The 114,279-nt window shown below is 73.0% G+C and carries 98 protein-coding genes, 1 other RNA gene and 2 pseudogenes (1 of these 101 only partly in view); 35 read left to right on the top strand and 66 right to left on the bottom strand.

The window, feature by feature from the left end; translation table 11 throughout:
- A protein-coding gene (locus NQU55_RS27640) for a sensor histidine kinase (RefSeq protein WP_168091886.1) crosses the window boundary here: on the top strand, positions 1-250 show its final stretch. The gene continues 905 nt to the left of window position 1, outside the view; only the last 250 of its 1,155 coding nucleotides appear in the window; the start codon falls outside the window, past its left edge; it ends in the stop codon at positions 248-250.
- On the top strand, positions 247-852 hold the full coding sequence (locus NQU55_RS27635; protein ID WP_168091887.1) for a response regulator transcription factor: 606 nt from the start codon (positions 247-249) through the stop codon (positions 850-852). The genes NQU55_RS27640 and NQU55_RS27635 overlap by 4 nt, the downstream gene beginning before the upstream one ends.
- An 88-nt stretch (positions 853-940) precedes the next feature.
- On the opposite strand, the gene rnpB is transcribed toward NQU55_RS27635, so the two are convergent.
- Positions 941-1,343, bottom strand: an RNA gene (gene rnpB, locus NQU55_RS27630) — RNase P RNA component class A.
- 82 nt (positions 1,344-1,425) lie between these two features.
- Positions 1,426-2,889 (bottom strand): RNB domain-containing ribonuclease, encoded by a 1,464-nt coding sequence (locus NQU55_RS27625; RefSeq protein WP_168091888.1) that lies wholly within the window; start codon positions 2,887-2,889, stop codon positions 1,426-1,428.
- Between the two features lie 132 nt (positions 2,890-3,021).
- On the opposite strand from NQU55_RS27625, the gene yaaA reads away from it, so the two are divergent.
- Both yaaA and eda read left to right on the top strand, forming a co-directional pair.
- A complete protein-coding gene (gene yaaA, locus NQU55_RS27620; protein ID WP_168091905.1) occupies positions 3,022-3,828 on the top strand; it encodes a peroxide stress protein YaaA in 807 nt (268 codons plus the stop codon).
- 78 nt (positions 3,829-3,906) lie between these two features.
- Positions 3,907-4,569 (top strand): bifunctional 4-hydroxy-2-oxoglutarate aldolase/2-dehydro-3-deoxy-phosphogluconate aldolase, encoded by a 663-nt coding sequence (gene eda, locus NQU55_RS27615; protein WP_168091889.1) that lies wholly within the window; start codon positions 3,907-3,909, stop codon positions 4,567-4,569.
- Between the two features lie 14 nt (positions 4,570-4,583).
- Here eda and NQU55_RS27610 read toward each other — a convergent pair whose 3' ends face one another.
- Positions 4,584-5,297: a hypothetical protein gene (locus tag NQU55_RS27610; protein WP_168091890.1), complete on the bottom strand. Its 714-nt coding sequence runs from the start codon at positions 5,295-5,297 to the stop codon at positions 4,584-4,586.
- Positions 5,298-5,453: 156 nt separating this feature from the next.
- Between NQU55_RS27610 and NQU55_RS27605 the strand changes: the two genes are divergently transcribed.
- The 3 genes from NQU55_RS27605 (at position 5,454) to NQU55_RS27595 (ending at position 9,503) form a co-directional block, all read left to right on the top strand.
- Positions 5,454-6,932, top strand: a complete 1,479-nt coding sequence (locus NQU55_RS27605) for an alkaline phosphatase D family protein (protein ID WP_168091891.1) — start codon at positions 5,454-5,456, stop codon at positions 6,930-6,932.
- Between the two features lie 186 nt (positions 6,933-7,118).
- Entirely contained in the window at positions 7,119-8,417 is a 1,299-nt protein-coding gene (locus tag NQU55_RS27600; protein ID WP_168091892.1) for a multidrug effflux MFS transporter, read from the top strand.
- A 66-nt stretch (positions 8,418-8,483) separates the two neighbouring features.
- Positions 8,484-9,503: a small ribosomal subunit Rsm22 family protein gene (locus NQU55_RS27595; RefSeq protein ID WP_168091893.1), complete on the top strand. Its 1,020-nt coding sequence runs from the start codon at positions 8,484-8,486 to the stop codon at positions 9,501-9,503.
- Between the two features lie 96 nt (positions 9,504-9,599).
- On the opposite strand, the gene ddaH is transcribed toward NQU55_RS27595, so the two are convergent.
- Both ddaH and NQU55_RS27585 read right to left on the bottom strand, forming a co-directional pair.
- Positions 9,600-10,430, bottom strand: a complete 831-nt coding sequence (ddaH, locus tag NQU55_RS27590) for a dimethylargininase (RefSeq protein ID WP_372504821.1) — start codon at positions 10,428-10,430, stop codon at positions 9,600-9,602.
- A gap of 115 nt (positions 10,431-10,545) precedes the next feature.
- Positions 10,546-10,728, bottom strand: coding sequence for a DUF6243 family protein (locus tag NQU55_RS27585; protein WP_168091894.1), 183 nt, complete (start codon positions 10,726-10,728; stop codon positions 10,546-10,548).
- Between the two features lie 119 nt (positions 10,729-10,847).
- Between NQU55_RS27585 and NQU55_RS27580 the strand changes: the two genes are divergently transcribed.
- Both NQU55_RS27580 and NQU55_RS27575 read left to right on the top strand, forming a co-directional pair.
- Positions 10,848-11,480, top strand: a complete 633-nt coding sequence (locus tag NQU55_RS27580; RefSeq protein WP_168091895.1) for a TetR/AcrR family transcriptional regulator — start codon at positions 10,848-10,850, stop codon at positions 11,478-11,480.
- Between the two features lie 163 nt (positions 11,481-11,643).
- A complete protein-coding gene (locus NQU55_RS27575; RefSeq protein ID WP_168091896.1) occupies positions 11,644-12,366 on the top strand; it encodes a bifunctional DNA primase/polymerase in 723 nt (240 codons plus the stop codon).
- A gap of 49 nt (positions 12,367-12,415) precedes the next feature.
- Here the strand turns inward: NQU55_RS27575 and NQU55_RS27570 are convergent, their stop codons facing one another.
- The 7 genes from NQU55_RS27570 to NQU55_RS27540 form a co-directional block, all read right to left on the bottom strand.
- Positions 12,416-13,345: an SCO2278 family lipoprotein gene (locus NQU55_RS27570; protein WP_505017609.1), complete on the bottom strand. Its 930-nt coding sequence runs from the start codon at positions 13,343-13,345 to the stop codon at positions 12,416-12,418.
- Positions 13,278-14,249, bottom strand: coding sequence for an iron uptake transporter permease EfeU (efeU, locus tag NQU55_RS27565; RefSeq protein WP_168091898.1), 972 nt, complete (start codon positions 14,247-14,249; stop codon positions 13,278-13,280). Before efeU ends, NQU55_RS27570 begins: the two co-directional genes overlap by 68 nt.
- Positions 14,250-14,280: 31 nt before the next feature.
- The gene (efeB, locus tag NQU55_RS27560) at positions 14,281-15,576 is read right to left on the bottom strand and encodes an iron uptake transporter deferrochelatase/peroxidase subunit (RefSeq protein ID WP_168091899.1); all 1,296 of its coding nucleotides are present in this window, start codon (positions 15,574-15,576) and stop codon (positions 14,281-14,283) included.
- A 13-nt stretch (positions 15,577-15,589) separates the two neighbouring features.
- Positions 15,590-16,723, bottom strand: a complete 1,134-nt coding sequence (gene efeO / locus NQU55_RS27555; protein ID WP_168091900.1) for an iron uptake system protein EfeO — start codon at positions 16,721-16,723, stop codon at positions 15,590-15,592.
- 144 nt (positions 16,724-16,867) lie between these two features.
- Positions 16,868-17,722, bottom strand: coding sequence for a heme ABC transporter ATP-binding protein (locus NQU55_RS27550; protein WP_168091901.1), 855 nt, complete (start codon positions 17,720-17,722; stop codon positions 16,868-16,870).
- A 192-nt stretch (positions 17,723-17,914) separates the two neighbouring features.
- Positions 17,915-18,991, bottom strand: coding sequence for a FecCD family ABC transporter permease (locus tag NQU55_RS27545; RefSeq protein ID WP_256791367.1), 1,077 nt, complete (start codon positions 18,989-18,991; stop codon positions 17,915-17,917).
- Between the two features lie 39 nt (positions 18,992-19,030).
- Positions 19,031-20,059, bottom strand: a complete 1,029-nt coding sequence (locus NQU55_RS27540; RefSeq protein WP_505017608.1) for a heme/hemin ABC transporter substrate-binding protein — start codon at positions 20,057-20,059, stop codon at positions 19,031-19,033.
- A 181-nt stretch (positions 20,060-20,240) separates the two neighbouring features.
- Between NQU55_RS27540 and NQU55_RS27535 the strand changes: the two genes are divergently transcribed.
- From NQU55_RS27535 to NQU55_RS27515, 4 genes are all read left to right on the top strand, one after another.
- Positions 20,241-21,725: an HtaA domain-containing protein gene (locus NQU55_RS27535; protein ID WP_168091903.1), complete on the top strand. Its 1,485-nt coding sequence runs from the start codon at positions 20,241-20,243 to the stop codon at positions 21,723-21,725.
- Between the two features lie 127 nt (positions 21,726-21,852).
- A complete protein-coding gene (locus tag NQU55_RS36615) occupies positions 21,853-23,550 on the top strand; it encodes an HtaA domain-containing protein (protein ID WP_284702628.1) in 1,698 nt (565 codons plus the stop codon).
- A gap of 211 nt (positions 23,551-23,761) precedes the next feature.
- Positions 23,762-24,193: an effector-associated constant component EACC1 gene (locus NQU55_RS27520; RefSeq protein WP_168093315.1), complete on the top strand. Its 432-nt coding sequence runs from the start codon at positions 23,762-23,764 to the stop codon at positions 24,191-24,193.
- Between the two features lie 5 nt (positions 24,194-24,198).
- Positions 24,199-28,734: a caspase, EACC1-associated type gene (locus NQU55_RS27515; protein ID WP_168093314.1), complete on the top strand. Its 4,536-nt coding sequence runs from the start codon at positions 24,199-24,201 to the stop codon at positions 28,732-28,734.
- A 36-nt stretch (positions 28,735-28,770) separates the two neighbouring features.
- On the opposite strand, the gene NQU55_RS27510 is transcribed toward NQU55_RS27515, so the two are convergent.
- Together NQU55_RS27510 and map are read right to left on the bottom strand one after the other, a co-directional pair.
- Complete coding sequence (locus tag NQU55_RS27510) at positions 28,771-29,433, bottom strand: biliverdin-producing heme oxygenase (protein ID WP_168093313.1); 663 nt, start codon at positions 29,431-29,433, stop codon at positions 28,771-28,773.
- A gap of 134 nt (positions 29,434-29,567) precedes the next feature.
- A complete protein-coding gene (gene map, locus NQU55_RS27505) occupies positions 29,568-30,425 on the bottom strand; it encodes a type I methionyl aminopeptidase (protein WP_168093312.1) in 858 nt (285 codons plus the stop codon).
- 68 nt (positions 30,426-30,493) lie between these two features.
- Here map and NQU55_RS27500 point away from each other — a divergent pair, with 68 nt between their 5' ends.
- Positions 30,494-30,727: a hypothetical protein gene (locus NQU55_RS27500; RefSeq protein ID WP_168093311.1), complete on the top strand. Its 234-nt coding sequence runs from the start codon at positions 30,494-30,496 to the stop codon at positions 30,725-30,727.
- 151 nt (positions 30,728-30,878) lie between these two features.
- Here the strand turns inward: NQU55_RS27500 and NQU55_RS27495 are convergent, their stop codons facing one another.
- On the bottom strand, positions 30,879-32,213 hold the full coding sequence (locus NQU55_RS27495; RefSeq protein WP_168093310.1) for an MFS transporter: 1,335 nt from the start codon (positions 32,211-32,213) through the stop codon (positions 30,879-30,881).
- Between the two features lie 111 nt (positions 32,214-32,324).
- The gene (locus NQU55_RS27490; RefSeq protein ID WP_168093309.1) at positions 32,325-32,969 is read right to left on the bottom strand and encodes a hypothetical protein; all 645 of its coding nucleotides are present in this window, start codon (positions 32,967-32,969) and stop codon (positions 32,325-32,327) included.
- Positions 32,970-33,246: 277 nt separating this feature from the next.
- Between NQU55_RS27490 and NQU55_RS27485 the strand changes: the two genes are divergently transcribed.
- Complete coding sequence (locus tag NQU55_RS27485) at positions 33,247-33,651, top strand: helix-turn-helix domain-containing protein (protein ID WP_168093308.1); 405 nt, start codon at positions 33,247-33,249, stop codon at positions 33,649-33,651.
- 95 nt (positions 33,652-33,746) lie between these two features.
- On the opposite strand, the gene NQU55_RS27480 is transcribed toward NQU55_RS27485, so the two are convergent.
- From NQU55_RS27480 to NQU55_RS27450, 7 genes are all read right to left on the bottom strand, one after another.
- Positions 33,747-34,355, bottom strand: coding sequence for a ClpP family protease (locus NQU55_RS27480; protein ID WP_168093307.1), 609 nt, complete (start codon positions 34,353-34,355; stop codon positions 33,747-33,749).
- 4 nt (positions 34,356-34,359) lie between these two features.
- Positions 34,360-34,995, bottom strand: coding sequence for a ClpP family protease (locus tag NQU55_RS27475; RefSeq protein ID WP_168093306.1), 636 nt, complete (start codon positions 34,993-34,995; stop codon positions 34,360-34,362).
- Between the two features lie 138 nt (positions 34,996-35,133).
- Positions 35,134-35,436: a hypothetical protein gene (locus NQU55_RS27470; RefSeq protein WP_256791359.1), complete on the bottom strand. Its 303-nt coding sequence runs from the start codon at positions 35,434-35,436 to the stop codon at positions 35,134-35,136.
- Complete coding sequence (locus NQU55_RS27465; RefSeq protein ID WP_168093305.1) at positions 35,433-35,783, bottom strand: DUF6247 family protein; 351 nt, start codon at positions 35,781-35,783, stop codon at positions 35,433-35,435. The genes NQU55_RS27470 and NQU55_RS27465 overlap by 4 nt, the downstream gene beginning before the upstream one ends.
- A complete protein-coding gene (locus tag NQU55_RS27460; protein WP_168093304.1) occupies positions 35,780-36,010 on the bottom strand; it encodes a hypothetical protein in 231 nt (76 codons plus the stop codon). Before NQU55_RS27460 ends, NQU55_RS27465 begins: the two co-directional genes overlap by 4 nt.
- 107 nt (positions 36,011-36,117) lie before the next feature.
- Positions 36,118-37,374 carry an MFS transporter gene (locus NQU55_RS27455; RefSeq protein ID WP_168093303.1) on the bottom strand — a complete coding sequence of 419 codons (1,257 nt, stop codon included), beginning with the start codon at positions 37,372-37,374 and terminating at the stop codon, positions 36,118-36,120.
- Between the two features lie 67 nt (positions 37,375-37,441).
- Positions 37,442-38,032 carry a DUF2867 domain-containing protein gene (locus NQU55_RS27450; RefSeq protein ID WP_168093302.1) on the bottom strand — a complete coding sequence of 197 codons (591 nt, stop codon included), beginning with the start codon at positions 38,030-38,032 and terminating at the stop codon, positions 37,442-37,444.
- 94 nt (positions 38,033-38,126) lie between these two features.
- Here NQU55_RS27450 and NQU55_RS27445 point away from each other — a divergent pair, with 94 nt between their 5' ends.
- Entirely contained in the window at positions 38,127-38,687 is a 561-nt protein-coding gene (locus NQU55_RS27445; RefSeq protein WP_256791356.1) for a TetR/AcrR family transcriptional regulator, read from the top strand.
- A 29-nt stretch (positions 38,688-38,716) separates the two neighbouring features.
- Here NQU55_RS27445 and NQU55_RS27440 read toward each other — a convergent pair whose 3' ends face one another.
- The 3 genes from NQU55_RS27440 to NQU55_RS27430 all read right to left on the bottom strand — a co-directional run bounded on the left by NQU55_RS27440 (position 38,717) and on the right by NQU55_RS27430 (position 42,247).
- The gene (locus NQU55_RS27440; protein ID WP_372504824.1) at positions 38,717-39,652 is read right to left on the bottom strand and encodes an endonuclease/exonuclease/phosphatase family protein; all 936 of its coding nucleotides are present in this window, start codon (positions 39,650-39,652) and stop codon (positions 38,717-38,719) included.
- Positions 39,653-40,010: 358 nt separating this feature from the next.
- On the bottom strand, positions 40,011-40,619 hold the full coding sequence (locus NQU55_RS27435) for a TetR/AcrR family transcriptional regulator (RefSeq protein WP_168093623.1): 609 nt from the start codon (positions 40,617-40,619) through the stop codon (positions 40,011-40,013).
- On the bottom strand, positions 40,616-42,247 hold the full coding sequence (locus NQU55_RS27430) for an MFS transporter (protein WP_168093622.1): 1,632 nt from the start codon (positions 42,245-42,247) through the stop codon (positions 40,616-40,618). Before NQU55_RS27430 ends, NQU55_RS27435 begins: the two co-directional genes overlap by 4 nt.
- Positions 42,248-42,431: 184 nt before the next feature.
- Here NQU55_RS27430 and panB point away from each other — a divergent pair, with 184 nt between their 5' ends.
- The 3 genes from panB to NQU55_RS27415 all read left to right on the top strand — a co-directional run bounded on the left by panB (position 42,432) and on the right by NQU55_RS27415 (position 45,268).
- Positions 42,432-43,304 carry a 3-methyl-2-oxobutanoate hydroxymethyltransferase gene (gene panB, locus NQU55_RS27425; protein WP_168093621.1) on the top strand — a complete coding sequence of 291 codons (873 nt, stop codon included), beginning with the start codon at positions 42,432-42,434 and terminating at the stop codon, positions 43,302-43,304.
- Positions 43,305-43,412: 108 nt separating this feature from the next.
- Complete coding sequence (locus tag NQU55_RS27420) at positions 43,413-44,447, top strand: ATP-binding cassette domain-containing protein (protein WP_168093620.1); 1,035 nt, start codon at positions 43,413-43,415, stop codon at positions 44,445-44,447.
- Positions 44,444-45,268 (top strand): ABC transporter permease, encoded by an 825-nt coding sequence (locus NQU55_RS27415; protein WP_168093619.1) that lies wholly within the window; start codon positions 44,444-44,446, stop codon positions 45,266-45,268. Before NQU55_RS27420 ends, NQU55_RS27415 begins: the two co-directional genes overlap by 4 nt.
- An 18-nt stretch (positions 45,269-45,286) precedes the next feature.
- On the opposite strand, the gene NQU55_RS27410 is transcribed toward NQU55_RS27415, so the two are convergent.
- Positions 45,287-48,868 (bottom strand): AfsR/SARP family transcriptional regulator, encoded by a 3,582-nt coding sequence (locus NQU55_RS27410; protein WP_256791354.1) that lies wholly within the window; start codon positions 48,866-48,868, stop codon positions 45,287-45,289.
- A gap of 139 nt (positions 48,869-49,007) precedes the next feature.
- On the opposite strand from NQU55_RS27410, the gene NQU55_RS27405 reads away from it, so the two are divergent.
- A complete protein-coding gene (locus NQU55_RS27405) occupies positions 49,008-49,811 on the top strand; it encodes a site-2 protease family protein (protein WP_168093617.1) in 804 nt (267 codons plus the stop codon).
- A 116-nt stretch (positions 49,812-49,927) separates the two neighbouring features.
- On the opposite strand, the gene NQU55_RS27400 is transcribed toward NQU55_RS27405, so the two are convergent.
- Together NQU55_RS27400 and NQU55_RS27395 are read right to left on the bottom strand one after the other, a co-directional pair.
- Positions 49,928-51,151 carry a cytochrome P450 gene (locus tag NQU55_RS27400; RefSeq protein WP_168093616.1) on the bottom strand — a complete coding sequence of 408 codons (1,224 nt, stop codon included), beginning with the start codon at positions 51,149-51,151 and terminating at the stop codon, positions 49,928-49,930.
- 223 nt (positions 51,152-51,374) lie between these two features.
- Positions 51,375-52,115 (bottom strand): DUF4232 domain-containing protein, encoded by a 741-nt coding sequence (locus NQU55_RS27395; RefSeq protein WP_240976461.1) that lies wholly within the window; start codon positions 52,113-52,115, stop codon positions 51,375-51,377.
- A 207-nt stretch (positions 52,116-52,322) separates the two neighbouring features.
- On the opposite strand from NQU55_RS27395, the gene NQU55_RS27390 reads away from it, so the two are divergent.
- Positions 52,323-53,786: a helix-turn-helix domain-containing protein gene (locus tag NQU55_RS27390; protein WP_256791352.1), complete on the top strand. Its 1,464-nt coding sequence runs from the start codon at positions 52,323-52,325 to the stop codon at positions 53,784-53,786.
- Positions 53,787-53,820: 34 nt separating this feature from the next.
- On the opposite strand, the gene NQU55_RS27385 is transcribed toward NQU55_RS27390, so the two are convergent.
- Both NQU55_RS27385 and npdG read right to left on the bottom strand, forming a co-directional pair.
- Positions 53,821-54,012, bottom strand: a complete 192-nt coding sequence (locus NQU55_RS27385; RefSeq protein WP_168092966.1) for a hypothetical protein — start codon at positions 54,010-54,012, stop codon at positions 53,821-53,823.
- A 96-nt stretch (positions 54,013-54,108) separates the two neighbouring features.
- Positions 54,109-54,822: an NADPH-dependent F420 reductase gene (gene npdG, locus NQU55_RS27380; protein ID WP_168092967.1), complete on the bottom strand. Its 714-nt coding sequence runs from the start codon at positions 54,820-54,822 to the stop codon at positions 54,109-54,111.
- 36 nt (positions 54,823-54,858) lie between these two features.
- On the opposite strand from npdG, the gene NQU55_RS27375 reads away from it, so the two are divergent.
- Positions 54,859-55,080 carry a DUF2277 domain-containing protein gene (locus tag NQU55_RS27375; RefSeq protein ID WP_168092968.1) on the top strand — a complete coding sequence of 74 codons (222 nt, stop codon included), beginning with the start codon at positions 54,859-54,861 and terminating at the stop codon, positions 55,078-55,080.
- On the opposite strand, the gene NQU55_RS27370 is transcribed toward NQU55_RS27375, so the two are convergent.
- From NQU55_RS27370 to NQU55_RS27345, 6 genes are all read right to left on the bottom strand, one after another.
- On the bottom strand, positions 55,077-55,781 hold the full coding sequence (locus NQU55_RS27370; RefSeq protein ID WP_168092969.1) for a DsbA family oxidoreductase: 705 nt from the start codon (positions 55,779-55,781) through the stop codon (positions 55,077-55,079). The two genes, NQU55_RS27375 and NQU55_RS27370, sit on opposite strands and share 4 nt — an antisense overlap.
- A 70-nt stretch (positions 55,782-55,851) precedes the next feature.
- Entirely contained in the window at positions 55,852-57,453 is a 1,602-nt protein-coding gene (locus tag NQU55_RS27365) for a S1 family peptidase (protein WP_168092970.1), read from the bottom strand.
- A gap of 81 nt (positions 57,454-57,534) precedes the next feature.
- A complete protein-coding gene (locus NQU55_RS27360) occupies positions 57,535-58,008 on the bottom strand; it encodes a hypothetical protein (RefSeq protein ID WP_168092971.1) in 474 nt (157 codons plus the stop codon).
- A gap of 164 nt (positions 58,009-58,172) precedes the next feature.
- Positions 58,173-59,927, bottom strand: coding sequence for an NAD+ synthase (locus NQU55_RS27355; protein WP_168092972.1), 1,755 nt, complete (start codon positions 59,925-59,927; stop codon positions 58,173-58,175).
- 117 nt (positions 59,928-60,044) lie between these two features.
- Complete coding sequence (locus NQU55_RS27350; protein WP_168092973.1) at positions 60,045-61,631, bottom strand: multicopper oxidase family protein; 1,587 nt, start codon at positions 61,629-61,631, stop codon at positions 60,045-60,047.
- A 60-nt stretch (positions 61,632-61,691) separates the two neighbouring features.
- Entirely contained in the window at positions 61,692-62,198 is a 507-nt protein-coding gene (locus NQU55_RS27345) for a hypothetical protein (RefSeq protein ID WP_256791350.1), read from the bottom strand.
- Positions 62,199-62,301: 103 nt separating this feature from the next.
- Between NQU55_RS27345 and gadC the strand changes: the two genes are divergently transcribed.
- From gadC to NQU55_RS27320, 5 genes are all read left to right on the top strand, one after another.
- The gene (gadC, locus tag NQU55_RS27340) at positions 62,302-63,768 is read left to right on the top strand and encodes a glutamate/gamma-aminobutyrate antiporter GadC (protein ID WP_168092974.1); all 1,467 of its coding nucleotides are present in this window, start codon (positions 62,302-62,304) and stop codon (positions 63,766-63,768) included.
- A 115-nt stretch (positions 63,769-63,883) separates the two neighbouring features.
- Positions 63,884-64,744 (top strand): alpha/beta fold hydrolase, encoded by an 861-nt coding sequence (locus NQU55_RS27335; RefSeq protein ID WP_168092979.1) that lies wholly within the window; start codon positions 63,884-63,886, stop codon positions 64,742-64,744.
- Between the two features lie 217 nt (positions 64,745-64,961).
- Positions 64,962-66,347: a cytochrome P450 gene (locus tag NQU55_RS27330; RefSeq protein WP_168092975.1), complete on the top strand. Its 1,386-nt coding sequence runs from the start codon at positions 64,962-64,964 to the stop codon at positions 66,345-66,347.
- Between the two features lie 157 nt (positions 66,348-66,504).
- Complete coding sequence (gene glnA2, locus NQU55_RS27325; protein WP_168092976.1) at positions 66,505-67,866, top strand: gamma-glutamylpolyamine synthetase GlnA2; 1,362 nt, start codon at positions 66,505-66,507, stop codon at positions 67,864-67,866.
- 72 nt (positions 67,867-67,938) lie between these two features.
- The gene (locus tag NQU55_RS27320) at positions 67,939-71,001 is read left to right on the top strand and encodes a bifunctional [glutamine synthetase] adenylyltransferase/[glutamine synthetase]-adenylyl-L-tyrosine phosphorylase (RefSeq protein ID WP_256791349.1); all 3,063 of its coding nucleotides are present in this window, start codon (positions 67,939-67,941) and stop codon (positions 70,999-71,001) included.
- A 38-nt stretch (positions 71,002-71,039) separates the two neighbouring features.
- Here the strand turns inward: NQU55_RS27320 and NQU55_RS27315 are convergent, their stop codons facing one another.
- The 6 genes from NQU55_RS27315 to NQU55_RS27290 all read right to left on the bottom strand — a co-directional run bounded on the left by NQU55_RS27315 (position 71,040) and on the right by NQU55_RS27290 (position 77,855).
- Positions 71,040-71,888, bottom strand: coding sequence for a phosphatase PAP2 family protein (locus NQU55_RS27315; protein WP_168093634.1), 849 nt, complete (start codon positions 71,886-71,888; stop codon positions 71,040-71,042).
- A 36-nt stretch (positions 71,889-71,924) separates the two neighbouring features.
- Complete coding sequence (locus NQU55_RS27310) at positions 71,925-72,977, bottom strand: LacI family DNA-binding transcriptional regulator (protein WP_168093633.1); 1,053 nt, start codon at positions 72,975-72,977, stop codon at positions 71,925-71,927.
- A gap of 25 nt (positions 72,978-73,002) precedes the next feature.
- Positions 73,003-74,640, bottom strand: a complete 1,638-nt coding sequence (locus NQU55_RS27305; protein ID WP_168093632.1) for a glycoside hydrolase family 13 protein — start codon at positions 74,638-74,640, stop codon at positions 73,003-73,005.
- A 102-nt stretch (positions 74,641-74,742) separates the two neighbouring features.
- Complete coding sequence (locus tag NQU55_RS27300) at positions 74,743-75,609, bottom strand: sugar ABC transporter permease (protein WP_168093631.1); 867 nt, start codon at positions 75,607-75,609, stop codon at positions 74,743-74,745.
- Positions 75,606-76,547, bottom strand: a complete 942-nt coding sequence (locus tag NQU55_RS27295; RefSeq protein ID WP_168093630.1) for a carbohydrate ABC transporter permease — start codon at positions 76,545-76,547, stop codon at positions 75,606-75,608. The genes NQU55_RS27300 and NQU55_RS27295 overlap by 4 nt, the downstream gene beginning before the upstream one ends.
- A gap of 6 nt (positions 76,548-76,553) precedes the next feature.
- On the bottom strand, positions 76,554-77,855 hold the full coding sequence (locus NQU55_RS27290; RefSeq protein ID WP_168093629.1) for an extracellular solute-binding protein: 1,302 nt from the start codon (positions 77,853-77,855) through the stop codon (positions 76,554-76,556).
- Between the two features lie 259 nt (positions 77,856-78,114).
- Here NQU55_RS27290 and NQU55_RS27285 point away from each other — a divergent pair.
- Both NQU55_RS27285 and pulA read left to right on the top strand, forming a co-directional pair.
- Positions 78,115-79,494: pseudogene (locus tag NQU55_RS27285) on the top strand (alpha-amylase); the annotation flags it as partial.
- 197 nt (positions 79,495-79,691) lie between these two features.
- Entirely contained in the window at positions 79,692-82,262 is a 2,571-nt protein-coding gene (pulA, locus tag NQU55_RS27280; RefSeq protein ID WP_256791347.1) for a pullulanase-type alpha-1,6-glucosidase, read from the top strand.
- A gap of 4 nt (positions 82,263-82,266) precedes the next feature.
- On the opposite strand, the gene NQU55_RS27275 is transcribed toward pulA, so the two are convergent.
- From NQU55_RS27275 to sph, 10 genes are all read right to left on the bottom strand, one after another.
- Positions 82,267-82,983 (bottom strand): TetR/AcrR family transcriptional regulator, encoded by a 717-nt coding sequence (locus NQU55_RS27275; protein ID WP_168093627.1) that lies wholly within the window; start codon positions 82,981-82,983, stop codon positions 82,267-82,269.
- A gap of 84 nt (positions 82,984-83,067) precedes the next feature.
- On the bottom strand, positions 83,068-85,011 hold the full coding sequence (locus tag NQU55_RS27270) for a hypothetical protein (RefSeq protein WP_256791346.1): 1,944 nt from the start codon (positions 85,009-85,011) through the stop codon (positions 83,068-83,070).
- A gap of 68 nt (positions 85,012-85,079) precedes the next feature.
- Entirely contained in the window at positions 85,080-85,883 is an 804-nt protein-coding gene (locus NQU55_RS27265) for a tyrosine-protein phosphatase (protein ID WP_256791345.1), read from the bottom strand.
- Between the two features lie 70 nt (positions 85,884-85,953).
- Positions 85,954-86,559, bottom strand: coding sequence for a rhomboid-like protein (locus NQU55_RS27260; RefSeq protein WP_168095138.1), 606 nt, complete (start codon positions 86,557-86,559; stop codon positions 85,954-85,956).
- A complete protein-coding gene (locus tag NQU55_RS27255) occupies positions 86,556-89,693 on the bottom strand; it encodes an alpha-N-acetylglucosaminidase (protein ID WP_168095137.1) in 3,138 nt (1,045 codons plus the stop codon). Before NQU55_RS27255 ends, NQU55_RS27260 begins: the two co-directional genes overlap by 4 nt.
- A 93-nt stretch (positions 89,694-89,786) precedes the next feature.
- Positions 89,787-90,479: a LuxR C-terminal-related transcriptional regulator gene (locus tag NQU55_RS27250; protein ID WP_168095136.1), complete on the bottom strand. Its 693-nt coding sequence runs from the start codon at positions 90,477-90,479 to the stop codon at positions 89,787-89,789.
- A 136-nt stretch (positions 90,480-90,615) separates the two neighbouring features.
- A complete protein-coding gene (locus NQU55_RS27245; protein WP_168095135.1) occupies positions 90,616-91,911 on the bottom strand; it encodes a sensor histidine kinase in 1,296 nt (431 codons plus the stop codon).
- A gap of 129 nt (positions 91,912-92,040) precedes the next feature.
- Positions 92,041-92,643, bottom strand: a complete 603-nt coding sequence (locus tag NQU55_RS27240; protein WP_168095134.1) for a winged helix-turn-helix domain-containing protein — start codon at positions 92,641-92,643, stop codon at positions 92,041-92,043.
- A 398-nt stretch (positions 92,644-93,041) separates the two neighbouring features.
- Positions 93,042-94,085 (bottom strand): S66 family peptidase, encoded by a 1,044-nt coding sequence (locus NQU55_RS27235; protein WP_168092585.1) that lies wholly within the window; start codon positions 94,083-94,085, stop codon positions 93,042-93,044.
- Positions 94,086-94,118: 33 nt separating this feature from the next.
- Complete coding sequence (sph, locus tag NQU55_RS27230) at positions 94,119-95,111, bottom strand: sphingomyelin phosphodiesterase (protein ID WP_168092586.1); 993 nt, start codon at positions 95,109-95,111, stop codon at positions 94,119-94,121.
- Between the two features lie 246 nt (positions 95,112-95,357).
- Between sph and NQU55_RS27225 the strand changes: the two genes are divergently transcribed.
- On the top strand, positions 95,358-95,984 hold the full coding sequence (locus NQU55_RS27225) for an HAD family hydrolase (RefSeq protein WP_168092587.1): 627 nt from the start codon (positions 95,358-95,360) through the stop codon (positions 95,982-95,984).
- 97 nt (positions 95,985-96,081) lie between these two features.
- Here the strand turns inward: NQU55_RS27225 and NQU55_RS27220 are convergent, their stop codons facing one another.
- Both NQU55_RS27220 and NQU55_RS27215 read right to left on the bottom strand, forming a co-directional pair.
- A complete protein-coding gene (locus NQU55_RS27220) occupies positions 96,082-97,959 on the bottom strand; it encodes a glycoside hydrolase family 15 protein (protein WP_256791343.1) in 1,878 nt (625 codons plus the stop codon).
- A gap of 137 nt (positions 97,960-98,096) precedes the next feature.
- Entirely contained in the window at positions 98,097-98,471 is a 375-nt protein-coding gene (locus NQU55_RS27215; RefSeq protein ID WP_168092588.1) for an arsenate reductase family protein, read from the bottom strand.
- A gap of 119 nt (positions 98,472-98,590) precedes the next feature.
- Here NQU55_RS27215 and NQU55_RS27210 point away from each other — a divergent pair, with 119 nt between their 5' ends.
- On the top strand, positions 98,591-98,854 hold the full coding sequence (locus NQU55_RS27210; protein ID WP_058044727.1) for a hypothetical protein: 264 nt from the start codon (positions 98,591-98,593) through the stop codon (positions 98,852-98,854).
- 108 nt (positions 98,855-98,962) lie between these two features.
- A complete protein-coding gene (locus tag NQU55_RS27205) occupies positions 98,963-99,718 on the top strand; it encodes an SDR family oxidoreductase (protein ID WP_168092589.1) in 756 nt (251 codons plus the stop codon).
- Between the two features lie 50 nt (positions 99,719-99,768).
- On the opposite strand, the gene NQU55_RS27200 is transcribed toward NQU55_RS27205, so the two are convergent.
- The gene (locus NQU55_RS27200) at positions 99,769-99,954 is read right to left on the bottom strand and encodes a hypothetical protein (protein ID WP_168092590.1); all 186 of its coding nucleotides are present in this window, start codon (positions 99,952-99,954) and stop codon (positions 99,769-99,771) included.
- A 313-nt stretch (positions 99,955-100,267) separates the two neighbouring features.
- Positions 100,268-101,683 (bottom strand): hypothetical protein, encoded by a 1,416-nt coding sequence (locus NQU55_RS27195; RefSeq protein ID WP_168092591.1) that lies wholly within the window; start codon positions 101,681-101,683, stop codon positions 100,268-100,270.
- A gap of 180 nt (positions 101,684-101,863) precedes the next feature.
- On the opposite strand from NQU55_RS27195, the gene NQU55_RS27190 reads away from it, so the two are divergent.
- Positions 101,864-102,826, top strand: coding sequence for a hypothetical protein (locus NQU55_RS27190; protein ID WP_168092592.1), 963 nt, complete (start codon positions 101,864-101,866; stop codon positions 102,824-102,826).
- A 144-nt stretch (positions 102,827-102,970) separates the two neighbouring features.
- On the opposite strand, the pseudogene NQU55_RS27185 reads toward NQU55_RS27190, so the two are convergent.
- The 5 genes and pseudogenes from NQU55_RS27185 to glnA form a co-directional block, all read right to left on the bottom strand.
- Positions 102,971-103,438: pseudogene (locus tag NQU55_RS27185) on the bottom strand (winged helix DNA-binding protein).
- A gap of 14 nt (positions 103,439-103,452) precedes the next feature.
- The gene (locus tag NQU55_RS27180; RefSeq protein ID WP_168092593.1) at positions 103,453-104,763 is read right to left on the bottom strand and encodes an SgcJ/EcaC family oxidoreductase; all 1,311 of its coding nucleotides are present in this window, start codon (positions 104,761-104,763) and stop codon (positions 103,453-103,455) included.
- A 157-nt stretch (positions 104,764-104,920) separates the two neighbouring features.
- Complete coding sequence (locus NQU55_RS27175; protein WP_256791342.1) at positions 104,921-105,625, bottom strand: hemerythrin domain-containing protein; 705 nt, start codon at positions 105,623-105,625, stop codon at positions 104,921-104,923.
- Positions 105,626-105,909: 284 nt separating this feature from the next.
- Positions 105,910-106,797 (bottom strand): LysR family transcriptional regulator, encoded by an 888-nt coding sequence (locus NQU55_RS27170; protein ID WP_168092601.1) that lies wholly within the window; start codon positions 106,795-106,797, stop codon positions 105,910-105,912.
- A 198-nt stretch (positions 106,798-106,995) separates the two neighbouring features.
- Complete coding sequence (glnA, locus tag NQU55_RS27165; protein ID WP_058044737.1) at positions 106,996-108,405, bottom strand: type I glutamate--ammonia ligase; 1,410 nt, start codon at positions 108,403-108,405, stop codon at positions 106,996-106,998.
- A 377-nt stretch (positions 108,406-108,782) separates the two neighbouring features.
- On the opposite strand from glnA, the gene NQU55_RS27160 reads away from it, so the two are divergent.
- The gene (locus NQU55_RS27160; protein ID WP_168092594.1) at positions 108,783-109,250 is read left to right on the top strand and encodes an RDD family protein; all 468 of its coding nucleotides are present in this window, start codon (positions 108,783-108,785) and stop codon (positions 109,248-109,250) included.
- A gap of 92 nt (positions 109,251-109,342) precedes the next feature.
- Here the strand turns inward: NQU55_RS27160 and NQU55_RS27155 are convergent, their stop codons facing one another.
- From NQU55_RS27155 to lipB, 4 genes are all read right to left on the bottom strand, one after another.
- A complete protein-coding gene (locus NQU55_RS27155; RefSeq protein WP_168092595.1) occupies positions 109,343-110,026 on the bottom strand; it encodes a DUF4191 domain-containing protein in 684 nt (227 codons plus the stop codon).
- 10 nt (positions 110,027-110,036) lie between these two features.
- Positions 110,037-110,297: an SCO2195 family GlnR-regulated protein gene (locus NQU55_RS27150; RefSeq protein WP_168092596.1), complete on the bottom strand. Its 261-nt coding sequence runs from the start codon at positions 110,295-110,297 to the stop codon at positions 110,037-110,039.
- 269 nt (positions 110,298-110,566) lie between these two features.
- Positions 110,567-111,532, bottom strand: coding sequence for a lipoyl synthase (gene lipA / locus NQU55_RS27145; RefSeq protein WP_168092597.1), 966 nt, complete (start codon positions 111,530-111,532; stop codon positions 110,567-110,569).
- 144 nt (positions 111,533-111,676) lie between these two features.
- On the bottom strand, positions 111,677-112,474 hold the full coding sequence (lipB, locus tag NQU55_RS27140) for a lipoyl(octanoyl) transferase LipB (RefSeq protein ID WP_168092598.1): 798 nt from the start codon (positions 112,472-112,474) through the stop codon (positions 111,677-111,679).
- Positions 112,475-112,815: 341 nt separating this feature from the next.
- On the opposite strand from lipB, the gene NQU55_RS27135 reads away from it, so the two are divergent.
- Positions 112,816-114,255 (top strand): NsdA family TPR-like regulatory protein, encoded by a 1,440-nt coding sequence (locus tag NQU55_RS27135; RefSeq protein WP_168097010.1) that lies wholly within the window; start codon positions 112,816-112,818, stop codon positions 114,253-114,255.
- The last annotated feature ends 24 nt before the right edge of the window (positions 114,256-114,279 follow it).

Here is a 114,279-nt window from a genome sequence, read left to right as displayed (position 1 = left end):
GCACAGCGGCGCGGGCCGCTGCACCGTCGAAGTGCGCGGCGAGACCGACCAGGTGCGCCTGGAGATCACCGACAACGGGCGCGGCGTAGGCTCGGGGCAGGGCGCGCCGGGGACGGGCCTGAAGGGCCTGACGGAGCGCATGGCCGCCGCGGGCGGCCACCTGACCGCCGGCCCGGACGGGCGCAAGGGCTTCCGGCTCGTGGCCGAACTGCCCGTGGACTCGGAGTCCGAGGAGGACCGCACCGCATGATCCGGCTTTTGCTCGCGGAGGACCAGGGGATGATGCGGGGCGCGCTCGCGCTGCTGCTCGGGCTGGAGGAGGACATAGAGATCGTCGCCCAGGTCGGCGACGGCGACGAGATCGTCCCCAGGGCCCTGGAGACGAAGCCCGACGTCGCGCTCCTCGACATCGAACTGCCCGGCCGCAGCGGCCTGGACGCCGCCGCCGACCTGCGCGCCCGGATGCCCGGCTGCCAGGTGCTGATCCTCACCACCTTCGGCCGGCCCGGCTACCTGCGCCGCGCGATGGAGGCCGGAGCGTCCGGCTTCCTCGTCAAGGACGGCCCGGTGGAGGAGCTGGCCGCGGCGATCCGCCGCGTCCTGGCCGGAGAGCGCGTCATCGACCCGGCCCTGGCCGCCGCCGCCCTCAGCGCCGGCCCCAACCCCCTGACCCAGCGCGAGCGCGACGTCCTCGCGGCCGCGGTCGACGGGGCGACCGTGGCGGACATCGCGGCCAAGGTGCACCTGTCCCCGGCGACGGTCCGCAACTACCTCTCCGCGGCCATCGGCAAGACCCGGACCCGCAACCGCATGGAGGCCGTCCGCGCGGCCCGGCAGAACGGGTGGCTGTGACCGGACGGACACGAAGCCCCCGCGGCGCCGCGGGGCGGCGGGCCGCGGGGGCTCGTACAGCCGCGGGGGCTCGTACAAAGACAGGCGGCGGACGAGTCGGCCTGTACGCCGGGTTCTGTCACCCGGGTCCCTTGCGGGGCCCGGGGTAGCGGCCATCCATCTAGGCCTGCCGTTGCCGGCAGGCTCGTGCGGTCTACCCGCGGACTCGGGCGGGCAGCCCTCGATCGTCCGCGCAGGGCCGCCGCGAAGGCGGCCCCTCTTGACCTTGCTCCGGGTGGGGTTTACCTAGCCGCCTGAGTCACCTCAGGCGCTGGTGGTCTCTTACACCACCGTTTCACCCTTACCGGGAGCCTCGCGGCCCCCGGCGGTCTGTTTTCTGTGGCACTGTCCCGCGGGTCACCCCGGGTGGGCGTTACCCACCACCCTGCCGTATGGAGCCCGGACGTTCCTCGGGGGATCCGAAGACCCCACGCGGCCGCCCGGCCGGCTCGTCCGCCGTGCCGACCATGCTACCTGGCGGGGGCTGTCACGATCGCCCGGGGAGAACGCGGAGCCCGTCGCCGCCGCTCCCGCTCAGGCCGGGGCGAACCACACCTTGTCGCGGCCCGGGTCCGCTTCGATCACCCGGACGCGCATGCGGTGCCCCAGGGGCAGGGGAGGGCCGTCGCCGTCGCCCTCGATGTGGCCGATCACCGCCGGCTCGTAGAGGTGGACCGTGCCCGCGGTCGGGCGGTCCGCCTGGACGTCCACCACGTAGGCGTCGAAGACCTGGCCGATCCGGTCGCGCAGCAGCGCCGCCTCGACCAGGTCCACGCACTCCCGCTCCACCTGGCCCGCGCGCCGCGCCCCCGCCTCCATCTCGCCGGGCAGGGAGTCGAGCGCGGCGCGCACCCACTCGGGCGGGTCGGTGCCGGCGGCCGCGGCCAGGCACAGCTCGCCGGTGTAGCGGTCGACCAGGCGGCGCAGGGGGGCGGTGCAGTGCGCGTACGGGGCGGCGAGGGCGGCGTGGCCGGGGTCCGTGGGCAGCGGGCGTTCCGCGGGGCGTTCGCGGTCGAAGACGGTGTAGCCCGCGCCGCGCAGCAGCGCCGTGCACTCCTGGAGGAAGGCCGCGTGCTGGGGGTGGGAGGGGTCGAGCGCGCGGACGACGACCGCGTACGGCATGTCCTCCGGCCAGGTGACGCCGAGGGCGCGCGCCACGCGCCGCAGCCGGTCGACCGCCCGCTCGGGCGCGGCGGGCAGGGTGCGCAGGACGCCGGTGCCCGCGCGCAGCATCAGGTCGGCCGCGGCCATGCCGGTCATCAGGGATATCTGGGCGTTCCAGCCGTCCGCGGGCAGCGGCGTGCGGTAGGCGAGCGCGTAGTGGCCGCCGCGGCGCACGATCTCCTGCTCGGGGACGTTGAGGGAGATGCCGCCCCGGGCGCGCTCCAGCGCCTCGCGCCGCATCCCGATCTCGCGCAGCAGGGCCAGCGGATCCTCGGCCCTGCCGGAGTCCACGGCGGCCTGGACGGCCGCGTAGTCGAGCCGGGCCCGGCTGCGGACGAGAGCGCGCCGCAGGTCCGTCCCCTCCACGCGGCCGTCCGCGTCGAGGTCGAAGCGCCACAGCAGGGCGGGCCGGCTGTGGTCGGGGAGCAGGCTGGCCGCGCCCTCGCCGAGGACGGCGGGGTGGAGGGGAACGCGCCCGTCGGGGTAGTAGAGGGTCACGACGCGGCGGTGCGCCTCGGCGTCCAGGGCCTGGCCGGGGCGGACGAAGGCGGCGACGTCGGCGATCGCGTAGTGCACGCGGAAGCCCCCGCCGTCGCGCCGCTCCAGGTACATGGCCTGGTCGAGGTCCATCGAGCCGGGCGGGTCGATGGTGAACAGCGGCAGCTCGGTGGCGTCGTACGCCGGGAGGCGCGGCCGGCGCGCGGCCTGCTCGGCCTCCGCGAGGGCGTCGGCGGGAAACTCCTCGGTCACCCCGGTGTCCTCGCGGAGCCGGCGCAGCGCCGCCCGCAGGGGGCTGCCGTCCGCGTCGGTCACGTGCATCTTGCGGCGAGGCATGGGACGAGCGTATTTCCGGTGCGGGCGCGGGGCACGGCGAGTGTGGCGTGCGGCGTCGGGACCGGGAGCCGGGGGTCGGGAGCCGGGTCGGCGTTAGGCTCGTCGGGATCCGTACCGATGGGAGAAGACACCGTGCTCGTGCTGTTGCCGCCGTCCGAGGGGAAGGCCGCCGCCGTCGGTTCCGGCGCCGGGGCCGCGCTGGAGGCCGGTGCGCTGTCGCTGCCCGGGCTGGCCGGGGCGCGGGAGACCGTGCTGGCGGAGCTGGTGGAGCTCTGCGCGGGCGACGAGGACAAGGCCGCGGAGGTGCTCGGCCTGTCCCCGGGGCTGCGGGGCGAGATCGCGAAGAACGCGGCGCTGCGGACGGCGGGCACCCGCCCCGCGGGCGAGGTCTACACCGGCGTCCTCTACGACGCGCTCGGTCTGGCCTCGCTGGACGCGGCGGCGCGGGAGCGGGCGGAGCGCTCGCTGCTGGTCTTCTCGGGGCTGTGGGGCGCGGTCCGGGTCGGTGACGCGATCCCGTCGTACCGCTGCTCGATGGGCGTGAAGCTGCCGGGCCTGGGCGCGCTGGGCGCGTACTGGCGCGGCGTCATGGACGACCACCTGCCGCAGGAGGCGGGCGACGGGATGGTGCTCGACCTCAGGTCGGCCGCGTACGCCGCCGCGTGGAAGCCCAAGGGCGCGCTCGCCGAGCGGACGGCGACCGTGCGGGTGCTGCAGTCGAAGATCGTGGACGGGGTGGAGAAGCGGTCCGTCGTGAGCCACTTCAACAAGGCCACCAAGGGCCGGCTGGTCCGGGACCTGCTGACGGCGGGCGCGGAGCCGGCCGGGCCGGCGGAGCTCGCGGAGGCGCTGCGCGGCCTCGGGTACGCGGTGGAGGGCGGCGCGCCCGCGAAGGGCGGCAAGCCGTGGGCGCTCGACGTGGTGGTGACCGAGCTCTGAGGGCCCCTCGCCGGAGCTCTCGTTGCACATAGTGCAACGACCGTTGCGTTAAGTGGCGGCGGCGCGCAGGATGGCCCCGTGACCGCCGCCGCGCCCGTCCCGGCGCCCGCCTCCGTCCTGGGCCTCGCCCCCGTCCTCCCCGTCGCCGTCCTCGCCGACGCGTCCGACGCGGTGCCCCTCGCCCGTGCGCTCGTCGCGGGCGGGCTGCCGGCGATCGAGGTGACGCTGCGGACGGACGCCGCGCTCGATGCGATACGGGCCGTCGCCGCGGAGGTTCCGGAGGCGGTCGTGGGCGCGGGGACCGTCCTCTCCCCGGCCCGGGCGGAAGCGGCGGCCCGCGCCGGGGCCCGCTTCCTGGTCAGCCCGGGCTGGACGGACCCGCTGCTGGAGGCCCTGCGAGGGACGGGGCTGCCGTTCCTGCCGGGCGTCTCGACGGTCTCGGAGATCATGGCCCTGCTGGAACGCGGCGTGAGCGACATGAAGTTCTTCCCCGCACAGGCCGCCGGCGGCACGCCGTACCTCCGGTCCCTGGCCTCCCCGCTCCCCGGCGCCCGCTTCTGCCCCACCGGCGGCATCGGCCCCGACACGGCCCCGTCCTACCTGGCCCTGCCGAACGTCCCCTGCGTCGGCGGCTCCTGGATGCTCCCCCAGGACACCCTCGCCCGCCACGACTGGCCCCGCATCACCCGACTGGCCACCCGGGCAGCCCGGCTGGGGCCCGGCGCGACGGCCCCTGCCTGACGGATCGCGCCCCGCTACGACCCGAACGTGAAGTTGGAGTGGTTCGTGGCCAGTTGCCTGCCGTCCGGGCCGTATGCCGTGACCTGCAGCTGCCAGCGCACCGTCGGGGTCGGGACGAGGAACGTGGGGTGCCAGTCCGTGCTGTCCCACGCCAGGACCGGGGAGCCGATCACGCTGTCGCCGCTCATGCTCTGCTTGGTGATGTCGTTGTAGGTGTGCCACCTGATCGTGCCCGTCCGGCCCTTGAGGCCCCTGAAGGTCACGTTCACCTGGACCTTGGTGACCGTCGGGGTGACCGGGCCCTGGGTGAGGACGCTGACGACCCGTGCCGACACCGCGGGCGAGGACGGTGACGGGGTGCGTGAGGGGGTGACCGGCAGGGGCGGGGTTCCCGGGCTGGAGGAGCCGGCCGAGCCCCCCGTGCCCCCTGTGCTTCCCGAACTCCCTGTGCCTCCTGACCCTCCCGAGCCCCCCGAACTCCCCGATACCGCAGGGTTCGACGAGCCTGCCGGGGCCGGTGGGCCCGTCGCCGGCGGGGGCGCGGTCGTCGGGTCGCGCCCGCCCGCCTCGTCCGCCTCGAAGGGGCCCGCCTTGAAGAGCACCGGCAGGATCGCCGCCAGCACCACGGCCAGGCCGCCGGTCACCCAGTACTTCCACACGTGGGACCAGAAGCGGTTCTCGGGTGGTGGTTGTGGTTGTGGTTGCGGAGGGTCTCCGTCGTGGCTCACCGCGCCACCTCCCCCGTGGTGTCCGGCCTCGCCTCCTGGGACGGTACACCTGGAACGGGTCGTTCGGGCGGGTACGGAGCAGGCGGGGCGGAACCGCCGGCGAAGGCCGTGACGCGGCTCTTCACAGGCGCCCCAGCGGCGCGCAATCTGAACGGCATGACCCCCCTCTCCGAAAACCCCTTCACCCTCGGAGTGGCCTCCGGCGACCCGCTGCCGGACTCCGTCGTGCTGTGGACCCGGCTCGCCCCCCGGCCCCACGAGCCGGGCAACGGCCTGCCCGCCGAGGGCGCCATCACCGTCCAGTGGGAGCTCTCCGAGGACGACGCCTTCCGCCGCGTGGTGCGCAGCGGCACGGCCGCCGCCCCGGCCGCCGACGGCCACACCGTCCACCTGGACCCGTGCGGCCTCGAACCCGGCCGCACCTACTGGTACCGCTTCCGCGCCGAACGCTGGATCAGCCCGGTGGGCCGCACCCGCACCGCGCCCCGGGCCGACGCGTCCGTCCCCGCCGCCCGCTTCGGCCTGATCTCGTGCCAGCAGTACGACGAGGGCTACTACACCGCCCTCGGCCACCTCGCGCGCGAGGACCTCGACGCGGTGTTCTTCGTGGGCGACTACATCTACGAGAACGCCATCGACGCCCGCGCGGGCGCCCGGAACTACACCGAGCCGCTGCCGGAGTTCTACAACCACTGGACGCACACGCTGGAGGACTACCGCCAGCGGTACGCCCTCTACAAGTCCGACGCCGAGCTCCAGGCCGCGCACGCCGCCCACCCCTGGTACGTCACCTGGGACGACCACGAGGTCGAGAACAACTACGCGGGCGACGTCTCCCAGGACAACGACCCGGTCGACCGCTTCCGCGCCCGCCGCGCCGCCGCGTACCGCGCCTACTGGGAGAACATGCCGCTGCGCGGCCCCCAGCGGCCCTCGGGGCCGGACCTGCGCCTCTACCGGCGCTTCGGGTACGGCCGCCTCGCGCAGTTCGACCTCCTCGACACCCGCCAGTACCGCTCCGACCAGGCCTACGGGGACGGCTGGCACATCCCCGGCCCCGAGTCGCAGGACCCGGCCCGCACGATCACCGGCGCCGCGCAGGAGCGCTGGCTCCTCGACGGCTTCCGCACCTCCACCGCCACCTGGAACGTCGTCGCCCAGCAGGTGTGCTTCTCCCAGCGCAAGGAGACGCCCGGCGCGTCCTCCCGGGTCAGCATGGACACCTGGGACGGCTATCCGGCCTCGCGCGACCGCGTCCTGGCCGGCGCCGGGCGGGCGGGCGTCCGCAACCTCCTGGTCCTCACCGGCGACGACCACACCCACTGCGCGTACGAGGTGAAGGAGGACTTCGACGACCCGGACTCCGCCACGCTCGGCGTGGAGTTCCTCGGCACCTCCGTCTCCAGCGGCTTCGACGGGCAGGAGCGCCCCGAGGACTGGGAGACGGCGCGCGCGGCGAACCCGCACCTGAAGTACTACGACGCCCGGCGCGGGTACGTCGTCGTCTCGCTCGACCCGGAGCGCGTGCGGGGCGACTTCCGGACGGTGTCCGGGGTCACCACCCCGGGCGCGCCGGTCTCGACCGCGGCCTCGTTCGTCTCGGAGGCGGGCGCTCCGGGGCTCCGGGAGGCGTGACGGCCCGGCGCCGCCTTCCGGGGGCGGCGCATCGGGTCGCGCATCAGGTCGCGCATCAGCTCAGTGCACCGGCTCAGTGCGTCCCGTCACACCCGCCCCCCGAATAACGTGTAAGACCCAAGTATGGGCCGCGGTCATGACACCATGGTTGAACAGACGACGACCACGGAGCACGGAGCGCGACGCATGACGGACCCGGGCCAGGACACGGCCGAGCAGGAGCAGCAGCCCGCCCGGCCCGCCGAACGCCACTCCGCGGGTCCCGGCATAGCCGGGGCCCGTGCCGCCCGCGCCACGGGCCTCATCGTCACCCTCGTCCTCGGCGGCCTGACCGCGCTGCCGCCGCTCTCCATGGACATGTACCTCCCGGCCCTGCCGGAGGTCACCGGCGCGCTCCGCAGCCCCGCCGCGACCGTCCAGCTCACCCTCACCGCCTGCCTCCTGGGCATGGCGCTCGGCCAGCTCGTCGTCGGCCCCATGAGCGACAAGTGGGGGCGCCGCCGCCCCCTCCTCGCCGGCATGGCCGTCTACGTCGTGGCCACCGCCGTCTGCGCCCTCGCCCCGAACGCCGGGCTGCTGATCGGCTTCCGCCTGGTGCAGGGCCTCGCCGGTGCCGCCGGCATCGTCATCGCCCGGGCGGTCGTGCGCGACCTCTACGACGGCGTGGCCATGGCCCGCTTCTTCTCCACGCTCATGCTGATCTCCGGCGTGGCCCCCGTCGTCGCGCCGCTCATCGGCGGCCAGATCCTGCGCCTGACCGACTGGCGGGGCGTCTTCGTCGTCCTCACCGCCGTCGGCCTGCTGCTCACCCTCGCCGTGTGGCGCTTCCTGCACGAGACCCTGCCGCCGGAGCGGCGCCAGGCCGGCGGCCTCGGTGCGACCCTGCGCGCGATGGGCGCCCTCCTGTCCGACCGGGTCTTCACCGGCTACATGCTCGCGGGCGGCTTCGCCTTCGCCGCGCTCTTCGCCTACATCTCGGCGTCCCCCTTCGTCGTCCAGGACATCTACGGGGCCTCCCCGCAGACCTTCAGCCTGCTCTTCGGCCTCAACTCGGTCGGCCTCGTGCTGGTCGGCCAGATCAACGGCAAGCTGCTGGTCGGCCGCGTGAGTCTCGACAAGGCCCTCGCCGTCGGCCTCGTGGTGATCGCCCTGGCCGCCGCCGCGCTGCTGCTGATGGCCTCCGGCGTCTTCGGGAAGGCGGGCCTCGCGCCGATCGCGGGCGGGCTGTTCGTCCTGATGTCCGCGATGGGCCTGGCCATGCCCAACACCAACGCCCAGGCCCTGATGCGCTCCCGCGACGCCGCGGGCTCCGCCTCGGCCCTGCTGGGCACGTCCACGTTCCTGCTGGGCGCGCTGGCCTCGCCGCTCGTGGGCATCGCGGGGGAGGGCACGGCGGTGCCGATGGCGGTCGTGCAGCTGGTCTGCGCGCTCGCGGCGGCGGCGTGCTTCCTGGGCCTGTGCCGGCCCTGGCAGAAGCGCGACTGAGCCCGCCGGCGGCGCGACCCGGCGGTGCCGGACTGCCGTCCGCCGCGGCCGCTTAGACTTTTCCGAATGCACGCCCCCCATTCCCCCCGGTCCGGCGACGAACTGCGCACCGCGCTCGCCGGGCTCCTCGACGGTCTGCCGCCGCGGCGGGCCGCGCAGGCCGTCGACCGGCTGATCGCCAGCTACCGGGGGCTGACCCCCACGGACGCCCCCGTGCTGCGCGACCGCTCCGACGTGGCCGCGTACGCCGCCTACCGCATGCCGGCCACGTTCGAGGCCGTGCGGTCCGCGCTGGAGGCGTTCCGGGACCGGCTGCCGTCCTTCGTGCCCGCCTCGCACGTGGACGTGGGCGGCGGCACGGGCGCGGCGACGTGGGCCGTGGCCTCCGCCTGGGAGGGCGAGAGCCGGGAGACGACGGTCCTGGACTGGGCCGCGCCCGCCCTCGCGCTCGGTGCCGAGCTCGCCGGGGAGGCCTCCGAGCCGGCCCTGCGCGCGGCCCGCTGGGAGCGGGGGATCATCGGCGACGGCCTGAGGGTGCCGGAGGGCACGGACCTCGTCACCGTCTCGTACGTGCTGAAGGAGCTGACGGACGCGGGCCGCGCCGCGGTCGTGGCCGAGGCCGCCCGCACGGCGCGGGCGGTCGTGATCGTCGAGCCGGGCACGCCCGACGGCTACTTGCGGATCATCGAGGCGCGCGACCGGCTGATCGCGGCCGGCTTCCGCGTGGTGGCGCCCTGCCCGCACAGCGCGGCGTGCCCGATCGAGCCGGGCGCGGACTGGTGCCACTTCTCGGCCCGGGTGAGCCGCTCCTCGCTGCACCGGCAGGTCAAGGGCGGCTCACTGGCGTACGAGGACGAGAAGTTCTCGTACGTGGCGGCGGTACGGGGTGACCTGCCGGAGGCGCCCGCGTCCGGGCCCGCCCGCATCGTCCGCAGGCCGCAGATCCGCAAGGGCCAGGTCCTCCTCGACCTGTGCACGCCCGAGGACGGCCTGACCCGCGAGACGGTGACGAAGCGGCACGGAGACGCGTACAAGGTGGCCCGCGACGCCGACTGGGGCGACGAGTGGCCTCCGGCCGGGGCGTGACCCGGGTGCTCCGCCGGCCGCGGACCGTGCGTGGCTGACCGCGCAGTTCCCCGCGCCCCTCACGGGGCGCGGAACCAGGACGCGGGAGCTACGGCGCTAGCCCCGTAGCTCCTGCGTGCAGCACTTCACGCTGCCGCCCCCCTTCAGCAGCTCGCCGAGGTCCATCCCGATCGGCTCGTACCCCCGTGCGCGCAGCGGTTCGAAGAGCCCCACCGCCGCCTGCGGCAGCAGCACGTGCCGCCCGTCGGACACGGCGTTGAGGCCGAGGGCCGACGCGTCCTCCTCGCTCGCGATCAGGGCGTCGGGGAACAGCCGTCGCAGCACCTCCCTGCTGCCCGCCGAGAACGCGCCCGGGTAGTACATGATCTCGCCGTCGGTGGTGTCGTCGAGGACGCAGAGCGCCGTGTCCAGGTGGTAGTAGCGGGGGTCGACCAGGTCGAGGCCGATCACCGGCCGGCCGAAGAACTCCTGCGCCTCGGGGTGGGAGAGCGGGCTGCTGCGGAAGCCGCGCCCGGCCAGCAGCCAGGAGGCGGTGACGGCGAAGTCGCCCTCGCCCTCGTTGATGTGCTCGGGTTCGAGCACCTCGGCGTAGCCCCGCTCCCGGAACCAGGCCGCGTGGACCGCGGCCTCGGCGGTCCGCTCGGGATGGGCGAAGCGCGCGCCGAGCACCCGGCCGTCCACGACGGTCGCGCCGTTGGCGGCGAAGACCATGTCGGGCAGTCCGGGCCGGGGCTCGAGCTCCTCGACGGTGTGCCCGAGGGCCAGATAGCGGTCCCTGAGGTCCTCCCACTGCGCGAGCGCGAGCGGCAGGTCGACCGGTTTGGCCGGGTCCATCCAGGGGTTGATGGAGTAGGTGACCTTGAAGTGGGCCGGGGGGCACATCAGATAGCGCCGCGGAGTGGCTGCGCGTGGAGCTGTACTACGCAAGGAGTGCTCCTCACGGTGGTGTTGGGCACGTACGGGATCGTCGTGCGTGCCCAAATCGTCCACGCTCCACGGGCTTTGGCGCATGAACCGTACGGGTGGTTTACCGCTGGCTCACTCACGCGCCGGTGGTTCCGCTTCGCCCTTCCCGCAACTTCCGCAGCAGTTCCCGCTTCTGGGCCGCCGCGTCGCCGCCGCCTCCGGCGCGCCCGCCCCGGCCGCCGCCGCGCAGGGCGTTGCGGGAGAGGTTGCTGCGCGTGCCGCCGACTCCGAGCATGCCGCCCGATCCGCTCCTGCTCATGGGGTGCTCCCTTCGATTGAGCGAGACGCTCCGTCTCGCTTCGTCGGTCATCATTCAACGAGACGTATCGTCTTGTCAAGACGATACGTCTCGCTTCACGCGGGGGCTAGGATGCCGCCATGACCGACGCCCCGACCCCGCCCCCGTCGTCCTCGCCGGCCCCCAAGGCCCCCGACGCCTCCCGCCGCAGCGAGCGCTCCCGCCGCGCGATCCTCGACGCCGCCCTGGAGCTGATCGGCGAGACCGGCTTCGCGAAGCTCACCATCGAGGCCATCGCCGCCCGCGCCGGCGTCGGCAAGCAGACCATCTACCGCTGGTGGCCCTCCAAGGCGGCGGTCCTCTTCGAGGCCTGCGTCCTGGAGGGCGTCGACCCGGCCGGCGTCGAGCTCCCGGACACCGGCGACCTCGCGGCCGACCTCCGGACCGTGCTGCGGGCCACCGTCGACGAGCTCAACGACCCGCGCCTCGACGCCCCCACCCGCGCCCTGGTCTCCGAGACCGCCAACGACCCCGAGCTCGGCCGCGCTCTCACCGAAAAGGTCCTCGAACCCCAGCTCCAGGCGTACGCCCGCCGGTTGCGCGCCGCCCAGGAAGCGGGCCAGGTCGACCCGGACGCCGACGTCCGCATCGCCCTCGAACTGCTGGTCGGCCCGCTCTTCCACCGCTGGCTGAACCGCACCCTGCCGCTCACCCACGCCTACGCGGACGCCGTCCTCGACCTCGCCCTGCGCGGTCTCGCACCGCGCCCGTGACCCGTCCGGCGCAGGCTCCGGGCCGGCCGGGACGGCGGACGGGATAGATGGCCCCGCCCGCGCGAGCGGCCGGTCTCACACCCCCTGGATCCGTCCGACGGTCACACCAGGCGCAGGATGGTGGCAGCATTGACCGGAGACCGCGGTCGAAGTGAGGGGATAGATGGAACGCAAGAGCAGGTTCTCCCAGTGGCTGCGCCGCCCCAGGAGCGGAGCGGGTGGCGGTACGGGCACGGGCGCGGCATCCGAGGCCGCCCGCGAGGAACTGCTCCTGGCCGCGGCAGCCGCGGGCTTCCCGCTGGCCCCGGCCGCCCACCCGTCCGGGTACGGCTGTTCCTGTGAGCGCATCGGCTGTCCCACCCCCGGCCGCCACCCCGTCTCCTTCGCCTGGCAGACCCTCGCCACCACCGACGCCGAGAAGGTCACGGCGTGGCTGCGCGGCCAGCCGGAGGCCAATTTCGTCACCGCCACCGGCATCGCGCACGACGTGCTCGACGTCCCCCTGGAGGCTGGCCGGCAGGCCCTGGAGCGGCTGCAGAAGGCGGGCGTCGAGACCGGGCCCGTGGCCACCGTCGCCCCCGACCGCATGCTCTTCTTCACCGCCACCCGCGGCACCCCGGACGACGAGGACGAGTGGTGGCCCTGCGAGCTCGACTGCCATCCCGAGACGATGGACGAGCATCCGGGCCTGCGCTGGCACTGCCGGGGGAGCTATGTGCTGCTGCCCCCCTCGCGGCTGCCGGAGGAGTCCGGGGTGGCCTGGCTGCAGGGCCCCGAGCGGCCGCTGCCGGATCCGCTGACGCTCCTGGAGACCCTCACCGACGCCTGCGCCCAGTACGCGGGCGGCCGCCCCGATCACGAGGCGGCCTGGCCGATCGGCCGCTGACCGGGCCCGTCCGGCTCGCCCCACCGCCCGGTTCCGTACGCCCGGCGCGCTATTCGCCCTGCGCGGCCGTCATCGTGTCGATCCGGTTGAGGAAGTTGATCATCCCGCCGTCCGCGTCCCGCGGGGGCACCTCGACCGCCGCCTCCGAGACCCGCGTGTACGTCACCGAGCGCTTGAGCTCGCCCTTCAGCAGCGCCTTCGTCCGCGGATCGGTGACCGCGGGCCGCAGCCCCTCGGCCATCGTGCGCTTCTCCCGGTGGTGCGCGGTGAAGAACACCAGCGCACCGCCGCCCTTGGTCCGCAGCGCCGGAGCGGGGAAGGCGGGGGCCTTCTCCGGGGTGTCGATGAACTCCGTCCAGAAGGTGGCCGTGCGGCGCACCTTGTCGCGCTCCTCCCGCAGCCCCGTGGTCCGCGGGCCCGGCACGAAGCCCTTGCCCTTGCCGGTGCGCAGGAAGTCGGTGTAGAGGGCGCTCACCTTGCCGGGGTCGGCCATCAGGCCGTGGTCCTTGCCCGCAACCGCCGGGACGGCCTCCGCGTGCCCGTCCTTGCCGGTCGTGAACTCCGGCACCTTCCCCGGGCTGACGATCGACAGGTAGGCCGCCTTCCACGGCTCCTTCACCCCGTACCGCGTGAAGACCACGAGCCAGCGGTTGGCGTCGCGGTTGCTGCGGGTGTCGGCGAGGAAGAACTTCGGCCAGCCGGCCTGCGCGGGTATCGCGAAGCGGGCGTCGTCGAGGACCAGGGAGGGGTACTTCGGGTTGCCGCCGGGCGTCTGGACGCTCTGCGCCGCCAGGTCGGCCTTGCCTATCTCGGCCAGCGCACCGGTCTCGACCCGGGCGATGACGCCCGGGTCGAGCTTGCGGTAACCCTCGTTGTAGCCGTCGGTGAAGGCCTTGAGGACCTTGGCGGCCTCAGCCCTGCCCACCGACGGGACGATCTCCCGTTCCCCGTGCACCGTCATGCACCCGGTCGCCGTCAGCAGCAGCGCCGCCGCCGTTACCGCCGTCCGCCTCGTGCGCGGTCCGCGGCCGGCCCCCCGTCGTCTCATCGGGCTTCGACTCCTTGGTGGCTGCTCGGTTCGGCGCCACCCTACCCGGGGCGAAGAACACCAGGAGGGTGGGTACCAGATACAGCGCCCACGCCGCCACCTGCAGCCAGGTCGGGTCCGGCTGGAAGTTGAAGACGCCCTTGAGCAGGGTGCCGTACCAGCTGTCGGCCGGAACCTGCTCGCCGACGTCGAACGCCTTGTCCCCCAGGCCCGGCAGGATCCTGGCCTCCTGCAGGTCGTGGAAGCCGTAGGCGAGCACGCCGGCCGCGACCACGATCAGCATGGTGCCGGTCCAGGTGAAGAACCTCGCCAGGTTGATCCTCAGCGCGCCGCGGTAGAACAGCCAGCCCAGCACGACGGCCGTGAGCAGCCCGAGCAGCGCGCCGGCCAGCGGCCGGACCCCGTCGTCGGTGGCCTGCACGGCCGCCCAGACGAACAGCGCGGTCTCCAGCCCCTCCCGGCCCACGGCCAGGAACGCGGTGACGACCAGCGCGCCCGTGCCCATCGCGAGCGCGGCGTCCAGCTTGCCGTGCAGCTCCTTCTTCAGGTGCCGCGCGGTGCGCCGCATCCAGAAGACCATCCACGTCACCAGGCCGACGGCGACGATCGACAGCGAGCCGCCGAGCATCTCCTGGGCCTCGAAGGTCAGGGTCTGCGAGCCGTACTGGAGCAGCGCGCCGAAGCCCATGCTCAGCAGCACGGCCGCGGCGATGCCGGCCCAGACCGGGCGCAGGGCGTCCCGGCGTCCGGTCTTGACGAGGTAGGCGACGAGGATGCAGACGACCAGGCTCGCCTCCAGGCCCTCGCGCAGGCCGATCAGATAGTTGCCGAACACGCGGCATCTCCTCTCCGGGAAGAACCGGTGATCATGCGAACAGGGCCCTGCCCCACCAGTCGTCCTCGTCCCGGACGCCCGGCGGCACGGCGAAGACCGCCGAACCCACGTGCTGGATGTACTCGTTGAGGGTGTCGTGGCGCGCCAGGTTCATCTGCAGCGGCACGAACCCGTCCCGGACGTCCTTCTGGTAGGCGATGAAGAACAGCCCGGCGTCCAGCCGGCCGAGCTTGTCCGTGCCGTCCGTGAAGGAGTAGCCGCGGCGCAGGATCGTCGCGCCGTTGTTGCTGTCGGGGTGGGCGAGGCGCACGTGGGAGTCGGGCTTCATGGCCTTCAGCAGCGGCTCGTCGTGCTCGCGCTCCTTGCCGACGGGCGCGCCCTCGGCCTTGTCGCGGCCGAAGATGTCCTCCTGCTCGGCGAGCGAGGTGCGGTCCCAGGTCTCGATGTGCATCCGGATGCGGCGGGCCACCAGGTACGAGCCGCCGGTCATCCAGTCCGGGCCGTCCTTCTCGCCGACCCACACGTGCCGCTCCAGGCGCTCGGTGTCGGTGCCGGCGATGTTCCGGGTGCCGTCCTTGAAGCCCATCATGTTGCGCGGGGTCTGCGCGTCGGGCGTCGTCGAGGACGTCTTGCCGAAGCCGAGCTGCGACCAGCGGATGGCGACCTTGCCCATGCCGATGCGGGCCAGGTTGCGGATGGCGTGCACGGCGACCTGCGGGTCGTCCGCGCAGGCCTGGACGCACAGGTCGCCGCCGCTGCGGGCCGCGTCGAGGTTGTCGCCGGGGAAGACCGGCAGGTCGATCAGGGCCTTGGGCCGGCGGTCCTTGAGGCCGAACCGGTCCTTGCCGTCCTTCTCGAACAGGCCGGGGCCGATGCCGAAGGTGAGGGTCAGCCGGGACGGCTTGAGGCCGAGGGCCTCGCCGGTGTCGTCCGGCGGCAGCTCGTCGTTGCCCGGGACCGCGCCCTCGCCGATCTCGTGACCGGCGGTCATCCGCGCCGCGGCGGCCGTCCACTCCTTGAGCACCTCGACCAGCGCGGCGCGGTCGCTCGTCGTCACGTCGAAGGCGGCGAAGTGCAGCCGGTCCTGGACGGGGGTGGAGATGCCGGCCTGGTGGGCGCCGTGGAAGGGGACCGCGTCCCCGGCCGCGGCGGCCGGGGAGGCGTCCCCGCCGGTGCGCAGCGCGGCGGCGGTGCCGCCCGCGGCCGCGGCGCCGAGCGCGAGGCCGGCACCTCCCCAGCCGAGGACGGAGCGGCGCGAGGGCCTGCCCGCGGCCGCGGTCCCGGCGGCCGGCTCCTGCCGGTCGCCGGTCTTCTGCGCGTCGGTCATGGCTGTTCCCCCGTTACTTCGCGACGGCGCCGGCGAGCTTGGACAGGGGCTCCGCGAGGGCGTTCACGGCGTCGGACAGCTTCTTGCGGTCCTCCTTGCCGACCTCGTCGTACGCCTTGAAGGTGTCGCCGTCGCGGTACTCGCCGAGCAGCTTCTTCAGGTCGCCGAACTGCTTGTCGAGCTCCTTGACGAGCGCGGCGTCGCTCTTGGCGGCGACGGACTTGAGCAGCTCGTAGGACTTCTCGGCGCCCTCGACGTTGGCGTGGAAGTCGACGAGGTCGGTGTGGCTGTAGCGCTCCTCCTCGCCGGTGACCTTGCCGGTCGCGACCTCGTCGAGGAGCTCCTTGGCGCCGTTGGCCATGCTGGTCGGGGTGATCTCGGCGGTGCCGACGACCTTCTGCCAGCCCTTGAGGTCCGTCATCAGCTGGTCGGCCAGCTTCTTGTCGTCCTCGTCGATCTTCTTCTCGTCCCAGAGCGACTTCTCCAGCTTGTGCCAGCCGGTCCACTTCTGGTCCTTCTCCAGGCCGTCCTCGCGGACGTCGACCTTCGGGTCGATGTCGCCGAAGGACTCCGCGACCGGCTCGGTGCGCTCCCAGCCGATGCGGGAGACCGCGTAGAGCTTCTTGGCCTCGTCGACGTCGCCGCTCCTGACCGCGTCGGCGAACTTCTGCGCCGCCGGGATCGTCTCGTCGGCCTGCTGCTGGACGTACTTGCGGTACTCGGCGACCGCCTTGTCCAGCTCCGGGTTCGCCTTCTCCGCCTTTCCGCCGCCGGTGACGGTGACCTTCTGGCGGATTCCGTCGCCCTTCATGCCGGGCTTGCAGGCGATTTCGTAATCGCCCGGCTTCTTGATCGTCGCGGTGATCTCGGCCTTGGTCTTCGGGCCTATGTTCTCCCGCTCCGTCACGATCCGGTCGCCCGCGGCGTATACGTACACCTCGGTGACCTTGGAGCCCGTGTTCTCAATGTTGATCTTTATGTGGCCGGACGGGAAAGAGGTCTTCGAGACCTCGCACTTGTCGTCGGAGGCGGTCACGTTGATCGCGTCGGAGCCCTTGCCGTCCGACTTCTCGGCACAGCCGGACACGGCGGTCAGGGCCGCGGCCGCGGCGACGGCGGCGACTGCGGAGGAGCGGAGGGCGCGCATAGGGGCTCCAGGCGTGCTCGGAGAGGACGGAAAGGACGTTCGCGCCGTAAACGGCATGGCCGAAAACCGGCTGGCCGGATAAGGCCGCCCTAACTTATCTGAGGCTTGCCTACCCTGTTCCCGGACGGGTGCGTGATTCTGCTCTCACAAAGCAAAATCTCGTACCTCGCGCCTCGGGATCACCAATGGCTCACCCGTACGCGGATGATCAATGACCTCGACCGGCTGCGCATACACACGACTGAGCAATTCCGCTGCGAAGACGCGCGCCGGCGGCCCCTCCGCCGCGATCCGCCCCCCGTGCAGGACCGCCACCCGGTCCGCGTACGCGCCCGCGAGCCCGAGGTCGTGCAGGACGACCACCACCGCGGCCCCGGCCGCGGCCCGCTCCCGGCAGATCCGCAGCACCAGTTCCTGGTGGCGCAGGTCCAGCGCTGCGGTCGGCTCGTCGAGCAGCAGGAGCGGGGTGCGCTGCGCGAGCACGCGCGCCAGGGCGACCCGCGCCCGCTCGCCGCCGGAGAGCGCCGCGAACGGACGGGAGGCGAATCCGGCCACCTCGGCGGCGGCCATGGCGGCCCGGACGGCCTCGTCGTCCTCGTCCTCGGCGGGGGTCCCGGCCCACGGCGCGCGCCCCATCCGGACGACCTCCTCCACCGGGAACGGGAACGACAGCTCCGCCGACTGCGGCAGCACGGCCCGGCGCACGGCGAGTTCGGCGGCCGTCCAGGCGGCGGCGGGCTCGCCGTCGATGCGGACCTCGCCGGCGGCGGCCGGCAGGTCGTGGGCGAGCGCGGCCAGGAGCGTGGACTTGCCCGCGCCGTTGGGGCCGACGAGCGCGAGGACTTCGCCGGCCGCGACCCGGATGTCCACGCCGTCGAGGACGGCGCGGCCGGCGAGGCGCACGTGCAGCGCACGGGCCTCGGCGCGGACGGTCCCGAAGGGGGAGGGGAGGGGGAGGCGGCGCTTGCGCCCGCGGCCACGGAGAAGCTCCTTGATCATGCCCAGCCTCCTTGCTTCCGGCGCGTCCTTCGCAACAGCCGGCTGTGTTTTCCCGGGGGCAACCCCCGGACCCCCGGCCGGAAACCTGGCTGCCTCACGCCCAGCCTCCTTGCTTCCGGCGCGTCCTCCGCAACAGCCGGCTGTGTTTTCCCGGGGGCAACCCCCGGACCCCCGGCCGGAAACCTGCCCACCTCATGCCCAGCCTCCCTGCTTCCGGCGCGTCCTTCGCAACAGCCAGAAGAAGAACGGGCTGCCGAACAGGGCCGTCAGGACGCCCAGGGGCAGCTCCGCCGGCTGGGCCGCCGTACGGGCCGCGAGGTCCGCCGCGACCAGGACCAGCGCCCCGCCCAGCGCACTGCCCGGCACCAGGAACCGGTGACCGGGGCCCGCGGCCATCCGCAGCAGGTGCGGCACCAGCAGGCCCACGAACGTGATGACCCCCGCCACGGCCACCGCCGCGGCCGTCAGCAGCGCGACCACCAGCACCAGCACCAGGCGCAGCCGCTCCACGTCCACGCCCAGGTGACGCGCGGGCCGTTCGCCGAGCGCCAGGAGGTCCAGCTTCCGCCCGTACAGCGGCGCGACGGCCAGGCCGGCCAGGGCGCACGGCAGGACGGCGAGCACCTTCGGCCAGGTCGCCTGCGCGAGCGAGCCGAGCTGCCAGAAGGTGATCTGGCTGACCTGGGCGTTGTCGGCGACGAAGATGCCGAGGCCGACGAGCGCCCCGCCGAACGCGTTCACCGCGATGCCGGTGAGGATGAGCGTGACCACCTCCGTCCGGCCGCCCGAGCGCGAGAGGGCGTAGACGAGCAGGACGGTCACGAGCCCGGCCGCGAACGCGCAGACGGTGACGGTCCAGTTGCCGAGGAAGGTCAGCCCCAGGGAGATCGCGGCGACCGCGCCGACCGCCGAGCCCATCGAGATGCCGATGACGCCGGGCTCGGCGAGCGGATTGCCGAACACGCCCTGCATCAGCGCCCCCGCGCACCCCAGCGACGCCCCGACGAGCAGGGCCAGGGTCACGCGCGGCAGCCGTACGTTCCACAGCACGCTCTCGGGGACCCGGTCCAGCTCCGCCCCGCCGAGCCCGGCCCGGTGCTGCAAGGAGCCCACGACGTCGCCGAGCGGGATGTCGTACGCGCCGAGCCCGGCGGAGAGCAGGCAGGCGAGGAGCAGGGCCGCGGCCATGCCGGCGGCGAGGAGGGCGGAGGCGCGGCGGCGGCGCGGCTGCTGCCCGCCGCCGGGCTCACCGGTGGCGCCGGCGGCCACGGGGGAGGGGGCCGTGGTTCTGAGGAGACTCACGTGGCGTCACTTCCCGGCGTGGATCTGCTGGATGAGCGAGGCCAGGACGGTGTCGGTGCGGGGGCCGAAGTTCAGCAGCACGCCGTCGTCCACGGAGGCGACGCGGCGGTCCAGCCCGGCCGGGGTCTGCCCGACGCCGGGGATCTTCACCAGCCCGTCCACGCCGCCGACGGACGCGAGTCCCTTGCTCATCACGAGGATGACGTCGGGCGCGGCCTGGGCGAGGGCCTCGCTCGTGATGGGCGTGAAGTCCTTCTTCAGGCCGGACTCCTTGCCCGCGTCCACGCCGCCCGCGGCCTCGATGAGCGAGTCCGCGCCGGACCCGGCCCCGCCGAGGAGGTAGACGGAGGCCGAGCCGCGCAGGTAGAGGAAGGCGACGCGCGGCTTCTTGCCGCTGCCGCCGCCCTGGGGGATGGCTTCGGCGGCCTTCTTCAGCCGCTGCTGCGTACGGCGGTCGAGCTCGTCCCCGGCGGCGGGGACGCCGAGGGCGGCGGCCACCTTGCCGATGCGCGGGCCGACGTCCTCGAGCTTCTTGGCCGGGTCGAGGACGACGAGGGGGACCCCGGCGGCGCGGATCTGGCCGACGGCCTCCGCGGGTCCGGTCGTGGTCTCCGCCAGGACGAGTGTGGGCTTCAGCGAGAGCACGCTCTCGGCGGAGACGTCGTGGGCGCGGGTCACCACGGGCAGGTTCGCCGCCTGCTCGAAGGTGGCGGTGATGTCGCGGGCGACGACCCGCTCGCCGAGGCCGAGACTGAAGACGATCTCGGACAGCGCTCCGGTGAGCGGAACGATCCGGTCCGTGCTGCGGACGGTGACCTCATGACCGTCCGCGGACCGTACGGTGGCGGGCAGTTGGGTCTTCGGCGTGCCGGCAAGTGGCTCGATACGGTCGGCGGCCGGAGCCTTGGTCGCCGCCGAGGACGCCCCTGAGCTGCCCGAACTGCCCGAGGAGCCGCAGCCGGTGAGGGCCAGGACAGCCAAAGTGAGCCAAGTGAGCAGTGCGGCGCATATGCCGTTGCGGCGTGGGGTAGATATCGCGGAGCCCGCCGACTGCCGTTGAAGCACGGTTCTTTCTGCCTTTCGCTCCGGCCGGGGGTTTCCGACCTGATGGAACGTAGCTTAGGTTAGCCTTACCTAAGTCGCTATAGCGCGACGTCTCACGATGTCTGCCGTCCTGCGCCGAACCGCGCCGTCCCGCCCGGAAGGGGCCCCTTCGATGCTGCCGCCGCCCAGACCCGCCCGAGCCCCTGTCGTCGCCCTGCTGGCGGCGGTGCTGGCGGCGGTGCTGGCGGGGTTGGTGCCGGGGGTGGGGGCAGGGGCGGTCGCGTCCGCGGCGCCCGCGGCACCGGCGGCGCCCGTGGACGGGAACGCCGACGGTGCGCGGACGGTCTCCGGCGGGCGGCTCGACTGGGGCATCAAGTCCTCCTTCCAGAGCTACGTCACCGGACCGATCGCCCAGGGGCGCTGGGACCTGCAGGGCGGCGCCGCCACCATCGGCGGCGGCCGGTTCCGCTTCCACTCCGCCAAGGGCGGCTACGAGGCGGGGAGCGGGGCCTTCGAAGCCGGCTTCTCGGGCGGCGTGCACTTCACGGGCCACAAGAAGCCCGACGGCTCCTACGAACTCGACCTCACCATCAGCCGCCCCACCGTCCGCATCAAGGACGGCAGCGGCACGCTCTACGCCGACATGAGCAGCAAGGCCAAGGGCACGGGCGAGGTCACGCAGGCGTCCCAAGTGCCGCTCGCCGCGCTCGACCTGAAGGGCGTGGACATGCGCGGCGCCGGGACGGCCGTGACGCTGGCCAACGTCCCCGCGACGCTCACCGCCGACGGCGCGAAGGCCTTCGCGGGCTACTACACGGCCGGCACGGCGCTGGACCCGGTCGCGCTGTCGGCGGACGTCCTGGCCGCGGCGAGCGGCGCGCCGGCATCCGGAGCGCCGTCCTCCGGCGCGCCGGAACCGGAGAAGAAGGACGCCCCCAAAGGCGAGTTCACCGGCGCGGCCGTCGACTGGGGCGTACGCCGCACCTTCCGCGAATACGTCACCGGCTCCATCGCCCAGGGCTCCTGGAAGCTGACCGACGGCGCGCAGGACGGCGGAGCGCTCTTCCGCTTCCCGGACGGCAAGGGCACGTACGACGCGGAGGCGCACGCCCTCGACGCCGCCTTCACCGGCACGGTCCGCTTCACCGGCAAGCACCTCGACCTCGCCCTGAGCGCGGTCAAGGTGACGGCGAAGGACGGCAAGGGAACGCTGGCGGCGGATGTCGCGAGCGGCGGGGGCGAGCCGCGGCGGAACGTTTCTCTCGTCACCTTCGACGCCGCCGGCCTCCAGGAGAAGGACGGCCTCGCCGCCGTCACCGAGGCCCCCGCCAGACTCACCGCCGACGGCGCGAAGGCCTTCGCCGGCATGTACCAGGAGGGCGCGGAGATGGACCCCGTCTCCCTCGCCGTCCCCCTCGACGCCAAGGCGAAGCTGCCGCCGCTGCCGGACCTGGGCAAGGCGCCGGCGCCGGCGCCCGCGGCGAGCGCCGCCCAAGGGGCCGATTCCGGACGCAAAGTGTCCGCAAACAGTGCAACCGATACCTCTTCCGACTCGTCCTTCCCGGTGCTCCCGGTCGCCGCAGGCGCCGCGGGCGCCGTCGTGGCGGCGGTAGTCGTCCTCGCCGTCCTCCGTCGTCGCCGGCGGTCCGCCGGCTGAGACCACCCGACTCCGCGCCGGCCGCGGCGCACCCCTCACGCGGCGCGGCCGGCGCGGGCCCGCACCCTTGTTCCGACTTTTGTTGCTTCCGCTGAATCGTTGCTTCCCGCTAAGGAGACCACCGACGATGACCGCCAACTCCCGCCGCGCCGCGCTCGCCGCGCTGGCCACGGCCACGGCGCTCGGCGCCATGACGCTGACGGTTCCCGCGCACGCGGCCACGGCCGACGCCCCGCAGACCCCGGCCCGTGGTGCGTCGCTGTACGACTTCAAGAACGGCACGCTCGAATGGGGCGTGAAGCAGAAGTGGCGGGATTACCTCGGCCCGGAGGGTGCCGCCTTCGGCAAGATAGACGTGGCCGACGGGGTCACTCAGGCCAAGGACAACGGCCCCTTCGCTTTCGTCGGCGGTACGGGCACGTTCGACTCCGGCTCGCGTGCGATCGCCACCACCTTCAAGGGCAGTGTCCACTTCCGCGGGCACCCCGACGAGAAGGGCGAGAAGTGGGGACTCGACTTCAAGTTCTCCGATGTGAAGCTGTCCACCGAGAAGGACGGAAAGGGTGAGAAGGGCTTCATCACCGCCGATGTGACGGCTGGTGAAAAGACCGAGGACGACGTCCCGATCGCGGAACTCGACCTCTCCAAGAAGAAGTACTCCGTCGACGGCAACGCGATGACCTTCCCGGAGATCCCCGCGAAGATGACCGAGCGCGGGTCGAAGGTCTTCGCGTACAAGGGCAGGGTGCATCCCGACTACAAGCCCGGTGCCGCGCTCGACCCGGTCACCCTGAAGGTGGAGTACAGCCGGCAGTCCGGCGAGGGGGCCCAGGGTGGCCAGACCACCGGCGGCGGCTCCGGCGGTACGACCGCCGGCAGCTCGACGACGGGTGGCACGTCGACGACGGGCGGCACCTCCACCGGCTCGACCGGAGGCACCTCCACCGGTACCACCACCGGCACGACCGGCGACACCACCGGTACCGGAACCCAGAAGCCCAAGGGCGAGCTCTACGACGGCAACCTCGACTGGGGCCTGCGGAAGTCCTTCCGGGACTACATCACCGACGGCTTCGGCGCGGGGAAGATCGAGGTCACCAGCCCTGCGACGAAGACCGGCGCCGGATTCCGCTTCCCCAAGGGCGAGGGGAAGTTCGACGAGGCCGGCTCCACGCTGAAGGCGGCCTTCAAGGGGCAGGTCCGCTTCACCGGCCACGACGGCGAGCTGGACCTCACGTTCGGCAAGTTCGAGCTGGAGGCCTCCGGCAAGACCGGCAAGCTCTCCGCGGAGGTCGTCTCCAAGGCGGACGGCGCGAAGCCCAAGACCGTGCAGCTCGCCGATCTGACCCTCACCGACGGCGTGCCCAAGGCCAAGGACGGCGTGGTGCACCTGCAGGGCGTCGGCGCGAAGCTGACCGAAGACGGCGCCAAGGTGTTCTCGTACAAGAAGAGGAACTTCTACAAGGCGGGTTCCGACCTCGACCCGGTGACGGCCGCCGTCGCCGTCGAGGCGAACGCCAAGCTCCCCGAGCCGCCCGCGGGCACCGGGACGGGTTCCGGCTCGCAGGGCAGTGGTAGCGGCAGCAGCAGCTCCTCGTCCGGTACGGGCGGCGGCTCCACCACCGGCGGTGCCGGTACGACCGGCGGTGGTTCCACCACGGGTGGCGGTTCCACCGGCGGCAGTCTCAACACCGCCTCTCTCGCCAGCACCGGGGCCAGCACGCCCACCACCCCCCTCCTCGGCGCCGCCGGAGCCCTCGTGCTCGCCGGCAGCGGTGCCGTGTTCGCCGCTCGTCGGCGCGGCCGCGGCGCGGCGCAGGTCTGATCCGCAGCGCCCCACGTACCGGCGCCCCCCGCCTCCACAGGCCCCGGCGGGGGGCGCCGTCGCTGCGGCCGGGCACGAGCACGAGCACAAGCACGGCCGCGGGAACGCGTCGCTGCACGTGAGCGAACTACCGTTCTGTCGTGCCCCGTTGCGGTGCTAGCCTCGGATGCCCCGGAAGTCACGTGAGGCGCGAAGGGGCAGTGAGGACGCAGTGAAGGCAACGCTGACGGTCAGCAGCCCGGGCTCCGGCCCCGGCGGCGGCGCAGTGAACGATCTCCGCCGGTGGCTGCAACGCCATCCGGAGCTGCGGGCGCACATCAAGCAGGAGCCGGCGCCCGACCCCGCGCCCGGCACCATGGGCGCGGCGTCCGAGCTCCTCACGCTCCTGCTCGCCCCCGGTGGGGCGACGGCCGCCCTGGGCGCGGCGGTCGTGGCCTGGCTGCAGAACCGCCGCGGCAATCAGACGGTCACGATCACCAGGCCCGACGGCACGCAGATCACCGTCACCGCCGAGAGGGTGCGCGACCTGAGTGCCGCGGAGAGCGGCGAGGTCGCCCGGCACCTGGCCGAGGCCCTTGAGCGACGCGAACCCGGCACGGGTTCGGCGGACATGGCGCGCCCGGGCCCGACCGGCAGGGCCTGACCCCGGTGGACGAAGGCCCCGGAAGAGACCTGACCGGCCCCGACTGCCACGCCCTCGTGGTCGGCACGGGCCGGCACCCGGCCGGCGCCCGCCTCGCGGGCCTGCCGAGCGCCACCCGCTCCGCCGCCGCCCTCGCCGAGGCGCTCCGGTCGGTGTGCGGCATGGCGGACGACCGCGGCGACCGCGTCACCCTGATCACCGACCCGGCCGGGCCCTCGGACGTGCTGGCCGCCATGGAGGCCGTCACGGCCCGTGCGGAGGGCGGCGTCGTCCTCTTCTGCTTCGTCGGCCACGGCCTCCTCGGCCCGGCCGAGCAGCTGTACCTGGCCACCTCGGCCGGTACGTCGGCGCACAGCACGGCCCACGCCGTCCCGTACGCCGAGATCAGGAACCTGCTCGGCACGTCCTCCGCCCGCCCCGTGGTGATTCTCGACTGCTGCTTCTCCGGGCTCGCGGAGGCCGTCCAGCAGGGCCCGCGCCGGGACCCGTACGTCTCGGCCCGCCCGGACGGCAGCTTCCTCCTCGCCTCCGCGACGCATTACGCCGCCGCGTTCGCCCCGGAGGGCGAGGAGCACACGCTGTTCAGCGGCGAGCTCCTGCGCCTGCTGCGGGAGGGCGACGCGGGCGGCCCGAAGTGGTTCACGCTCTCCGACCTCTACCGCCTGCTGGACCGCCGCCTCCAGGGCGCGCCCGCCCGGCCCCACTCCGACAGCGTCGGCCGGATCGGCGACCTGGTCGTCGCCCCCAACTCCCGCTACGCGCCCGCGCCGGGGCCCGGCCCGGAGCCGCCGCAGTCCGGCGGCCCGTGCCCGTACCCCGGGATGCAGCCCTTCCTGCCCGAGCAGCGCCACCTGTTCTTCGGCCGCAAGACGCTCACCGGCGATTTGTGCAAGAGGGTGACCGACGGGGCCGGCGGTCCCGTCGTCCTCGTGGGCCCCTCCGGCGTCGGCAAGTCCTCGCTCCTGCGGGCCGGCCTCGGGGCGGGCCTGGAGGGCGACGGGCTCGGCCCCGTGCTGCTCGTGCCGGCGCCCGGTGCCCGGCCCTTCCGCACGCTCACGGCGGCCTGGGCGGACGCCACGGGCCGGCCCTTCGGCGAGGTCGAACGGGACCTGGGCGCGGGGCGTTTCCGCGCACCGGCGGACGGCAGGAAGCCGCCTCGCGTCCTGATCGTCGACCAGCTCGAGGAAATCTTCACGCACTGCGAGGACGGGGAGGAGCGGGAGCTGTTCGTCCGGGCCCTGACCGGCGCGGAGGGGGCGCCCGGCCCCCGCATCGTCCTCGGCCTGCGCGCCGACTACTTCGGCCACTGCCTGCGCGACCCCAGGCTCGCCCGGCTCGTGCGGGACGGTCACTTCCCCGTTCCCCCGATGACCGACGACGAACTGCGCGCCGCCATTGAGGAGCCCGCCGCGCGTGCCGGACTGAGCCTGGAGGACGGCCTGGCCGGCCACCTGCTGCGCGATCTGAAGGACGCGGACGCCGGCGGGCGCGGGACCATCGCCCTGCCGTTCCTCGCCCACGCCCTGCAGGAGACCTGGGCCCGCCGCCACGGCGACCGGCTGACCTTCGCCGGCTACCAGGCCGGCGGCGGGATCCGCACCTCCGTCGGCACCGCCGCCGAACGCATCCACGACTCCCTCGACGCCGCAGGCCGCCGCGCCCTGCGGGAACTGCTGTTGCGTATGGTGCGGCTGGTGGACGGCGACGGCAGGGCCGTACGGCGCCGCGTCCGCACCGGCGAACTCAAGGACCACGAGGCGCTGCTGAAACGCCTCACCGACGCCCGCCTCGTCGTCGACGACGGCGAGCACGCCCAGCTCTGCCACGACTCGCTGCTCCACGGCTGGCCCCGGTTACGGGACTGGATCAACGCCGACCTCGACGGGCTGCTGGTCCGCCGCAGGCTGGCCGACGCCGCCGACGCCTGGGCCGAGGACGGCCGGCCCGCCAGCGGCCTGTACGCGGGCAAGCACCTGGCGGCCGCCCGTTCCCTGACGGCCGGCGACGGGCGGGACGGGACCGCCCTCCTCCTGCCGCTGCGCCCGGTGGAGCGGGACTTCCTGGCGGCGAGCGGGCGCGCTCAGCGCCGGCGCCGGACCGTCCAGCGGGCGGGGCTCGCGATCGTCGTCGTCCTCGCGGTCCTCGCCTCCACCCTCGCCGTCCTGGCGCGGGGCGCGCAGCACCGGGTCGAGGACCGCGAGTCGGTGCTGCTGGCCCGGCAACTGGCGGCCAAGGCCGACTCCCTGCGCGAGCGCGACCCCTTGGCGGCCTCCCGGCTGAGCCTCGCCGCCTACCGCCTGGCGAGCACGCCGGAGAGCCGGTCGAGCCTGTACGCCACGCAGATGTCCCGGGTCCCCGTGGACCTCAAGGGGACGGGCGAGCCGGTGCTCCACCTGGCATACAGCGGGGACGGCCGGGTCCTGGTGGCGAGCCGGCGCGGCGGCCGCGTGCAGTTGTGGGACCTCAGCCGCCCGGCCGCCCCGCGGAAGGCCGCCGCCCTGGACCTCGGCTCGGCGGCGGCCGTCGCCTTCCACCCCCGCACGCGTCTGCTCGCCGCCCAGACGGCCGGCGGCTTCGCGGTCTGGGACGCGACCGACCCGGACCGTCCGCGCCGCCTCGCCGCACGCGGGGCACCCGGCGGGGCGGCGTCCTCGCTGGTGTTCAGCCCCGACGGCGGGACGGTGGCGGCCGGCCTGGAGAAGGGCCGGCTCCTGCTCTGGCAGCTCGCCGACCCCGCCCGTCCGGAACCGGCCGGCGACCGGGTGGTCGCCAAGGAGGACCTCGTGTCCGTCGCGTTCAACCACGACGGCCGGCTCCTGGCGGCGAGCAGCGGCGTCGTGGGCGCGGAGGACGGGTCCGGCGGGTCCGGGGAGATCGGGCTGTGGGACGTACGGGACCCGGTCCGGCCCGCCCTCAAGGACACGGTGACGACCGGCACGGCGACGAGGGTCGCGTTCCACCCGCGGCGCGACCTGCTCGCCGGGGCGAACCGGAAGGACGACCTGTCCGGGTGGACGGTCGAGGGCGGCGCCCGCCTGAAGCTCTTCGCCCCGGCCAAGGGGACCTTCACGTACTGGAAGTACGACGATCTTCCCGCCCTCGGCTTCAGCAAGGACGGCGGCGCCCTGGCGTGGGCGGGCAAGCGGGCCGCCGATCCGGCACCGAGCAACCTGCTCCTGCGGCGCGTCGGGGACAAGGACTCCGCGCTCTCCGACCGCCTGGCGGAGGACAGCAAGCTGCCCGTGACCGCGCCCGCCCAGGCCCTCGCCTGGGATCCCGCAGGGGCGTACCTCGCCGCGGGAGGGGAGGACGGCAGCGTGCGGCTGTGGCCGCAGCGGCCGCCCGCCCCGGCGGCCACCGGCTCCCTGCCGGACTCCGACACCGGGACGCGCCCCCTCAGCCACGACGGCACCCTCATGATCACGAAGGAGCGGTGGCCGGGCTCGCAGGAGGAGACGCACCGGGTGTGGGACATCAGCCGGTGGACGGCGCCGCGGCTGAAGTTCACCGTTCCCCGGTCCTGGGAGGTTCGCAACTTCCTGCCCGGCACGTCCGTCCTCGTGGCCCATAAATGGACGGCGGGCACCAAGGACCACGTCTTCCGCCTGTGGGACATGAGCGGGCCCGGCGCCCCGGACCCCGGCGGCACCGACATCACCATCAACGCCCCGAACGTCAACGTCGGCTTCAGCCCCGACGGCCGGCTGCTGGCCCTGGGGCGGGACCACGACCGCCGCATCGAGCTGTGGGACGTGAGCAAGCCGCGCGCGCCGGTGCGGCGCTCGGTGTTCGCAGGCATGACCGGCGACTGGACGTCGAGCATCTGGTTCCTGACCGACCGGGTCGTCGAGACCCCGGACGGGAAGGAGAAGGTACAGCTCTGGGACGTCTCCGACCCCGGCCGCCCCCGGAGGGCGGGGGTCGTCACGGGCCTGAAGCCCGACGGGAGCCTCGGCTTCGGCCCCACCGGCTCCCGTCACCTCATGCTGGCGGAGGAGCCCGGCCGGAAGGTGGCGCTGTGGGACCTGTCCGACCCCGACCGGCCGCGCCGGGGCGGTCTGCTGCCGCTCGGTGTCAGCGGCTACCAGAACATCGGCAGCGACGTGCTGGTGGCCGTGGACCGCAACAACAGCCTCGAGTTCTGGGACGTGAAGGACTTCCGGCACCCACGGAAGACGCGCACCATGCCCGTGGACCTGGGCAACCCGGAGCGGTCCGAGATCTACAAGGGCTCCGACCGCAGCCGGATCCTCACGGGCAGGAATCCCTACCGGATCTGGGACATCGGGCCCGGCGGGGACTGGCGCACGCCGTACTTCGCCACGCTGCCGCGGGCGAGCCGCGTCCTGCTCTTCCCGGACCGGCTTCCCCTCATCGCGGTCTCGTCCGGGAAGAGCACCGGCGAGGGCGCGCTGACGTTCCTCCTGCACCCCGACACCGACCGGCTCTACGCGGATCTGTGCCGGTCCTCCCCGGAGAGCGTGCCCAGGGAGGACTGGAAGAACCTCTTCTCCGACGTGGCCCACCAGCGCTCCTGCTGAGCGCTCGCGGGCTGGGCCCTCACCCGGCCCGGACGCTCACGCGCTCAGCGGGAACTCCCGGCCCAGCGCCTGGAAGACGGCCGTGTTCAGCGCGAACGCGCGCTTGCACTCGTCGATGACGCGCTGCTTCTCCAGGTCGTCCACGGGCAGGGCGTCCAGCAGCTCGCGGTACTCGCGCTTGAAGGCGGCCGGGTTGGCTATGGCTTCGAAGACGTAGAAGCGGACGCCGTCTCCCTTGCGGGCGAAGCCCCAGGTCTTCTCGGCGGTGCCGCGGATGATCTGGCCGCCGGAGAGGTCGCCCAGGTAGCGCGTGTAGTGGTGGGCGACGTAGCCCGCGGGCCACTCGCGGGCGCACTCCTCGATGCGGGCCGCGTACCGCGCGGTCGCGGGCAGGGGCCGCAGGCCGCTGCGCCAGTCCGGGCCGCCGAGGTGGGCCAGGTCGCGCTCGAGCTCGGCGGTGCGGGCCAGCTCGGGGCGGATGAAGGGGCCGGCGACGGGGTCGTCCGCGAGGGCCGGGGAGGCCGCTTCCAGGGCGCGGTAGACGAACCAGAGCTGCTCGGTGTAGCGGCGGTAGGCGTCGACGCCGAGGCGGCCGCCGAGCATGTCGCTCATGAACGACGAGTTCTCCGCTTCCGTGTGCTGCTCGTGCGAGGCCGTGCGGATGAGCGTGGAGAACGGCGTGGTGGCGGGCGCGTCCAAGGCGGACCTCCGGGTGACCGAGGGGACGGGCGTGGCGTCAGGAAGCCATTCTCGCTACTTAGGCTTACCTAAGTCAATGTCTTCCCGACGTCCCGTCGGTAAAACGTTAGCGCCCGGAGGGCCGCCCCGCAGGGTTACGGAAGGGTGAGGATCTCCGCACCCGTGTCCGTCACCACCAGCGTGTGCTCGAACTGCGCCGTCCGCTTCCGGTCCTTGGTGACGACCGTCCAGCCGTCCTCCCACATGTCGTACTCGTACGTCCCGAGCGTCAGCATCGGCTCGATCGTGAACGTCATGCCGGGCTGGATCAGGGTGTCGTGGTGCGGGCTGTCGTAGTGGGGGACGATCAGGCCGGAGTGGAACGAGGAATTGATGCCGTGGCCGGTGAAGTCGCGGACGACGCCGTAGCCGAAGCGCTTGGCGTACGACTCGATCACCCGGCCGATGACGTTGATCCGGCGCCCCGGCTTGACCGCCTTGATCGCGCGGTTGAGCGCCTCGCGCGTCCGCTCGACCAGCAGGCGCGACTCCTCGTCCACGTCGCCGCACAGGTAGGTGGCGTTGTTGTCGCCGTGCACGCCGCCGATGAACGCCGTCACGTCGAGGTTCACGATGTCGCCGTCGCGCAGGACGGTCGAGTCGGGGATGCCGTGGCAGATGACCTCGTTGACGGAGGCGCACAGCGACTTCGGGAAGCCGCGGTAGCCGAGCGTCGAGGGGTACGCGCCGTGGTCGCACATGTACTCGTGCGCGACGCGGTCCAGCTCGTCCGTGGTGACGCCCGGGGCGATCAGCTTGGCCGCCTCTTCCATCGCCTGCGCGGCGATGCGGCCCGCGACGCGCATCCGCTCGATCGTCCCCTCGTCCTGGATCTCCGGGCCGGAGTACGGGGCGGGGGCGTCCTTCCCGACGTACTCGGGCCGCCGGATGGAGGCGGGGACGGGGCGGGTGGGGGACAGGGTCCCCGGGGTGAGAAGCGACTGGCCAGACATGTCAGCGAGTGTAGCCAGGGCCCATCGGGGACCATGTGGGCGAGACGACGGATGTGAGGGAGGTCCCGATGCCCCTGTTCAAGAAGCGCCCGGACGGCAAGCCGGGCGAGTGGTACTACTGCCTGAAGCACCAGCGGGTCGAGGAGGGCCCGGAGTGCCGCGCCGCCGACCGGCTGGGCCCGTACGACAGCCGCGAGGAGGCGTCGCACGCGATGGAGACCGCGCGCGAGCGGAACGAGGAATGGCGCAACGATCCCCGCTGGAACGATGACGCCGCCGGCGAGGGGCCGAAGGCCGGCTGAGGACGGTCCGGCACCGCCGGTCGCCGGAGGGGCGGGCTGATCGCCGTCGCGGCGGAGAAGGGGCACCGGGAATTTCCGGGGAGCCCTCTCCGCCGCGACGGCGAGCAACCGCTACGGAAGCTCCCGGCGGCGGGACCGGGGCGGCCGGCGCCTACGCGGCCTCCGCCACCGCCTGCGCCGCCTTCTGCTTGCGCATCCGCACCGCGTGCTCGTCCGTCCGCTGGTCGTAGGCCATGAGCTTCGGCAGCGACAGCGCCAGCAGCCCCACGGACGCCACGCACGCCAGACCGCCCGCCCACACGGACGCGCGGACGCCCGTCAGGGACGCCATGCCGCCCGCCCGCACCTGGCCCAGCTGCGGGCCCACCGAGTACGAGAGCAGCTCGATGCCGGCCAGGCGGCCCCGCAGCGCGTCCGGGATCGTCTGGTCCCAGATCGCCGAACGGAACAGTCCGCTCACCATGTCGCAGCCGCCCGCCACGGCCAGGAACAGCAGCACCAGCCACACGTTCCCCAGCCATCCCGCGACGGCCATCGCCGCGCCCCAGCCCAGGGCCGCGTAGACCACCATCCGGCCGTGCCGGTGCACCCTCGACGCCCAGCCGCTGGTCAGGCTCACCGCCAGGGAGCCCACCGCGCCCGCCGCGTACATCAGGCCCAGCGCCCACGGCGCGTCCAGGTCGTCGGCGAGGAAGGGGAAGATCGCGGTCGGGAAGGCGAACAGCATCGCCGCCATGTCGATCGTGTACGTGCCGAGCAGGTCCTTGCGGCTCCACGCGTAGCGCGCGCCCTCCAGGATCCCGTGCAGCGACGGCTTGTCCGCCTCGTGCGCGGCGGGGGAGGGGGCCAGCCCGAACAGCAGCAGCGCCGAGACCGCGTACGAGACGACGTCCAGCCCGTACGCCCACTGCAGACCCGCGTAAGCGATGATCACACCGGCCAGCGACGGGCCGACGATGGCGCCGATCTGCCAGCGGATCGAGTTCAGCGCGACCGCGGCCGGCAGTTGCTCGTGCGCGACGATGCGCGGCACGATCGCCTGCATCGCCGGCCGCTGCAGCCCGCTCAGCGCGCTGACCAGACCCGCCACCACGTACAGCGGCCAGATCATCGGGTGCGGCAGGAGCGTGTTGAGCAGCAGCAGCACGGAGAGGACGCCGAGCCCGGCCTCCGTCCACAGGATCAGCTTCCGCCGGTCCATCGCGTCGGCGAGCGCCCCGCCGTACAGCCCGAAGACCACCAGCGGAACCAGCTCCACCGCCCCGACCGCACCGACCGCCAGCGCGGAGCCGGTCAGCTCCTTGAGCTGCAGGGGCACCGCGATGAAGGTCAGGGCCGTACCGAAGACCGTGACCAGACCCGCCACCCACATGCGGCGGAAGTCACGGGAGGCGCGCCACGGCGTCAGATCGGGCAGGAGGGCGCGGAGCCGACCGGAGGGGGCGTCCGAGGCGGGAGCGGGGGGAGGGGGGTCTTGCGCAGTCACGGGAGACCATGGTCCATAAGCGGAAGATCACTGGCAAACGCTTTTTCGAATGCAGGGTTCCGCTTCGATCTCCGTCCGGGCCGTCCGGGCCGTCCGGACCGCCCCGGCGGCCTACCAGCGCGGCGGCGGAGGCGCCGTCAGCTGGTCCGCCAGCCGCGCCAGCCGGTCACGGAACCGCCGCCGCCCGCCGCGCGGCGCGGGCAGCCCGTTCTCCCCGGCCGCCGCGCTGACCAGATGCTGCACCGTGTCCAGATCGAGCTCCGTCGTCGTCGAGACGCACGACGTGGGCGGCGGCGCGGGCACCGCCAGCCGGTCGTGCGCGAGCGCCGACATCTCCGAGCCCGCGTCCTCCGGGGCCCCGTCCAGCGACAGCACGGTCGCCCCGCCCCGCCGGGCGTCGTGCACCCGCTCCAGCAACCCCTCACCCGGCTCGTCCGCCGTCACCACCAGCAGCGTCTCACCCCGGCGCGCCGCCTCCAGCCGCCCGAGCCCGACCGACAGATGCGCCGGCACCCCCGCCGGAACCCGGTGCCGCACGAGCGTCGGCGACAGCTCCGGCAACCCCGACCAGGCCGCCTCGTCATCCAGATGCGCCGCCAAGTGCCACGGCTCGTACGCCTCGGTCCCCACCAGCAGCAGCCCGCCGTGCCGCCGCGCCACCGACGCGCGCAGCGCCCCGGCGAACCGGCGCGTGTCCTGCAACCACTCGGTTCCGGCCAGCACTTCCCGCAACAGCGCGACCCGTACGGCGTCCATACATCCGCATGGTTCCGCAAGTTGGAGCGCGGCCGGGGCAGTTACGGGGGTTCTCACCCATATGGGCGGGGGTGGTGCCGGGGCCGGGGCCGGGGCCGGGGAGGGGGAGGCGGCGGCCGGGCAGGGGCATGGCGGTGACGGTAGCCGGATCCGGCTGCTGCCGCTGAGCGAAGCGCCCCCACCGGCGGCCGTCAACGCCGCCCGCCCCGGCGCAGTTTCGCGGGCGGCAGAACGCTCAACCCGTTGCGGACCGCGCCGGCCCTTCTACGCTGGAGAGGTGAGCAGCCACGCCTCGAAGTCCGCGCCCGCGCCCGCCGCCCCCGTCATCCCCCTGCGCCCCGCGCCCGTTCCCAGCGAGCCTCTCTGGCGAAACGTCGTGGGGGACGTTCTGCGGCGTGAGCGGCTTGCTCAGAAGCGGACGCTCAAGGACGTTGCGGACGCGGGGCGGATCTCCATGCCGTATCTGTCCGAGGTGGAGCGCGGGCGCAAGGAGGCCTCCTCCGAGGTGCTTGCGGCCGCTGCCAAGGCGCTCGGGCTGAGCCTGGCCGAGTTGCTCGCCCTGGTGCAGGCGGAGCTCATCCGCCTGGCGAGCCGTACGCACGTGCAGTCCGTCCGGACGGTCGGCCGGGCGGCGGCGCGGCAGTCGGCCCCGCGGCAGAGCGAAGTGCGCCTCGCGGCCTGACCGCCGGTCTCACTGCCGGGGCGGCCCGACTGTCGCCCCGGCAGCCCGGCGGCCGCCCACCCCCGTAGCGCGGCCGCCCGCCGTGGGCGCAACCCTCAGGCGGCAGCCGCGAACGCCCTGCGGCTGAGGACGGCGTCGGCGAGGCCGTAGGCCACGGCTTCGTGCGCGGTGAAGACCTTGTCGCGGTCCATGTCGGCGCGGAGGGACGCGACGTCGTGGCCCGTGTGACGGGACAGGACCTCTTCGACCTCGCTGCGGATGCGGAGCATCTCCTTGGCCTGGAGGGCGAGGTCGGAGACGGTGCCCTGCCGGCCGCGGCTGGCCGGCTGTCCCAGCAGGATCCGGGCGTGTTCGAGGACGAAGCGCCGTCCCGGGTCGCCGCCGGCCAGCAGGACGGCGGCGGTCGAGGCGGCCTGGCCGACGCAGAACGTGGAGATCGGGGCGCGGACGAAGGTCATCGTGTCGTAGATGGCCATGAGCGAAGTGAAGGATCCGCCCGGGGAGTTGATGTAGAGGGCGATCTCGGTGTCCGGGCCGGACGATTCGAGGTGCAGCAGCTGGGCGATGACGACGTTGGCGACGCCGTCGTCGATCTCCGTGCCGAGGAAGATGATGCGCTCGGAGAGCAGCCGGCTGAAGACGTCGTAGGCCCGCTCCCCGTTGGGGGTGCGCTCGACGACGGTCGGAATGGTGTACTGGCTCATGTCGTCAGAGTCCGATCCGTCGCTTGGTGCCGGCCGGGCGGACGTCCTCCAGGGATTCCACGACGCGGTCGACCATGCCGTAGTCCTTCGCCTGCTGCGCCGTGAACCACCGGTCGCGGTCGCCGTCGCGGGAGATGGTCTCCTCGGACTGGCCGGTGTGCTCGGCGGTGATGCGCTCGATGGCCTTCTTGGTGAATTCGAGGTTCTCGGCCTGGATGGCGATGTCGGCGGCGGTGCCGCCGATCCCGGCCGAGGGCTGGTGCATCATGATCCGCGCGTTCGGCAGGGCGTAGCGCTTGCCCGGCGTTCCGACGGTGAGGAGGAACTGCCCCATGCTGGCGGCGAATCCCATGGCGAGGGTGGAGACGTCGTTGGGGATGAGCCGCATCGTGTCGTAGATCGCCAGCCCGGCCGTCACGGAGCCGCCGGGGCTGTTGATGCAGAGGGCGATGTCCGTGCGGGGGTCCTCGGCGGAGAGGAGGAGCAGCTGGGCGCAGACGCGGTTGGCCGAGGCCTCGTTGACCTCGGTGCCGAGGAAGACGATGCGCTGCATGAGGAGCAGCGACGCGAGGTGGTCGTCGAAGCGGGTCGGGGACGCTTCCGCGTCGCTTGCGTACGGCGCGAGGGTGAGCGGTGGCATGGAGCCTCCTTGGGCCGGAGTGTGATGGCGTGGTCCCTCCACTCTCCGGCCGCCGGCACCGCCCCGACAGCCTTCTCTGCCCCCAGCAGATTCGCCGACGGCAGAGCGGCGGGCCACCGCGTCGGGGCGGGGCCCCGGTTATTGCCAGAAGAGCTCTTCGACCACGATCTGCGGGTCTGCCGTGCGGCGGACGAAGACGAAGCGGGCCCACCCCCGGCTGCCGTCGAAGAAGAGGACGTGGGGGCCTCGAAAGAGGGTGGACCTGATGGGCTGGACCCGGACTTGTTCTCCGGGCCGGTACGGATCCTTGGCAGTGAGGATGTCGATCAGGGCTTCCCGGAACCTGTCCCTCACTTCTGCGGGGAGCGAGTCACGGTACGTGCGGGCCGCTTCCACGTAGTCGATCTGCCAGGGTGGTCCCATCAGCCCGTCGTTGGTCACCGGCCGGGCTCCGCGTGGCCGGCTTCGCGTCGCAGGTGTGCGGCCTGTTCGAGGAGTGCGCGGGCCTCGGCGGGGTCCCCGGCTTCGGCGGCGCGCTCTTCGAGATCGGCCACTTGGGCGTCCAGCCCGGGATCGCGGGCGAGAGCGTACTCGGTCCACCAGAGGGCCATGAAGGCCGGTACACACGCGAGGTCGTATGCGTCGGCGATGTCTCGCTTCCAGTGCCGGTCGAAGTCGGCGAGGAGCTGCGGGGCGTGGGTGGCGATCGCTTCCCGGAGGGCTTTCGGGTTGCGTTCGGGCATGGGGGGGACGCCTGCGGGGCGCTGCGCGGCAGACCTGGCGCTCATGCGGCCTTCCTCTGCTCTTCGTCTCTTGCGGCACTGTTGAGGATCTGGCGGATGCGGGAGTCGGAGAAGCCGGCGGCGCCTGCGATCTCGGCTTTGCGGCCGTGGACGGGCTTGGCATCGAAGGCGCTGACGATGGCGGCGTGGAAGTCGGCTTCGGCCTTCTTCCATGCGCGGCGCGCGGCAGTGACGGCGTCGAGGGCGGGGTCTTCACCCTTCTTCTTGATCACAGCCGAAAAGCGTAACAGAATCCGCTTTTCACTGCGCTTTATCTTTCGGAAGCGGGTGCGGGAAAGCCGTGTGCCCCGGCCCGTACCGGCTATGCCGCCGTGCCGTTCTACGCCACCCGGTCCGCAGCCGGGGCCCGGTCCGTGCCGGCGGCGTCGGTGGTGTCGGCGGTGCCGGTGGCGTCGCCCGCGTCGCCGCTCGCGATCACCCGTGACGGTTCCGCCCCGTCGCGGTCCAGGGCGCCGGAGACCACCGCGCACAGCAGGCCCGCCGCGGCCAGGGCCGCGCCGACCAGGGTGGGGGACGTCCAGCCCCAGCCGGCCGCGATGGCCACGCCGCCGAGCCATGCGCCGCCCGCGTTGGCGAGGTTGAACGCCGAGTGGTTGGAGGCGGCGGCGAGCGTGGGGGCGGCCTTGGCCTTGTTCATGATGAGCATCTGGAGGGGGGTGCTGGTCATGGAGCCGGCGGCGCCGAGGAGGACGACGGTCACCAGCGCCGCCCACTTCACGTGCACCGTGAAGTCGAAGACGACGAGGACCGCCGCGAGGCCGGCCAGGGCTCCGTAGAGGGTGGGGCGCAGGGCGCGGTCGGTGAGGGGGCCGGCCGCCAGGACGCCCAGGGTCATGCCGATGCCGAAGAGCGCCAGCACGAAGGTGACCGAGGTTTCGGAGAAGCCGGTGACCTCCACGGCCATCGCGGACAGGTAGCTGTAGACGGCGAAGACGCCCGCGAAGCCGAAGACCGTGGTCAGCAGGCCCAGCAGCACCTGGCGGCCGCCCAGGGCCCGCAGTTCCCCGCCCAGGCCGGCGCCCTGCTCGCGCGGCAGTTCGGGGATCAGCCGGGCGAGCGCGGCCATCGCCGCGAGGCCGATCGCGGCCACGACGAGGAACGTCGCGCGCCACCCCAGGTGCTGGCCCAGGAGGGTGGCCGCGGGGACGCCGATGATGTTGGCGACCGTCAGGCCGAGGAACATCATGGCGACGGCCCGGGCCTGCCGTCCCTCGCCCGCGAGGCGGGCGGCGACCACGGAGCCCACGCCGAAGAACGCGCCGTGCGGCAGCCCGGCCAGGACCCGGCCCGCGACGAGCGTCCCGAAGGAGGGGGCGATCGCGGAGGCCAGGTTCCCGGCCGTGAAGACCGCCATGAGCAGGATCAGCATCCGCTTGCGGGGGATGCGCGAGCCGAGGGCGGTGAGCAGGGGGGCGCCGACGACGACGCCGAGGGCGTAGGCGGAGACCAGGTAGCCGGCGGTGGGGACGGAGGTCCCCAGGTCGTCGGCGACGTTGGGCAGCAGGCCCATCATCACGAACTCGGTCGTCCCTATGCCGAAGGCGGAGACGGCGAGCGCCAGCAGAGCCAGGGGCATGAGGAGGGGGCCTTTCGGACGGGCGTGCGGGGGCAAGCCGTCCAGCCTACGGGATGGCCGCGCCGGGTCAGGCGGTGCTCCTTCCGGCGGCGGTCGCCTCCCACTCGCGTCCTATCTGCCGGAGCAGCGCCGGGTACACCCCCACGTAGCGGAAGATCTTGATGCCTGCCATGTAGAGGGTGCCGAGGAGACCGTTCGGCTTCACCAGGACGGCCATCTGCGCGTGGTGGCCCCCGGCCCCGTCCGCGACCCAGCCGAGGTGCAGCACTCCTCGTACGGTTCGGTTGGCCATCTCGGCCGCCCACTCGTCGTGCGTCTGGTAGACGGAGGTGAACGCGCTGAAGTCGGGTCCCCGGGGGCCTTCGCGGAGGTCTGCGGGGAGCCGGTCCCGCAGGCCCGGCTCCCGGTCGCCCACGCCGGTGCCGGGCTCGTCCCAGCCGAGCAGTGCTCCGAGCTTCCGGCGGATCGCGACGAGCGCGCGCCCCACGGGGGAGTCGGGGTAGGCCCCTGCGCCGGTCGCGAACTGCTTCACCAGGTGGGCGAGGTCGTCCGGGCCGCCCGGTGTCGGGAGTGCCCAGACGTCTTCCAGGCGGAAGTCGGCGGCGATCTCGTGGATCCGCCAGGGGCGGGAGGTGTGTGCGGTGTCCGGCAGCCTCATGATCGGTCCCCATCTATACGATGCCGTATAGATCGAGGTTAGGCCCGTTGTACGGCTCCGTATAGACGGGCGTCGCGTGAGGGGAGACACAGCCATGGGCGCCATCCGCACGCCCCGCGGGAAGTGGATCGAGGAGGGGCTGCGCGCGCTCTGCGCCGGCGGTCCGGAGGCCGTCCGGATCGAGTCGCTGGCGCAGGCGCTCGGCGTCAGCAAGGGCGGCTTCTACGGCTACTTCCGCAACCGGGACGCGCTGCTCGCGGAGATGCTCGACACGTGGGAGCGCGAGGTCACCGAGGAGGTGGTGGAGCGGGCCGAGAGCGGCGGGGGAGACGCCCGGGCCAAGCTGGAGCGGCTGTTCACGATCGTGTCGGCCGCCGCCGACCGGACGGTGACGAGCGTGGAGGCCGAGCTCGCGATCCGCGAGTGGGCACGGCGCGACGAGGCCGTCGCGGAGCGGCTGCGGCGCGTCGACAACCGGCGCATGGACTACCTGCGCTCGCTGTTCGGCCCGATCTGCGCCGACGAGGACGAGGCCGAGGTCCGCAGCCTGCTCACCTTCTCCTCGCGGATCGGCACCCGCTTCATGGCCGCCGACCACGGCGGGCGCAGCCACGCGGAAGTGATGCGGCTGACCAGGAAGTGGCTCCTGAGATAGCCGCTTCCTGGCCGCGCCGGCGCAGTGGGTCAGATCCTGACCCGCGCCGCCACCGGCAGGTGGTCGCTCTTCGTCGCCGGCAGCGTCCACGCCGAGACCGGGTCCATGCCGCGCACCATGATCTGGTCGATACGGGCCATCGGGAAGCTCGCCGGCCAGCTGAAGCCGAAGCCGTCGCCCGCGGCGCCCTGGGCGGAGCGCAGCTGGGAGGTGATGGGGGCCAGGGAGCGGTCGTTCATGGTGCCGTTGAGGTCGCCGAGGAGGATGACGCGCTTCTCGGGCTCCTGCGCGATGGCCCGGCCGAGCGCCTCGGCGCTGCGGTCGCGCTGCCCGGCGGTGAAGCCCGCGTTGAACTTGACGCGCACCGACGGCATGTGGGCGACGTAGACGGCGACGGGGCCCTGGGGAGTGCGGACGGTGGCGCGCAGGGCGCGCACCCAGCCGAGCCGGATGTCGACGGGCTGGACCAGCTCCAGGGGGTACTTGCTCCATATGCCGACCGTGCCCTGCACGGAGTGGTGCTTGTACGTGCCCGCCAGCGCCTTCTCGTAGCGCGAGGCGTTGGTGAGCTCCTCCAGGGCCACCACGTCGGCCCCGGAGGCGGCCACGGCCCGGGCCGTGGCGGCGGGGTCGGGGTTCTCGGCGTTGACGTTGTGGGTGGCCACCGTGAAGTTGCCGCCCTTGGCGGTCTTGTCGCTGAGCAGGCCGCCGAAGAGGTTCACCCAGGTGACGACGGGGAGCAGCAGCGCGATCAGCGCGGTCGCCGAGCGGCGCACGATCGCCAGGACGAACAGCACGGGGATGCCCAGGCCGAGCCAGGGCAGGAAGGTCTCGGTCAGGCTGCCGAGGTTGCCGACCCGGTTGGGTAGCTGGGTGTGCAGGAGCATCAGCAGGCCGAGCAGGACCGCGAGGGCGGCGAGGACGAGGCCGCGCCGCCAGACGTCGCGGTCCCGCCACCGGTCCATGAGGCGCCGGGCCCCGGATCCGGTCCCCTCCGGACCGGCTCCGTCTCGGCCCGTCTCCTGCATGTACGCCTGCGCCATCCGTCGTCCTCAACTCTTCATCCGCTGCGGCCCCGCCCACCAGACGATAGGTGATCACCCGGCGAGTGCGGCATGCGCCGCTTCCGCTTCCGACGTGACGCCCCTGGAGGGGGCGTCGGTGGGAAGGACGACACCACGGCGGACCGGGGTTCCGGCCGGGGGGCCGGCCGGGGCGTGCTGTGACACAACGGGCATATTCGCCGGAGTCCGGGGCCGTACGGCGCCCGCCCGCGTCCCGTACGGCACCCGCCGCGTCCCGTACGGCGGGCGCGCCCGGCCGTCAGCGGGGGCGCACGCCCTCCAGGACCGCGTCGACGATCTTCCCGGGGAGGTCCTCCGGCAGCTCCGCCCGCTCGTGGAACATGGCCCGCGACAGCATGGGGCTGACGATGAGGTCGCCCATCAGCTCGACGTCCAGGTCGGAGCGGACCTCACCGGTGGCCATGCCGCGCCGCAGGACGGCGTGGACCGCCTCGCGGCGGGCCGTGACGACCTTGTCGTGGTACTCCTGCCAGAGCCCGGGGTGGGCCTTGATCTGGGCGAGGACCGTGCGCAGGACGGCCGAGGAGCGCTTGGCCAGCCCGCGCCGGCGCAGCGTCTCCAGCAGCGTCACCAGGTCGTCCCGCACGGACTCCCCGGCGAGCTCGGGGGCGGCGTGCTCCAGGGAGCGCATGACGTCGAGCATCAGCGCCTCCTTGCCGGGCCAGCGGCGGTAGACCGTGGCCTTGCCGACGCCGGCCTCGCGCGCGATGCGCTCCATCGACAGCTCGCCGAGCGTCACGCCCTCCTCGAGCAGGCGCAGGACGGTCTCGACGACGGCGGTGTCGAGGGCGGCGTTGCGGGGGCGGCCGCGCCGCTCGGGGGCGTCGGCCGTCCGGGGGTGGGTCATGCGCCCGCTCCCGCTTGTTCCTTCTGGCCGTCCGGGCGCGCGGCGCCGGGCGCCGTGCGGACCGCCCCGCGCCTGGGCAGGAAGAGGGCGACGACGGCCGCGCCGGCCAGGGCGGTGGCACTGGCGCCGATGAGGGTGACGTGCATGGCGTGGACGAAGGCCTCGTGCGCGGGGCCGATGAGCGCCCTGCCCTCCGGGCCGAGCGTCGCGGCGACGCTCAGGGTGGCCTCGACGGACTCTCCCGCCGCGTGCCGCGCCTCCTCCGTCAGGCCGGGGAGGGCGGCGATCCGGCCGGAGATGCCGTCGCGGTAGGTGGTGGACAGCACGGAGCCGAGCACGGCGATGCCGAGCGAGGCGCCGACCTGCCGGAAGGTGTTGTTCACGGCGGAGCCCGAGCCGGCCCGCTCGCGCGGCAGCGACTGCATGATCGAGACGGTGGCGGGCGGCATGATGTGCGCCATCGAGGCGCCCTGGAAGAACAGCAGCACCTCCAGCACCCAGACCGGGGTGTCCTGGTCCAGCAGCAGGAAACCGGCCATCGTCGCGGAGACCATCACCATGCCGCCGGTGCACACGACGCGCACGCCGAACTTCTCGACGACGCGGCGGACGCGCACGGCGAAGAACATGTGGGCGGCCGCGAGCGGCAGCATCAGCAGCCCGCTCTGCAGCGGGGAGAAGCCGCGCACGCTCTGGGTGTAGAAGACGGTCATGAACGTCACGCCCATCAGCGCGAAGAAGACCAGCGCGATGGCGGAGACGGCGGCGGCGAAGGCCGGGTTGCGGAACCAGCGCACGTCGAGCGAGGGGTGGTCCGAGCGCCGCTCGTGCAGGACGAAGAGGACCAGGACCAGCAGGCCGGCGCCGGCCGTGCCGAAGACCTCGGGGTCGGTGAAGTCCGCCAGCTGGCCGCCCTTGATGATGCCGTAGACCAGCAGGACCAGGCCCACGACCGAGAGCCCCGCGCCGACCGGGTCCAGGCGGCCCGGCCGCGGGTCCCTGGAGTCGGGGACGAGCACGGACATCGCGGTCAGGGCGGTGATCACGATGGGGACGTTGACCAGGAAGACCGAGCCCCACCAGAAGTGCTCCAGGAGGATGCCGCCGGTGATCGGCCCTATGGCCACGGCGAGGCCCACGGCGCCCGCCCAGATGCCGATGGCCTTGGGCTGCTCCTCGCGCTCGAAGACGTTCATGATGATCGCGAGCGTCGCGGGCATCACGAACGCGCCGCCGAAGCCCATGAGCGCGCGGAAGGCGATGAGCTCGGTGGGCGAGCCGGAGAAGGCGGAGAGCACGGAGCCGGCGCCGAAGACGACCATGCCGGCGAGCAGGACCTTCTTGCGGCCGAGGCGGTCGCCCAGCAGGCCGGCGGTGAACAGGATCCCGGCGAAGACCAGGGTGTAGGAGTTGACGGCCCATTCCAGCTGGCTCTGGGTGGCGCCCAGGCCGATGGGCGCGGGGGTGGCGATCGTCTTCATCGCCACGTTCAGGATCGAGTTGTCCAGGACGACGATGAGCAGGCTGAACAGCAGGACGGCCAGGATCGCCCAGCGCCTGCGGTGCACCGCCTCCGGGACCTTCCGGGGCGGCGCGGCGCCCGGGGCGCCGGAGGGAGCGGGTGTCATGCCCGCCAGCCTAGATCCTTTCCGATACGAACCCGTCTCGTATTGGAAAACCTTTACCCCGGCCCTACGAACGGGTGTGCGCGGGGGTCCCTTCCCCGCCCGGAGCACGCGTGTCAGCATGGAGGGGATCCGGGGACGCCGTCTGGGCGCCTCGAGACGACATCAAAACAGGAGCACACCAGCCATGACGACGACGCATGCCTCGAACACCCCCGACAGCAGCCGCGACCCCAAGGCGCTGTACGGGGGCAAGGGATCCCGGCGCATCACCGTCCGCGACATCGCCGCCGCCAAGGCGCGCGGCGAGAAGTGGCCCATGCTCACCGCGTACGACGCGATGACCGCCTCCGTCTTCGACGAGGCCGGCATCCCCGTCCTGCTCGTCGGCGACTCGATGGGCAACTGTCACCTCGGCTACGAGTCCACCGTGCCCGTCACCATGGACGAGATAGCCGTCCTCTCCGCCGCCGTCGTCCGCGGCACCAAGCGCGCCCTGATCGTCGCCGACCTGCCCTTCGGCTCCTACCAGGAGGGCCCGGTCCAGGCGCTGCGCAGCGCCACGCGGCTGATCAAGGAGACCGGCGCGAACGCGGTCAAGCTGGAGGGCGGCGAGCGGTCCGCCGAGGCGATCAAGCTGCTGGTCGACGCCGGCATCCCGGTGATGGCCCACATCGGCCTCACCCCCCAGTCCGTCAACGCCTTCGGCGGCTACCCCGTGCAGGGGCGCGGCGAGGAGGCCGCGCAGCAGCTGCTGCGCGACGCCAAGGCCGTGCAGGACGCGGGCGCCTTCTCCGTCGTCCTGGAGCTCGTCCCCGCCGAGCTGGCCGCCGAGGTCACCCGCACCCTGCACATCCCGACCGTCGGCATCGGCGCGGGCTCGCAGTGCGACGCGCAGGTGCTCGTATGGACGGACATGGCCGGCATGACGTCCGGCCGCGTGCCGCGCTTCGTCAAGCAGTACGCGCAGCTGCGCGAGGTCCTCGGCGGGGCGGCGCGCGCCTTCGCGGAGGACGTGGTGGACGGCGCGTACCCGGCCGAGGAGCACGCCTTCCACTAGGAGGCGGGCCGCCGGGCGGCCCACCCCGCAAGAGCTGACAGGCCACCGACAAGCCGCTGTCGGCGGCCTGTCGGTGCGCTGTCAGTGGCGGCTGGCACCGTGGTGGGCATGACGCGAAACGACACCTCACGGGGGGCGGGCAGCGGCGGGAACGCCGTCGAGGTCCGCGGCCTCGTCAAGCACTTCGGGGAGACCAAGGCGCTCAACGGCGTCGATCTCGACGTACGCGAGGGCACCGTCCTCGGCGTGCTCGGGCCCAACGGCGCCGGCAAGACCACGCTCGTGCGCTGCCTGTCCACGCTGCTCCGGCCGGACGGAGGCACCGCCCGTGTCGCGGGGTACGACGTGGTGGCCCAGCCGCGCCGGTTGCGCCGGGTGATCGGCCTGACCGGCCAGTACGCCTCGGTGGACGAGAAGCTGTCCGGCTTCGAGAACCTGTACATGATCGGCCGGCTGCTGGACCTCTCCCGCAAGGACGCCCGCCGCCGCGGCGAGGAGATGCTGGAGCGCTTCTCCCTCACCGAGGCCGCCAAGCGCCCCGCCGGGCAGTACTCCGGCGGCATGCGCCGCCGACTCGACCTCGCCGCCTCCATGATCGGACAGCCGTCCGTGCTGTACCTGGACGAGCCCACCACGGGCCTGGATCCCCGCACCCGCAACGAGGTGTGGGAAGAGGTCCAGCGGATGGTCGCCGAGGGCGCCACCGTCCTCCTCACCACGCAGTACATGGAGGAGGCCGAGCAGCTCGCCCACGAGCTCACCGTCATCGACCGCGGCCGGGTCATCGCGGGCGGCCGGGTGGACGAGCTGAAGGCGAAGGTCGGCGGCCGCACCCTGCAGATCCGCCCGGCGGACCGCGCCGAGCTGCCCCGCATGGTCGGCGCGCTGGCCCAGGCCCGGCTCGACGGGATCGCCGGCGCCACCGCCGACGAGGCCGAGGGCGTCGTCAACGTCCCCATCGTCAGCGACGAGCAGCTGACCGCCGTGGTCGCCCTGCTGGGCTCGCGCGGCTTCGCGATCTCCGGCATCTCCACCCACCTGCCGAGCCTCGACGAGGTCTTCCTCGCCGTCACCGGCCAGAAGGCGTCCGCCCCGCAGCAGGACGCCGCCGACACCGACGCACTCCAGGAGGTCGCCGCATGAGCGCGGCCGCACTCACCGCGCCCGCGACGGCGCCCGCCCACGAGGGGCGCATCGGCCTGCGGGCCAACCTGCGGCACATCGGCGCCCTCGCGCGCCGCAACATGCTGCAGATCAAGGCGGACCCGGAGTCGATGTTCGACGCCGTGATCATGCCGATCATCTTCATCCTGCTCTTCACCTACGTCTTCGGCGGCTCGATGGCCGGCAAGGGCCACGAGCAGGAGTACCTCAACTACCTCGTGCCCGGCCTGATGGCCATGCAGGGCATGAACATCGCCATGGCCGTCGGCACCGGCGTCAACGACGACTTCAAGAAGGGGGTGATGGACCGCTTCCGCACCATGCCGATAGCCCGGTCCTCCGTCCTCATCGCGAAGATCGTGGTCGAGATCGGCCGGATGCTCATCGCCACCGCCATCCTGCTGGGCATGGGCTTCGCCCTGGGCCTGTCCATCACCACGACCCCGCTGCACCTGCTGGCCGCGGTCGCCCTGTCCGTGGTGTTCGGCGCCTCGCTGATGTGGGTCTTCATCCTGCTGGGCCTGTCCCTGAAGACCCCCCAGGCCGTCCAGGGCATCGCGATGCTCGTCCTGATGCCGCTGCAGTTCGGCAGCTCGATCTTCGCGCCGACCGCGAAGATGCCCGGCTGGCTGGAGGGCTTCACCGAGTACAACCCGCTGTCCAACCTCGCCGACGCCGCACGGCACCTGATGCGCGGCGGGCCCGTCGCCCACTCGGTGTGGATGACGCTGGCCTGGGCCGTCGCCATCACCCTCGTGACCGCGCCGCTGGCCGTCTCGAAGTTCCGCAAGAAGACCTGAGCCGGTCCCGTGTCCGCGTCATACGAGGGCGGCGGCCTCCTCCAGGGTGAGGCCGCCGCCCTCGGCGTACGCGCGCTCGTACGCGTCGTCGCCGAGCAGCTTCCGCACCGCGGCCTCCGTGTGCTCGCGCACCTCGCGCTCCACCGACGCCACCGGGAAGTCGACCGGGCGCAGGGCGTCACCGGCGCCGATCAGCCGTGCGGCGCGCAGCGCGTGCTCCCCGCGGGCCGCGGGCTCCGCGCGCTCCCCGCCGGCCAGCCCGGCGTAGGCGAAGGCGGCGAACAGCAGCTGCGTCATCGGCAGCTGCGGCACCGCGAGCGCCGACAGCGGGTCGCCGGCCATCGACAGGGCCTCGCGCAGCCTCGGCAGGGCGTCCGCCGGGCGGCCCTCCAGCGTGTCCAGCCAGGCCATCTGACCGCACATCAGGCTCTCGAACATCACCACCGAGCGGATGCCGAAGTCCGACACCAGCGCCTCGAAGATCTCCCGGGCCTCGGCTGTCCGCCCGGTGCGGGCCACCCGCACGCCGAGCTGCAGCCTGCCGAAGACCGCGGCGTCCGTATTGCCCTGCTCCGCCTCGGCGATGGCGTCGCGGAGCATCTGCTCGCCCTCCTCGTCGCCGACCGTGCCCGCTTCCACCAGCGCCCCGGCGAGCCGGGCGCGCAGCGCCGGCAGCTGCCCGGTCGAGCCGAGCTCGCGCACCTGCTCGACGGCCTCCCGGTAGTCCTCGGCCGCCAGGCCGAACTGCCCGCGCCGCTCGTGCACCTCGCCCAGGCCCGTCAGGCCCTCCGCCACGCCCCAGGAGTCCCCGAGCCGCCGGAAGATCCGTACGCTCTCCTCCGCGTCCGCGGTGGCCTGGTCCAGCCCGCCGGGCTGGTCGTTGAATATCTTCGAGCGCAGCTGCAGCGAGTGGCCGAGCTCCCACTCGTAGCCCAGCTCGCGGCAGCGCGCGACCATCGCGTCCAGGGTCCTGTAGAGCCTCTCGAAATCGCCGGTCATGAGGACGGCGAAGAAGACGATGAAGCCCGGCACCCGGCAGGCCTGCGGCGGCACGTCGGCGTAGGCCGCGGAGATGCGGCGCAGCCTGCGCTGCGTCTCCGGCGCGTGGATCACGGCCATGTCCGTGATGCTGACCAGCCGCGCCAGATGCACCCCGCGCCGCGCCTCCGCCAGCACGTCGGGCGCCATCGGCGGCGGCTGCTCGGTGCACGTCACGTACAGCGGCACGACCGGGGCGACCGGCTCGGCGAACGGGTCGGGGCCCATCGCGCCCACGGCCTCCGCCCAGTGCGCGGCCTCCGCGCGCTGGTCCCTGAGCTGCCAGAACCAGCCCATGGACAGCGCCAGGCACAGCGCCTCCTGCTCGTCCTGCGCCGCGACGGCGCGCCGCAGGGCGGTGCGCAGGTTGTCGTGCTCCAGCTCCAGCCGCTCCAGCCAGACGCCCTGGGCCGGGCCGCGCAGCAGCGGGTCCGCGGTGCGGGCCAGCTCGCGGTAGGCCACCAGGTGGCGGTGCTCGGCGCCTGCCCGCTCGCCGGCCTCGTCCAGCCGCTCGGCGGCGTACTCCCCGACGGTCTCCAGCAGCCGGTAGCGCATCTCGCCGCCGGCCGTGGGCTCGGCGACCACCAGCGACTTGTCGACGAGCGAGCCGAGGAGGGCGGCGACGTCCCGGGCCCCGACGGCGCCGGGGTGCGCGGCGCCCGTGCTCGCGGCCGTGCCCGTATCCGTATCCGTGCCCGCATCCGTGCCCGCGCCCGGCCCGTCGGAACACACCTCCTCCGCGGCCGCCAGGTCGCAGCCGCCGGAGAAGACCGACAGGCGGCGCAGCACGGCGCGCTCGGGCCCGTCGAGCAGGTCCCACGACCAGTCGACGACGGCGCGCAGCGTCTGCTGGCGCGGCAGGACGGTGCGGCTGCCGGAGGTCAGCAGCCGGAAGCGGTCGTCCAGGCGGTCGGCAAGGGTGCGCGGGCCGAGCAGCCGCAGCCGGGCCGCGGCGAGCTCGATCGCCAGCGGCAGCCCGTCCAGGCGCCGGCAGATCTCGGCACACGCCTCCGGGTCGTCCTCGACGCGGAAGCCCGGGCGGGCCGCGGCGCCGCGGTCGGCGAGCAGCCGCAGGGCGACCGTGTCGGGCAGCGGCTCCACGGGCCGCACCGCCTCGCCGGGCACGCCCAGCGGCTCGCGGCTGGTGGCGAGCACCGTGACGCCCGGGCAGTGGGCGAGGAGCGTCTCGGCGAGCCGGGCCGCGGCGTCGACGACGTGCTCGCAGTTGTCGAGGACGAGCAGCATGCGGCGCGGCGCGCAGTGCTCGGCGAGGCGCGCCAGCGGGTCCGTCGCGGAGGCGTCACCGGCGGCCCGCAGCCCGTCGGCGGTCGTCCGCACCACGGTCTCGCGGCCGCCGAGCGCGCTCAGCACCGCCTCGGGCACGGTGGCCGGGTCGTCGACGGGCGCGAGCTCGGCGAACCACACGCCGTCGCGCCACCCGTCCCCGTCCCCGTCCCCGGCGACGGCCTCGGCGGCCTCCAGCGACAGCCGCGTCTTCCCCGCGCCCCCGGGCCCGAGCAGCGTCACCAGCCGGTGCGCCCGCAGATCGCTCCCGATGGCCGCGATGTCGTCCTCCCGCCCGACGAAGGAGGTGAGCCGGGCGCGGAGGTTGCCGGGCGGGGGCAGGGGGCTGCCGTGCGGCGCGGGCGCGCCGGGGGAGGGCCTGGTGCCGCCGGGCGCCGGCGCCGCGGGCGGGTACGGCCGGTCGGGCGGCTCCGCGGCGCTGCCCGGAGCGGCCCCGCCGTTCGGTGTCATGGCGCCATCAGGCGTGGAAGCGCCCGGCGCGCAGGGCGTGCCCGGGCGCGGTGCGGCGTCGTGCCGGGCGCCGTACGCCGCTCCCTGTTCCGGGTTCAGCAGCTCGGCGTGGAGGGTGCGGAGCTCCGGGCCCGGGTCCGTGCCCAGGCGGGCGGAGAGGTCGTCGGCGATGTCCGCGTACGCGGCGAGCGCCTCCGCCGGGCGCCCCGCCGCCCGCAGGGCCCGCAGCCGCACGGCGTGCAGGGGCTCGTCCAGCGGATGCTCCTCGCACAGCGCGGTGAGCTCCGGAAGGATCTGCTCCGCCCGGCCGAGGGCGACCGCGGCGGCCAGCTGCGTGCGGCGGGCGTCCAGGCGGCGGGCCTCGTAGCGGACGGCGAGGGCCGCCCGGCCCGGGAGGTCGGCGAGGACGGGCCCGCGCCACAGGGCGAGGCCGGTGCCGAGCAGGTCCGCGGCCCGGGCGGGGTCGCCGTCGGCGAGGGCCCGCGCGCCGTCCTCGGCGAGCTGCTGGAAGCGGTGCAGGTCCACGTCCTCGGGCGCGGCGCGGAGCCGGTAGCCGCCGGCCGCCGAGGCGACGGCGTCGTGCCCGACGGCCCGCCGGAGCCGGCCCACGAGGGCCTGCAGGGCGCCCGCCGCGTCGGCGGGCGGCTCGTCGCCCCAGACCTCGTCGATCAGCGCCTCGGCGGTGCGGACGCGCCCCGGGTGGAGCGCGAGCGCGGCGAGCAGGGCGCGCAGCCGGGCGCCGCCGAGGGCGGCGGGCCGGCCGTCGCCGGAGTGGGCCTGGGTGGTGCCGAGGATGCCGTAACGCACGGCCCCATTCTCTCCCGGGCCCGTACCGGCCGGGTTACGGCCCGGAGGGGTGGAGGAAGTACCGTCACCCGGTACGTCCGCCGCAGCCGCCCCGCCCGGGCGGCCGGGCGGGACCGCCCACTTCACAGGAGCAGAAGCCATGCCTACAGCGACCCGCGGCGAACGGCGCGTGAGTCCCGTTTTCCTCGCCCTCGTCGCCATCATGGGCGTCTCCATATGGGCGGTGTGGACGGACTTCTCGGCGAGCCCCGGCTTCGCCGTCTTCCTCTTCGTCGTCTCCGGCTGGGTCGTCTCGCTGTGCCTGCACGAGTACGCGCACGCGCGCACCGCCCTGCACGGCGGCGACCTCACGGTGGGCGCCAAGGGCTATCTGACGCTCGACCCGCTGAAGTACACGCACGCGCTGCTGAGCATCGTGCTGCCCGTCATCTTCGTGATCATGGGCGGGATCGGCCTGCCCGGCGGCGCGGTCTTCATCGAGCGGCACCGCATCCGCGGCCGCTGGAAGCACAGCATGATCTCGGCCGCGGGCCCGCTGACGAACGCCGCGTTCGCCGTGGTGGTCACCGCCCCGTTCTGGCTCGGCGCGATGGACGGCGTCCCGGACCACTTCCGCTACGCGCTCGGCTTCATGGCGCAGCTCCAGGTGACCGCCGCGATCCTCAACTTCCTGCCCGTGCCCGGCCTGGACGGCTACGGCGTGATCGAGCCGTGGCTGTCGTACAAGGTGCGGCGCCAGGTGGAGCCGTTCGCGCCGTTCGGGATACTGGCCGTCTTCGGCTTCCTGTGGATCCCCGAGGTCAACCACGCGTTCTTCGACATGATCGACGCGGTGCTGCGGTTCCTCGACGTGACGGTGTGGGACACGTACTGGGGCCAGGAGCTGTTCCGTTTCTGGCAGGGCACCCCGGACATCCCGCCGCTGTCGGGCATCGTCCTCTGAGCCGCCGGCCACTGGCCACCAGCCACCGGCCGCCGGCCGATCGACTGATCGACTGATCCGCGGCGCGGGAAGGTCCCGGGCCCCCCGTGTGGCCCGGGACCGGTCTCATGCCGCGCTCACGCCGCGTCCCAGGTGACCGGGAGGCTGTGCACCCCGTAGATGTTCGAGTGGGTGCGCAGCGGCACCTCCCCGGCCGGGACGGCCAGGCGCAGCGTCGGGAACCGGCCGAAGAGCGCCGGCAGGGCGACCCGCATCTCGACGCGGGCCAGCTGCTGCCCCAGGCACTGGTGGATGCCGTGGCCGAAGCCCAGGTGCCCGGTGGCCTTGCGGTGCAGGTCGAGGACGTCGGGGCCGGGGAACCGGAGGGGGTCGCGGTTGGCGGCCTCGAAGGAGACGGTGACGGTCTCGCCGGCCTTGATCACGTGGCCGTCCAGCTCGACGTCCTCCAGGGCCGCCTTGATGCCGGTGTGGGCGATGGTCAGGTAGCGCATCAGCTCCTCGACCGCCTGATCGGCGAGGTCCGGGTCGCTGCGCAGCGCGGCGAGCTGGTCCGGGTTCTGCAGGAGGGCGAAGGCCCCGTGGGCGATCATGTTGGCGGTGGTGTCGAGGCCGGCGCCGAGCAGGAAGCCGCCGAGGCCCGCGAGCTCCTCGTCGGTGAGGTCGCTCGTGGTCAGTTCGCTGAGCACGTCGTCGGTGGGCTCGGCGCGCTTGGCCGGCACGAGCGTGTGCAGGTACTCGTGTATCCCGGTGACGGCGGCGTAACGCGCCTCGTCCGAGGAGCGCATGTCGGTCAGCGTCAGCGTGTGCCGGTGGAAGAGCTCGCGGTCGGCGTAGGGGACGCCGAGCAGCTCACAGATCATCAGCGCGGGGATCGGCTGGGCGAAGGCCTCCACCAGATCGGCGGACGGGCCCCGGCGCTCCATGGCGTCCAGGTGCTCGGCGGTGATCTGCTCGACGCGTTCGGTGAGGGCCCGCATCCGGCGGACGGTGAACTTGCCCGCGAGCAGCCTCCGGTAGCGGGTGTGCTCGGGGGCGTCCATCCCCGTCATGTCCCCCACGGGCGCCGGGGGCAGGCTGCCGCCCTCGGGCAGGCCGGGCAGCGCGAGGGGGAAGTGCATGAGCTCGTACCGCGAGCTGAAGCGCGGGTCGGCCATGATCGCGCGGACCGTGGCGTGGCCGGTGGCGAGCCACCCCAGGTGGCCGTCCGGGTAGCGCATCCGTACCAGCGGCTGCTGTTCGCGCAGTCCGGCCAGCTCGGCGGGCGGGTCGAAGGGGCAGCCCTCGGTGCGGGCGGTCGGCAGCGCGGCCAGGGGCTCGGCGGCGGGCAGTTCGCGTTCCATGGAAGTCCTCCGGTTGCAGGGGGTGCCTCTCGAAACCCGCGCGGTGTTCCGCGCTGTGACGTCATCATGGCACCGTCATGGCGCCATACGCAAGAGAGGGTGGCGCAACGGGGGAGTGGTGGCGTCACGGATGGCGGCGTGCCGAAGAGCGGGCGGCAGACCGAAGGGAAGAGCCCCGGGCCGGGAGGCGGCCTGGGGCTCGGGAGTGCGGGGGAGGGCGGGGTCAGGAGAGCGCGTCCTCCATCGTCGACACCCAGTACGTGACGCGCAGCGAGTCGTCGATGTGCACGCCGCCGGCCGGGAGGGCGGCCCTGGCCATCCTGTCGCTGCCCTCGAAGCCGACTTCGAGGCTGTTCGCCGTGCGGCCCTCGCCGCCGCTGCCGTCGCCCGCGGAGAGGATCACTGCCGCGTAGCCCTTGCCGCCCGGCGGCAGGGAAGTGACCGCCTGGGGCTTGGTGTTCTCCATGATCGGCGGGACGGACTGGGCGCCCTCGAACTTCACGGCGGGGTATCCCTTCAGGTCGCACATCTTGGAGCCCGTGTTGGTGACGGTGAGCAGCATGTGGTTGAGGGGGCGGGGGAGCGGTGCGGCGACGACCTTGGTGTTGGCGGCGGTGCAGGGCACGCGGTTCTCCGGCGCGTACGGGTCGTGCGTCGTCGTGCCGGTCCGCTGCGCGCCGTGCGGCGCGGCGCCGGCCGACCCGCCCTTCGGCGCACCCGGCTTGCTCTGGGCCGCGGCCCCCGCCTGCGGGGACTTCGCGGACTCCGGGGGCAGGGAGGCCGCGCCGGAGGCCGTGCCCGGCCCGGAAGGCTGCGCGGAGGCGGCGCCCTCCTTGCGGACGCCCTCGCCCTCCCCGCTTCCGCTGCACGCCGCCAGCGAGAGCATGGCGAGCGCGGCGGCCGCCAGGCCCGCGGTGGCGAACGGGCGGGGGCGGAGGTGGGTTCGGTGGACGGAGGCGCGCATGGCTGGTCTCTTTCTTCGCGGACGGGCGGCGGGGTGCCGCTCAACCGGATTGCGGGAGCGGCGTGCTTGGATGGCGAAAGCTTGTGCGGTACCTCGTCCCGGACGCCAGGGTTCCCGGCCGATCAGGGACGCGGGAACGCTCGCATAGGCTCTGACCTGGGGGAATGTCGATTCCCTGGAACGGGTACCTGGGATGGGGGAAGTGACGTGGAGGCGGGCGATCTCGCGGAGATGCTGCGGTCGCTGAAGGAGCGGTCGGGCCTGAGCTACGGGGTGCTGGCCAAGCGGCTGCACGTCAGTACGTCGACGCTGCACCGGTATTGCAGCGGGTCCGCCGTGCCGACGGAGTTCGCTCCGGTGGAGCGGCTGGCCCGGCTGTGCAAGGCCACGCCGGAAGAACTGATGGAGGTTCACCGGCGGTGGATCGTCGCGGATGCGACGCGCGGACGTAAGACACAGGCGGCGGCCGCCGTGCCGGAGGCGGCGGCCGCGGCGGCCCCGGAACCGGAGTCGGCCCCGGATTCGGAGGCAGCGGTTCCGGCCGCGGCTGCGGTTGCCGCGGAGCCGATACCCGGGGCCGCCCCGGAGCGGGCTGACGAGCGGCCTCCGGCAGCCGCTCCCGCCGGTTCCGTCTCGTCGGCGTCGGTGGCGCCATCGGTGGCCGCGTCGGGCAAGAGCGTGGTGCCACAGCGGTGGCGCCCGTCCCGGAAGGCCGTCCTCGCCGCGCTGTCGGCCGTCGCCGCGGCCACCGTGCTGGGCTCCACCGCGCTCGCCGTCGGCCTCGGAGGCGACGACGGGCCCGGGGCCGCCGCCGAGCGCCCCGCGGGAGCGGCCTCCCCGGCGGTGGCCGGGGCGCACGGGAAGCCGGGGAGCTCCGGCGGGCCGAGCGCGGGCCCCGGCGGCAGCCCGTCCGCGTCGGCGTCCGGAAACGAGAAGAACGAGAAGAAGGAAGGGGGCGAGGGCGGCGACGGGGAGAAGGAGAGCGGCGCCCCCGCGGCGTCCCCGTCGCAGGGCGGCTCCGCCCCCGCGGCCCCCGGAGGCAAGCCGCACGACGGCACCGCGGAGAAGGGCGTCCCCCTGACCGCCCACGTCCGCCCGTACGCCTTCGAGGACCCCTGCACCCAGCGCTATCTGGTCGACCGGCCCCCGGGCGACGTCACGCCGCCCCCGACGGAGCAGGACGCGCCCGGCTGGGTGTCCACACTGGGCGGCGTCGCGGCCGGCGGGCAGTACATCGAGATCACCCTGCAGGGCGTCGGCAAGGACACCGTCGTCCTCGAAGGGCTGCACGTGCGCGTCCAGGGCACGAAGGCGCCGCTGCCCTGGAACAGCTACATCATGGGCGTCGGCTGCGGCGGCGACGTGTCGACGAAGTCCTTCGGCGTCGACCTCGACGCCGCCCGGCCCGCCGTCACCCCGAAGGACGGCCAGCGCGACTTCCCGTACAAGGTCAGCGAACGCGACCCCGAGGTCTTCTACGTCAAGGCGGCCGCCGCGCAGCACGACGTGAAGTGGTACCTGGAGCTGCAGTGGTCCAGCGGGGACCGGCGCGGCGTGCTCCGGCTCGACGATCAGGGCAGGCCCTTCCGCACCAGCGGAGCCGGGGGCAGGCCCGTCTACCAGCAGCCGCCGGGGTCGTCACAGGGGTGGGTGCCGGCGCCCGACGCCTGACGCCCGGGGGCGGGCGAAGGGCGGGGGGCCGGTCCTACGCGTCCCCGCCCTCGGCGGCGGCCTTGTCGTTCTTCGCCTTGCGCACGTAGTACCAGGCGATGTTGGACGAGACGCCGAGCATCAGGATCCAGACGATGCCGAGCCAGCTGCCCTGCGCGAAGGAGACGGCGGCCGCCGCGACCGAGAGGACGCAGACGGCGAGGGCGTAGAGGGCGAGGCGGGGCATGGGGGACGGCTCCTGTCCGGGGGCGCATACGGTCACGATCCCGGCCATTGTCGCTCAGGCGGCGCGGCGGCGCGGCGTCCCCCCACCCGCCGCCGGTCAGACGTCGGTGACGCGCAGCCCGGCGTGGGCCTTGTAGCGGCGGTTCACCGAGATCAGGTTGGCGACGAGCGACTCCACCTGGTGGGCGTTGCGCAGCCGGCCGGCGAAGACGCCGCGCATGCCGGGGATGCGGCCCGCCAGGGCCTGCACGACGTCGGTGTCGGCGCGCGCCTCGCCGAGGACCATCACGTCGGTGTCGATCGCCTCGATCTCCGGGTCCTGCAGCAGCACCGCGGAGAGGTGGTGGAAGGCGGCGGTGACGCGCGAGTCCGGCAGCAGCGCGGCGGCCTGCTCGGCGGCGCTGCCCTCCTCCGGCTTGAGGGCGTAGGCGCCCTTCTTGTCGAAGCCCAGCGGGTTGACGCAGTCGACGACGATCTTGCCGGCGAGCTCCTCGCGGAGCCCTTCGAGGGTCTTGGCGTGGCCGTCCCACGGCACGGCGACGATCACGATGTCGCTGCGGCGGGCGCACTCGGCGTTGCCGGCGCCCTCGATGCCGAGGCCCAGCTCGCCGGCGGCCGCCTGCGCCCGCTCGGCCGCCCGCGAACCGATGATCACCTGCTGACCGGCCTTGGCCAGCCGGTAGGCGAGGCCGCGGCCCTGGTCACCGGTGCCGCCGAGCACGCCGACCACGAGGCCGGAGACGTCGGGGAGCTCCCAAGGGTCCTTCGCCGGGGCCTTCTTCGCGTCCTGGGCAACATCAGAAGTAGTCATGACAGCGATACTGTCACGCTGCGGCACACTGGACTCATGTGCCGCAGCATCAAGACCCTGCGCCCGCCGATGACGCCCTCCGTCGAGGACGAGGACATCCGCGCCGCCGCCCTGCAGTACGTACGGAAGGTGTCGGGGTTCCACCACCCCGCCGCGCACAACGAGGCCGTGTTCGAGGAAGCGGTGACCGCCGTCGCGGCGGCCACGCGGCGGCTCCTGGACGGCCTGGAGGTGCGCGGCGCCCGGCGCCCGGGCTAGACCGCGCAGGCGCCGTCCGAGCAGGCCTCGCCCGCTCCGGCCTCGGCCTCGGTGGCTCCTGCCTCGGCCCCCGTCGCCTCCGCGACCTGCTGGAGGATCTTCAGGAAGGTGGCCGGGTCCTGCCCGCCCTGGACGGCCCACTGCCCCTCGAACACGAACGTCGGCACCGCGGTGACGCCCCGCTGCCGCGCCTCCTCGATCTCGCCGAGGACCTCGTCGCGCAGGTCGTCGCCGCCGAGGAAGACGGCGACGGGGCCGCGGTCCAGGCCCACGGCGACGGCGGCGTCCGCCAGGTGCTCGCGGTCGCCGATGTCGATCCCCTCGCCGAAGTGGGCCTCCAGCAGCCGCCCCTTGAGCCGGGCCTGGACGTCCGGCCCGTACTCCTCCAGGACGAAGCGCAGGAGCCGGTGGGCGAGGAGGGAGTTGTTCTCCACGACGGTGTCGAAGTCGAAGGCGAGCCCCTCGTCCGCCCCCAGCCGCGTGATGTGGTCGTCCATGGCGACGGACTGCGGCCCGTACTTGGCGGCCAGCACCTCGCGGTGGGGCAGCGGCTCCTCCGGGGCGTGCGGGTCGAGCTGGAAGGGCCGGTAGACGACCTCGACACCGCCGGCACCGGGGAACGCGGCCAGGGCCCGCTCGAAGCGGCTCTTGCCGACGTGGCACCAGGGGCAGGCGATGTCGCTGTAGATCTCGACCTTCACTGCGGACTCACTCCGTTAGCATTGCTTGAATCGTCAAGCAATGCTAACGCGCGAGCGAGGGAGAGCGTCGTCAGCCGACGAGCTGGATCTCCTTGTGGGTGCCGGAGGCGTCCACGTCGGCGTAGTAGCTGAGGTTGCCGTCGGCCCAGCGGATGAGGAGGTCCTCCCCGCCGCCGCCCCCGAAGGAGCCGGCCGTCAGGATCTGGGCGTACTTCCAGGCCGAGCCGTCGGTGCGGAGACTGACGTCGTCCCCCTCGAAGTCGCCGTTCGCCCGGAAACCGGGCAGGAGGTCCGTCATGCCGTTCTTCCAGCGGACGATCAGGTCGTCCGTGTCCTTGCCGGTGAACGGGCCGGAGGCGAGCTGAGCGTCGATCATGGCCTCCGTCGCCCCGGTCATCTGGGTCTCCTTCGAGACGCCGTTGACGCCGGTGTCGGTGTACGTGGACCAGGAACCGTCGGCCCAGAGGACGGCCAGATCGTCTCGCAGGCCGTTGGAGCTGTGGCGGCCGGCCGCGATCGAGCGGGCGTTCTTCCAGCTGTCGCGGTAGACAAGGGTCTTCTCCTCGAAGAGGCCGTACTCGTCGAGGTGGGTGAAGGTCGAGAGCTTGCCGGTGTTCCAGCGGACGGTGAGCCCGTCGCTGCTGGTGCCGCTGGAGGTGGCGTCGGTGACACGGGTGCCGGTGACGGCTTCGGCGTTCTTCCAGTAGCTGCCCTTGGGGGCGACCGAGTACTCCGCCGAGAAGGGGTGGCTGTCGTCTGCCGGGTCGGCGCCCTGGAAGACGCTGGCCGAGCCGTCGGCCCACACGACGAACAGGTCCTTGCGGGGGCCGTTGCCCCTGCGGTAGTCCCTGGTGAAGTTGCCCGAGGCCGTGTGGACGGCGTCCTTCCAGTTGTGCCGGGACAGGACCGTGCGGGCGGTGACGGCGCGGACCCATCCCTTGATGTCGTCGACACGGACCTCGGTGGCCGTGCGGCGCGTCTCGGACTCCTCCGAACCGAAGCACCCGGCCTGGCCGGAGGTGCTGTGGATGCCGACCAGCTCGTAGAAGCCGCCGACGTCCTTGAAGGCCGGCCCGCCCGTGTCACCCGCGCACACGGCGGTGCCGGACGACTTGGGGGAGAGGCTCATGGTGCCGTTCGCGAGCGAGTCAATCTTGAACTCGGCGTCGTGCAGGCGGTCGGGAACCCACTCGTCCTTGGTCCGGCCGTAGCCGGTCACCCGGACGGTCTCTCCCGCCATCAGCCGGTCGGGGCTGAAGCGGACCGGCTTGACGTCCGTGACCGGCCGCGCCAGCCGCGCCATCACCAGGTCGCGGTCCTTGTGCGGGACGAGCTCGACGACGTCCACCACGCTGCCGCCCTTGCCCGTGATGTCCGTGCGGCCGATGGTGGCGGTCGTCTTCAGCCGGGGAGCGCCCTCGGGGACGTAGCGGTCCTTGGCCAGGTCGTCTGTGAAGCAGCTGGCGGCGCTGATCAGCCACTCCTGCTCGACGAGGGCGGCGGAGCAGTAGCGCCGTCCATCGATGTCGAGCTTCGCCGTGAAGGCGTAGGCGCCGTCGGCGGTCTCGTCGCCGGCGATCGCGTGAGCGGGGGCGCTGGTCAGCAGGCTTGCCGCGACGGCGGACGCGAGAAGCCCGGTCATCCACGCGGCGCGCGGACGTATGGCGGTCATGATGGTGTTCCTCCGTGGGGCCCGCCATGCCGCGGGCCCTGGTGAAGAGCGATGGGAAGAGGGGGCGGGCGGAGCCGTGCGTCAGACCTTGAGCCATTCCAGGGCAAGGGGCTTGTCGAAGTGCTTGGTCAGGCCCGAGGGCACTTCGTACAGGCCCGGGAAGTCGTTGACTACCGCCTTGATGTCGTACCGGCCGGCCGAGACCGCGGTAACGCCCTCGATGCGCAGGGTGAGGCGGGCGGTCTTGCCGCTGCCCGTCACCTTGAAGCAGTGCTTGCCCTGGTCGGGGCCGTCCTGCTTGTCCGTGAAGACGACGATGTCGCTGACGGTCTTGCAATCGCCCAGGATGAGGTGCCCGTCGCCGCGCCCGAGCTTGATGCCCCGCTCCTTGTAGATCTTCGCGGCGCCCGGGTAGTCGAGGGTCTCGATCGCGTGGGGCAGGGTGTCGTCGCCGGGCCCGGGCGTACCCGCCGCGACGCCGGGCGCGGCAGCCCCCAGGACGACGGCCGCGGCGCCGACGCCGCCGATCAGAAATGTGCGTGCACGAGAAAACATGTGGAATCCCCCCGGATTCGGAAAAGTCAGATCCGCAACCTACCACTCGGTACGATCTTCGCCGCCCGATTTTCGCCAATGTGGTGAGACGGTAAAGAGCCGGTGGGACCGCAAGCCTGCGGTCCCACCGGCTCTTCCGGGGGCGGTTGTCCGGCCGCTCGCCGTCACCCCGTCTCCCGCCACCGATTCGTAATAGGCAACCGCCGGTCCTTCCCGAACCCCTTCGCCGAGATCTTCGTGCCCGGCGGGTACTGCCGCCGCTTGTACTCCGCCGTGTCCACCATCCGCAGGACACGCGTGACCAGCTCCGCGTCGAAGCCCTCGGCGACGATTTCCGCGTGGCCGCGGTCGCGGTCGACGTAGAGTTCCAGGATGCGGTCGAGGACGTCGTAGTCCGGCAGGGAGTCCGTGTCCACCTGGCCGGGGCGGAGTTCGGCGCTGGGGGGCTTGGTGATGGAGTTCTCCGGGACGGGCGGGGTCTCGCCGCGGGACGCGGCGTCGGCGTTGCGCCATTTCGCCAGGCGGAAGATCCAGGTCTTGTAGACGTCCTTGATCGGCCCGTACGCGCCGACCGAGTCGCCGTAGAGCGTGGAGTAGCCGCACGCCAGCTCGGACTTGTTGCCGGGGGCGAGGACGATGTGGCCCTCCTGGTTGCTGATGGCCATCAGCAGCGTGCCGCGCAGCCGCGACTGCAGGTTCTCCTCGGCGAGGCCGGTCAGGCCCAGCGCGCCCATGTAGGCGTCGAACATCGGCGCGATCGGGACGGTGCGGAAGTTCAGCCCGGTGCGGCGGGCGAGCTCCTCGGCGTCGGAGAGGGAGTGCTCGGAGGAGTAGCGCGACGGCATGGCGACGCCGTACACGTTCTCCGGCCCGACGGCGTCGCAGGCGAGGGCCGCGACGAGCGCGGAGTCGATGCCGCCGGACAGGCCGATCAGGACGCTGCGGAAGCCGTTCTTGGTGACGTACGCGCGCAGGCCGGTGACCAGGGCCTGGTAGACCTCGGCGTCGTCGCCGAGGTGCGGCGCCGCGCCGCCCGGCGTCTCCGGCTCGTAGGGCGGGAGCGGGTCCGCGGAGAGGGTGACGTGGTCGATGCGCAGGCCGTCGCCGGCGGTCCCGGTCGGCGGCCCGGCGGCGGCGGCCGGCAGGTCGAGGTCGAGGAGCATGCAGCCCTCCTCGAACTGGGGGGCGCGCGCGACGACCTCGCCGTGGCGGTCGACGACGATCGTGTCGCCGTCGAAGACCAGCTCGTCCTGGCCCCCGGTCATGGCCAGGTAGGCGGTCGTGCAGCCGGCCTCCTGGGCGCGCTTGCGCACCAGTTCCAGGCGGGTGTCGTCCTTCTCCCGCTCGTACGGGGAGGCGTTGACCGACAGCAGCAGCCCGGCGCCCGCGGCGCGCGCGGCGGGCACCCGGCCGCCCTCCTGCCACAGGTCCTCGCAGATGGCGAGGGCCACGTCCACGCCGTGCACCCGGATCACCGGCATGGTGTCGCCGGGCACGAAGTACCGGAACTCGTCGAAGACGCCGTAGTTCGGCAGGTGGTGCTTGGCGAAGGCCAGGGCGACCGCGCCGCGGTGCAGCACGGCCGCGGCGTTGCGCGGGGCGCCCGCGGGGCGGCCCAGGCGCGGCCGCGCCTCCTCGCTGCGGTCCAGGTACCCGACGACCACCGGCAGTTCGCCGAGGCCCTCGTCGGCGAGGCGTGCGGCGAGCGCGTGCAGCGCGGCGCGCGAGGCCTCCACGAAGGAGCCGCGCAGGGCCAGGTCCTCGACGGGGTAGCCGGTCAGCGCCATCTCGGGGAACGCCACCAGGTGGGCGCCCTGCCCGGCGGAGTGCCGGGTCCAGTGGACGATCGACTCGGCGTTCCCGGCGAGGTCCCCGACGCAGGAGTCGATCTGGTTCAGAGCGAGGCGAAGTTGAGGCACGCCGCCCACCGTACTTGTCCGGCTGACGCGATCTCGGGGCTCCCACGCCGGGGGCCGGGCCGGGCGGGGCGCGGTCCGCCCGCCCGTCCAGGCCCCCGTCCAGGCCCCCGTCCGCGCTTACTTCCGGTAGCCGAGCAGCGTCATCATTCCCGACTCGGAGTGGTAGACGTTGTGGCAGTGGAGCATCCACAGGCCCGGGTTGTCGGCGTCGAAGTCCACGTCCAGCCGCTTGCCGGGCAGCACGATCGCCGTGTCCTTGCGCGGGCCCCCGCCCGGCAGGGCGAAGGTGTGGCCGTGCAGGTGCATGGGGTGCCACATCGTGGTCGCGTTGACGAAGGAGAGCCGCACGCGCTCGCCCGCCGCCACGGGGAGCCGCCGCGAGGGCGCGTACTTCTCCCCGTTGATGGCCCAGTCGTACTTCGCCATCGAACCGGTCAGCCGGAGCGTGACCGTCCGGTCGGGCGCGCGGTCGCGCAGCCGCACGGCCTCGCCGGCCTTGAGCCGGTCGGCGGTGAGGAGCTTCCCGTCCAGCTCACGCGGGCGCGCCGACGCGTCGGGGGCCGCGCCGCCGCCCGTCCGCAGCAGCGCCAGCGCGGCCTCCTTCTTGCCCTCGGCCAGCGCGGTCAGCGGGAAGACGCCGTCCTTCGCCTCGACCAGCACGTCGTAGCGCTCGCCCATGCCCAGCAGCAGCGCGTCCGTCTCCGCGTGCTCGACGGGGAAGCCGTCCGTGTGCGTGACCGTCATCTTGTGGCCGCCGAGGGCCACGCGGAAGGCGGTGTCGCCGCCCGCGTTGACGAAGCGGATGCGGATCCGGTCGCCCGGCGCGGCCGCGAAGGTCTCGGGGTCGGCCGGCGCGCGCCCGTTGACCAGGTAGTACGGGTAGGCGACGTCGCCCGCGTCCCCGCCGAGGAGGGGGCTGGTGGCGCCCATCAGCATGCGGGAGGGGGACTTCTCCGCCTTGGCGGCCGGCATCGACATGTGGTGCATGCCGCCGTGGTCCATGCCGCCGTGGTCCATGCCTCCGCCGCCGTGGTCCATGCCGCCCATGCCCTTCGACAGTTCCGCCAGGACCGCGTCCGGCGTGCTGCCGTCCACCCCGTCGACCCAGTCGTCGAGGACGACGACCCACTCCTTGTCGTACTGCAGCGGCTCCTTGGGGTCCTCCACGATCAGCGGCGCGTACAGCCCGCGGTCCTGCTGGACGCCCGAGTGGGGGTGGAACCAGTACGTGCCGGGGTGCGCGACCGCGAAGCGGTACGTGAACGACGCCCCTGCCCTGACCGGCTGCTGCGTGACGCCCGGCACGCCGTCCATGTCGTTGCGGAGCGCGAGCCCGTGCCAGTGCATGGACGTGGCCTCGGGCAGGTGGTTGGCGAGGGTGAGGGCGAGGGTGTCGCCCGCGGTGACCCGGACCTCCTTGCCGGGCAGCCGGTCGCCGTAGGCCCAGGTGCCGACCGTACGGCCGCCCAGGTCGATCTGCGCCCGGGTGGCGGTGAGCCGGACGTCGCGGACGGGGCCGCTGCCGCGCTTCGCCTCGGCCGCGGCGACCTCCGCGCCGTCCGGCGTGACGAAGGCGGCGGGCTCGGTGGAGGGGGAGGAGGAGCCCGCGCCGTCGGAGCAGGCGGCGAGCAGGCCGCTCCCGGCGGCGGCGAGGCCGGCGCCGAGCACGGCGCGGCGGGAGGGGGTACGGGTGTGCGTACGCATGGGTGGGTGCACCTCTGAGGGATCGGTGAAGAAGGGGTAGGGACGCGTGGAAGCGCGCTCCTACACCCGCAGCACCGACAGCCGCGCGAGGGACTTGTGCCGTGGAGGCGGCGGGATCGGCCACAGGGCCCGCAGCAGCCGCGCCCGGACCGCGGCCACGGCCGCGGCGGGCCGGCGCAGGGCGGCGGTGACCAGCAGCAGGACGAGCGCCAGGAGGGCGGCGCCGAGGACGGCCAGGCAGACGGACATGGGGTCCATGCCGGGGGCGGTCAGCGGGTCGTCCGCGACGGGGGAGGCGCCTGGAGGGGCGGCAGGGGCGGAATGCGTCTGCGGGTGCGCACCGGCCACCGCATGCGCACCGGCCACCACATGCGCGCCGGCCGCCGCGTGCGTACCGGCCGCCGCATGCGTACCGGCCTTGTTGTGGCCCGTGCCCGTGCCCGTACCCGCGTGCCCCGTCGGATGCCCCAGCGTGTGCATCGTGACGATGCCCAGCAGCAGGGCGGAGAGCAGCAGAAGGCGCCCGCACCACGCGGCCGCCGTCCCCTGCTGTCCGTTACGGATCACTCTCGCACCCTACCCCCGCGGGGTATGCCCGTTCCACGCCCCCGGAAATGGGATTATGGGGCGAAAACGATTGACGTACGGCTTGAAGGACGCTCCCCCTCCCATGACCATCACGGAACAGGTGAGGGACGACCGTCCCGTCGCCGCCGTCCCCGCACCGCCGGCGGCCCCGCAGCCGCAGTTCATCTCGTGGGTGACCCTCGCGATGATGACCACCGCCTCCGTCGCCAACCTGCGGCCGTCGCCGTCCATGGCGCTCTACGGGCTCGCCGCCGTCTTCCTCTACCTCCTCCCGGCCGTCGTCTTCCTGCTGCCGACCGCCCTGGTCTCCGCCGAGCTGGCCTCGGGCTGGACCGGCGGCATCTACCGCTGGGTCAGCGAGGGGCTCTCCAAGCCGCTGGGCTTCCTGGCCGTGTGGTGCCAGTTCGCGATGACGATCGCCTACTACCCGAGCCTGCTGGCCTACGTGGCGAGCACCTTCGCGTACGTCGTCGACCCGCGGCTCGCCGACAACGGCGTCTACGTCGCCATCGTGATCGTCGTCGTCTACTGGGCCGGCGTGCTGATCTCCTCCCGCGGCACGAAGGCCGTGGCCGGGCTCTCCAGCATGGGCCTCGTCATCGGCACCCTGATCCCGGGCGTCGTCCTCGTCGTCCTCGGCCTGGTCTTCCTCGGCCAGGGCAACGCCTCCGCCGCGCCCATGGACAGCGGTCACCTCCTGCCGCCGTGGACCGGCCTGGCCAGCCTCGTGCTGATCGTCGGCAACTTCCTGTCGTACGCGGGCATGGAGATGAACGGCGTCCATGTCTCCTCGCTGCGCGAGCCCGGCCGGCAGTTCCCGCGCTCGGTGTTCGCGGCCACCGGCCTGGTCCTGCTGATCTTCATCCTGCCCGCCCTGGCCATCAGCTGGGTGATGCCGGGCGAGGACCTCAGCCTCACCGCCGGAGTGATGCAGGCCTTCCAGGGCTTCTTCGACCACTTCCACGTGGGCTGGCTGACCAAGGTCGTCGGCGTGCTGCTCGTCGCGGCGGCGCTCGGCGGCATGCTCGCGTGGCTGGCCGGGCCGTCCAAGGGGCTGCTGATGGTCGCCCGGCAGGAGGGCTACCTGCCGCCCGTGCTGCAGAAGCTCAACAAGAACGGCGTCCAGCGCAACATCATGGTCGCCCAGGGCGGGCTGACCACCGTCATCGCGCTCCTCTACGCGTTCGTCCCGGACGTCTCCAGCGCGTACTGGATCTTCTCCGTGATCACCACGCAGATCTACCTCGTCGTCTACCTGCTGATGTTCGCCGCCGCCGTGCGCCTGCGGGCCACCCAGCCGGACCGGCCGCGCGGCTTCCGCGTGCCCGCCCTGCACCTCGTCGCCGGCGTCGGCTTCGCGGCCTCGCTCGCCGCCATGTGCATCGGCTTCGTGCCGCCCGAGCAGTTCGGCGGCGGCCCGCTGTGGCGCTACCTGCTCACCGTCGGCGGAGGGCTGCTCGTCCTCGGGTTCCTCGCGCCGCTGGCGTTCCTGAAGTTCCGCAAACCCCACTGGGTGGCACCGGAGCACCGGGAGAGCCTCGTCCGTTAGCTTGTCGGAGAGCGACGAGGGGGAGCCCATGAACAGCGCGAACGGCGGCAGCGGCGTGAACGGCACGGTGCGGCCGCGGACGCCCGGGCGCGAGGCGGCCCGGCCGCCGGGGCGCATGCTGAGGGTCGGCGGTGTGCCGCTGCACGTGGTGCGCGAGGGGTCGGGTCCGGTGTGCGTGCTCAGCGCCGGGCTCGGCATGGGCTGGTTCGACTGGGAGCCCGTCGTGCCGCTCCTCACCCCGCACCGCACCGTCGTCCGCTTCGACCGGCCCGGCCTCGGCTTCAGCGCCCCGCCCCTGGAGCCGCCCACCGCCGCGGGCGAGGCCGACCGGATAGCCGGCGTCCTCGACGCGCTGGGCCTGCGCGAGCCCGCGACGGTCGTCGGCCACTCCCTGGCCGGCTTCCACGCCGAGGCGTTCGCCCGGCTGCACCCGCAGCGCACGGCCGGCATCGTGCTGGTCGACGGCAGCGTCGAGGAGGACGCCCGCCCCGCCCCCGCCCGCGAGCTGCGCACCACCGCCGCGCACGCCCGGGGCGTGGTCGTCGCCGCCGCGGGGCTGCCGCGGGCGCTCGGCCCGTCCCTGCGCCGGCTCACCGTCCGCGTCTCCTCCGTCAACCGCCAGGACCCCGCCCCGGCCGACCTGGTGCGGCGCACGTACGGCACCGGGCGGGTGGTGCGCGCCCTGCTGATGGAGAACGCCCGCTACCGCGACGTGGCCGCCGAGCTGGACGCCCTGCGCGAGAGCCGGCCCATGCCGCCGGTGCCCGTGAGCGTCCTCGCGGCCTCCCCGGGCACCGGCTCCTGGCTGGAACGCCGCTGGCTGGAGCGGCAGCGGGCGCTCGCCGAGCGCCTCGACGGCCGCTTCGAGGCGGTGGCCCCCGCGGGCCACCTGCTGATGTACGACCGCCCGCAGTCGGTGGCGACGGCGATCCTGGCGACCCCGCCGACCCGCTTCCGGCAGCCGGACCGCTCCTGACCGCCGCGGCGGACGGGCGCCTGCGGGGGCGTTCCCGTCCGCCGCGAGGGGCCCCACGCGGCGGCCGAGCGTACGGAACCGGCCCCTCCATCCCGTGGCCACCCGCCCCGCCCCCGGCGTTCAGGAGCCGTCGAACCGGAGAAAGCCGGGGTTTTGAGCCCCGTCGCGGCGGAAAACCTCGTGGCGCGTTCGGTGCACCGCCGATTGAGGGACCGCCATGCCCGCCACGTACGTGTCCGGAACCGCCCCCGGGGCCCTGCCGCTCGTCGGCCATGCCTGGCCGCTGATGCGCAGGCCCCTCGACTTCCTCCGTTCCCTGCCCGCGCACGGCGACCTGGTGGAGATCCGCCTGGGCTCCGTCCCGGCCTACGTCCCCTGCCATCCCGACCTCCTGCGGCAGGTGCTCTTCGACGACCGGACCTTCGACAAGGGCGGGGCGTTCTTCACCCGGTTCCGGGACGTCGTCGGCAACGGCCTGGGCAGCTGCGAGCACCGGGACCACCGCCGCCAGCGGCGGCTGGTCCAGCCGTCGTTCCACCGCACCCGCCTGGAGGGCTACGCGGAGGTGATGGCCGACGAGGCCGCCCGGCTGTCCGCGTCCTGGTCCGGCGGCCGGGTCGTCGACGTCTTCCCCGCCATGTTCGGGCTCGCCCTGCGCACCGTCACCCGCACCCTCTTCTCGGCCCACCTGGCCGAGGAGGAGGTGGCCCGCCTCCAGGACTCCTTCCGCGTCGCGCTCGGCGGACTCTTCCGGCGGATGTTCGTGCCCGGGCCGGTCCAGCGCCTGCCCCTGCCCGCGAACCGCCGCTACGCCCGCGCCCTCGCCGACCTGCACGGCACGGTGGACCGCCTCGTCACCGCGTACCGGCGCGGCGGACAGGACCACGGCGACCTGCTGTCCACCCTGATCGCCGCCCGCGAGGAGGACGGCCGCGGAGGACTGACCGACGCCGAGATCCACGATCAGGTGACGACGATGGTCTTCGGCGGCTCGGAGACCGTGGCCGCGGCCCTGACCTGGTCGCTCTACGCCCTGGTCCGGCACCCGGAGGCCGCCCGGGAGCTGCGCGCCGAACTCGACGCCGTCCTCGGCGACCGCGCCGTGACGCCCGCCGACCTTCCCCGTCTGCCCCGCACCGGCCAGGTCGTCACCGAATCGCTGCGCCTCTACCCGCCCGCCTGGCTGTTCACCCGCGTCACCACGGCCCCGGTGGAGCTGGCCGGCCGGCGGCTGCCGCCCGGGACCACGGTCGTCGTCAGCCCGCCGGTCGTCCACCACAGCCCCGCCGTGCACCTGTGCCCGGCGGAGTTCCGCCCCGCCCGCTGGCCCGCGGACCAGCCCGGGCGGCCGCCCCGCGACGGCTTCGCGATCTTCGGCGTCGGCGCCCGCAAGTGCGTCGGTGACGTCTACGCCATGACCGAGGCGACGCTCGTCCTGGCCACCCTGTGCCACCGCTGGCGGATGGAGTGCGCGCCCGGCACGGACCCCCGCCCGCGGCCCCTGGCCACGGTGCAGTACCCCCGGCGGCTGCTGATGCGGCTCTCGGAGCGCGGGCCGGATACGGCCCGGCCGGCGGCCCGGCCGTGCGGCACCCGCGGGTGAGCAGGCAGTATGGGGGTGGGGGCATCCCGGGCACCCGGACTCCGCGTCCGGACTCACGCATGCAACGCGCCCGACATCATGTGGTGGGATGCTCTATGCCCCCCGACGTGCCCCGCGGCTTGGGAAGGGGCGGCCTGACCAGCGAGGATGGGTAGCTATGGATAAGCAGCAGGAGTTCGTGCTCCGCACTCTGGAAGAGCGCGACATCCGCTTCGTGCGGCTGTGGTTCACCGACGTGCTGGGCTATCTGAAGTCCGTGGCCGTCGCCCCCGCCGAACTGGAGCAGGCCTTCGACGAGGGCATCGGCTTCGACGGCTCCGCGATCGAGGGCTTCGCCCGCGTCTACGAGTCCGACATGATCGCCAAGCCGGATCCGGGCACCTTCCAGATCCTGCCCTGGCGCGCCGAGGCCCCCGGCACCGCCCGGATGTTCTGCGACATCCTCATGCCCGACGGCTCGCCCTCCTACGCGGACCCGCGCTACGTCCTCAAGCGCATCCTCGCCAAGACCTCCGACCTCGGCTTCACCTTCTACACCCACCCCGAGATCGAGTTCTTCCTGCTCAAGGACAAGCCGGTGGACGGCACCCGCCCGGTGCCCGCCGACTCCTCCGGCTACTTCGACCACACCCCGCAGAACGTGGGCATGGACTTCCGCCGCCAGGCGATCACCATGCTCGAATCGATGGGCATCTCGGTCGAGTTCAGCCACCACGAGGGCGCCCCCGGCCAGCAGGAGATCGACCTGCGCTACGCCGACGCGCTCTCCACCGCCGACAACATCATGACCTTCCGGCTCGTGATGAAGCAGGTCGCGCTGGAGCAGGGCGTGCAGGCCACGTTCATGCCCAAGCCGTTCTCCGAGTACCCCGGCTCGGGCATGCACACCCACCTCTCCCTCTTCGAGGGCGACCGCAACGCCTTCTACGAGTCCGGCGCCGAGTACCAGCTCTCCAAGGTCGGCCGGTCCTTCATCGCCGGCCTGCTCCGGCACGCCGCGGAGACCTCCGCCGTCACCAACCAGTGGGTCAACTCCTACAAGCGCATCTGGGGCGGCTCGAAGCGCACCGCGGGCGCCGGCGGCGAGGCCCCCTCGTACATCTGCTGGGGCCACAACAACCGCTCCGCGCTCATCCGCGTCCCCATGTACAAGCCCGGCAAGACCGGGTCGACGCGCGTGGAGGTCCGCTCCATCGACTCCGGCGCCAACCCCTACCTGACCTACGCGGTCCTGCTGGCCGCGGGCCTCAAGGGCATCGAGGAGGGCTACGAGCTCCCGGCCGGCGCCGACGACGACGTGTGGGCGCTGTCCGACTCCGAGCGCCGCGCCATGGGCATCGAGCCCCTGCCGCAGAACCTCGGCGAGGCCATCGAGCTGATGGAGCGCAGCGAACTGGTGGCCGAGACCCTCGGCGAGCACGTCTTCGACTTCTTCCTGCGCAACAAGAAGCAGGAGTGGGAGGAGTACCGCTCGGAGGTCACGGCGTTCGAGCTGCGCAAGATGCTGCCGGTGCTGTAAGCGGCATCCGGGGCCGCGGGGCCGTCGGGCCCCGCGGCTATCATGGCCGCAGCGCGCGAGCGAGAGGTGCCGATGACACTGCCTGAAGGGCGTCGCAGCAGCTCGTACACCCGGCTGCTGAAGTACGGCTTCACCGACCCGGCGGCCGCCGAGCGGCGGCTGGAGGCTCCGGCGCTCGTGGCGAGACGCACCGACCCCGTCCTGCTCGACGCCCTCGGCGCCACCGCCGATCCCGACCTCGCGCTGCACGGCCTCGTCCGGCTCGCGGAGGCGCTCGACGCCCGGGAGGACGGCGACCGGCAGGCCCTGATGGACACGCTCGTCACCGCCAAGCCGCTGCGCGACCGGCTGCTCGGGGTCCTCGGCGCCTCCGAGGCGCTCGGTGACCACCTCGCCCGCCACCCCGGTGACTGGCACGCGCTCGTCACCTACGAGGCGGCCGATCTCAACCCCGGCGTACCGGAGTTCGAAAAGGCGCTGGCCGGCGGCGCGCGCGGCGGCCGGGAGGCCGGGCTGGACGCCGCGGACGCCCTGCGCGCCGCCTACCGCCGCTGCCTGCTGACCATCGCCGCGCGGGACGTGTGCGGCACCACCGACGTGGCGCAGACCGCCGCCGAGCTCGCGGACCTGGCCACCGTCACCCTGCGCGCCGCCCTGGGCATCGCCGCCGAGGAGCAGCCCGGGGACGCCGCGGCCTGCCGGCTCGCGGTCATCGGCATGGGCAAGTGCGGCGGCGGCGAGCTCAATTACGTCTCGGACGTGGACGTCGTCTTCGTGGCGGAGGCGAAGGAGGGGACGGCCGAGGGCCCCGCCCTGCAGGCCGCCACACGCCTGGCCTCCCGGATGATGCGCGTCTGCTCCGACGTCACGCCCGAGGGCACCATCTGGCCCGTGGACGCCAACCTGCGGCCCGAGGGCCGCAACGGCCCCCTCGTGCGCACCCTCTCCAGCCACCTCGCCTACTACCAACGCTGGGCCAAGACCTGGGAGTTCCAGGCCCTCCTCAAGGCCCGCCCGGTCGCCGGCGACCTCGCCCTGGGGCAGGCCTACGCGGACGCCGTCGCCCCCCTGGTGTGGCAGGCCGCCGAGCGCGAGAACTTCGTGCCCGACGTGCAGCAGATGCGCCGCCGCGTCATCGCCTCCATCCCCGCCGGCCAGGTCGACCGCGAGCTCAAGCTCGGCCCGGGCGGCCTGCGCGACGTCGAGTTCGCCGTACAGCTGCTGCAGCTCGTCCACGGCCGCGGCGACGCCACGCTGCGCGCCTCCGGCACCCTCGACGCCCTGACCGCCCTGGCCGCCGGCGGCTACGTGGGCCGCTCCGACGCCGCCGCGTTCGACGCCGCCTACCGCTTCCTGCGCACGATGGAGCACCACATCCAGCTCCACCGCCTGCGCCGCACGCACCTGATGCCGGAGGCCGAGGCCGACCAGCGCCGCCTCGGGCGCTCCCTCGCCCGCGTCCTGCAGTGGCCGCCGGGCACGGAGCCGGTCGACGCTCTGGGCCGCGAGTGGAAGCGGCACGCGCGCGAGGTGCGCCGGCTGCACGAGAAGCTCTTCTACCGGCCGCTGCTGGACGCCGTCGCCCAGCTGGAGCCCGGCGAGATCCGGCTCAGCGCCAAGGAGGCGGGCAACCGCCTGCAGGCCCTCGGCTACGGCGACCCCGCCGCCGCCCTGCGCCACCTGGAGGCGCTCGCCTCGGGCGTGTCCCGCAAGGCCGCCATCCAGCGCACCCTGCTGCCCGTCCTGCTCGGCTGGTTCGCCGACTCCGCCGACCCCGACGCGGGCCTGCTCAACTTCCACAAGGTCTCCGACGCCCTCGGCCGCACCCCCTGGTATCTGCGGCTGCTGCGCGACGAGGGCGCCGCGGCCGAGAACCTCGCCCGTGTGCTCTCCGCCGGCCGCCTCGCCCCCGACCTGCTGCTGCGCGCCCCCGAGGCCGTGGCCCTGCTCGGCGACCCCGAGGGCCTGCGCCCGCGCGGCCGGGAGGCCCTCGAACAGGAGACGCTGGCCGCCGTCAACCGCTCCGAGGACGCCGAGGCGGCGATCGTCGCCGTCCGCGGGGTCCGCCGCCGCGAGCTGTTCCGCACCGCCGCCGCGGACATCATCGGGGCCTACGGGCGCAACGGCTCCCAGGGCGCGGGCACGCCCAACGGCGAGCGCGACCCCCACGTCCGCGTCGACACCGTCGGCGACGCCGTCTCCGACCTCAACGCCGCCGCCGTCGCGGGCGCCCTGCGCGCCGCGGTGCGCGCCGAGTGGGGCGACACCCTGCCCACGCGCTTCGCCGTCATCGGCATGGGCCGCTTCGGCGGCCACGAGCAGGGCTACGGCTCGGACGCCGACGTGCTCTTCGTGCACGAGCCCCGCGAGGGCGTCTCCGACGAGGAGGCGGCCAAGGCGGCCTTCGCCGTCGCGGGGGAGATGCGCCGCCTCCTCCAACTTCCCACGACCGATCCGCCCCTGCACATCGACGCGGACCTGCGCCCCGAGGGCAAGTCGGGCCCCATCGTGCGCAGCCTCGCCTCGTACGCCGCCTACTACCGGCGCTGGTCGCTGGTGTGGGAGAGCCAGGCGCTGCTGCGCGCCAAGCCGGTCGCGGGCGACGCCGAGCTGGGACAGCGGTTCATCGACCTGATCGACCCGCTGCGCTATCCCGCCGAGGGCCTCGGCGAGGACGCCGTGCGCGAGATCCGGCGGCTCAAGGCCCGCATGGAGCGCGAGCGCCTGCCGCGCGGCGCGGACCCCACGACCCACACCAAGCTCGGGCGCGGCGGCCTGTCGGACGTGGAGTGGACCGTCCAGCTGCTGCAGCTGCGGCACGCCTGGGCCGAGCCCGGGCTGCGCACGACCCGCACCCGCAAGGCGCTCGCCGCGGCCCGCGCCGCCGAGCTGCTGAGCACGGAGGCGGCTGCCATCCTGGATGATGCGTGGGTTCTCGCGACGAGCGTGCGCAACGCGGTCATGCTCGTGCGCGGCCGGTCCGGGGACACCTTCCCCACGGAGCCGCGGGAGCTGGCGGCCGTGGGCCGCTATCTCGGCTACGAGCCCGGCCACGTGGGCGACATGCTCGACGAGTACCGGCGGACGACGCGGCGCGCCCGCGCCGTGGTGGACGAGCTGTTCTACGGGGCGTGAGCCGCGGCCCGGAGCCGCGGCCGCCGGGCCCCGGGAAGCTACGCCACGCGCCGTTCCAGCCGGCCCGGTGTCGCCCCGAACCACGCGAAGGAGACGGCGAAGCCGAAGGAGAGGCAGAGCAGGCCGCCCACGGCGTCGAGCCAGAAGTGGTTGGCCGTGGCCACGATGACCACCAGCGTGGCGACCGGATACAGCAGGCCGAGCACCTTCGCCCACACCGGGCGCGCCACCATCGCGATGATGACACCGCACCAGGTGGACCAGCCGATGTGCATCGACGGCATCGCCGCGTACTGGTTGGACATGTCGGCCAGGTTGCCGGAGGCCATGGAGCCCCAGGTGTGGTGCACCACGACGGTGTCGACGAAGTGCTCGCCCAGCATCAGCCGGGGCGGGGCCAGGGGGAAGAGGTAATAGCCGAGCAACGCCACGGCCGTGGTGGCGAAGAGGGCCAGCCTGGCGGCGGAATAACGGCCGGGATGCCATCGGTAGAGCCACACCAGCACACCGATCGTCAGCACGAAGTGCAAGGTGGCGTAGTAGTAGTTCATGCCCACGATCAGCCACGTCACCGAGTTCACCGCGTGGTTGATCGAATGCTCCACGGCGATCTGCAGCGTGTGCTCGGCCCGCCATATCCAGTCCGCGTTGCGGAGGGCGGCCGTCCGCTGCTCGGGAACGGCGTTGCGCACCAGGGAGTACGTCCAGTAACTCACCGCGATCAGCAGCACCTCGAACCACAGACGCGGCCTGCGCGGAGCACGAAGCCTCCGCAGGCCGGTCCGCTGCTGAGTGGCACGATCCGCCGACGGCCTGTCCGCGCGCTCCTCGGTGGGTGGCGGGGCGGCCGTCCGGCCCTCCAGTGTCCTTGCCGTCGCTTCACCCATAGGGAAACAGTCTGCCAGAAACCGGCCTGCGGCAGATCATCCCCAAGTCTGGTCTTCGCCCGCTTTCGGCCGGGTTTCCGGGACCGATGCGGTTGAACCCCGAACCACCAGTTCGGGGAGGAAGACGAACTCGCTGTGCGGCGCCGGAGTGCCCCCGATCTCCTCCAGCAGCGCGCGCACCGCGGCCTGCCCCATCGACTGCACCGGCTGCCGGATCGTCGTCAGCGGCGGGTCCGTGAAGGCGATGAGCGGCGAGTCGTCGAAGCCCACGACCGAGACGTCGCGCGGGACCTCCAGACCGTGCTGACGGGCCGCCCGGATCACGCCCAGCGCCATCATGTCGCTCGCGCACACCACGGCCGTGCAGCCGCGCTCGATGAGCGCCGCTGCCGCCGCCTGACCGCCCTCCAGCGTGAACAGCGAGTGCTGCACCAGCTGCTGGGCCTCGGCCTCCGCCAGGCCCAGCTCCTCGCGCATGCTGCGCAGGAACCCCTCGATCTTGCGCTGCACCGGCACGTACCGGCGCGGGCCCAGCGCCAGGCCGATCCGCCGGTGCCCCAGTGCGGCCAGATGGGTGACGGCCAGCCGCACCGCGGCCCGGTCGTCCGGCGAGACGAACGGCGCCCGCACCTTTGACGAGAAGCCGTTGATCAGCACGAACGGCACGCCCTGGGCCCGCAGCCGCTCGTAGCGCTGCATGTCCGCCGAGGTGTCGGCGTGCAGCCCGGAGACGAAGATGATGCCGGAGACCCCGCGGTCGACGAGCATCTCCGTGAGCTCGTCCTCCGTGGAGCCGCCGGGCGTCTGCGTGGCCAGCACCGGGGTGTAGCCCTGGCGCGTCAGGGCCTGGCCGATCACCTGGGCGAAGGCCGGGAATATGGGGTTGTCCAGCTCGGGCGTGATCAGCCCGACCAGGCCCGCGCTGCGCTGCCGCAGCCGCACGGGGCGCTCGTAGCCCAGGACGTCGAGCGCGGCCAGCACGGACTCGCGGGTGGAGGCGGCGACCCCCGGCTTCCCGTTGAGTACCCGGCTGACGGTTGCTTCGCTGACACCCGCTTGGGCCGCGATATCGGCCAGCCGTGCGGTCACAGGACTGGACCTTACCGGTCGCATTTCAGACTGCCCACCAAACACATGAATCAGAGGGGATACGGACCGTACCACCGGTGAATTCCAAGGCGGCCGTGGCCAGCACCGGGCGCCCCGGGACCGGCATCCCGACCTCCTCGTCGCCCGTGTTCAGCGTGCACACCAGGCCCGGCCGGGCGAAGGCCAGCACGCCCTCGGGCGCCTCCAGCCACGTCATCTCCCCGTCGCCCAGCCCCGGCAGCTCGTGCCGCAGGGCCAGCGCCGAGCGGTAGAGCTCCAGCGTCGAGCGCGGGTCGCCGGACTGCGCCGCCACCGACAGCTCCGCCCACTGCTCCGGCTGCGGCAGCCAGCTGCCGCCCGGCCCGAAGCCGTACGGCGCGGCCTCGCCCGACCACGGGATCGGCACCCGGCAGCCGTCGCGCGTGCCGTCCTGCCCGTCGCCGCGGAAGAACGCCGGGTCCTGGCGCACCTCGTCCGGCAGGTCCACGACCTCCGGCAGGCCCAGCTCCTCGCCCTGGTAGACGTACGCCGAGCCCGGCAGGGCCAGCATCAGCAGCGCCGCCGCCCGCGCCCGCGCGAGCCCCCGCTCCCCGCCGCCGTAGCGCGTGGTGTGCCGCACCACGTCGTGGTTGGAGAGCACCCAGGTCGTGGGCGCGCCCACCGAGCGGGTCGCCGCCAGCGAGTCGTCGATCACCGTGCGCATCGCGCCGGCGCCCCAGTCGCAGGTCAGGAACTGGAAGTTGAACGCCTGGTGCAGCTCGTCCGGGCGCACGTACAGCGCGAGCCGCTCCGAGGTCGGCGCCCACGCCTCCGCCACGCCGATCCGCTCGCCCGGGTAGGAGTCCAGCAGCCGCCGCCAGGCGCGGTGGATCTCGTGCACCCCGTCCTGGTCGAAGAAGGGCAGCACCTGGGCTCCGATGAGCTTGGCCTGCTCGCTCAGCCCGATGTCCGGCAGCCCCGGCGCCTTGACCATGCCGTGCGCGACGTCGATTCGGAAGCCGTCCACGCCCAGGTCCAGCCAGAACCGCAGCACGGACTCGAACTCCTCGCGGACCTCCCGGTCGTCCCAGTTCAGGTCGGGCTGCTCCGGCGCGAACAGGTGCAGGTACCACTCGCCGGGCGTGCCGTCCGGGCGCGCCGTGCGCGTCCACGCCGGGCCGCCGAAGACCGACTCCCAGTCGTTCGGCGGCAGTTCCCCGGACGCGCCGCGGCCCGGCCGGAAGTGGTAGCGCTCCCGCGCCGGACCACCGTCTCTGTCGGCGAGGGCCGCCCGGAACCAGGCGTGCTGGTCGGAGGTGTGGTTGGGCACGATGTCGACGATCACCCGCAGGCCCAGCCGGTGCGCCTCCCGCACCAGGTCGTCCGCGTCGGACAGGTCGCCGAACAGCGGGTCCACGGCCCGGTAGTCCGCGACGTCGTAGCCGCCGTCCGCCTGCGGCGAGGCGTAGAACGGCGTGAGCCACACCGCGTCCACACCCAGCTCGGCCAGGTACGGCAGGCGGTCGCGGATCCCTCGCAGGTCGCCGATGCCGTCGCCGTCGCTGTCGGCGAACGAGCGCACGTACACCTGGTAGATGACGGCGCTGCGCCACCATCCCTCGGATACGGCCTCGGACGGGGCGGCGGCGGCCGGGCGGACGGAGGGCGCGAGGTCCTGGGTCATGTACGTCCTATCGATTCGGTTGCGGTGGCGGAAGCGGGGAAACGCGTGGGTCCCCACGGGTCAACGACGGCGGGCGGACAAGGTCAGCGGTGCCGGTGGCGGTCAGCCCTTGGTGCCGCCCGCGGTCAGGCCGGCCACCAGGTGCCGCTGGGCGACGAAGAACACCAGGGCCGCCGGGACGGTGATCAGCACGGCCGCGGCCGCCATCAGGCCCCACTCGGCCTTCTGCTGGCCGACGAACGTCTGCAGGCCCACGGCGAGGGTGTAGTGCTCCTCGCTGCTCATGAACTGGGTGGCGAAGGCGACCTCGCCCCAGGCGGTGATGAAGGAGTAGAAGCCGGTCACGGCCAGGCCCGGGCGGGCGAGCGGCACGATGAGCCGCCAGAACGTGCCGAAGGGGGTCAGCCCGTCCACCCGCCCCGCCTCGTCGATCTCGACGGGGACGGTGTCGAAGTACCCCTTGAGCATCCACGCGCAGAACGGCACGGAGATCGAGCAGTACGTCACGATCAGCCCGGTGTAGGAGTCCAGGAGTTCCAGCTCACCGAGAATGTTGTACAGCGGCACGATCAGCACCGCCATCGGGAACATCTGAACGACCAGGAAGGTCCACATCAGCGGCCGGTGACCGGGGAAGCGCATCCGCGAGACGGCGTAGCCGGCGGTCGCCGCGATGAGCACGCCGAGGACGGTCGCCCCCAGCGCCACGATCACCGAATTGCCGAACCACGTCAGGAACTTCGTCTCGCCCAGGATGTGGCTGTAGTTGGAGGCGTCGAAGCCCACGAACCGCGTGGGCTCCTGCCAGCCGTCGCGCCCCCGCAGCGAGACGAAGACGATGAAGGCGACCGGGAAGACCGACACCACGCTCGCGGCGATCAGCGCCGTGTGCAGCGCGGCCGACGCCGTGCGCGAGCGCTGCTCGCGCGGGCGGTGCCGGAGGGGGCGTACGGGCTGGGCGGTGCTCATCGCACGGCCTCCTGTCGGGTGAGCATCCGGCGGTAGAAGACGGCGAAGACCAGCAGCAGCGAGAGGATGAGGATGCCGTACGTGGCCGAGCCCGCGTAGTCGCGGACGCCCTGGAAGGCCAGCCGGTAGGCGTGCGTCACGAGGATCTCGCTCTCGGAGCTCGCGCCCTGCCCGATCAGCAGGTAGATGACCTGGAACATGTTGAACGTCCAGATCACGCCGAGCAGGATCACCGTCCCGCTCACGGTCTTCAGCCCCGGCAGCGTCACGTGCCGGAACCGCTGCCAGGGGGTGGCGCCGTCCATCTCCGCGGCCTCGTGCAGCTCCCGCGGGATGGACTGCAGCCCGCCCAGGATCGCCACCATCATGAACGGCACGCCCAGCCAGACGTTCACCGCCACCGCCGACACCTTCTGCAGCGTCGCGTCGCCCAGCCAGTCCACCGGGTCCATGCCCAGCTTCGTCAGGAAGGCGTTGAGCACGCCGTACTTCTCGTTGAACATCAGCCGCCAGGAGAAGGTGGCGACGAAGGCAGGCACCGCCCACGGCAGGATCAGCAGCACCCGGTACAGCGCCCGGAACCGCATCGGCCGGTTGAGCAGGAGGGCGAGCCCGAGGCCGAGCGTGTAGTGCAGGAACACGCACGATGCGGTCCACACCACCGTCCAGCCGAGGCGGGAGTAGAAGTGTCCCTCCTGCCCGGAGAGCACCTTCCAGTAGTTGTCCAGGCCGACCGACTTGTAGGTCGCCTCGATGTGGTTGACCCCGATGGTGCGCGCGACGTTCGCCTCGTTGGCGTCGGTGAAGGACAGGTAGATGCCCTTGGCCAGCGGGTAGCCGACGAGGACCGCGAGGACGATGACGACGGGCAGCACCATCGCCCACGCGTACCAGTGGGTGCCGAAGGAGCGCCGGACCCTGGTGACGACAGTGGCCATCAGGCCCTACTCCTCGATGCCGTAGTCCTTGAGGAGCGCGGACTGCCAGGCCTTGGCCGTGGCGTCCAGCCCTTCCTTCGGCTCCTCCTTGAGCGTGAGGATCTTCGTGTAGTGCTGGAGCCAGTCCGTGAACAGGTCGCCGCCCTGCGGGATCGCGGGCCGCGGGTGGGCCTTCGACAGCGCCTGGTGGTACGCGCTGCGCACCGGGTCGGCCAGGACGTCCTTGGTGTAGGCGGACTTGCGCGTCGGCAGCACGCCCACGCCGGTCGAGGCCTGCTCCTGCTGCGCGGCGTCGGTCATGAAGCGGGTGAAGAGGTAGGAGGCGTCGAAGTTCTTCGAGCCCGCGTAGACCACCAGGTTGTGGCCGCCGACCGGCGCGCCCGCGGTGCCCGTGGAACCGGCCGGGACGGCCGAGATGCCCAGGTTGTCCTTGGACTTGTACGCGTCGCCGCCGAAGATCTCCTTGGTCGCCCAGGGGCCGTCGAGCAGCATCGCCAGCTTGCCGTTCTTGAAGTCCGTCTTGAGGGCGTTGTAGCCGTCGGTGCCGGCCGGCTTGGGCGCGGCGCCGGACTTCACCAGGTCGACGGCGGTCTCGACGCCCTTGAGGGACGCGGCCGAGGAGATGGTGATCTTCTTCTTGGCGACGTCGACCATGTCGCTCTTCTCGCCGTAGAGGAAGGGCAGCGAGTAGTAGCTGTCGGGGCTGAGGCCGATGCCCTCGGCGCCCGTCTTCTCCTTGATCTTCAGGGCGGCGTCCTTGACCTCCTGCCAGGTGGCCGGGGGCTTGTCGACGCCCGCCTTCCGGAACAGCTCCTTGTTGTAGAGCAGTCCGAGGGTGTCGGTGACCTGCGGGACGCCGTACGTCTTTCCCTGGTACGCCGCGTTCTTCAGCGGCCCTTCGAGGAAGTCCTCGGTCCTGTCGAGCGCCGGGGTGCCGGAGAGGTCCTTGAGGTAGCCGAGCTGGGCGAAGCCGGGCGTCCAGCCGACGTCGGAGCGCAGCACGTCCGGGGCGCCCTTGCCGGTGGCGGCGGCGGTCTTGAACTTCTGCTGGGCCTGGTCGAACGGCACGTTGACGTACTCGACCTTGATCTTCGGGTACTTCTGCTCGAACGCCGAGACCAGCTTCTTGAACACGGGCGCCTCGTTGGTGGCGTCCGAGGTGTCCCACCAGGTCACCGTGCCGGTCACGCTGCCCGGGTCGCTCGCCGCCTTGGCGCCGTCGTTCCCGCCCCCGCCGTCACCGCCGCACGCGGTCGCGGTGAGTGCCAGCACACCGACGACGGCAGCGACCGATATGCCTCTTCGCATATGGATCTCCTCATGAAGGAGGCCGACCGTCGCGGGCGGCCCCGAGCTGTGGAGGAACGTAACAGGCTGCAATCTCTTGCGAAAGGGTTTGCAAGAACGAAACGGCGAGATTTCTCGGTGGTAACCGTCTCGTGTCCCAGGGGTTGACCGGCCGTTACCCGGCTCGTACGGTCTCGTGCGCAGCAGGTTCCGGTTGGCTTGCGAACGGCTTGCGCAAGAACCTTCATTGCTGCACATCCCCCACCCCCAGGAGCTCCGCATGCCTGCGACAGCCCGAAGAACCCTTTCTGCGGCCTTTGCCCTGGCGGCCGCCGTCACGGTCTGTACCCCCCGGGCGGAGGCCGCCGCGCCCGGCGGCAAGGACGTCACGGCCGTCCTCTTCGAGTGGAAGTACGACGCGGTCGCGAAGGAGTGCAAGGACGCCCTCGGCCCGGCCGGTTACGGCTACGTCCAGGTCTCCCCGCCGCAGGAACACGTGCAGGGGCCGCAGTGGTGGACCTCCTACCAGCCGGTCAGCTACGCGATCGCGGGCCGGCTGGGGGACAGGACCGCCTTCGTGAACATGGTGAACTCCTGCCATGACGCGGGCGTCAAGGTCCTCGTCGACGCCGTCGTCAACCACATGTCCGCCGGATCCGGCACCGGAACCGGCGGCTCCGCGTATACGAAGTACGACTACCCCGGCACGTACCAGCGCCAGGACATGGACGACTGCACCGCCGTCGTCGGCGACTACCGCGACCGCCGCAACGTCCAGGACTGCGAACTCGTCGGCCTCGCCGACCTGGACACGGGCGAGGAGCACGTGCGCGGGCGCATCGCCCGGTACCTCGACGACCTGCTCTCGCTCGGCGCCGACGGCTTCCGCATCGACGCCGCCAAGCACATCCCCGCCGCGGACCTCGCGGACATCAAGTCCCGGCTGAGCCGCGGCGGCGTCCACTGGAAGCAGGAGACCATCCACGGCGACGGCGAAGCCGTCCGGCCCGAGGAGTACCTCGGCACCGGCGACGTCCAGGAGTTCCGCTACGCGCGCGACCTCAAGCGGGTCCTCCAGCGCGAGCGGCTCGCCTACCTGAAGAACTACGGCGAGGGCTGGGGCTACCTGCCCGGCGGCCAGGCGTCCGTCTTCGTCGACAACCACGACACCGAACGCGGCGGCGACACCCTCAGCTACAAGGACGGCGCCGACTACACCCTCGCCAACGTCTTCATGCTCGCCTGGCCCTACGGCTCGCCCGACGTCCACTCCGGCTACGAATTCACCGACCGCGACGCGGGCCCGCCGAACGGCGGCGCGGTGTCGGCCTGCTGGCAGGACGGCTGGAAGTGCCAGCACAAGTGGCCGGAGATCCGGAGCATGGTGGGGTTCCGCAACGCGGTGCGGGGCACGGCGGTCGGCCGCTGGTGGGACAACGGCTACCAGGCGGTTGCCTTCGGGCGCGGCGACAAGGGCTATGTGGTGCTCAACCACGAGAAGTCCGCGCTGACGCGCACCTTCGAGACCGGGCTTCCCGGGGGTGACTACTGCGACGTGCAGAGCGGGCGACGGGTGACGGTGGACGCGAACGGCCGCTTCACGGCGACCGTGGCGCCGGACACGGCGCTGGCGCTGCACGCGGGCGCGCGTACGTGCGGTTGATTTTCCCCTACCCGCCCCTTCCCGAACCGGGGCTCCGCCCCGGACCCCGTCGGCCGGCCACTTCTCAGCCCGTCCGGCGCTTGAGGACGAGCGCGTTCAGCGCGACAGGGGGTCCGGGGGCTTGCCCCCGGTTACGGGAAGGGGCGGGTCAGGGGAGAGCTCTGTCTTTGACCTCAGCCAAGGAGCAGCCTTCCGTGAAACGACTAGCCGCATTCGTGGCGGCCGCGATCGCCTTCCCTCTGGCCGGAACCGGCGTCGCCCACGCGACGCCCCCGCCCCCCGTAGGGGCAAAGGCCCAGTGGATCGACCGCACCACCCTCGCCTGGCCCAAGGGCCTGGGCGACCCGGCCCGCCCCCACCGCCTCCTGCACGACAGCGGCAGCTTCGAGCTGACGGCAACCCCCGGCGGCCTCACCCCCGCCCAGCGCACGAAGTACCCCCACCTCGCCGGATACGACGCCTACCGCGTCCGCGCGACCCCCGGCCAGGAGCGGGCGGCGCTCAGGGGCGCCCTCACGGCCGTCGCCGGTGACGTCTCCACCGGCGTCCAGACACCCGGCGTCCTCGACGACCTGTACGCGTCCGCCGCGGGCAAGGCGACCCTCGGCCCGTCCTTCCGCGACGGCCGCCCCACGCTCTCCGTCTGGGCCCCCACGGCCCGCAGGGTGGCGCTCGAACTCGACGGCCGCACCGTGCCGATGCACCGCGACGACGCGAGCGGCGTCTGGAGCGCGACGGGCAGCCGCGAGTGGACCGGCAAGCCGTACCGCTACGCCGTCACCGTCCACGCCCCGGCCGCCGGCAAGGTGGTCACCAACCGCGTCACGGACCCGTACTCCACGGCGCTGACCGCGGACTCGGCCCGCAGCCTCGTCACCGACCTCGCGGACCCGGCCCTGGCCCCGGCGGGCTGGCGCGGCCTGCGCAAGCCGAAGGCCGTTCCGCTGCGCGACGCGCAGATCCAGGAACTGCACATCCGGGACTTCTCCCCGGAGGGCGGCTACCTCGCCTTCACCGACCGCTCATCGCCCGGCATGCGGCACCTGACGTCGCTCGCCGGCGCCGGCACCTCCTACGTCCACCTCCTGCCGGCCTTCGACTTCGCGACCGTCCCCGAGCGGCGCGCCGACCGGGCGACCCCGCCCTGCGACCTTCCCGCACTCCCGGCCGACTCCGACCGCCAGCAGGAGTGCACCGGCAAGGCCGCCGCGCGCGACGCGTACAACTGGGGCTACGACCCGCTGCACTACACCGTCCCCGAGGGCTCCTACGCCTCCGACCCGGACGGCCCCGGCCGCACCCTCGAGTTCCGGCGGATGGTCCAGGGGCTGGCCGGTGCCGGGCTGCGGACCGTCATGGACGTCGTCTACAACCACACCGCCGCCTCCGGCCAGGACGAGAAGTCCGTCCTCGACCGCATCGTGCCCGGCTACTACCAGCGCCTTCTGGACGACGGCGGCGTCGCGACCTCCACCTGCTGCGCGGGCACGGCCCCCGAGCACGCCATGATGGGCAAGCTCGTCGTGGACTCCGTGGTCACGTGGGCGAAGGAGTACAAGGTCGACGGCTTCCGGTTCGACCTCATGGGCCACCACCCCAAGGCGAACATCCTGGCCGTGCGCAAGGCCCTCGACGCCCTGACCCCGGCCCGGGACGGCGTCGACGGCAAGTCCGTGATCCTCTACGGCGAGGGCTGGAACTTCGGCGAGGCCGCGAACGACGCGCGCTTCGTCCAGGCCACGCAGAAGAACATGGCCGGCACCGGCATCGCCACCTTCTCCGACCGGGCCCGCGACGCCGTCCGCGGCGGCGGCCCCTTCGACGCCGACCCCCGCGTCCAGGGCTTCGCCTCCGGGCTGTTCACCGACCCCAACGGCGCCCCGCAGGGCACCCCGGCGGAGCAGCGCGCCCGGCTCCTGCACGCGCAGGACCTCATCAAGGTCGGCCTGACGGGCAACCTCGCCGGCTACCGCTTCACCGACTCCGCCGGCCGCAGCGTCCGCGGCGCCGACGTCGACTACAACGGCTCGCCGGCCGGCTACGCCGCCGCCCCCGGGGACGCCCTCGCCTACGCCGACGCCCACGACAACGAAACCCTCTACGACGCGCTCGCCTTCAAGCTCCCGCAGGGCACGTCGCCCGCCGACCGGGCCCGCATGCAGGTCCTCGCGATGGCCACGGCCGCGCTGTCCCAGGGCCCGGCGCTCTCCCAGGCCGGTACGGACCGGCTGCGCTCGAAGTCGCTGGACCGCAACTCCTACGACAGCGGCGACTGGTTCAACGCGATCCACTGGGACTGCGCCGCCGGCAACGGCTTCGGCCGCGGCCTGCCCCCGGCCCGCGACAACGCCTCCAAGTGGGACCACGCCCGGCCGCTCCTCGCCGACCCGGCGCTGAAGGCCGGCTGCGGCCCCGTCGAGGCTGCCTCCGCCGCCTATCGCGACCTGCTGCGGATCCGTACGACCGAGAAGGCCTTCGGCCTGGCGACCGCCGGGGCCGTCCAGGAGGCCCTGTCCTTCCCGCTGTCCGGCCCGGACGAGACGCCCGGCGTCGTCACGATGCGCCTGGGCGGCCTGGTCGTCGTCCTCAACGCCACTCCGCAGCGGCAGGACCAGCGCGTCGCGGCCCTCGCCGGCCGGCCCTGCGCCCTGCACCCGGTGCAGGCGGGCGGAGCGGACGAGGCCGTCAAGGCCGCTGCCTGCGCACCCGCGACGGGCACCTTCACCGTCCCGGCCCGGACCGCCGCCGTCTTCAGGGCCGGCTAGCGGGTCAGGACGGCTGGGGCTGCCGCTGGGGCTCGGGCGCCACTGCGCCGAGCCGGTTCACGAGGTCGGAGAACGGCCCGTGGACCGGCTCGTCCTCCAGGATGCGGTGCAGGACGGCCGCCATGTCGTCGTCGTGGGCGGCGCTGACGGCCGCGAGCGCCGCGAAGGCGTGGACGAGCTGCAGCTCCAGCTCGCCGCGCGGGATGCGGCGGCCGTCGAGCCAGAGCAGGGCCGTGGTCTCGGTGAGCGAGATCCAGGACCGGAGGGCGAGGTCCAGGCGCGGCCCGGGGGCGGGAATGCCCAGGTGGTCGAGCATCTGGGCGTACGCGGCCCGCCGCACCCCGTCGATCATGGCGCACGTCCTGCCGGACCCCGCCGCGGGGCCGCCGCGCATCAGGGCGGCGAAGCCCGTGCCGTGCTCCTCCACGTAGTCGAAGAAGCGGCCCATCACCCGCAGCAGGCGGGCGCCGAGGGGGCCTTCGCGGGGCTCTTCGAAGAGGGCCGACAGCTCCTGCGCGGCGCGGCCGAGGGCGGCCTCGTAGAGGCTCTGCTTCCCGGGGAAGTAGTGATAGACGAGCGGCCGGGAGATCCCGGCCGCGGCTGCTATCTCGTCGATGGAGACGTCGTCCGGGGAGCGGTGCCCGAACAGTTCGAGCGCGACCGAGATCAGCTGCTCACGGCGCTGCTCGACACCCATCCTGCGACGTATCCCGGTCTTCATGGCGGTCATCTTAGGGCAGACCGGAAACCGTCATTCGCCCCTGGTTTCCAGCCTGCTGACTGTATTTCAGCTGCTGGAGCGCCGCTATCGCAGAGTGGAAATCCGCCGTCCGTCGGCGAGGCGCGCGCTCAGCTCGGTCTGCGCCCCGGCCCTGGCCGGAACCGCCAGCCGGTCGCCGGGGGCGCTGCCGCGGACGCCGCCCGAGGCCGTGACCGACTGGACGTCGCCGCCGCCCGCCGCCGCCAGGGCGTACCACGTGCCGGCGGCCGACTTCCACAGGACGCCCGCGAGGACGTGCGGGTCGCGGGTGCCGCAGGCGGGGGTGTCCTCGGCGCGGGCGACGACGGTGCTCGGCGCCGCGGCCCGCGCGCCCGGCACCTGGAACAGGGCCAGCGCCCGGCTGCCCGCACCCCGCCAGGTCTCGGCCCGGGCGCACGTCCACTCGGCGCCGCCGGCCCCGCCGGGCAGCTGCTGCACCGCGTACGGCCAGGCGTTGACCGCGCGCACGCCCTGGCCCCGCATGGTCTGCAGGTGGCAGGCGGTGTGGGCCCAGCCGGCCCGGGCCCGGTCGCTTACGTCGCGCGGGGCGGCGGGGGTGCCGGCGGTCAGGCGCGCGGGGGTCAGCTCGCCCAGGTCGGTGACGAGGCGGCCGCCCATCTGCAGGGCGGGCCAGCCGTGGCAGTCGCCGGCGGGGGCGGGGCTGGGCGTGGGGTCCGTGACGCCGTCGGCGCCGCGGCGGAGCGGGATCGGCGCCTCGCCGGGCTTGAGGAGGTCGCGCACGGAGACCTCGTCGACCCAAGGTGCGGTCAGGTAGCGGACGTTGTTGTCGGCGCGGCCCACGACGACGGCCGTCGCGGTGTCGGCGTCCGCGGCGTCGGTCCGGGCGAAGTCCAGGGCGGCGGCCCCGCCGTCGCCGCTCTTCGACTCGGCGTAGCGCACGACGCGCAGGCCGTCGTGGAGCAGGACGACCGCGGCCTGGCCGACCTCGCCCGCGTACAGCAGCTGGGGCGGCCCCGCGGCCGGCCCGGACGGGGTGCCGGGCGTGGCCGTCACCTGGACCGAGCGGCCGGGTCGCGCCCACACGGCGAGGGCGCGGTGCAGCAGCTCGTGGTCGCCGAGGCGGTCGCCGCGGGCGGGCCAGGCGGCGAAGCCGGGGCGGTCGGCGGTCTTCCAGGCGCCCGGCGCGGCCTTCGTCAACTTGGCGGGGTCGAGGGCCTGTTGTGCCGCGGCGTTCTGCGCGTAGGGCGGGGCCGCCGCGCCGTCGGGCCCCCAGCCGTCGCCCGGCAGCGCCAGGAGCATCCCGCACACCGCGGCCGCCGCCAGGGCCGCGAGGGCCGCCCGGGTGTGCTGGCGGCGGCGCATCAGATCCGTCGGGCGGGCCTGCAGGGAACAGGGGTCGAACTCCATGGACTCCAGCAGCGAGGCGTCCCGGCTGCCGGCGGGCGCGCGCAGCCCGTCCGCTTCGAGGACCGCGGCCCCGGGATCCTCCACCCCCGCCGCCGCCAGCACCTGGCGGACGTCACGGTCGGCGGGCAGCTCCAGGGCGCGCAGGACGTACGCCGCGCGGCCGGGGCCCGACAGGGCGGACAGGGCCTGGTCCAGCGCGAGCTCGTCGGCCCCGCCCGAGCGGGGGAACAGCCGCAGGCCCCACACCTGCGGCAGCAGCGGAGGCAGCCGGCCGGGGCGCGGCAACTGCCAGCGCCCGCGCGGCCGGCCGGCCTCCAGCGCCGCCCGCAGGACCCGCAGCCGTACGTAGGCGTAGCCGGGGTCGGCGGGGGAGCCGTCGGGGCCGCGCGGCGCCGGCACCGGCAGACCGGACGGCTCGCCCGCCGCGACGCGGTTGCGCGGCAGCGCCCGCTGGGCGAGGGCGTGCGCGGTCAGCACGCGGCGGTTGCGGCCCAGCGACGGCGGCAGGACGAGATACCCCAGGCGCACCAGGCGCGGGTAGTGCTCGATGAGCGCGGCCTCGGCCTGCTCGACGTCGACGGGGGACGGGAGGGGGCGGGGGGCTGTTGCTTGCTGCTCCACGATCCGTAGAACGAGTGAATGGTGAGATGGTCACCTCACCCCTGGGTGGGGCCCCCGGTGCTGCTGCGTCAGGCGATGCAGCGCGCGCGGATGCGGTCCACGGCGTCGTCGGGGAGGCCGAGGCCGTCGCGGACGTACGCCTCCACCCCGCCGTGGGCGCGGTCCATCTCCTCCAGCGCCGCCGTGAGGTAGGCGGAGCGCACCCCCAGGATCGCGTCGGCGATCTCCGGGTCGCCGCCCGCCGTCGTGAAGCGGTCGATGAGGGGGGCGAAGGCGGTGCGGACGGCCGGGTTCACCGCGAGGTACTCGGCGCGGACCGCCTCCTCGTCCGCGCCCAGGAGCAGCAGGATCACGGCGGCGGCCCAGCCGGTGCGGTCCTTGCCCGCCGTGCAGTGGAAGAGCAGCGGGCCGCAGTCCGGCTCGGCGAGCGCGGACAGCAGGCGGCCGTAGGCGGAGCAGGCGGACTCGGCGGAGACGAAGGCGCGGTAGGAGTCGCACAGCAGCTTCTCGGCCTTGCCGTTGCCCAGGTGCTCCTCGGCGATCGCGGGGCTGCCCAGCACGGAGTCGAGCCTGGCCGGCACGTCGTCGCCGGCGGCCGCGCGGGCCGCCGCGCTGTCGGCCATGACGTCCGCGACGATCAGCCGGGCGCCGTCCGGCACCTGGTCGGGCCGCTCCTCGCGCTCGTGCTCGGTACGCAGGTCCACGACCGTGTGGATGCCCAGGGCGGCGACCGCCGGGTCCGCGGCGGGGTCGAGGCGGTCGAGCTGGCCGGAGCGCAGCAGCAGGCCGGGGCGGACGGCGGAGTCGCCGGCCAGCGCGATGCCTCCGAGGTCACGGAGGTTGATGATCGTCGAGGCGTCGAACTGCGGCATGCGGGCGTCTCCTGTGTCTGTAGCGCACAGCGTGTCTGCTATTGCTCAGATATCTACCGTTTATCTACCGTTATTGTGCCGAACGGAGCGCGAACCCGCGCTCGCACCCCAGCCCCAGGCCGATTCCCAGGCCCAGGGCCGTCAGGTGCCCCGCGTCCGTGAAGGCCGGGCGGCGGCGCAGGAGGGGGCGGGCACAGAGGGTCAGCAGGGCCGCGTACGCGCCCGTGCGGGCCGCGCCCCGCGGGAGGAGCGCGCCCAGCGTGCCGAGGGCGGCGTAATACCCGTAGCTCGGGCCGACGTCGGTCGCGGACCGCGTGTGCGCGGGGGCGCGCACGGCGCGCAGCCCCCAGTAGACCAGGAGCGACGCGCCCACGTGCCCGAGGACGAACGCGCCCGCCGCCCACCAGGCGCCGTACGCGTACTCCGTGTACCCCAGCACGGCCAGGAGCAGCAGCGCGTAGGGCAGTTCCAGCGGCCCCTCGGTCAGGAGCGCGCTGGTCGCCAGGGTGTCCCAGCGCCCGGCGTCGAGATTGTCGACATTGGTCGAACACCGGAGCAGGACGCGCTCGCGCGCGGCGGGCGTGAGCATCCGGTGCACGGCGTACGAACCGGCGAGCAGCCCGCCGACGTAGACGGGCGCGAGGCGGGGCACCTGAAGCAGGCGGAAACGATTCATTGCGCCATGGTCACCCGCGGGCCGTCCACGGCCCACTCCGCGAACTGCGCGTTCCCGCGCGCCCCGCTGCCGTCGTTGCCCGCCGTCAGGAACAACCCCACGTCCTGCCACGAGGCGGCGCCCCGCACCGTCGCCGTGGCCACCGGGAGCCACGTCCCGCCGTCCGTGGCGTACTCCGCGTCGAACGTGCCGGCCCCGGTGCGCGTGAGGCGCAGGGAGACCGGGGCGCGGACGCCCTTCACCTGGCGGAAGGTGTCGAACGCGCCGTCGCCGTCGGCGTCGTAGGACAGGACGACGCCCTGGCCCGGCGTCACCGCCAGGTTCACGGCCCCCGCCGACCACGGCGTGCCGAGGGCGTTGCGCACGATGATGCCCGTGCGCGCCCAGCTTCCCGTGTCCGTCTGGCCGAGGATGCGCACCCGGGCGGCGGCGCCGGCCGGCAGCGCGCCCGCCCGGTACACCGCACCGAACTCCTCCGTCCGCCGCCACAGGTCGTCGCCCGAGCCGTCGATCGCGAAGCGGTCCGCGCCCAACTGGCCGAAGACGGCGGCGTTGTTGGTGAACGTCCGCCACCCGGCGGCCAGGGGACCGGCCAGGAAGAACGTCCCGGAGCGCACGGCCCGCACCGGCTCCTCGCCCTGCGGCCCGTAGCGGGCGCTCACCTCGTACGGCAGGGGCTGCAGCGGCCGCTCCAGCGGAGCGGCGGGGGCGGTGACGCGCCAGCGGGCCGCGCCGGTGGCCCCGGGGTCCAGGCGCGGCAGCGACGTGGGGCCCTGCGGGACGGCCGCGAGGCCGGAGACGGCCAGGCCGACGGGCCCGGTGGCGCGGAAGCCGTTGACGTTGGCGAGGGAGACGGTGAGCACCGCCGTGCCGCCCGGCGCGACGGCCGCCGGCTCCAGAGCCGCCGCGAGCGCCCCCTGGTAGGGCGCGGCCGCCAGCGTGTCCCGTACGCGCACCGCCGTGCGGTACGGGTCGCCCACCGGCCGCTGCGCGTGCTCGGTGCGCTCGCGCGTCCAGAACTCCTCCATGGCGTACCAGTCGACGGCCCGCGGCGCCCGCCCCGCCCGCAGGGCGTCCTCCAGCTCCTCCAGCCAGCGGCGCCACCGCGGCAGGTAGAAGTCGCCGACGAGGCCGTGCCAGTCGCGGCTCGCGTAGTCGTGCAGCTTCCCGCCGTCGGAGGTGCCGCGCCCGCCCCACACGGTGACCAGGACGCGGGCGGTGCGCTCCAGCTCGGCGGCCTCGTCGGGGCCGGTGCCCATGGCCCGGGCCGCCGCGGTCCAGGGCCCGAGCAGGAACGCCTTGTGCGTCCCCGCGATGTCGTCGGCGAGCCGCATCAGCTTCAGCCACAGCGCGGACAGGGCGCGGAAGGCGGTCAGGTCCTTGCGCGCGTAGGCCTCCTTGAGCTGGGGGAGGAGCTGCCGGCTGCGGTGGGCGACGGCCTGCCGGGCCACGTCGACCAGGTCGTGGCGGTAGGTGTCGGTGCCGCGCGGCCCGGCGGCGACGGCGAGCAGCGAGGTGAGGACGGTGTCGAAGCGGGCCGGGTCGTAGGACGGGGCGTTCGGCGCGTACTCGGCGGCGCGGTCCGCGCCGAGGGCCGGGCGGGCGGCGAAGAGGCTGTCGTGCGGGTCGCTGCGTCCGGGCGCGCTCTGCCGGTAGGCGGTCTCGCCCAGCACGGTCCACGCCTCCCGCGCCGCCTTGTCCGCACGGCCGTAGCGGAAGGCGGCGTACGCGGCGAACCACTGCGCCCGGTCGGGCGCGTGCTCCAGCCAGGCCAGCTCGGAGAAGTACTCGAAGGCGGCGGGGTCGCGGTCGGCGCCCTCCGGCATGAACGCCGTGCCGGCCAGGGCGCTGCCGGGCTTGTCGCGCCACGCGAAGAACTTCTCGTCCCACACGTGCGTCTTGGCGCCGATCGTGGTCCGCCCGCCGAAGTTCGGGATGCTGCCGAAGGCGTACGGGGTGCCGCCCCAGTCCTTCTCGCGGTCGGTGACGCCCTTGAAGCGGTCGGAGATGCCGTCGACGATCAGCATCCGCCGCCGGTCGACGGCGCCGAGCAGCTCGGGCAGCGGGTTGTCCTCCCAGCCGAGGATCACCCAGGTCGCCCCGGGGTGCGCGGTGCGCAGGGCCTTCTCGACGGCGCGGGCGGCGGCCGCGACGGGCACGTCGCCCGCGGCGCCGCCCTCGTGCAGCAGGTCCATCTTGAAGTGCTGCGCGGGGCCGAGGAGGCGTTCCTGGTGGCGGTAGAAGGACGCGGCGACGGCGGCGAACGCGCCGGAGCGCGGGTCGAGCCAGTCCGGCCGCCGGAATCCGTGCCAGACGCCCTGCGGGACGACGCGCGCGTCCGCGTTGCGCGCGGCGAAGCCCTCGGGCACGGAGCCGTAGTAGCCGGGCAGGACGGGCGCCATGCCCAGCTCGCGCAGCCGGGCGGTGATCCGGGCCCCGAGGGCGGCGCGGGCGTCGATGAGCCCCCGGCTGAGCGGGCCGCCGTAGCCGCTGAGGTTCTGCAGCAGCCACCACGGCTGGTGGGAGGGGGCGGGCAGCCAGCCGCGGGCCTCGGCGTCGGCGTAGCCGAAGTCGCGCAGGACGCGCTCGTAGACGGCCTCGTGCCCGCTTATCACCAGGACCTCGTTGCAGCCGTGCAGGGCCAGGACGTCGATCATCCGCTCCCAGTAGGCCCAGTCGGCGTACGGGAAGGTGTAGCCGTCGTTGGTGTCGTTGAGGGCGAAGCGGTGCCGGAGGGTGGTGGATCGTTTCAGCGGGCGGGCCGGCGCGGGCAGGCTGCGCGGCAGGCCGACCTGCCGGGCGCTCCAGGTGATGTGCGCCCCGCACACGTACTTGAGGTACCAGTGCACCCCCGTCAGCAGCACCGCCGGGCTCGTCCCGGTCACCTCGATCCGCCCCGTGCGGCCGGTGACCTCGAAGTGGTCCCCGTCTCCGGCGGCCGCGAGCGGGGTGAGCCGGAACTGCTCCGCGTGCCCGCCCAGCAGCCGCACGAGCGCCGCCTTCGCGGGGGCGGTGTCGAACGGCGCGCGGGCGGCGGCCCGGGCGGGTGCGCGGGCGGCGAGGGCGGCCCCGGCCCCGACCGCGCCGGCGGCCCCCAGCAGCAGGCGTCTCGACGGGCTCGGCTGATCGGTCATGGCGCTCCCCACTGTGCCGGATGCGACAACGGACGCGTGCGCGGCGCACGTTAACCGCCGTCCCCTGCGGGAGCAACGGGACGCGCTCGGCGTTCAGCCCCGCCCGGGGTGCCGGTGGGCCGGTCGGCCCCGGCCGGAACCGCCCCGGTCGAGGTACGCCAGCACCGCGAGGACGCGGCGGTTGTCGTCGTCGGACGGCGGCAGGCCGAGCTTGCCGAAGATGTTCGACGTGTGCTTCGCCACCGCCCGCTCGGTCACCCGCAGCTGCGCGGCGATCGCCGTGTTGGACCGGCCCTGCGCCATCAGCTCGATCACCTCGCGCTCGCGCGGCGTCAGCCGGCCCATCGGCCGGTCCTGCTCCCGCCGGGCCAGCAGCTGCGAGATGACCTGCGGATCCATGGCGGTGCCGCCCGCCGCGACCCTGCGGACCGCGTCCACGAACTGGCCGGCCTCGAAGACCCGGTCCTTGAGCAGGTAGCCGACCCCGCCGCTGCCGTCGGCGAGCAGCTCCCGCGCGTACAGCTGCTCCACGTGCTGGGACAGCACCAGCACCGGCAGGCCCGGCGTCTCCCGCCGCGCCGCGAGGGCGCACTGCAGGCCCTCGTCGGTGAACGACGGCGGCAGCCGTACGTCCACCACCGCCACGTCCGGCCGCAGCCCGGCGAGGGCCCGGGAGAGCTCGGGCCCGCTCTCCACGGCCGCGGCGATCTCGAAGCCGTACGCCTCCAGCAGCCGGACCAGGCCGTCCCTCAGCAGGAACAGGTCTTCGGCGAGCACAACGCGCACGGGCACTCCATCGTCGGCGGCGGGAAGGCCGGCGCCCCTCGACGGCCCGGCGGGAAGGGGCGGTTCGCCTCCGCCGTCGCCGGGCCCGCAGGGGCGCCGCGGGGGCCCGGCCCCGGCCGGGGCGGGCGGCGGTCGCTCAGCGCAGGGCGCAGGGGATCTCCATCGTCACCATCGTGGGGCCGCCGGCCGGGCTGCTGACGGCCAGGACCCCGTCCAGCGTGCCGAGGCGGCGCTCGACGCCCGCGAGCCCGGAGCCCGCGGACGCGCCCCGGGTGCCCGGGCCGCCCGGCACGATCGCCCCGCCGCGGCCGTCGTCGGTGACCGCGATCCGCAGCATGCCCCCGGCGTGGTGCACGTCGACCCACACCTGCCGGGCGCCCGCGTGCTTGGCGGCATTGGTGAGCACCTCGCTCACCGCGAAGTACGCCGCCGTCTCGACGGGCTCAGCGGCCCGGCCCGGCAGCTCGACGTCCACCTCGACGGGCATCCGCATCCGCAGCGCGAGGGCCCGCAGGGCGTCGCCCAGGCCGCGCTCCGCGAGCACCGGCGGGTGGATGCCGCGGACCAGGTCGCGCAGCTCGGTCAGGGCCTCGGCCGAGTCGGCGCGGGTCGCGGCCACGAGCTGCTTGGCGCGGGCCGGGTCCGTCTCGATCAGCGCCTCGACGGTGCCGAGGCTCATCCCCATCGCGACCAGGCGGGCCTGCGCCCCGTCGTGCAGGTCGCGCTCGATCCGGCGCAGCTCGGCGGCGGAGCCGTCCACGGCGTCGTGCCGGGTCTCGGTGAGCCGGTCGACGCGGCGCGCCAGCTCGCGCTCGCGGAGGGTGGCCGCCCCCGGCGCGAGCAGCTGCTTCGCCGGCAGGAAGTGCAGGCGCAGCAGCGGCTGCGCGACGAAGAGGGCAAGCACGGCCAGGACGCAGCCGAGGCCGGCCGCCAGGCCGGCGGTGAACTGGTCGGTGACCGGGATGAACGCGTACCAGTGGGTGCCGTCCGCCCGGACGATCGGCTTCCAGACGCCGAGGGCCAGCACGACGCCCCAGGGGAGGTGGAGGAGGAGGGTGGCCGGCAGGAGGGCCAGGAGCGCGCCCGCCGTCGCGTCCACGAGCAGCCACAGCAGGTCGCGCCAGGTGGCGGGGTCCTTGAGCAGGGCCGTGCAGTGCTCCACCTGACCCGCGAGACCGGGGCGCCGGGCGGGCAGCGGCCGGTACGGACCGGGGATCTCCACGCCCGCCCATGCCCGTGCCTGCCGGCGCCGCAGCGCCGCGTGGGCCCGTACCCCCGCCAGCGCCACGGGGGTGGTGAACAGGCCGATCCCCAGCACCGTGAAAGCCAGCGACACCACGGTGAGCGTGAACAGCACGATCGACACCGCCATGCCGAAGACGGCTAGCCACAGGCCGCGGGCAGCGGCCGCCAGTGCGTTGCCGATCTTCATCCGGTGTACCCCCGCGTGCGCTCCCGGGCCCGTCCCCCGGGCCCGGGAACCAGTCTGGGCGGCCGACGCATGATCGTCACTGGGGGCACCGCCCCGGCCGGGGGTGGGGCTGGCCCCACCCCCGCAAGATCAGTAGCCGACGGGCGGCGCGTACTTGTAGCCGACGCGGCGGACGGTGACGATCGAGGCGCGGTGCTCGGCGCCGATCTTGCGGCGCAGGCGGGCCACGTGCACGTCCACGGTCCGGCCGTCGCCCACGTGCCCGTAACCCCACACCGTGGTCACCAACTGGTCGCGGGTGTGCACCCGGTGGGGGTGCGCGACGAGGTGGGCCAGCAGCTCGAACTCCAGGTACGTGAGGTCGAGCGGGCGCCCGGCCACGCTGGCCGTGCGCTGCTCCGGGTCGATGCTCACCAGCGCGTCCCCGTGGGTGGCGGCGGGCGCCGCCTCGGGGGCCTGCTGCTCGGCCGGCACCAGCACCAGGTAGCCGATCATCGGCGGCTGGCCCGGCAGGGTGGGCAGGGTGTGCTGCGGCGCCGGCAGCCAGGTGGCCGCACCGGAGTGCAGCAGCTCGGCGACCGGCGGCACCTCGTCCGGCGCGACGGCCCGGAGCCGGTGGCGGTGCGCGGTATGGGACGGGTGGGCGGGGTGCGCGGTGGTGGACGAGGCCGTGGCGGTGGCCGCGGCCGAGGCGGACGGGGCGGGCACGGTGAGGGTACGGAGGTTCGTCATGGAGAGCTCAGCTCTTTCGCGCGAGAGACCGTCGAGGGGACGTGCGTGTGCGCGGGGCCGTTGGCCGGAACCGGGGACCGGCGGCTGACTTCGACGTGGGGGTCAGCGGGAGGAGAGGGCCTGCGCGGAAGTCGCGCGGCAACACACTCGGTCGAAGTCGTCGTGCTGACGGGAAGGCCAGAAGGGCTCGAGGTCGGTGCGACCCGTCGCGGTGTTCTGGAAGCTGGCCATGCCCCTATTGAAGCATGACCTGCGGCGGGACAGCAGACTCGGAGGGGCTGCGGATACGCGATCCTGGCGTGATGCGGACCACCGTGAACGCCCCGGCGAATACGGAGTAATCGGCTCCGGGTGGTGGTGGTGGGCGGTGGTGGTGGGCGGTGCGGCCCGGGCGGCCGTCAGTACGTGACCGTGATCCGCCGCGCCGGGCCGTCCACCCGCACCACGCCCCCGTACGGGATCACCAGCTGCGGATCGGTGTGCCCCAGGTCCACGTCGAACACCGCCGTCATCCCGGGCGCGTACGCGTCCAGCGCGCGCTCCACCGCCTGCCGCTGTGCCCGCCGGTACGCGGCCCCGTCCTCGCGGCTGAGCGGCCGGTCGAAGGACCACGCCTTCGCCCGGCCCATCAGCAGCGCGGAGAACTGCCGCAGCAGTCCCCTTTCGCCCATATTGCGCAGAATGCGGAAAACGTCCTCGGCGGAGGGCAGCTCTTCCGAGGTCTCCAGGAACAGCACGCGGCCCTCGTACGCCTCGGGGTCCCCGATCTCCCGGTCGGCCATCAGCAGCCACGACAGCACCTCGATGTTGCCGCCCCACGCGATGCCCTCCACCGCGCGGCCGGCGTTCCGCCACGCCCACTCGTCGCAGGGCGCGAGCACCGGCTCGCTCGCGAAGGTCTTCGGGTCGTCCCAGGGGCGGTCGACGTCGTTCGAGGCGCCGGGCGCCGTGAACTCGTACGGCCCGGGGGTGAAGAGCGCGGCCCGCAGCGAGGCCGCCGTCCGCGGGTGCAGCGAACCGGGCCGGCCGAGCTCCGCCATCACGCTGCAGCCGTGGTAGCCGACGATCCCCGTGGCGCTCAGCCAGGCCAGCAGCGCGGTGTTGTCGCTGTATCCGAAGAACGGTTTGGGGTGCGCCCGCACGAGCTCGCGGTCCAGCAGCGGCAGCACCGTGATCTGGTCGTCGCCGCCGATACTGGCGAACACCGCCGTGATGCCCGGGTCGGCGAAGGCCGCGTGCAGATCGGCGGCCCGCTCGGCGGGGCTCGCCCCCATTTTCCGGGTCGTCGGATATTCCACCGGGCGCAGCCCGAATTCCGACTCCAGCCGCCGCAGCCCGAGTTCGAACGGAACGGGGAAGAGGCCCGGCAGCCCCGAGGACGGTGAGATCACCGCGACGCGGTCGCCGGGCCGGGGTTTGGGCGGGTACTCGGGTGCGTCCATGCGGTCACCCTAGGCCGCGCCGGGCCGTTCCGTTCAGGAGTTCCCGGCGATTACCGGATAGTGGTCACTGAGGTCGGTGTAGGTGTACTCCTTGCCCCAGCTGGAGACGGTCCACGGCGCCGAGGCCTCCTTGACCACCGTGTTCTTCCAGTTCGCCGGGCGGGCGTGGCCATTCCGGTGCAGGACGTAGTCCAGGTCCTCACGGCCGTCCGTGGGGTAGCGATAGGCGGCGATGGAGTTCTCCTTCGTGTCGAAGGAGTACGGGTGCCCGGTGCGCTCCGCCGCCGGGGCGAGATCGGCGTTCGCGAGCATGGCCGCGTATTCGCTCCCGTGCGCGTCCACATTCAGGTCGCCGGCCACCATGACCTGCTCTCCCGCGGGAATGTTCTTCGCGTCGAGGAAGGCGTCGATCTGCCGGAACTGCTTGGCCCGGTCCGCGGCCGCCTCGCCCTCCTTGCAGCCGCTGTCGGTCGACTGCGCGTGCGTGCCGACGACGTGCACCTTCGTGCCGTTCACGTTCAGCACCACGTAGGCGAAGCCCTTGTTGGACCACCAGTCCGCACCGCACGCGTCCTGGTAGATCACCTGCTCCTTGCGGACGATCGGCCACTTGCTGAGCACGGTCACCCCGCCGTCCTCCGGAGTGGTGGACGAGTAGTTCCCGCCGGTGGCGTCCCAGCCTTCCTTGCTGCGCCCGACGACCGGCGTCTGGTACGGATACCGGTCCGCCGCATTCGCCTTCAGCGCGTCGGAGGCGCCGTTGTCGAAGGCTTCCTGCAGGACGACGACATCATTGTTCCGGAAGAATCCGGCCGCGGGTATCTCCTTGGCGCGGTGGTCCTGCCCCCAGTTGGGATAGAGGTTCTTGCTCATGAGAAAGACGTTGTACGTCAGAACCTTCAATTCCGGCACGGGGGCGGCCTGGGCGGCCTGGGCGGCCGTTTGCGGCAGGGCCGCGGTGAGGGCGACGGCGGCGAGTGCGGTCGCGAGCGCGGAGGCCGCGCGGGCGGGCTTGAGGATCGGCACTGCAACTCCCTGAGGGGGTGGGGGCACCGTGGTCGCACGGTGCCCCAGTGCGAGCTGGGGAACGAGCCGCCCACATCAAATCAGCAGGCGTTACTTCCGGACAGACTTCAGGTGATCAATTCCCCTACGCGCGCCGACGACTTCGTGACGGGCCCACGTGTCGTGCACGCGCATGAGTCGTTGAATCCGTTGGAAGAGATGAGTTCGGAAGAGGTGCGGTGTCCGGCCCACCGTGAGGAGTTCCCCATGCCCCAGCCCCTGCGCCAGGGCCTCGTTCTCGATTTCGGCGGGGTCCTGACCACTCCGGTCGCCGAGTGCACCCGGGCCTTCTGCCTGCGCGAAGGCCTCGCCCCCGACGCCTTTCTCCAGGTCATCTCGGCGGACCCGGAGGGCAGCGAGATCTACGCCCGGCTGGAGCGCGGCGAGATCGGCCAGGCCGAGTGGAACGAGCGCACCGCCGCCCTGCTTGGAGTCGATCCCGCCGATCTGATCGCCCGCGTCCTGGCCGACCTCAAGCCGGAGCCCCTGATGCTGGCGGCCGCCCAGTCGGCCCGCCGCGCGGGCGTGAAGGTGGGCATCCTCTCCAACAGCCTGGGCTCCGGCCCCTACGACCCCTACCGGGGCTACGGCTTCGACACCCTGTACGACGCCGTGGTCCTGTCCGGGCAGCACGGCATCCGCAAGCCCGAGCCCGGGATCTACCCGGTGGTCCTCAAGCAGCTGCAACTGGCCGCCGAGGCCTGCGTCTTCGTCGACGACTCCGCCCGGAACCTCACGCCCGCCCAGGACCTCGGCATGACCACCGTCCTGGACGGCGATCCGGCGGAGACGGTCAAGCGCCTGGAGGAGATCTTCGGGCTCCCGCTGAGGTGACGCGAGGTGGCGGGGGCGGCGGCCAGGGGGACCGCCCGGGCCGTCGGGGGTCCCGCCGGGGCCCGGGGCCGGCCGGGGTCCTTGTCGCTTCCCGGGGTCAGCTCGCCTGCCAGTGCCGGGCCGCCGGGCCGTGGTGTGCCGCGAGGGCACGGTCCAGGTTCGTGGCGGCGCTGATCAGGGCGAGGTGGGTGAACGCCTGCGGGAAGTTCCCGAGCGCCTCGCCCGCCGGCCCGATCTCCTCGGCGTAGAGGCCGAGGTGGTTGGCGTGCGTGACCATCTTCTCGAAGACGTAGCGGGCCTCGCCGACCCGGCCCGAGCGGGCCAGCGCCTCCACGTACCAGAAGGAGCAGAGGTTGAACGTCCCCTCGCTGCCGTCCAGCCCGTCGCCGCCGCCGGCGCCGTCGGTCCGGTAGCGGTGCACGAGGCTGTCGCTGACCAGCTCCTCCTCGATCCGCCGCACCGTGGACAGGAACCGCGGGTCCTTGGGCCCGGCGAACTTCACCAGCGGCATCACCAGCAGCGAGGCGTCCAGCGTCACACAGTCCGGGTACTGGCAGTAGGCGCCGGCCTCCGGTGACCAGCAGCGGTCCTGGACGAACCGGTAGGCCGCCGCGGCGGTGTCCCGCCACTGCTCGACGGGGGCGGGCATGCCGCGGTGCCGCGCGATGCGCATGGCCCGCTCGAAGGCGACCCAGGTCATCAGCGCGGAGTACGTGAAGCGCCGCCGGCCGCCGCGGGTCTCCCAGATCCCGTCGTCGGGCTCCTCCCAGTTCTTCTGCAGCCAGTCGAGCTGGCGGGCCAGCGCCTCCCACAGCTCGTAGGAGATGGGCTCGGCGTGCTTGTTGTACAGGTAGACGGAGTCCATGAGCTCGCCGTGGATGTCGAGCTGGGTCTGGCGGGCCGCGGCGTTGCCGATGCGGACCGGGCGCGCGCCGCGGTAGCCGCACAGGTGGTCCAGGACAGTCTCGGGCAGGTCGGCGCGGCCGTCGATGCCGTACAGCACCTGCAGCCCGGTGCCCGGCGGGGCCTGCACGCAGCGCTGGTGGAGCCAGTCGATGAAGGCGGCGGCCTCCTCGGTGAAGCCCAGCCGCATCAGCGCGTAGAGGGTGAAGGCGGCGTCCCGGATCCAGGTGTAGCGGTAGTCCCAGTTGCGGCCGCCGCCCGGGGCCTCGGGCAGGGAGGTCGTCGGCGCGGCGACCAAGGCGCCGGTCGGCTGGTAGACGAGCAGCTTCAGGGCCAGCGCCGAGCGCTCGACCGCCTCGCGGTAGCGGCCCCGGTACTGCGACTGGCGCAGCCAGCCGTCCCAGTACTGCAGCGTCTTGTCCAGCAGCCGGGCGGCCTCCGCGCCATCGAGCGGGCGCAGGACGCCCTCCCGTACGGCCCCGTCCCCGTCCCACTGCACCGCGAGCTCCAGCGACTGGCCGGGCTCCAGGGTCACCGTCGTGCGGGCGGCCGTGCCGTCCGGCGTCAGGGGCACGGAGGAGCGCAGCACGAGGAAGCCGGCGGGGCCGGTGAAGACCACTCCGGCGTTGCCGACGGTGCCGGTCTCGTGCGGGGCCCGGCCGTAGTCGAAGGCGGGCCGGCAGCACACGTCGATCGTGGCCCGGCCGCGCAGCACCCTGACCTGGCGGATGATCTGGCGGACGCCCGAGGAGGGGCAGGAGGGGTGGTCGGGGACCATGAAGTCGTACAGCTCGGCCACGGACTCCTGGCCGAGGAAGCGCGTCAGCAGCACGTTCGAATCCGGCATGTACATCTGCTTGGTGCGCTCCGCGCCGCGGACCGTGACGGAGAACGAGCCGCCGCGCTCGGCGTCGAGCAGGGAGCCGAAGACGGAGGGCGCGTCGAAGCGCGGCAGGCAGCACCAGTCGATCGTGCCGTCGACGCCGACGAGGGCGACGGTGTGCAGGTCGCCGATGATCCCGTGGTCCTCGATGGGCAGATAGCCGGGGCGGGTCTCGGGTATGTGCTTCACGGGCGCCTCCTGGATGGGGGCGGGCCTCACCACCCGTTATACCGCCGGTGGCGGCACGGCGCCCGGCGGAGCCCCAGGCCCTGGTCCCGGTCCCGGCCCGATCCGGTCCCGGCCCCGATCCGGCTCTGGCCCCGGCCTCAGCCGGCGGCCTGCGACCGGGACAGGGCTTCCCGTACGGCCTCCTCCGTACGGGCCACGACCGCCGTCCCGTCGTCGGCCGTGATGATCGGCCGCTGGATGAGCTTGGGATGCCCGGCGAGGGCGGTGATCCACCGCTCGCGCGCGCCCTCGTCGCGCGGCCAGTCCTTGAGGCCGAGCTCCTTCGCCGCCGCCTCCTGGGTCCGCGTGATGTCCCACGGCTCCAGCCCGAGCCGGTCGAGCAGCGCGCGGAGCTCGTCCTCGCCGGGGACGTCCTCGAGGTAGCGGCGGACGGTGTAGCCGGCGCCCTCGGCGTCGAGCAGGCCGAGGGCGCTGCGGCACTTCGAACAGGCGGGATTGATCCAGATCTCCATGCCCCACACCGTATCGCCTGCCCCCGTCAAATCCCCTCTGAGCTGGGGCGATTGTCAGTGGGGGGCAGTAAAATCGAAGACAGACGAGAGAGGTTACGAACCCCTCAGGAGGAACGCCGATGGCCGTAGCCGCACCCACTCTTCCCACCCTGCCGAAGGAGCCGCTGCCCGCGGGCCGCCCGCGCGGCTGGTACGAGGCGCACAACCGCCAGCTGAAGGCCATGCGCCTGGCCATCGCCCTGCTGCACACCGGGGTGTACCGCCCGGAGCAGGCGAGCAACCGCCGGATACGGGCGACCGCCGTCCGCATCGGAGTCCACGCGCCCTCCGACACCACGTGCCGGGCCGTGCGCTCCCTCATCCACGACGCCGCCAACTACTAACCACCACTGAACGGCAGGCACGGGCCTCTCCCGGCCGCCCGCATGCGAACCCTTTCACTTGCCCATAACGTGACAAGAGGTTCGTCATGTCGTCACCGGGAGAGGTCCATGCCTGCTCGTACGCTCAAGGACAAGGTGGTCGTCATCGGCGGTGCGTCGAGGAACCTCGGCGGCCTCATCGCCCGGGAGATCGCCCCGGACGGCGCCAGGGTCGTCGTCCACTACAACAGCGATTCCTCCCGCGACAAGGCGGAGCAGACCGTCGCGGACGTGAAGAAGGCCGGCGGCGACGCCTTCGCCCACCAGGGCGACCTCACGAAGGTCGCCGAGGTCGAGCAGCTCTTCGACGCCGCGGTGCGGACGTTCGGCAAGGTCGACTGCATGGTCAACACGGCCGGCATGGTCATCAAGAAGCCCATGACCGAGACCTCGGAGGAAGAGTTCGACAAGATGTTCGCCGTCAACACCAAGGCGGCGTACTTCATGATGCGCGAGGCCGCCAAGCGCATCGAGCGCGACGGGGCCATCGTCACGATCGTGACCTCCCTGCTCGCCGCCTACACCGGCCTCTACTCCGTCTACGCCGGCAGCAAGGCCCCCGTCGAACACTTCGCCCGCGCCCTCTCCAAGGAACTCTTCGGCCGGAACATCTCGGTGAACAACATCGCCCCCGGCCCCATGGACACCCCGTTCTTCTACCCGGCCGAGACCGACGACTCCGTCGCGTACCACAAGTCCTCGTCCATGAACGGCGACCTCACCAAGATCGAGGACATCGCCCCCTACGTGAAGTTCCTGCTCACCGACGGCTGGTGGCTCAACGGCCAGACCCTCTTCATCAACGGCGGCTACACGACCCGCTGACCTACCGACGGCGCTGCCGCCGGTAGGTTCATGCTGTGCCCGGCTGGAGGTTACCCGGACGTACGGTCCTCGTCTCGAGGGCCGGGTTCGACGCCACCGTTCAGTTCCTGACGCACTCGACGCCAGGCGCGGATGATCTGAGGAAGCCGCGACAGCACTTCGGTGATCTGCCCCAGCAGCAGCATGACGCACCCGAACGCCGCAAGGACGAAGAGGGTCACGTTGTCCCACTTCATCGCGCGGCCCCCGTCCTGAGCCAAGACGGAACGGGGAACTGGGAATCCGCATGGTTGGCAGTGATTCTGGGCATGGCGATACCTCGCGTCACCCCGGCTGACACATTCGGTCGAATATGAATCTCAGGGAACCCACGGATGGTTTCCGTGCGGAGCTGGGCGAACGATGCCCATATGCAGCGTCCTGGGGTGCCGGGGCCCGTGAGGACAGTGCTGCCCGCCGACTCTCCGTGAGCCGGGCGCACCGACGCTTACGTGTTCGGAGCGAGGAGTTCCGGCCGGGCCCGGCAACGGGCGGGCAGGCCGGACGGGTCTAGCCGAGCAATCCCCGGCCCGACAGCCAGTCGAGAGCGTTCGCCCCCAGTCGATCGGGCGCTTCAAGGAGCGCGGTCTCCACCGCTGCGAGGTCGCTGAGCGCCGCGGGTGCGCCTGAGCGGTCCAGTACGGAGAGACGCTCCATCGCCGAAGCGACGGCGTCGGGCCAGCCTGGCATACCGAAATGGGTCGGAGCCTTGAAAGCGGCCGAGGCGGCTCTATGCAGCAGCGCCGCGCGCCAGCCCTGCTCACGCATCACCTCTGCCGTGAACCAGGCACGGTCGTCGACATGCCGGACGAACTCCGCCATGGACTCGGGCACCGCTCGCAGTGCGAAGCGTGAGCCGCCGGCCCAGGGAAGGTTCACGTCCGAGGCGACGGCCACGAACGCGAGCAGCGCCTCGGGCCCGTCTTCTCGCGCGGCCACCAGCGTCGCGCGGGCTCTGCGGTAGAGATCGACGCTCTGGGCGAAGATTTCCCCGTCACTCGGCCCGGTGTCGGCCGAGTGGATCACATCCAGCAGCCCCTCGCGCCAGGCGTCAGTGACGAGACCGACCGCCGCCGCGCTCACCAGGACGTCCGTGTCGTCCGCGTCGATACCGAAGTGCGCCAGGGCAAGAGGGGCCTGCTTCTCGATATCCGGAAACGGAGGGTCCTTCTCCTTGGTCTCGGTCTTCCCCGGGAGAGAGTCGCGCCAAGGCGACAGGGGTTCGGGCTGCGGCTTCTCCACGGTGATTCCGTGCTCAGCCAGGTCATCGAAAACGGCGTCCGGTCCGCAGTCGATGTGCGAGGAGTCATGCCGTCCCGAACAGTCTTCCGGGCACTCAAGCTCCTCGCACATCTCCGGCGCTTCGGGCTGCGCCTCATTGATCAGGTGGTAGGTGAGCCGCTCTGCCACCGCCTCCCGTGCCGCGATCATGGCCAGGTCAAGCCGGAAAGCCTCGTCCCTCAGCTCGGAGTCCTCGGGACCCACAGAGGCAGGCGGTTCGGGTGCGTCCGGGATCCAGTTGTACGCCGATTCCAGTGAGACCGTCAGCCAGGCGACACGCAGTGCCTCAGTTTCGCCGCCTTCGGCCAGCCCGGCCACGGCCTCCGCGGCCTGCCGCACACTGTCGAGCCGGGCGAGATGCCGCTCACGGACGGGCACCCAGGCTGCGGACTCCGCTCGGGCCCGCTCAGCATCCTGCACCAGCGCGGCGTCGCGGGCCCGCCGCGCCCGGGTGACCAAACGGGTCAGACAGGGGCGGCACCCGAAGAGTCCGGACGTCGGTGTCGGGCCGAGTGGTACGGCCGCGAGCTCTTCACCGAACGGCCCGTCGCAAAGGCAGCAATCAACGCCGCCCACCTGGCGAGACGTGGGTACGCGGGGCACGGCGGTGCGGATCGTGTCATGGGCGTAGGCAGGGATGTGCACGGTGGCAACTCCTTGGACGGTGGCGCCCCATCGGCGCCTTCTCCATGCTCACCTCGCCGTTCGGCCGCGAGTCACGCTTTGGCGGCCCGGACGGCGAACTTGACGAAAGCTGACTTGGCGCCGGCCCGCGACTTCTACGGTATTGACGAAACTTGACACTCCGGTCCGGGAGGAATTCACGTGGCTGCTTCCAATGCCTCACCGCAACCATCAGGTCCGCACCAAGAGCTGGTCGAAGCGCTGCAGGAATTGCACCGCGCGGCGGGGCGGCCGAGCTCCCGGAAGGTGAGCACGCTCATCCGTCACCGTGAGGACCTGCGTTCAGCCGCCAGTCATGAGAGCGTGCGGTCCGCCGTCAACGGGATACGGGTGCCGCGCTGGGAGACCGTCCACGACATCGTCGTGGTCCTTTCAGGACAGTGCAGCCCGCCTCGGGACGAGGAGTCGGAGACGGCCAGATTCCTGCCGCTGTGGCGCGCGATCGGTGAAGGAGAGTCAGGCGCGCTGAAGTCGTTCCAGGAGCTCCTCAACGGCGGCTGGGGAGGCGAGGACGGCAAGTGGACGCCGGAGCTGGTCATGGGCGCGGTGCTCAACCCTTTCAACGCCATTGAGATCCACCCGTCGCTTGCAGTTCCACACGAGCCGCTGGTGTCGGAGGACGATTGGGTCCGGCTGATGGTGAAAGAGATAGAGGAGCAGGGTGCTGAACACACTCTGCGGGTCCTGCTGCACATGCTGAAGGGCGATTACGTCGGGGCGGAGGAGGGCGCGCCGTACGGCTATCGCAATCCCGGCCGGGAGGCCCTGGAGGCGTACGCGGCCTTTCGGTACGGCTGCCAGGAGATTCTCCGGCGCCTGAGCTGCGAGCCGAACCTCCTCGCAAAGTCGATCCGTGCCATGCGCGCCGACGAAACCATGGACCGGGACGACCGGGCGGAGATGCTGGAGAACGAGTCCGACCTCAGCTTGATGCACGAGGTGATGATCGTGACTCCGGAAACCTGGGACGAGGTGTCGGAGGAGGCTCATCACATGGTTTTCGGCTACCTGATCAAGCAGATCAGTCCTGTGGGCCCGCTCGGGCTGCCCGACACCGAACGGTTCCAGATCACCTGGCGCATCCCCGAACCGCCCGCGGCGTAGCCACTTCCTTTCGTAAGAAGCCCTCACGGCGAAGGCCGCCGCCCAGAGCGGGGCGGCGGCCTTCGCGCGGAATCCGCGGTTTGGTGTCGAGTCACACAACCGTGCAGCAGCACAGATGACGTCGGCGGTGGCCCGGGTGGCCTGTCAGGGCAGGGTGCCGCCCGCGTTGAGGATCAGCTGCTGGAGCACCTTCATCGTGGTGACGTAGTCCGCGTCGTCGATGCCCTCGTGGAGGGCGGCGCGGATCGCCGGGGCAGTGCGCGCCAGGTCGGCCCGGGCCCGTTCCCCTTCCTCGGTGAGCCACAGGCGGTCCTCGGCGTCCCGTCTCAGCCAGCCGCGCTCGACGAGCACCGCGGACTCCGCCGCCAGGTCGTCCTCGGGCCGGATGTAGGACCTCATGGCCTCTCTCAGCCCGGGCAGGGTCATTCCCTCGCCGTCGGGTGAGAGGTCGTTCACCGACAGGTTGCGCAGCGGTCAGTACTGGGGCTGGGTGCAGCCCTTCTCGACCTGCCGGGCCCGGGTGAACGCGATCAGCGCGTCGTAGGCCATACCGGTCCAGTAGGCGGCGGGCTGTCCGGCGAGTTCCGCGTCGGACATCTGCTGGGTCGTCATGGAATGTTCTCCTGTCAGCCGACCGCGACGGTGTTCTGGGCGGCGCCGACGCGCCAGGTGCCGTCCTCCTTGACCAGGATGTAGAACGGGCGGCCCTCGGGCCGGTCGGCGATCCGGGTGCCGTCGAGGAGGACCGGCTGCTGGCGGACGTTCACCGCGGCGATGCCGGGCCGCAGGAACAGCACGCGCTCGACGTCGTAGACGGCGGTGGACTCGGCCATCGCGCCGGGCAGCACCTTCCGGGTGAAGGCCGAGATCTCCTCGAAGCCCGACAGGCGCATGCCGTGGCCGGTGGTCCACACAGGGTCCTCCCGGCGGAAGACGCTCAGGAACTGCTCGACCAGCTCGTTCTGCTGGGCGTGCTCGACCTCGGCGACCAGATGCCGGATCGCGGCCACCTCGGCGTCGGTCTCCGGGCCGTCGGGGGCGCCGAACACCTCGACCGGCCGGTACGAGCCCGACACCAGCTCGGCCACCGCGCCCGGCCGGTCCGGCCGCCAGCCGAGGGCGGTACGGGCGGCGGCGCCGCTGACGCTCTGGTCGAGGGCGAGCGCGTCCGCGAAGAGCGGGCCGAAGACCTCGGCGGCCTGCTCCACCGGCACCGCGTGCGGGGCGGCGAGCACTCCTGCGGCGCGGCCGGCGGCCCGGGCGAGGTCGCGGACCGGGACGGCCGGCTCGCCGACGCCGTGCCAGACGGTGCCGGCCGCGGCCCGCTCGAGGGCGGCCACGAACAGCTCGGCCAGGTCGTCCACGTGGACGGTCGGCCAGCGCACGCCCTCCTCGCCGTAGTACTCGGGCACCCCCTGCTGCCGGGCCCGGTCGACCAGGATGGCGGGGATGCCGCCGCCGCGGCCGTACACGATGCCGGGCCGGACGACCACCGCGCGCACGCCTTCGGCGGCCTCGGCCAGCACCCGCTGCTCGATCCGCGGGCGGTGGCCGACGATGCCGGCCGGGTTGACCGGGGCCTCCTCGCCGACCTCCTGGGCCTCGCCGGTGGCGCCGAGGACCCAGACGCCGCTGGTGTAGACGAAGGGGCGGCCGGTGCCGCGCAGCGGAGCGGCGAGCGCCTCGATGACGGCGGTGTCGGCGCCGGCGTCGCCGCTCGGCGGCGCCAGGTGGATCACGGCCTCGATGTCGGGGGTCACCGCTCCGGCCAGCGAGGCCGGGTCGGCGGTGTCACCGACCACCTGGGCGTGCCAGGCCCGGCCGGGCTGCGGCTCGGCGCTGCGGGTGAGCGCGACGACCTGGTGGCCGGCGGCGGTGAGGTGGTCGGTGACGGCGGAGCCGATGTAGCCGGTGGCCCCGGTGAGCAGAACCTTCATGACGTTCCCATCTGAGAAACGATACGTTTCGTCTCGTGTGGCGGTATGGCGGTATGGTGACTTGCTTCGCATCTGCGCGGTGCGCGCAGGGTTACGTCTCAGAAATTGATCATTTGCCCGGCGATGCCGTGGACGCGGCGAGACCGGGCACAGTGGTTCAGGGCGGGGTTTCGGGCCGGGCGTCCCGGGTGCCCCACCGGTCGAGCACCGCGTAGGCAGGCTGCCACCGGTGCGTGTACGCGTGGTGCGCGGACTCGGGCAGGAGCTGCCTCAGCACGGCGGCCACGGTCCGCTCGGCGACGCCGTCGAGGAGCCATGGCAGGATCCGTGCCGCATCGGCCCCGATCCGCTGGGCGTGGACGCGCCCGAAATGCTCCCACTGCTCCGTGCTCAGGATGTCCTGGATCAGTGGGAAGACCGCCTCCTCCTCGTGGCGGAGATGCCCGCGCAGACCGGTGACCAGCGAGCCGGTGAGCTCACCGAGCAGGTCGAGCCCGGCATCGGGGCCGTCGATGCCGGGGTCTCCGGCGTCGGGGTCGTCGGCATCGGGGCCGGTCAGCGCCTGGTCGATCGCCTCCAGCAGGAGGGCGAGCGCGGCGTGCTCGGCCTCGATCGCCTCCAGCCGCGCCAGGGAGAAGGGGTGGCCGTACAGCGCCCGGCGCAGGGAGGGCCACAGGGCGTCGTCCTCAGCGGCATGGTGGACGTGCCAAGCCTTCCGGAACAGCTCCCAGCCCGCTGCGGTGCGCAGGATGCTCCGGAGATCGGGACGGGAGCGGGCGGCGGCCCGGGCGAGGTGGTGCAACTCCCTTCGCAACGCGTTGTGCATCGCGTACGTCACGGTCATGTCGAACCTGTCTCGCACGTCTGTCTGACTCCTGGTGCCGGTGACGGGATGAGCCCGTGTCAGGCAGTGGTGTCATGACTGGTTCCTCCAGGAACAGGGCAGCGGAAAGCCACGCCTGACGGAGCGGGGCATCACGGGAAGGGTGACCGGACGGGCAAGCGGCCGGGGGGAACCGAGGCCCTCGACGGCCGGCCTGCCCGGGTGCCCCAAGCCTCCCGTGAGAGCCGTGCCCGGATCAACGCCGAGTTCGTGCGTTGATCGATAACTCGGCGGTTATCGCCGTACGGGACGCGGCGGTCGCGTCAGAACCGCAGTGCGCCGAGTTCGCGGACCGTGTCGGCGAGAGCGCCGATCAGCTCGTTCTCCGCATCGCTCCGCCAGATCAGAGCGTAGGACAAGGGCGCCAGGTCCGTGACGGGTATCCAGTGGATGTTCGGCATGCCCCAGTGCCGGGTGACATGGCTGGGAAAGTTGTGGACGATCTCGCCCATGCCGACCCGATTGATCAGCTCCTCCGCGTTGCTCACGGGGCGCCCGCGCTCGATCGGCCGGCCCTGGAACGTATGGAAGGGCAGGTAGCTGTCCTCCCAGTAGTCCGGCATGTCGGGTGCCATGACGTGCTGGAAATCGGCGAACACCTCCAGCCGCACCGACGTTCGCCGGGCGAGCTCGTGGTCGGCGGTCACGGCGAGGATCCGGGGGTCCGTGCACAGGACCGGCCCGACGGTGAGGTCCGGTTCCTCCACGGGCAGCCAGGTGACGAGGACGTCCAAGTCGTTGTCACGGAGCCGGCCGAACGGATCCATGTACGCCAGCTGGCGGATCTCCAGCTCCCACTGCGGATGCCGCGAGCGGAAGGTCCTCCAGTAGTGGTGCATGTCGACGACGTTGAACGGCATCATGCCGACGCGGAGCCTGCCGGTGACACCGCGGGCGGCCAGCCGGGCGCGTTCCAGGGACTCGTGCAGGCCCGCATAGACCGGCTGCAGGTCGTCGCGCAGCTGGCGTCCGACATCGGTCAGGCGCACGGTGCGGCTGGTGCGTTCGAACAGCGCGGCGCCGATGCGCCGTTCCTGTTTTCTGATGGCCTGGCTGACCCGTGCCTGGGAGACCAGGAGCCGCTCGGCGCTCCGGCCGAAGTGCAACTCCTCGGCCAGGACCAGAAATATCTCGATGTCCCGCAGCTCCATCACGCCCCCGTGTCCTTCTCCGCCGGCAACGCAGAGGCTGCCGAGCCGCAGAAGTATATGTTGATCACGGTTTCGCGCACAGGGCCCGATAAGCGGCGAGGGCAGCCGCTCGATAAGCGGCGAGGGCCGCCATCCTTTGCGGATGACGACCCTCGCTGTTGCCGTCCTGACGCCCAGTCAGACTGCGTCGGCGGCCTTTTAGATGTCGAAGTACATCTCGAACTCGTGCGGGTGCGGGCGGAGCTGGATCGGGGCGATTTCGTTGGTGCGCTTGTAGTCGATCCAGGTCTCGATCAGGTCGGAGGTGAAGACGCCGCCGGCCTGGAGGTACTCGTTGTCCTGCTCCAGGGCGTCGAGGACGGCCGGGAGGGAGGTCGGGACCTGGGGGACGTTCGCGTGCTCGTCGGGGGCGAGCTCGTAGAGGTCCTTGTCGATCGGCTCGGCGGGCTCGATCTTGTTCTTGACGCCGTCGAGGCCGGCCAGGAGGAGGGCCGAGAACGCGAGGTACGGGTTCGAGGACGGGTCCGGGGCGCGGAACTCGACGCGCTTGGCCTTCGGGTTGGAGCCCGTGATCGGGATGCGCATGGCGGCGGAGCGGTTGCGCTGGGAGTAGACCAGGTTGACCGGGGCCTCGAAGCCGGGGACCAGGCGGTGGTAGGAGTTCACCGTCGGGTTGGTGAAGGCCAGCAGCGACGGGGCGTGCTTGAGGATGCCGCCGATGTAGTAGCGGGCGGTGTCCGAGAGGCCCGCGTAGCCCTGCTCGTCGTAGAAGAGGGGCTCGCCGCCGGTCCACAGGGACTGGTGGACGTGCATGCCGGAGCCGTTGTCGCCGAAGATCGGCTTCGGCATGAAGGTGGCGGTCTTGCCGTTGCGCCAGGCGACGTTCTTCACGATGTACTTGAAGAGCATCAGGTCGTCGGCGGCGGCGAGCAGCGTGTTGAACTTGTAGTTGATCTCCGCCTGGCCGGCCGTGCCGACCTCGTGGTGCTGGCGCTCGACCTGCAGGCCGGCCTTGTCCAGCTCCAGGGAGATCTCGGCGCGCAGGTCGGCGAAGTGGTCGACCGGCGGGGCCGGGAAGTAGCCGCCCTTGTAGCGGACCTTGTAACCGCGGTTGTCCTCGACCGCACCGGTGTTCCAGGCGCCGGCCTCGGAGTCGATGTGGTAGAAGGACTCGTTCGCGGCGGTGTTGAAGCGCACGCTGTCGAAGACGTAGAACTCCGCCTCCGGGCCGAAGTACGCGGTGTCCGCGATGCCCGTGGAGGCGAGGTAGGCCTCGGCCTTCTTCGCGATGTTGCGCGGGTCACGGCTGTACTGCTCGCCGGTGATCGGGTCGTGGATAAAGAAGTTGATGTTGAGCGTCTTGTCCCGGCGGAAGGGGTCGACGCGAGCCGTCGACAGGTCCGCGCGCAGCGCCATGTCGGACTCGTGGATGGCCTGGAAACCACGGATCGAGGAGCCGTCGAAGGCCAGCTCCTCGGCCGGGTCGAACGCCGCAGCCGGGATCGTGAAGTGCTGCATCACGCCGGGCAGGTCGCAGAACCGGACGTCGACGAACTTGACGTCCTCGTCCGCGATGAACTTCTTGGCGTCGTCGCCGTTCTGGAACATCCAACTCCTCCTAGCCCGCCCGTGAACGGCCGGGGTTGTTTCGGTGGCGCGGTCCCTGTGCGGATTCGTGCAGGCTCCGCAGATGCAGTTCCCATGCAGTGGTGCGCGCTGGGGCCGACCCTAGAGAGACGGGATTTCCCGGGCATGACCCATTTGTTTCGCCGAGGTTAACCGGGATGCGGCCGGTACGTGCTCTGAAACACGGTCGCGGGGCGGATACGGAAACGGATAGGGAAGCGATCACGGAAACGATCACGGAAGTGAGGGCAGGAGTGATCGCAGGGGTGATCGCAGGAGTGGTCGCGGAAGGCGATACGGCATACGGACGTGCGACCCCGGGCCGAAGGGCACGAATGCGGGCGCAGTACCGTGGACGGGTGGACAACAGGCAAGCAATCGGCTCATGGCTCTCCGGCCCGCGCGCGGCCGCCGAGGAGATGGGCGTCGACTTCGGGCACCGGGGCGAGCGCCTCGGGCTCCCGGCGGACGGGCCCGGCTCCATCGCCCCGCTCGGACGGCGCTTCGGCGCCGTTTTCATCGACTGGGCGCTGTGCATGCTCATCGCCTACGCCCTCCTCGCGGACGGCAAGCCCCAGCAGGCGGGCAACTGGGCCCTGCTGATCTTCTTCGTACTCAGTGTCGTCACTGTCGGTACGATCGGCTGCACCCCCGGCAAGCGCCTCCTCGGGCTGCGCGTCATCAGCGAGGACGGCGGACGCCTCTCGCTGCCCCGCGTCCTGTTCCGCAGCGTACTCCTCGCCGTGGTCATCCCGGCCGTCATCTGGGACCGCGACACCCGCGGCCTGCACGACCGCCTCTCCCGGGCCGTACAGGTGCGGATCTGACCGAGCGGACAGCAGAACCGAGTGGACAGCAGAAAGGGCGGGGCGGATCCGAAAGGATCCGCCCCGCCCTCCTCGATTTTCGTCCCGGAGCCTCAGCGGCCCTTCGGCGACCGCATGCCCTTGGGCATCGGACCCTTCGGGATCGGCATGTTCTTCATGGGGTCGCCCATGGCCCGCAGGCGGTCGGTGGTCGCCGTGACCTTGTCGCCGGGGACCACGCGCGGCAGCTTGGCCAGCGTCGTGCGGAGCTTCTTCAGCGGCAGCTGGCCCTCACCGTTGCCGATGATGAAGTCGTGCACGGGGACGTCCGTCACGATGCGCGCCATCTTGCGCTTCTCGGCCGCCAGCAGGCCCTTGACCCGGCCGGGGTTGCCCTCGCCGATGAGGACGATGCCGGCCTTGCCGACGGCCCGGTGGACCATGTCCTCGTCACGGTTGAAGGCGACGGCGGGCGTGGTCGTCCACTGCCGGCCCATCTGCTGCTCCAGGATGGACGCGGCGGCGCCCCGCTGGCCCTCGATCCTGCTGTTGTAGGCGCGCTGGGCGCGCTGGCCGAACACGATCGCCATCGCGAGGAACGCCAGCAGGACGCCAAGAATGCCCAGGTAGACCGGGTGACCGATCGCGAAGCCCACGGCGAGCAGGACACCGAGGGTCACGATGCCCACGGCAGCGACGACGAGACCGACCTTCGGGTCAGCCTCTCGCGTCATCTTGTACGACAGGGCGATCTGCTGCAGTCGCCCCTGCTTCTCAGGTGTTGCCTTGCTCGCCATAAGGCGAAGTTTACGTCGCCTGCGGACCGGGGGCCGCCACGGCCTCCAGCACGTGCTGCGCCTCGCGCCTGTCCTTGGCGCGGCGGCGGTCCTCCAGCACGGCGGTCCAGGCGTTGCGCCGGGCGGTGCGCTGGCCGCCGCGCATCAGCAGCCCCTCCAGGGCCCGCAGGGCCCCGGTGACGGACGGAGGCCGGACGGAGAGCGTCGCGGGGAGGGCGGAAGCGGCGCGGGTGGCTGTCGCCATCGCTGCCTGGGCGGGCGCGGCCTGCATGTCGATGTCCCCTCGGGAGCAGAAGCGAATCATTGGGCAGCGGGGGGCTGGCGGTGCGTACCGACGGAGAAGTGTGCTGGGAAACGCCGTGCATGGGAACTGCTGTGCGTGCCCCTATCGTCACCGAACGGTGTTACCAACGCATGACCTCTTGGTCAAACACCTATGAAACGTTGACGCGGCCCGCATCGTCCCCACCGCTCTGCCGGGGGGTGATGCGGGCCGCGTCCAATGCCGTGCCGGGAGGCATCCGTGCAGGTCGGAGCCGGTCAGACCGCCTGGGCGGAGGGCGCCGCCGCGCGCCGCTCCTTCGCCTGCTGGTAGAGGCGGCCGGCCCGGTACGACGAACGGACCAGGGGGCCGGACATGACGCCGGCGTAGCCGATCTCCTCGGCCTCCTGCTTCAGCTCGACGAACTCCTGCGGCTTCACCCAGCGCTCCACCGGGTGGTGACGCGGCGACGGCCGCAGGTACTGGGTGATCGTGATGAGTTCGCAACCCGCCTCGTGCAGGTCGCGCAGGGCCTCGGTGACCTCGGCCCGCTCCTCGCCCATGCCCAGGATCAGGTTGGACTTGGTCACCAGGCCGGCCTCGCGGGCCTTGGTGATGACCTCCAGCGAGCGCTCGTAGCGGAAGCCGGGGCGGATGCGCCGGAAGATCCGGGGAACGGTCTCGACGTTGTGCGCGAAGACCTCGGGGCGCGAGGCGAAGACCTCGTCCAGCAGCTCGGGGACGGCGTTGAAGTCCGGCGCGAGCAGCTCGACCTTCGTCCGGCCGCCCTCGCGCTCCGCGGTCTGCAGGTGGATCTGGCGCACGGTCTCGGCGTACAGCCAGGCGCCGCCGTCCGCCAGGTCGTCGCGGGCGACGCCGGTGATCGTGGCGTAGTTCAGGTCCATCGTGACGACCGACTCGCCGACGCGGCGCGGCTCGTCACGGTCCAGGGCCTGGGGCTTGCCGGTGTCGATCTGGCAGAAGTCGCAGCGCCGGGTGCACTGGTCGCCGCCGATGAGGAACGTCGCCTCGCGGTCCTCCCAGCACTCGTAGATGTTGGGGCAGCCCGCCTCCTGGCAGACGGTGTGCAGACCCTCGCGCTTCACCAGGCCCTGCAGCGAGGTGTACTCGGGGCCCATCTTCGCCCGGGTCTTGATCCACTCGGGCTTGCGCTCGATGGGGGTCTGGGCGTTGCGGACCTCCAAGCGCAGCATCTTGCGTCCGTCGGGTGCGACTGCCGACACGTCCGGCTCCCTATGGCTTCGATTCTTCGGCGGACACCAGGGTACGCCCGATATTTCCTACGCTCTTACTCGTATGCCCAGGGCAACTCATGGAACCCGGGCCACATTCCCCCCGCGAGCCCCCGCCGGTCGGCGGCGGCCCGGCTAGCCCGCCGCGGTCTCCACGGCCCGCGGCAGCGGCTCCGCCGTCTCCAGGATCTCCCGCAGGTGCTTCTCCACCACGGGCAGGACCTCGGCCACGGACACCCGCCGGCCCAGCTCGTTCGAGAGCGAGGTCACGCCGGCGTCCCGGATGCCGCAGGGCACGATCCGGTCGAACCAGGTGTTGTCAGGATCACAGTTCAGCGCGAAGCCGTGCATCGTGACGCCCTTGGCGATCCGGATGCCGATCGCGGCCAGCTTGCGGTCCTCGCGGCGCTGGCCGGCGTTCGAGGGGGCGTACTCCGGGCCGTTGAGCCGGGGGTCGAACTCCTCGTCGGTCAGCCGGGGGTCGAAGTCCAGGGACAGGCCGCCGATCGCGGGGCGCTCCTCGACGGGGTCGCCCAGCACCCAGACGCCGCTGCGGCCCTCGACGCGCGTGGTCTCCAGGCCCAGCTCGGCGCAGGCGCGGATGAGCGCCTCCTCCAGCCGGCGGACGTGGGCGATCACGTCCACCGGGCGCGGCAGCTTGAGGATGGGATAGCCGACGAGCTGCCCCGGGCCGTGCCAGGTGATCTTCCCGCCGCGGTCGACGTCGACGACGGGCGTGCCGTCCAGGGGGCGCTCGCTGGCCTCCGTGCGCCGTCCCGCGGTGTAGACCGCCGGGTGCTCCAGCAGCAGGCAGGTGTCCGGGACCTCGTCCGCGAACCGGGCGGCGTGGACCCGGCGCTGCTCCTGCCAAGCCTCCTGATACTCGACGGCGTCCGCCCCGAAGCCCAGGTGGACGAAGCGCAGCTCATTCACGGCGGCTCCTCAGCTCCTCTTCGACTCTGCTCCGACTGTGCCGTGCCCCCGTACGCCCCCGGTGAGGGCGCGCGGGTGGCGCGTATGGCGCGTATGGGTGCATCTCGCGTGAATTCCCACGCTCTCGACGCGCCCTTGCCACTGTACGGCGGTCCGCGGACATCGCCGCAGGCGGGCGGCGCACCGCGGGCGGAGGGCGAGTGGGGTCCGGACCGCCCTCCGGGTGTATTTGATCTGTCCTCACACGATCGGATGAATGCGGGGCGAAGGTAGCGATCAGGGCGTTGAGGACCGCTAAGTTCGCGCCGTTCCAGAACGAGATCAGGGAGACCGGCAGGCTGATGACGGAACGACCCCCGCAGCGCATCCCCAATCGTCAGCTCGCCGCGTTGATCGCGGAGGCGGGCTTCTCCAACGCAGGGCTGGCTCGGCGAGTCGATCAGTTAGGGCTTGAGCACGGCCTCGACCTGCGTTACGACAAGACGTCCGTCACCCGCTGGCTGCGCGGCCAGCAGCCCCGGGGCACCACCCCGGCGCTGATCGCCGAGGTGTTCACCCGGCGGCTCGGACGGCGGCTGTCCGCCCAGGACCTGGGGCTGGACGCCTGCGCCCCGGTGTACGCCGGGCTCGAATTCGCCGCGTCCCCGGAGGAGGCCATTGACATCGTCAGCGGCCTCTGGCGCAAGGACTCCGGCAGCCACACCGAGCTCCGGAAGATCGCCTTCACCCCGGCCGGGCTCGTGGTGCCCAGCCGGGACTGGCTGATCGGCCGGGCCGACGAACGGGTGGCGCGCGGCGCCCCCGCCTCCGAGGGCGGGCGGGTGCCCGCCCAGGGGCGCGGCCACCCGCCCCGCCAGCGGCACGTCGAGCGCGGCCCCGGCGGCCGGGTCTCGATGGGCGACATCGCCGCGCTGCGGTCGGTCGGCGAGCTCTTCCGCACGCTCGACCACGCCTACGGCGGCGGGCACGCCCGCCAGGCCCTCGTGCGCTACCTGGAGCACGAGGCCGAGCCGATGCTGCGCGGCACGTACGGGGAGGCGACGGGGCGGCGGCTCTTCGCCGCCGTCGCCGACCTCACCCGGCTCGCCGGATGGACGTCGTACGACATCGCCGCGCACGGCCTGGCGCAGCGGTACTTCGTCCAGGCGCTGCGGCTCGCCCAGGCCGCGGGGGACCGCGCCTACGGCAGCTACGTGCTCGTCACCATGAGCCGGCAGGCCGTCTACCTCGGCCACGGCCGGGAGGCGGTGCAGCTGGCCAGGGTGGCCCAGCAGGGCATCGGGTCCAGTGCCCCCTCCGTCGTGCAGTCGCTGCTGCACGCGGTGGAGGCGCGCGGGCACGGCGTCCTCGGCGAGGTGCGGGCCTGCTCGGCGTCGCTGGCGCGGGCGGAGCGGGCGCTGGAGTCCTCCCGGCCGGGGGACGACGTGCCGTACTGGGCCCGCTTCTTCGACGAGGCCCAGCTGGCGGACGAGTTCGGGCACTGCCACCGCGACCTCCAGCAGTACCGGGCCGCCGCGCAGCACGCGGAGCGCTCCCTGCAGCTGCGCAGCCAGTCGTACGCCCGCAGCAGGCTCTTCTGCCGCGTGGTGCTGGCCACGGCGCGGCTGGGCCTGGGAGAGCTGGAGCAGGCGTGCCAGCTGGGCGCGGAGGCGGCCCAGGCGGCGGCCGAGATGAGGTCGGTCCGGGCCCTGGAGTACATCCGCGACTTCGAACGGCGACTGGAGCCGTACCGGGACGCGGCGGCGGTCCGGGCGTACCGGGAGAAGGTGGCGGCGCTGTAGCCCGTGCGGGCGGCGGTGGGGGCC

The organism is Streptomyces telluris (genome assembly GCF_024519335.1).
GTDB lineage: Bacteria > Actinomycetota > Actinomycetes > Streptomycetales > Streptomycetaceae > Streptomyces > Streptomyces telluris.
This window is presented reverse-complemented; position numbering and strand designations above follow the sequence as displayed.

Excerpts from the sequence above, each read along its gene's own strand:
- NQU55_RS27635 (WP_168091887.1), top strand. The coding sequence starts at position 247 with ATGATCCGGCTTTTGCTCGCGGAGGACCAGGGGATGATGCGGGGCGCG.
- NQU55_RS27625 (WP_168091888.1), bottom strand. The coding sequence starts at position 2,889 with ATGCCTCGCCGCAAGATGCACGTGACCGACGCGGACGGCAGCCCCCTG.
- NQU55_RS27605 (WP_168091891.1), top strand. The coding sequence starts at position 5,454 with ATGACCCCCCTCTCCGAAAACCCCTTCACCCTCGGAGTGGCCTCCGGC.
- NQU55_RS27600 (WP_168091892.1), top strand. The coding sequence starts at position 7,119 with ATGACGGACCCGGGCCAGGACACGGCCGAGCAGGAGCAGCAGCCCGCC.
- NQU55_RS27595 (WP_168091893.1), top strand. The coding sequence starts at position 8,484 with ATGCACGCCCCCCATTCCCCCCGGTCCGGCGACGAACTGCGCACCGCG.
- NQU55_RS27585 (WP_168091894.1), bottom strand. The coding sequence starts at position 10,728 with ATGAGCAGGAGCGGATCGGGCGGCATGCTCGGAGTCGGCGGCACGCGC.
- NQU55_RS27580 (WP_168091895.1), top strand. The coding sequence starts at position 10,848 with ATGACCGACGCCCCGACCCCGCCCCCGTCGTCCTCGCCGGCCCCCAAG.
- NQU55_RS27575 (WP_168091896.1), top strand. The coding sequence starts at position 11,644 with ATGGAACGCAAGAGCAGGTTCTCCCAGTGGCTGCGCCGCCCCAGGAGC.
- efeB (WP_168091899.1), bottom strand. The coding sequence starts at position 15,576 with ATGACCGACGCGCAGAAGACCGGCGACCGGCAGGAGCCGGCCGCCGGG.
- efeO (WP_168091900.1), bottom strand. The coding sequence starts at position 16,723 with ATGCGCGCCCTCCGCTCCTCCGCAGTCGCCGCCGTCGCCGCGGCCGCG.
- NQU55_RS27550 (WP_168091901.1), bottom strand. The coding sequence starts at position 17,722 with ATGATCAAGGAGCTTCTCCGTGGCCGCGGGCGCAAGCGCCGCCTCCCC.
- NQU55_RS27535 (WP_168091903.1), top strand. The coding sequence starts at position 20,241 with ATGCTGCCGCCGCCCAGACCCGCCCGAGCCCCTGTCGTCGCCCTGCTG.
- NQU55_RS36615 (WP_284702628.1), top strand. The coding sequence starts at position 21,853 with ATGACCGCCAACTCCCGCCGCGCCGCGCTCGCCGCGCTGGCCACGGCC.
- map (WP_168093312.1), bottom strand. The coding sequence starts at position 30,425 with ATGTCTGGCCAGTCGCTTCTCACCCCGGGGACCCTGTCCCCCACCCGC.
- NQU55_RS27500 (WP_168093311.1), top strand. The coding sequence starts at position 30,494 with ATGCCCCTGTTCAAGAAGCGCCCGGACGGCAAGCCGGGCGAGTGGTAC.
- NQU55_RS27490 (WP_168093309.1), bottom strand. The coding sequence starts at position 32,969 with ATGGACGCCGTACGGGTCGCGCTGTTGCGGGAAGTGCTGGCCGGAACC.
- NQU55_RS27480 (WP_168093307.1), bottom strand. The coding sequence starts at position 34,355 with ATGAGCCAGTACACCATTCCGACCGTCGTCGAGCGCACCCCCAACGGG.
- NQU55_RS27475 (WP_168093306.1), bottom strand. The coding sequence starts at position 34,995 with ATGCCACCGCTCACCCTCGCGCCGTACGCAAGCGACGCGGAAGCGTCC.
- NQU55_RS27465 (WP_168093305.1), bottom strand. The coding sequence starts at position 35,783 with ATGAGCGCCAGGTCTGCCGCGCAGCGCCCCGCAGGCGTCCCCCCCATG.
- NQU55_RS27455 (WP_168093303.1), bottom strand. The coding sequence starts at position 37,374 with ATGCCCCTGGCTCTGCTGGCGCTCGCCGTCTCCGCCTTCGGCATAGGG.
- NQU55_RS27450 (WP_168093302.1), bottom strand. The coding sequence starts at position 38,032 with ATGAGGCTGCCGGACACCGCACACACCTCCCGCCCCTGGCGGATCCAC.
- NQU55_RS27445 (WP_256791356.1), top strand. The coding sequence starts at position 38,127 with ATGGGCGCCATCCGCACGCCCCGCGGGAAGTGGATCGAGGAGGGGCTG.
- NQU55_RS27440 (WP_372504824.1), bottom strand. The coding sequence starts at position 39,652 with ATGGACCGGTGGCGGGACCGCGACGTCTGGCGGCGCGGCCTCGTCCTC.
- NQU55_RS27435 (WP_168093623.1), bottom strand. The coding sequence starts at position 40,619 with ATGACCCACCCCCGGACGGCCGACGCCCCCGAGCGGCGCGGCCGCCCC.
- NQU55_RS27430 (WP_168093622.1), bottom strand. The coding sequence starts at position 42,247 with ATGACACCCGCTCCCTCCGGCGCCCCGGGCGCCGCGCCGCCCCGGAAG.
- panB (WP_168093621.1), top strand. The coding sequence starts at position 42,432 with ATGACGACGACGCATGCCTCGAACACCCCCGACAGCAGCCGCGACCCC.
- NQU55_RS27420 (WP_168093620.1), top strand. The coding sequence starts at position 43,413 with ATGACGCGAAACGACACCTCACGGGGGGCGGGCAGCGGCGGGAACGCC.
- NQU55_RS27415 (WP_168093619.1), top strand. The coding sequence starts at position 44,444 with ATGAGCGCGGCCGCACTCACCGCGCCCGCGACGGCGCCCGCCCACGAG.
- NQU55_RS27405 (WP_168093617.1), top strand. The coding sequence starts at position 49,008 with ATGCCTACAGCGACCCGCGGCGAACGGCGCGTGAGTCCCGTTTTCCTC.
- NQU55_RS27400 (WP_168093616.1), bottom strand. The coding sequence starts at position 51,151 with ATGGAACGCGAACTGCCCGCCGCCGAGCCCCTGGCCGCGCTGCCGACC.
- NQU55_RS27395 (WP_240976461.1), bottom strand. The coding sequence starts at position 52,115 with ATGCGCGCCTCCGTCCACCGAACCCACCTCCGCCCCCGCCCGTTCGCC.
- NQU55_RS27385 (WP_168092966.1), bottom strand. The coding sequence starts at position 54,012 with ATGCCCCGCCTCGCCCTCTACGCCCTCGCCGTCTGCGTCCTCTCGGTC.
- npdG (WP_168092967.1), bottom strand. The coding sequence starts at position 54,822 with ATGACTACTTCTGATGTTGCCCAGGACGCGAAGAAGGCCCCGGCGAAG.
- NQU55_RS27375 (WP_168092968.1), top strand. The coding sequence starts at position 54,859 with ATGTGCCGCAGCATCAAGACCCTGCGCCCGCCGATGACGCCCTCCGTC.
- NQU55_RS27365 (WP_168092970.1), bottom strand. The coding sequence starts at position 57,453 with ATGACCGCCATACGTCCGCGCGCCGCGTGGATGACCGGGCTTCTCGCG.
- NQU55_RS27360 (WP_168092971.1), bottom strand. The coding sequence starts at position 58,008 with ATGTTTTCTCGTGCACGCACATTTCTGATCGGCGGCGTCGGCGCCGCG.
- NQU55_RS27350 (WP_168092973.1), bottom strand. The coding sequence starts at position 61,631 with ATGCGTACGCACACCCGTACCCCCTCCCGCCGCGCCGTGCTCGGCGCC.
- gadC (WP_168092974.1), top strand. The coding sequence starts at position 62,302 with ATGACCATCACGGAACAGGTGAGGGACGACCGTCCCGTCGCCGCCGTC.
- NQU55_RS27335 (WP_168092979.1), top strand. The coding sequence starts at position 63,884 with ATGCTGAGGGTCGGCGGTGTGCCGCTGCACGTGGTGCGCGAGGGGTCG.
- NQU55_RS27330 (WP_168092975.1), top strand. The coding sequence starts at position 64,962 with ATGCCCGCCACGTACGTGTCCGGAACCGCCCCCGGGGCCCTGCCGCTC.
- glnA2 (WP_168092976.1), top strand. The coding sequence starts at position 66,505 with ATGGATAAGCAGCAGGAGTTCGTGCTCCGCACTCTGGAAGAGCGCGAC.
- NQU55_RS27320 (WP_256791349.1), top strand. The coding sequence starts at position 67,939 with ATGACACTGCCTGAAGGGCGTCGCAGCAGCTCGTACACCCGGCTGCTG.
- NQU55_RS27315 (WP_168093634.1), bottom strand. The coding sequence starts at position 71,888 with ATGGGTGAAGCGACGGCAAGGACACTGGAGGGCCGGACGGCCGCCCCG.
- NQU55_RS27305 (WP_168093632.1), bottom strand. The coding sequence starts at position 74,640 with ATGACCCAGGACCTCGCGCCCTCCGTCCGCCCGGCCGCCGCCGCCCCG.
- NQU55_RS27300 (WP_168093631.1), bottom strand. The coding sequence starts at position 75,609 with ATGAGCACCGCCCAGCCCGTACGCCCCCTCCGGCACCGCCCGCGCGAG.
- NQU55_RS27295 (WP_168093630.1), bottom strand. The coding sequence starts at position 76,547 with ATGGCCACTGTCGTCACCAGGGTCCGGCGCTCCTTCGGCACCCACTGG.
- NQU55_RS27290 (WP_168093629.1), bottom strand. The coding sequence starts at position 77,855 with ATGCGAAGAGGCATATCGGTCGCTGCCGTCGTCGGTGTGCTGGCACTC.
- NQU55_RS27275 (WP_168093627.1), bottom strand. The coding sequence starts at position 82,983 with ATGAAGACCGGGATACGTCGCAGGATGGGTGTCGAGCAGCGCCGTGAG.
- NQU55_RS27265 (WP_256791345.1), bottom strand. The coding sequence starts at position 85,883 with ATGCCGCAGTTCGACGCCTCGACGATCATCAACCTCCGTGACCTCGGA.
- NQU55_RS27260 (WP_168095138.1), bottom strand. The coding sequence starts at position 86,559 with ATGAATCGTTTCCGCCTGCTTCAGGTGCCCCGCCTCGCGCCCGTCTAC.
- NQU55_RS27255 (WP_168095137.1), bottom strand. The coding sequence starts at position 89,693 with ATGACCGATCAGCCGAGCCCGTCGAGACGCCTGCTGCTGGGGGCCGCC.
- NQU55_RS27245 (WP_168095135.1), bottom strand. The coding sequence starts at position 91,911 with ATGAAGATCGGCAACGCACTGGCGGCCGCTGCCCGCGGCCTGTGGCTA.
- NQU55_RS27240 (WP_168095134.1), bottom strand. The coding sequence starts at position 92,643 with ATGACGAACCTCCGTACCCTCACCGTGCCCGCCCCGTCCGCCTCGGCC.
- NQU55_RS27235 (WP_168092585.1), bottom strand. The coding sequence starts at position 94,085 with ATGGACGCACCCGAGTACCCGCCCAAACCCCGGCCCGGCGACCGCGTC.
- NQU55_RS27225 (WP_168092587.1), top strand. The coding sequence starts at position 95,358 with ATGCCCCAGCCCCTGCGCCAGGGCCTCGTTCTCGATTTCGGCGGGGTC.
- NQU55_RS27215 (WP_168092588.1), bottom strand. The coding sequence starts at position 98,471 with ATGGAGATCTGGATCAATCCCGCCTGTTCGAAGTGCCGCAGCGCCCTC.
- NQU55_RS27210 (WP_058044727.1), top strand. The coding sequence starts at position 98,591 with ATGGCCGTAGCCGCACCCACTCTTCCCACCCTGCCGAAGGAGCCGCTG.
- NQU55_RS27205 (WP_168092589.1), top strand. The coding sequence starts at position 98,963 with ATGCCTGCTCGTACGCTCAAGGACAAGGTGGTCGTCATCGGCGGTGCG.
- NQU55_RS27200 (WP_168092590.1), bottom strand. The coding sequence starts at position 99,954 with ATGAAGTGGGACAACGTGACCCTCTTCGTCCTTGCGGCGTTCGGGTGC.
- NQU55_RS27180 (WP_168092593.1), bottom strand. The coding sequence starts at position 104,763 with ATGAAGGTTCTGCTCACCGGGGCCACCGGCTACATCGGCTCCGCCGTC.
- NQU55_RS27170 (WP_168092601.1), bottom strand. The coding sequence starts at position 106,797 with ATGGAGCTGCGGGACATCGAGATATTTCTGGTCCTGGCCGAGGAGTTG.
- glnA (WP_058044737.1), bottom strand. The coding sequence starts at position 108,405 with ATGTTCCAGAACGGCGACGACGCCAAGAAGTTCATCGCGGACGAGGAC.
- NQU55_RS27155 (WP_168092595.1), bottom strand. The coding sequence starts at position 110,026 with ATGGCGAGCAAGGCAACACCTGAGAAGCAGGGGCGACTGCAGCAGATC.
- NQU55_RS27150 (WP_168092596.1), bottom strand. The coding sequence starts at position 110,297 with ATGCAGGCCGCGCCCGCCCAGGCAGCGATGGCGACAGCCACCCGCGCC.
- NQU55_RS27135 (WP_168097010.1), top strand. The coding sequence starts at position 112,816 with ATGACGGAACGACCCCCGCAGCGCATCCCCAATCGTCAGCTCGCCGCG.